Source organism: Pseudoalteromonas undina, from assembly GCF_000238275.3.
GTDB classification, from domain to species: domain Bacteria; phylum Pseudomonadota; class Gammaproteobacteria; order Enterobacterales; family Alteromonadaceae; genus Pseudoalteromonas; species Pseudoalteromonas undina.
Window position 1 is genome coordinate 519,044 of the sequence record NZ_AHCF03000003.1, and the last position, 115,343, is coordinate 634,386.

Below are 115,343 nucleotides of genomic sequence, written 5' to 3' on the forward strand. Positions count from 1 at the left end.
CGGAACAGCTAATATGTCAGCAACCGTTGAGGCAGGTAAAGGCAGTGAACTGCCAGCCAGTGACTTTGTGATTACATATACAGGTAATCCTAACGAAGTAAGTATTCAGCCAATTGATAATAAAGGTGAACCTTTAGGCACAGCCTCTTTAGCAACTATCCCACCCAGTGGCATTATCGATTCAGCAGCTATCACCAGCGGGGAGTCGTTTGGTTTAAAGCTAAACGTAACCGGAGCCGGTAATGCCGGTGACCAATTTCAGGTAAAACTTAATAGTGGCGCGGCTGGCAATATATCGCTGACAACAGGTCGAGGTGAGGACATTGCATTGGCCTCCCCAATTAGAACATCAGACGGCCTTGATAATACAGGTACAGGGACTATTTCACCGGGTAATGTTACCGATGTAACCACTGGCAGCTTTAGTAATCCTTTGGGTTTAGCAAATGGCCCTATTAGCATTGTTAAAACAGCTAATGCTAACGAATATCAACTTACTGATGGTAATGGCACAACTACGTTTACAGTTACACCGCCTGCTAACAATATACTCGCTCAAGCCGGGGCACCATACGATGGTTATGGTTTTGACTTTAATATTGAAGGCGTACCAGCAATGGGCGATACCTTTAATTTAGAATTTAATGAAGGCGGTTTTGATGATAACCGCAACGGCCAAAAACTTGCTGACTTACAAAATACTGATTTAGTACGTCAAAATGTAGTAGCGAGCGCATCAGCTGATAATCATAAAACATTGAATCAGGCCTATGCTGGATTAGTCACCGATGTTGGTGTGGTAACCAGTCAAGCAAAAACCAATGGTGCTGCATTTGATGCTTTAGCACAACAATCAGAAGCCTGGTACGAATCGTTGTCGGGCGTAAACTTAGATGAAGAGGCGGCTAATTTGCTGCGCTTCCAGCAATCTTATGCTGCTTCTGCACAAGTATTAACTGCAGCGAGAGCTATTTTTGACACCTTATTGAGTGCGGCGAGGTAATTATGCGTTTATCAAATAATTTAATGTATCAAAGTCAAATTAATAAAATTTTAGATAATCAACAGGGCGTTGCAGGCGCTTTAGAGCGAGCAAACACAGGTCAAAAGTATTTGAGTACCTCTGAAAACCCAGCTGCTATATCGCAAGGGATGTTGTACACCAATAAAATAGAAACCAATGAGCAGTTAACTAAAAATATAAAGCAGCTAAATGGTCGCTTATCAACCGAAGAAAGCATACTTAAAGGTATGAACGACACTATTTTAGAGGCGCAAATGCTAACCATACGAGCGGGCAATGGTTCGTTAGGTCAAAGTGATTTGGCTTCAGTTGCCAGTGAACTAAAAGAATTGCAAAAATCGCTGCTTAACTTAATGAATAGTCAATCAGAAGGGGGGAAATACCTATTCTCTGGTTATCAAGACGATATTCAAGCCTATACATTTAATAGCACTAATGGCAAATACGAATACCAAGGCGATCAAGGCCAGCATGAAGTGACGATCGCAAAAGGGGTTGAGATCAAATCAAGTGATAATGGTTTTAATGTATTTGAACGAGTTGATGCACGTCTTGATGTGGTGTCGAATGATGGAGCGCCATCAGGCGGCATTACCGCAGGGACTGTTTATGTTGAAAACCAAGGCGAGTTTGATCGCTTTCATAAAGATAATTATAACTCAGACCCAGATCCGCTTATTTCTCCAACGATCAATACCTATAACGTTAATGTTATCCCTGGTGCAACGCCTTCAGCGCCTGATCAGTATGAAATATTACGTGATGGTAATTCTCTTGTACCACCTGTTACTGGTGAAGTAACCGATGAGCCGATTGAGTTTGCAGGCATGGAAATTCAACTTGAAGGTGTAGCACCCGGCCAACTTGATTTCACCCTTGAAAAGCCAGGTAAAGAAAATGTGCTTAATACGCTTGAAGATCTGATCACTAGTCTAAATGACGAACAACTTGATGGAGCGCAAATTAACCAAGCGTTATCGGATGGGTTAATTCAGCTTAAAAATGCCAGTGAGCAAATTGTGTTTACTCAGGCTGGCCTAGGTGGGCGTATGAACGTGGTGGAGCGTGTGACCGATTCAAACAGTGCTCTAGATATTAATAATCAAGACAACAGAGCGAGCTTAATTGAAATTGATCCTGCTGCAGCCATTAGTGAACTCGCTAAACAGGAGGCAGGTTTAGACAGATCGATGGCGACTTTTGGTCGCTTGGCTAAACTTTCATTATTCGATTATTTATAAATACCATCCAAGGCAGGTTATTACTTAAAGAAAAATAGGTAATAACTTGCCTTAACAAGGCGGCAAAAAACTGTCACCCCTTTTTCTCTTCTGTCAAAAAAACGCTAGCCCTCAATTTAAAGCCGCAATAAACCCAATTTAGTTGTTATAAAACAGTATTTTAACTTTTTTTTGTTAATTGGCACAACTAATGCATTTAGCTAGTCATAGAAAGTGTGGTTTTTGCTTAAATATTTTGAACCACATTCTGATTGAAACTAGGAGATGGTAAAATGGCTTTAAGCGTAAATACAAATGTTGCATCACTTAATGGGCAACGCAATCTATCTAAATCTAGCATGGCACTTGAAACCTCAATGCAGAGACTATCATCTGGTTTGCGTATTAATAGCGCAAAAGACGATGCTGCAGGTTTACAAATTGCCAACCGACTAACGTCTCAGGTAAATGGCCTAACGGTTGCTCAGCGTAATGCCAACGATGGTATTTCAATGGCGCAAACTGCTGAAGGTGCGATGCAAGAGTCAGCAAACATTCTGCAACGTATGCGTGACTTATCACTGCAATCAGCGAATGGGTCGAACAGTGCAGTTGACCGTGCATCCCTGCAAAAAGAAGTGGCAGCCCTGCAACAAGAGCTCACTCGAATTGCAGATACTACTAAATTTGGTGGCACCAGCTTACTTGATGGTACCTTTGGTACAAAACAATTCCAAGTGGGCGCAAACGCGAATGAAACCATTAATGTAAGCTTACGTAATGTAGCTGCCGATGCCATTGGTTCTAATGAAATTGATGGGCCAGGCACTGTATTTGGTGTAGTTGCCGCAGGCAGTATGGCCGCTAACGAAGTTGTCGCTGCTGGTTCACTAAATATTAATGGTACTGATGTGGCTTTCGGGGCCAATGATGGCGCCGATGGGGTTGCTAATAAGATTAATTCAGCCGCGTCAGGCGTTACAGCCGAGGCTCGCTTAGAGGTAGTTATTGGTGGAATAACAAACCTTGATAATGCAACAATTAATATTGGTGATGATAACTATGATTTAGGCACATATGGTGGCGAAATGGCTCGTTTAGCTGAAGATATGGTTGCTGATGGTTATGATGCAGTTTATGACTCTGATGCTGGAACGATTACGCTAAAAGCAACGGGTGTTGATGGTATCGAATCTGTTATGGATGCAGGTACTCCAGCTGGTGGATTAACGTTTGACGGAACTGCTGCAGCTACAGCGGCGGCTTCAAAAACGTCAGAAATTAATTTGTCATCACCGAATAAAATTGGTATTTCAAATGATGGTTCAGCGAATGAGCTAGAGATGTTTAATGGTGCATTGAGTGAGTTATCATCGGTTGAAGCGATAGATATTAGTGGTACAACTAGTGAGGGGGCTCAATCGGCAATTCAAACAATTGATGCTGCATTGGCACAAATAGATACTCAGCGTGCCGATTTAGGTGCGGTGCAAAACCGTTTTGGCTTTACCATTGCCAACCTTGCTAACGTATCTGAAAACGTGTCAGCTTCGCGTAGCCGTATTCAAGATACCGATTACGCGCTTGAAACCGCAACGTTAACTAAAAACCAAATCATGCAACAAGCCGGTACTACTATTTTGTCTCAGGCAAACCAGTTACCACAGGCCGCATTAAGTCTTTTAGGTGGCTAATACCCGCTAACTATAAAAGAGCCAAGCGATATTGCTTGGCTTTTTTGTTTGTATTTCAATCAACTAAAAGTTTTTATTATTTTTTTTAAAAAAAAGCTAAAGGTAATTTTATAACGGCCGTTAACTTAATTAGAACGGAGCTTGAACAGATTTTTATTGTGATGGCTCTTGGTTAAAATCAATTAGTTACATTACGAAAGTAATCAGGAGTTATAACATGGCTTTATCAGTAAATACTAACGTTGCATCACTAAATGCACAAAGAAACTTATCAAAATCAAGCGATGCGTTAGGTACATCAATGCAACGCCTTTCATCTGGTATGAAAATCAATAGCGCGAAAGATGATGCGGCAGGTCTACAAATTGCTAACCGTCTTTCTTCACAAATTAATGGTTTAGGTGTTGCACAGCGTAACGCTAACGATGGTATCTCAATGTCGCAAACTGCTGAGGGTGCGATGCAAGAGTCGTCAAACATCTTACAACGTATGCGTGATCTATCTCTACAATCAGCAAATGGTTCAAACGATGCTAACGCTCGTGCGGCACTACAAAAAGAAGTTGGCGCATTACAGCAAGAGCTTACTCGTATCGCCGAAACAACTAAATTTGGTGGTACAAGCTTACTAGATGGTTCGTTCGGTACTAAACAATTCCAAGTAGGTTCAAACGCTAACGAAACAATTAACGTAACTTTGCGTGATGTATCAGCAGATGCGCTTGGTGCAAATGAAATTGATGGTGCTGGTTCTGTATTTGGCGCAGTAGCTGCAGCTGGTGACATGGCTACAAATGAAGCTATAACAGCAGGCACACTAAATATTAATGGTGTCGATGTTACTCTTGGGGCTAATGATGGTGCTGATGGTGCTGCAGCAAAAATAAATGCTGCTGCTACAGGCGTAGTTGCTGAAGCTCGCTTAGAAGTAACTATTGCTGGTATCACTAATACAGATAACGCAACAATCAATGTTGGCGATGACAACTATGATTTAGGTACCTACGGTGGTGATATGGCTCGCTTAGCTGAGGATATGGTTGCCGATGGGTATGATGCAGTTTACGATTCTGATGCTGGTGAAATTACACTTAAAGCAACAGGTGTGGATGGTATTGAATCTGTTATGGATGCAGGTACTCCAGCTGGTGGTTTAACATTTGATGGAGTAACTGCATCTACAGCAACGGCTTCAAAAACATCAGAAATAAACTTATCATCACCGAACAAAATTGGTATTTCTAATGATGGAACTGCCGATGAAACTGAATTATTTAGTGCTTCTACAAGCTCTTTGACATCAGTTGAAACTATTGATATTTCTGGGGCAACAAGTCAAGGTGCACAAGATGCAATTCAAACAATTGATGCGGCGCTTGCGCAAATTGATGCACAACGAGCAGACTTAGGTGCGGTTCAAAACCGTTTTGGCTTCACTATTGCTAACCTTTCAAACGTATCAGAAAACGTGTCGGCTTCTAAAAGTCGTATCGAAGATACAGATTATGCTGCAGAAACAGCTAAACTAACTAAGAACCAGATTATGCAACAGGCTGGTACAACAATCTTAGCTCAGTCTAACCAGTTACCACAGGCAGCACTTAGCTTATTAGGTTAATTTAACAATAAGCTCTATACTTAACTACTAAGGAAGGGGCAACCCTTCCTTTCTTGTATAGGTATAAAGCTTTATATCGCTTTATAGTAGGAGCGAATTATGGAAACGCAAAGTTTAAATCTAAATATCAGCTCAGCGCAAAAAGGTGAGGTTACCTCAAGTTACCAAACCCCATCACAAGTTAAGCAAAATGCTGATGAACAAAATAATACACCCATCACCACCACTGCAAGTAATAGTGAAGTTTCTGAAACAGAGTTATCACCTGAAAAACTAGAGAAGGTGGTACAGCAATTGCAGGACTTTATGGGCGAAATGAACCGTAGTCTACAGTTTAAAGTGGATGAGGATTCTGGCCGTAATGTTATTAAGGTGATTGATAAAGAAAGTGGTGATTTAGTTAAGCAGTATCCTTCTGAAGAAGTGTTAGGAATTGTTGCTAAATTAGCGGAAGCCACTGGCGTGTTAGTTGATTTTAAAGTTTAGTTTGAGCAATTTAAGAGGGTAAGTATTATGGCTATTTCATTTACAGGTATAGGTTCAGGGCTTCAAGTTAATGAAATTGTAACTGCTTTAGTGAATGCTGAAAAAAGCCCTTACCAAGCTCGAGTAACTAAACAGCAAGCAAACTTTACTACCGATATATCTGCAGTAGGTACCCTAAAAGCCTCTTTGGAAGAGCTTAATGGTTCACTAGAATCATTGGGTGACATCGAAAACTTTCAAAAGCGCACTATCAGTGGCAGTGACGACTTTGTTTCTTTAAGCTCTGAAAAAAACGCGCAAACCAATAATTACTCGATTAAAGTTAATAGTTTGGCTGAGAACCATAAGCTAACATCAAATGCTATAGCTGGCGATGAAGCGGTGGGAGAGGGTAAGCTCACGATTAGTTCTGGCTCTAACAGTTTTGACATAAATGTGTCAGACACAGCAAAGCTGGCTGATATACGTGACGCGATTAATGACTCTGCTGACAATGATTCAGTTAATGCTACTATTATTACCGATGATACGGGGCAGCGATTAGTGTTATCAAGTAAAGAAACCGGCGCAGAAAACGCAATAAAAATTGTAGTTGATGATGTCGGTGATGGTGGTAATACAGACTTGTCTGGCTTGTCTCGTCTTGCGTATGATAGTGATACAACATCAACAACGTATGCTGAAAACTTAAACGAAGTAACAGCAGCGACGGATGCTTCAATTACGATTGACGGAACGCTTGTGGCCTCAAGCAGTACCAATGAGTTTAAAGATGTTATTGAAGGCGTTACCATTAATGCTAAAAAAACTCACAATGCAGACGATGATTTAAGTAAAGCAACTATCACTGAAAATAATAATAATGTTGCTGCTGGATTAAAGTCGTTTGTAGAGAAGTTTAATGCATTTATTGATTTATCAAATCAGCTCGGTCGCTCTAGCGCTGAAGAGGGCGTTGGTGCACTTGCGGGTGATTCATTACTTAGAGGCTCTGTAAACCAAGTACGCTCGATGTTAACATCTGAATTTAGCACGGGTAATGGTAATACCGACTTTTTAGCTAACTTTGGTATTAGAACTGAGCGCTCAGGTAAGTTAAGTATTGATTCTGACGCTCTTAAAGCTGCCGTAGAAAGTGATCCACAAGCTATCCAAACGTTTTTTGTTGGCGAAAATGACGGTGATGGTTTTGTTGGCCAGTTAGATACTGTTATTAAAGGTTATACGGCCTCTGATGGTATTATTAGTTCACGTATTGAAGGGCGTGAAACACAACTCGATAAGCTACAAGATGAAGTTGATGCATTTAATAGCCGAATGAAAAAGTATGAAGAGCGACTATATAGCCAATACAATGCCATGGATATATTAGTTGCTAACCTAAACTCGACAGGAAGTTACTTGCAGCAACAATTAGCTAACCTACCGGGTGTGGCTAAAAAGTCTAGCTAAATAGCATTGTTTAGTAAATAAAGCCTGGCTTGTTAGTCAGGTTTTTTTATACCTGTTCGCTTATTGGTAATTAACAACGCTTGGTTTATAGTGAACTTTTAGGCTATAAAAATACAGAGTGATAAATCAATTAATCACTCTGTAAAGGGGAATAAAATAGGGGGTTAGCTAGGGCAAGAAGTGTTTTTAAATATTAGATTTATACTTATTTACAGCTTTTTTATTTTTTTGATTACCAACTATTTTAACCGCTAATAGTTGCTTTTGATTATCTATTTTAACAGATAGCTGTTCTATTAGGTTGATTAAAAACTCAAGTTCAGTAGCTGAATAATGAGTTTTTTCTCTAGAAAGTGAGCTACTTATGTGAATATCAAGCTTATTATGAATATTCAGCGCTTGCTCAATATCCCAATCCTCTGAGTCATTAACCAAATTCACTAGCTCATTGCAATATGCTCGAGTCTCACTATCTTTAACTTGTGAGCTTGTAACCCGATTTAAAGACATTATAGTTGTGGTTCTCTTTGTTCAAATGGAATTGCTTCCCAACCTGATTTTATTTCCTTGATCAAGGTAATTACTTCATCAATTTTTTCTATATCGTTCTCAAGGTTCGCGGTTAATAAGCTGCGCTGACAGTAATCGTATAAAGAGTCTAAGTTAGTTGATACTTCATTATTATGTTCAAAATTTAACACTTGCTGCAACGCACCAAGTAGCACAATACAATCAGAGATTGCGTTGCCTTTTTTTTCTAACTCTTTACGTTCAATAAATCCTTTTGCAGCAGAGAGCTTGCCAACAATATTTACAAACACGAGTTTAACTTGGTCGTAGGGAGTCATCTCTTTAACGCTGCTAACTGTTATTTGACGGTATTTATTGATTGATGCATGAGCCATGGGTAATTCCTCAAATTTTAATTACTGTGTAGAACTTTAAGCAAGTTTAGTTCCAACATAAGTTTGACTATTACTTATCGGCAAAAACAGTCACACCTTTAAGTAATAATAGCACTTTTTATGAGTTTCTTCTGTGTAGAGTCGCATCATCATCAGTGGCAAAACGTGTTAGATAATTCATCCTAAGTAGGTATGCTGTTATAAATAGTTAAAGAGTTATTAGTTATAAAGTATTGGCTTTTTAGGCTGGGTGTCTGTTTTTTGGCGTTAATGTCAAAAAATCGCCGCTATTACTTGCATCCAAATCCAACTGGCTTACAATTTGATTAATAAAACAAATTAGTGAAATAAATGGCTCGCTAAAAATGATCTTAATTTTAGATAATAATAATAATCGCTCTATTGGATTATATGCATCGCTTACTTTTATTGGTGAGGCGGTACAGTTGCAAACAGAAGCTGACTTTGAGCAGGCATGTAGTCACTATCAAAATAAAGAATGTATTGTGGTGCTAGGGGCGCTGCAATCTTTAGATCATGAAAGCTTAATTAAACGCTATCCAACATTTCCTTTTTTACTGATTGGTGAAACACTCAAACCGCTACTGAGTCTTGCCAATGTTGTTGGACTAATTTGTGAGCCATTTACTCATGAAGTTACCACTCAGTTACTACATGATTGTCAGCAATATCAGCGTATGCTGCCTCATGAGCATCAACACAATAAAGAAAAAAGCACCTTTGATGGCCTTGTAGGTGAAACCAAAGCCGTAAAAGATTTACGCTTTTTAATTACTCAAGTTGCTAAAACTGATGCCAACGTGCTTATTTTAGGTGAGTCGGGCACGGGTAAAGAAGTGGTTGCTCGTAATGTGCATCTGCTCTCTAAGCGTAACAAAGGTCCATTTGTACCAGTAAACTGTGGGGCAATTCCTGCAGAGTTACTAGAAAGTGAACTATTTGGCCATGAAAAAGGTGCATTTACCGGGGCTATTTCAGCACGTAAAGGCCGGTTTGAATTGGCGCAAGGTGGCACGCTATTTTTAGATGAAATAGGGGATATGCCGCTGCAAATGCAGGTTAAGTTACTGCGAGTACTACAAGAGCGTAGCTATGAGCGCGTTGGCGGTACTAAAGCGATTCAAGCCGATGTACGTGTTATTGCTGCAACCCACCGCGACCTTGAAAGCATGATTGAAAAAGGCTCATTCCGAGAAGATTTATATTATCGCTTAAATGTTTTTCCTATTGAGAGTCCATCACTTGCTCAACGTGCAGAAGACATCCCTTTGCTACTTAAAGAGCTAATGCGCCGTGTAAATGAACAAAGCGGTACTACGGCTAAGTTTACAGAGCGTGCTATTGATAGTTTAAAAGAGCATTCTTGGCCGGGTAATATTCGTGAGCTTGCGAACCTAGTTGAGCGTATGGTTATTATGTTCCCTGACAAGGTGGTGGATGTTCCTGACTTACCTAACAAATACCGCTACATTGAAGTTGAAGCCTATGAGCCACAGTATCCAGAAGAACTGATGGAGCGTGATGCGTTTAATGATATTTTTAGCGGCGGATTTAGTGAAGACGAAATAGACCTTGAAGATGATTTTGCTCAAGCGGCACCGGGTTTATTGCCCGATGAAGGTATTGAGCTTAAGGAGTACTTAGCTGAGCTTGAAATTAACTTAATCACCCAGGCATTAGAGCGCTTTGATTACGTTGTTGCCCGTGCTGCTGAAGTGCTAGGCGTAAGGCGAACCACACTGGTCGAAAAAATGAAAAAATATAACTTGTCTAGGGATTAAGAGCAAAGTGCAGGTGTTATATTTTAGGTTTTAGGTTAGAAAAGCTAAACACTACGCTTAATGCAAACTCGGCGCTATAATTGTCAGCGGGTTTACCTCGCGTCTCGTAACCCGAAACCCGCCCTTAGCCTAACTTTTTAACTTCTTCCTTCCTAAAACAATCATTACTATGATCGTTAACCATTCCACAGGCCTGCATGTAGGCATACACTGTGGTTGGGCCTAAAAATTTAAAGCCACGCTTTTTTAAATCCTTCGCAAATAACGTCGATGCCTCAGTAACTGCAGGGTAGTCGGCCAGTGTTTCTAGATCGTTTACCTGAGGTTTATTACTCACAAACTGCCACTGATAATCACTAAAACTGCCAAACTCTTCTTGAATAGTAATAAAGCATTTTGCGTTATTAATTGTTGCGACAATTTTTAAGCGGTTGCGAACTATGCCCGCATTTTGCATTAATTTTTCTATATCGTGTTCAGTAAAGGCCGCTACTTTGTGTACATCAAAGTTAGCGAAGGCATTTTTATAATTCTCACGCTTTTTTAATATGGTATACCAGCTGAGTCCTGCTTGTGCCGATTCTAATGTTAAAAACTCAAAAAGTAGTTGATCGTCATACACAGGGACGCCCCATTCATGATCATGATATTCCACATAGTCAGGTTTTGTTGTATCTAACCATGGGCAGCGGCACTGAGTCTCTTTATTCATACATTTTCCTTTGCGCGTCATTTTTACGGCACGTGTTTTTACGGTTTAATCTATTGAATTTAATGTGAAATAATTTTGGTACACATTGTGCATTAGCTACTGTATCTACATTATTTTAGAGAGTTGATTATGGCCCTTGCAAGTGTGCTAAAACCCCAGTTTATTTCTGCTAACCAGTATAACCCATGTTTACTGCAAGAGGAGTATGTTGGTGAGTTGAGTGATTTGCGTCAACAGGCAAGTTGGCTTTCTCATTTAGTTGATACTATGCCAGCGGGCGTAATTGTACTCGATGGTAAAGGAATGATCGCGAAGGCGAATCAAATTGCTATCGATATGCTCGGTGAACCATTAGAGGGTGAGAAGTGGTTTAGTGTTATTCAGCGCTCATTTCGTCCTCATCAAGATGATGGTCATGAAGTGTCTTTAAAAGATGGACGCTTAATAAAACTCGATATTACCGCACTTGCGCCAGAGCCTGGGCAACTTATATTAATGACCGATTTGACTGAAACCCGACGCTTACAAAAACGAGTCGCGCACATGCAGCGTTTAAGTGCGTTAGGTAAAATGGTGGCATCTTTGGCCCATCAAGTACGCACACCGTTATCAGCAGCTATGTTGTATGCTGCCAACTTAGGCTCAAAGCGCTTACCGGAAGCATCACGCGGCAGTTTTCACACAAAATTAATGTCTCGCTTGAAAGATTTAGAAACCCAAGTAAACGACATGCTGCTATTTGCTAAAAGTGGTGATCAACAGATAGTTGAGCAAGTGTCGATGCAACAGTTACTCAGTGAAGTAAAAGCCGGTGCTGATGCCATGGTAGCGCTCAATGATAGCGAATTAAATGTGAGCTTACCTGAACCCGATATAGAAATCATGGGTAATAAAACCGCATTAGCAAGCGCTATTCAAAACCTAATTCACAACAGTATTCAAGTTATTGGCAGTGGCGCGCAGGTTTACCTTAGCGCCCAGCGTGACAAACAAGACTCTGACTTTGTGCGCATTAGCGTTAGTGACAATGGTCCAGGCATTGACTTAGTTCAGAGCGAGAAAATATTTGAACCTTTTTATACCACTAAAAGCCAAGGTACAGGCTTAGGGCTTGCCGTTGTTAGTTCGGTAGCCAGTGCGCATCAGGGAAGGGTTGAGGCAAACAACAACCCACACGGGGGAGCAATTTTTAGTATGTTGCTGCCTATTAGTGTCACATCTAAATTAGGGGAGTCACATGAGTAACACTATTTTAGTTGTAGAAGACGACGCCGGACTTCGTGAAGCATTAATTGATACTCTAGAAATGTCGGGCATCGCTTGCACGGCAGCCAGTAGTGCAGAGCAAGCCATGTTGTTATTAAAAAAAGATGTATTTTCACTGGTGGTCAGTGATGTACAAATGGGCGAAATGAGTGGCTTGGATTTATTACGCAGTATTAAATTAAATCACCCTGATTTACCCGTACTTATGATGACGGCCTATGCCACAATTGATGATGCAGTTGAAGCCATGCGCCTAGGCGCGATTGATTATATGGCTAAGCCATTTGCCCCAGAAGTGCTATTGAACATGGTGAGCCGTTACTTACCTGAAAAGGAAAAAGAAACAGACGGTCCTATTGTTGCCGACCCTAGTAGTATTCAACTACTTGAACTTGCAGGTAAAGTTGCTCGTTCAGATGCCAGCGTAATGGTACTTGGGCCAAGTGGCTCAGGTAAAGAAGTGCTGGCACGGTATATTCATGACAAGTCAAAACGCTGCAATGAACCATTTGTAGCAATTAACTGTGCTGCTATTCCTGAAAACATGCTTGAAGCTACTTTGTTTGGCTACGAAAAAGGTGCGTTTACTGGTGCGATTCAGGCCTGCCCGGGTAAGTTTGAACAAGCACAGGGTGGGACTATCTTACTTGATGAAATCACCGAAATGGATTTAGGTTTACAAGCCAAACTATTGCGGGTATTACAAGAACGCGAAGTTGAGCGTTTAGGCGGTCGGAAAACTATTTCGCTAGATGTACGTGTGCTTGCAACCAGTAACCGCGAATTAAAAGAGGCCGTTGCTGCAAATCAGTTCCGCGAAGATTTATATTATCGACTCAATGTGTTCCCTTTACTGTGGCGACCTCTGTGTGAGCGTCCTGGCGACATTATTGTACTGGCTAAGCATTTAATTGAACGTCACTTAAGTAAAAGCAAAGAGCCAATGGCGTATCTAGATACAAGCGCCGAACAAAAGCTACTTAGCCATAGCTGGCCGGGTAACGTTCGAGAGCTGGATAACGTTATTCAACGTGCTTTAATTTTACGCAGTGGCAGTACTATTGATGAGCATGCAATTTTTATCGAAAATTTAACCCCAACCCAGTTTGTGGTTGAACCAACTACAGTGCCGGAGCCTATAAAAAGTAATCTCAGTAACGCTTATTATGATGAAAAAACAATGCCCGAAGATGAGCAAAAAAATGATTTGCTCGCCTTAGACACGGGGAGTTATAAAGATGAACTTAAAGATAAAGAACATCGCATAATTTTAGAAACCTTGGCGCGTTGCCAAGGGAAGCGTAAAGAAGTAGCCGAAACCTTAGGTATAAGTCCACGTACTTTGCGTTACAAATTAGCGCAAATGCGCGATTTAGGTATTTCCCTCCCTGCATAACCTCAACAGCCCTAAAACTAAGTAACACATTTTAGGGCTGTCAAAACTCTGACTACGCAAGTTTACACATCAACCTTTTGTTTTAATTGAGTTTTATTTTTGGCATGTTTTGTGCTTTATTCTATTTAAGAGTTTACTGCATTATCAGAGACAATTATGAAAATTCAAAACAGTGCTTTATTTCAAGAAATGCAATCTATGGCTTCAGAAGCCACGCGTAGTAACCAAGTTAATAACTTGCCAACGCAAGTGCAATCAACGTCTACAGCACAATTTGGTGATATGTTGAGTAATGCACTTAATACAGTGCATGAGCTTCAGCAAGACACAGGACAAAAAAGAAAAGCAGTTGAGATGGGCGACAGAAGCGTATCGCTTGCTGAGGCGATGATTGCCTCGCAAAAGTCTTCTGTGGCATTTGAAGCTACGGTACAGGTTCGTAATAAGCTTGTTGAATCTTACAAAGAAATTATGAACATGCCTGTTTAACTAGGTAGTGGAGAATTATTGTGGCGCAATCTAATCAATCTACAGATCTGGCACTTGCTGATGGCATGATGGAGCAAAGTGAAACTGAAGATCAACAAGAGCAAAAATCAGGCTATTTCAGCGCCCTAGGTGGTGTTGATGTTTTACGTCAAATTACCCTGATTGTTGCATTGGCCATTTGTTTGGCTATTGCTATCTTCGTGATTATTTGGGCTCGTCAGCCAGATATGCGCCCATTAGGTAAAATGCAAACTCAAGAGTTAATTGAAACACTCGACTTTTTAGATGCGCAAAAAATTGACTATGAACTTGATGGTAATGTGGTGTCGGTTGATGAAACTGAGTATCAAAATATTAAGTTACTGATGACCCGTGAAGGCTTAGATCAAGGGCCGACATCAGGTAGCGATATTATTATGCAAGACATGGGGTTTGGGGTAAGCCAACGTTTAGAGCGTGAGCGCCTTAAACATGGTCGCGAGCAACAGCTTGCCCGTACTATTGAAGAGCTAAACAACGTTACTCGCGCCAAAGTACTATTAGCTATTCCAAAAGAAAATGTATTTGCTCGTCGAGAGAAAAAACCCTCAGCAACTGTTGTACTAACGCTTAAGCGTGGTCGCTCACTAGATAGCGAAGAAGTTGACTCAGTAGTTGATATGATTGCTTCAGCGGTGCAAGGGCTAGAGCCTTCTCGCGTAACGGTGACCGATCAAAACGGTCGCTTATTAAATTCAGGTTCGCAAACCTCTTTGGCTGCACGCTCTCGTAAAGAATACGACCTAGAGCGTAAACGTGAGCAAGAATACCTAGAAAAAATTGACAGCATTTTAATTCCCGTCGTTGGCTTAGGTAATTACACCGCCCAAGTAGATTTAAGCATGGACTTTAGTGCAGTAGAAGAAACACAAAAACGTTACAACCCAGATTTACCGGCAGTAAGAAGTGAAACCACTTTCGAAGAAAATAATATCGGTGGTTTAGCGGTAGGTATTCCTGGTGCACTTACTAATCAGCCTCCGGTTAACTCAACGATACCTGAAGATGCAATGGCTGGCGGTGCAGGCACTGCAACCTCACCAAGTCGTACTCACAAAGAAGCTACCCGTAACTATGAACTTGATACCACTATTTCTCATAAACGTCAGCAAACGGGTGTGATCCGCAGAATAAGTGTGTCTGTAGCGGTCGATTACTTACCCACGGTTGGTGAAAATGGTGAAACAACCATGACACCACGCTCGGTAGAAGTTTTGTCAAATATTCGTCGCTTGTTACAAGGTGGCGTAGGCTTTGATATGCAACGTGGCGATGCACTTGAAGTAGTGACCGTGCCATTTGTTCGTGAAGACTCAGCGCTTGATTTCGAATTGCCTTTATGGGAACAAGACTGGTTTATGAAAATGATGCGCTTAGTATTAGGTGCGCTGGTTATTATTGTACTGATTTTAGCTGTAGTTAAGCCTATGCTTAAGCGATTAATTTACCCAGATAATACACTTGAAGAATATGATGAAGACTCTCTTAGTTCAGGTGTTGACCTTGGTGACAGCACATTAGATATGCTAAATAATGACTTTGATTCTGCTTCAGTTGGCTTCTCAAGCGATGGTACACTACAGTTACCAGACCTACATGGCGACGAAGACTTATTGAAAGCGGTTCGTGCCCTTGTAGCCAATGAACCAGAACTATCATCACAAGTAGTGAAAGCGTGGTTAACAGAAGATGACTGATCAAGAACAAAAACAACTACCACCGGCGTTTGATGTTGATAAGCTCGATGGTGTAGATAAAGCGGCGATATTATTGCTAAGTTTATCTGAAGAAGATGCAGCGCAAATCCTAAAGCACTTAGAGCCAAAGCAAGTGCAAAAGGTAGGTATGGCCATGGCGGCAATCGATGATTTGTCGCAAGCTAAAATCAGCGCAGTGCACAACTTGTTTATCGAACAAATTCAAAGCTTTAGTACGATAGGTTTTCAGTCTGAAGATTTTATCAAAAAAGCACTTACGGCCGCATTAGGTGAAGATAAAGCTGCCAGCTTAATAGATCAAATTGTTATGGGATCAGGCGCCAAAGGGCTTGATTCATTAAAATGGATGGACTCAAAGCAGGTAGCGAATATTATTCGTAATGAGCATCCGCAAATTCAAACAATTGTGCTTTCTTATTTAGAGCCGGAACAATCTGCTGAGATTTTAGCGCAATTTCCTGAAAAAGTGCGCTTAGATTTAACCATGCGTATTGCCAATTTAGAAGAAGTTCAACCAGCGGCTTTACAAGAATTAAACGAAATTATGGAAAAACAATTCGCTGGTCAAGCGGGCGCACAAGCTGCGAAGATGGGTGGCTTAAAAGCGGCTGCAGATATTATGAACTACCTCGATACCAATGTTGAAGGGCAGTTAATGGATTCTATCCGTGAGCATGACGAAGAAATGTCGCAACAAATTCAAGACTTAATGTTTGTCTTCGAAAACTTAATGGATGTAGAGGATCGAGGTATTCAAGCAATTTTACGTGAAGTGCCTCAAGATGTACTGATGAAAGCCATTAAAGGCACTGACGAAGCGCTTAAAGAGAAGATTTTGGGTAACATGTCAAAACGTGCAGCAGAAATGCTTGCTGATGACTTAGAAGCTATGGCACCAGTGCGCATTAGTGAAGTAGAAGCAGCACAAAAAGAAATACTGTCAACAGCTCGTCGTCTATCAGATTCAGGTGAAATTATGCTTGGTGGTGGCGGTGGTGAGGAGTTCTTATAATTTATGAGTAACTCAAAAGGTCGCCCGTTACACGCTGATGAAGCTGATGAGCTATTAAAAAATTGGCCAATTCCAGATGTTGCGCCAGATGAGCGAAGTTTTGGCAATCGTTCGACCGCTTTTGGTACGCCATTGGCAGAGCTATACCATAAAAAAATGGCCAAAGAGCAAGATGAAGAGCCCGAAGAACAAGAATTACCTTCTCTTACTATGGTGGAGCTTGAGCGCATTCGCCAAGATGCGTATGAGGAAGGCCTTAAGCAAGGACACGAGCAAGGCTATATAGATGGTTTTGATAAAGGCGTAACTGAGGGAAAAGAAGCTGGTTACAAAGAAGGTGTTGAGCTGGGTAAAACCCAAGGTCAAGAAGAGGTTAAACCTTTGATGGATGAGCAGTTAACTCACTTACGCAGCTTGTTAGATAGTTTATCTGATCCACTTAAAAAAGTGGATGAGCAAGCAGAAAAGCAGTTAGTGCTGTTAGCGACTATGCTCAGTGAAGCAATCATTTATCAAGAGATAAAAACTTCGCCTGATATTATCTTACATACCTTGAAAAAAAGCATTGATGCATTGAATGCAGAGCAACAGAAAGTTAAAATTCATCTTCACCCAGAAGACCTAACACTTATAAAAACCAGTTATGGCGAGCAAGCTATTGAAGATAATCATTGGCAGTTAATTCCAGAGCCTACATTGGAGCGCGGCGGTTGTGAAGTTAAGACAACACTATCGTCTTTAGATATGACCTTGAAAACTCGTGTCAAAGAAACATTGGATAGTTTTTTGCATAATAGTGGTATCTAACTTTTTATTGGCGTGCAATGTCTGTGAGCGATACTTCATTAAGCGAACGCTTATCTCAATACCAACAACATATTAAAACCCCTGCCCCTGCGGTTGCGGGTGTTTTAACCCGTGTGGTTGGTTTAACACTTGAAGCAAAAGGCCTGCGAGCTCCAGTAGGCAGCCAATGTAAAATTGAAACCATGAGCGGCTTTGTTGATGCCGAGATTGTTGGTTTTAATGATCAAACCTTATATTTAATGCCCAATGATCATATCTCAGGTGTACTTCCTGGTGCCCGAGTTATTCCTCAAGTTAACGACACTGGTTTACCTGTTGGTATGAGTTTACTTGGCCGAGTTGTCGACGGTTTAGGGCGACCTTTAGATGGGCTGGGTAAAATAAACGCAGAACACACTCTTAAATTCGCTCAAAACGCAATAAATCCACTGGCAAGACGCCCCATTAGTAAACCTATGGATGTGGGAGTACGCGCTATTAACTCAGTAATTACCGTAGGCCAAGGTCAGCGTATGGGCTTATTTGCAGGCTCCGGTGTGGGTAAATCAGTACTATTGGGCATGATGACTCGAGGCAGTGAAGCCGATATAATTGTAGTGGGTTTAGTTGGTGAGCGTGGCCGAGAAGTAAAAGAATTTATTGAAGAAATACTGGGTGTTGAAGGACGTAAACGCTCAGTTGTTGTGGCAGCGCCTGCTGATGCTTCACCATTAATGCGATTAAAAGGCTGTGAGAGTGCAGTCACCATTGCAGAATACTTTCGAGATCAAGGGCTAAACGTATTGTTACTGCTTGACTCGGTAACGCGTTATGCCATGGCACAGCGTGAAATAGCACTTGCTGTGGGTGAGCCTCCTGCTACCAAAGGTTATCCGCCTTCAGTATTTGCTAAATTACCCGCATTAGTGGAACGTGCTGGTAATGGCGGAGAAGGGCAAGGCTCTATTACTGCCTTTTTTACTGTACTGAGTGAAGGTGATGACATGCAAGACCCGATAGCCGATGCCGCACGTGCCATACTTGATGGGCATATTGTTTTATCGCGTGATTTAGCCGACAGCGGTCATTACCCTGCTATTGATATAGAAAAGTCTATTTCTCGAGTGATGCCACAAGTGGTTTCAGAGCCACATATGCAGCAAGCTCGGGTACTTAAACAAGTATATTCTATGTATCAACAGAATAAAGATATGATCACCTTGGGTGCTTATCAAAAAGGCAGTGACCAAATGCTTGATCAGGCAATAAACATGATGCCAAGAGTGAACGCATTTTTACAGCAAGGCATGCGTGACGTGATTAGTTATGATGATGGCCTACAAGGGCTCGCACAATTATTAGGACAAGCATAATGGCAAAAAATAAACTACATTTGCTGCTTAAGCTTGAAAATGAAAAAGAAGAAACATTACGCATGAGCTACTTGCAAGCAAATCAAAACTTGCAGCTAAATCAGCAAAAGCTTCAAGGCTTAAATGACTTTCGACTTGAATATACGCAGCAACTTCATATTAAAGGGCAATCGGGCTTATCAAGTGCCGGGTTTAGCCAGTATCACGCATTCATAGCTAAGATTGAAGAGGCGACTCGCCAACAAGCGAGTACCGTTAATACTGCAAAACAAGTCGTGAGCCAGCGTAAAACGTTATGGTTAAAACAACAAGTTAAAGCGAAAGCGGTTGCTAAGCTAATTGAAAAGCAACAGTTAAAAGCGGATATGCTGGTGGCTAAGAATGAACAAAAAATGTTAGATGAGTTTTCCTCTAATCAATTTTATCAAAGGAATAAAGCACTATAAGGTAGGCATACTAATTGCTTATGTTCTATTAGAGCAATGTTTTTTAGGATTGTGCGGTGGGCTGTTGCCGCTTTTATTAGGTGATTTATGGCGATGAATGATATTTCAATGTTGGCGGTATCTGAGCAAGACTCATACTTAGTTAAAAAAGACAGTGATAAAGCAAAACTAGATAGTAGTAATGATGCTGGTTTTTTCGACCAACTAGCTCTTGCGAACCAAGCTTCTGAAACACAAGATTCAGAGGTCAAGGCGCCACACAAACAGCCTTCAGATGAACAACCCGACCTAAAAGAGCAAGATAGCGAAGAAAAGCCTTTGAGCGGTGAAGACATGTTGGCGCAAATTAATGCGGCACAAGTAATCGACACCTCAGTAAAAAATAATTCTCATAGCGGCGCAGAGTTAATAGATAAAGACGGTGTCAAAATAAACATCAAGCCTGAAGATAAGCTTGCACCTATTGTTATTAATTTGCCAAGTGATGAAATTGTTGATGATGCAGCTATTTTACAAGCACAAAATGCTGTAGGTGCTGAGTCAGCGAGCAAAACTGCAGCTGAGTCTTCACAGCTTGGAGCTAAATCGATAGCGACAGCTGCCACAGCCGGAGAATCTGAGACTGTTAAAAATGAGCAAGCGGTTGCTAAACCATCAGACAAGCCGACTGTTCCTACGAGTACTAAAGCATCGATAGACTCCTCTGTTTTAGCGCTGTTATCAAAAGATGATAATGCAATTAAAGCAGATAAACTCTTAGCAAATTTAACGCCTTCACAACAAGATGAACTTGCTACTGAGCTTGATGCGATGAGCAAACCTATTGATAAAGACAATGTAGCGGATTTAAAGCAATTACTCAGTAAGTATGTTAGCGAAAGCGAGAAACCGCAAACTCCTCAACAAGCCATTAATACACAAATAAGTACGTTAACTACCCCAGAAAAACAGGCATTGCTTAATCAGATGCAGGCATACATTAAAAGTGAGCCTCTATCTACTAAAGAACTTACTTTATTAAAAGGGGTTATCAGTGATTTAGAAACAGCTATCAACGCAGACACTTTGTCTAGTGCCAAAGATAAACCGCTGTTTGCTAATAATACGTTGATAGCAGGTGTTACACCTAAAACACGCCAAGGTACAGAGTCGGCTAATGTAAAACCTGAGCTAAAATCAGAAAGCTCTAAATCGATAGCCGAAACGCCTGAGGAGCTTGCTAAACAGCTTGATGTACTACAAAAAGAGAGTATGCGCGCCACTAACGCAGAGCAAATGCCACCGCGTGCTGCACAGATTTTTTCTCAAATCATTAATATATTCGATAAATCGTCGCTTAATACTATCGCTAAATACGATACTTTAGGCTACGAGCAAGCTATTATTGAAGCGCAAAGTTTACAGGCTGGGCAGTTACAAAGCACTGCGCAAGCTAAACAGGTGAGCATTGATCCTGCCACCTTACAGGCATTAAATATTATTAAAAGTGATGCCGCAAAAATGCTACAAGAGCGCGTTACTTCAATGTTAAGCATTAATAACAAAGAAGCTGAAATTCGTTTAGATCCACCTGAAATGGGCAGTATGCAAATTCGTATTCGAAGTGATGCGGAGCAAGCACAAATAAACTTTGTAGTGCAAAATCAGCAAGCCAAAGAAGCGCTAGAGCAATCATTACCTAGGCTTAGAGAATTATTAATGCAACAGGGTTTAGAACTAGGTGAAAGCAGCATTTCTTATGGTGGTTCATCTCCAGAACAAAACGAGCAACAAGAAGGTCAGCCACAAGGTCAAATGGCTAATAATAGCTCTTCAGATGAGACAAATAGTGAGCAACCAGATAAGCAAACACATAGTTCTGGACAACAAACGTCATCATCAATAGATTACTATGCCTAAGTCCTGCTATTATAATAGTTAAAACAAGCAAATACCTTTGCGAATAAAGGAAATACAATGGCTGAAGATACTAATTTAGAAATAGAAGAAGTCAGTAAAAATAAAAGCAAACTCATTATAATTATAGCCGCTGTATTAGTTATTGTTGGCGGTGTAGCTGGTTACTTTTTACTATCGGGTGATGATGAGCCCGTAGAAACTTTAACAGATGATGCCGCCAGTGGTGAAGTAGCCGCAGAATCATCAAGCTCCTCGGCAACGGTCGGCAGTGCGCTATATGTTGCTATGCCAAGACCTTTTATATTTAATGTTCCAGGGGCGAGTCGTGATAGAATTGTACAAATTAAAGTGCAATTGCTGGTGCGCGGAGATGGCAATGAAGAAACTGCTAAAAAGCATATTCCACTGATTGAAGGTACGCTATTGAGTGTATTTTCAATGACTACCGCAGATGAACTAAGCACCAGTGTAGGCAAAGAAACACTGCGCTTTACTGCGCTAGATAAAGTACAAGCTGCAATGATGGATGTGGAAGGAAGTAAAGTAATTGAGCGGGTACTGTTTACCGGCTTTGTGATGCAATAAGGGGTCAGTGTGAGCGATTTATTATCCCAAGACGAAATTGATGCGCTATTACACGGTGTTGATGAGGTCGAAGAGGAAGATATACACGACGGTGAAGACGGTGAGGGAAGTACGCTACAGTATGACTTCTCTTCGCAAGATCGCATCGTGCGTGGTCGCATGCCGACACTTGAAATTGTTAATGAGCGATTTGCGCGTCATATGCGAATTAGCCTTTTTAACATGATGCGCCGCACCGCTGAGGTGTCAATTAACGGCGTGCAAATGATCAAATTTGGTGAGTATATTCACACCTTATTTGTACCAACCAGTTTGAATATGGTGCGTTTTCGCCCACTAAAAGGCACTGGCCTAATTACCATGGAGGCGCGATTAGTCTTTATACTGGTAGATAATTTCTTTGGTGGCGATGGTCGTTATCATGCCAAAATTGAAGGGCGTGAATTTACCCCAACAGAGCGCCGTATCGTGCAAATGCTGCTAAAAATAATCTTTGAAGATTACAAAGAAGCATGGGCGCCGGTTATGGATGTGTCGTTTGAGTATCTCGATTCTGAGGTGAATCCCGCCATGGCTAACATTGTTAGCCCAACCGAAGTGGTGGTTATTAGCTCTTTTCATATTGAGCTTGATGGCGGCGGTGGTGACTTTCATATTGCGCTGCCTTACTCAATGCTCGAACCTATACGAGAGCTACTGGATGCAGGTGTTCAGTCTGATACTGAAGATACCGATTTACGTTGGAGCAAGGCACTTCGCGACGAAATAATGGATGTAGAAGTCGATTTGTCGACTCAACTACTTGAAGTTGATTTAAGCTTAAAACAAATTATGGAGCTTAAGGCGGGGGATATCATTCCTGTTGAAATGCCAGAGCATATTACTGTGTTTGTTGAAGAGTTACCAACATTTAGAGCTAAAATGGGTCGCTCACGCGATAATGTTGCGCTACAAATTAGTGAAAAAATTAAACGCCCTGATTCAGTTAAATCTGAGCTGCATGTCTTTACTAAAGGCGGCAAAAAAATTGATTCAGATGCAGAATTAGCAGAACTAGAAGATGATTTACACCTTTCAAACGGTGTAGACTTAGACTGGTAATTGATTAAAAGGTTAAAAGTATGAGCGATGATCAAGATACGATGGACGAATGGGCAGCAGCACTTGCTGAGGCTGAGGGAACTGACGATGATAGTGCAGAGGTTAAAGTAACCGAGCTTGATGAGCTGGATGATTCAAAGCATGAGCTCAGCGGTGAAGAAAAACGTAAACTCGACACTATTTTAGATATTCCCGTTACTATTTCGATGGAAGTAGGGCGTTCTAAAATTAATATTCGTAACTTATTACAACTTAACCAAGGTTCAGTTGTTGAACTTGATAGGGTTGCTGGTGAGCCGCTAGATGTATTAGTTAACGGTACATTGATAGCACATGGTGAAGTGGTTGTGGTGAACGATAAGTTTGGTATTCGCTTAACGGATGTAATTAGTCAGGTTGAACGGATCAAAAAATTACGATGATAGCATTACTTGGTTTAAGCAATTCAGTGTTTGCAGCTACCGATGCTGCAACACCCACCACAGACATTATTTCAATGGTTATGTCGTTAGGTGTGGTGGTAGTGTTAATTTTAGTGTTGGCTTTTTTTGTTAAAAAGCTTAATCCAAATTTAACCAATAACGATGAATTCAAAGTGATCCGCAGTCTTCCTTTAGGCTCACGCGAGCGATTAATGGTAGTCGAGATAGATAATGCACAGCACCTATTAGGTGTAACTCCACATAGCATTAATTATTTACACAAGCTAGAAACTCCCCTGACAGAAAAAGAGTTACCAGAATTAGCTAAGCGTTTTGGCAAAATGTTGAATCCGCAACTTAATCAAAATAAAAAGAACTAATATCATGACTAAATGGCTGCTTTTCATATTTGCTATGGTATTCGTACCAGGAGTCAGTGCTGAAGGAATAGACGCGCTTACGATCACAAGTAATGCAGATGGCACGCAAGACTATTCAGTGACGCTACAAGTGTTAGCGATCATGACGGCTATGAGCTTTATTCCAGCAGCCATTATCATGATGACCTCGTTCACTCGAATTATTGTTGTTTTAGCTATTTTGCGCCAAGCGATTGGTTTACAACAAACGCCTTCTAATCAAGTATTACTAGGTATGTCGCTGTTTTTAAGTATTTTTATTATGGCGCCTATTTATGAGCAAATAAACGAACGCGCAATCGAACCGTACTTAAGTGAACAGGTAACATCACTAGAAGCACTCGATTTAGCTAAAGAGCCAATGAAAGCTTTTATGCTTTCTCAAGTACGATTAAAAGACTTAGAAACCTTTGCAAAAATAGCTGGGTACGATCAGCTTGATTCACCCGAAGCAACGCCATTGATCGTGCTTATTCCGGCGTTTGTGACCAGTGAGCTACAAACAGCCTTTATTATCGGTTTTATGTTCTTCATCCCCTTTTTGATTGTCGATTTGGTGGTTGCATCGGTGTTGATGGCCATGGGTATGATGATGCTATCCCCCATGATTGTATCGCTACCGTTTAAGATTATGTTGTTTGTATTGGTTGATGGTTGGAGCTTGGTGATGGGTACGCTCGCTAAAAGCTTTGGGTTGGGCACATAGTGGTGCTTTCTACTTTGAACCAATCACTCTAGGAGTCGCCCATGGAACCTGAAGTATTTGTTGATATTTTAAGTGGAGCCCTGTTTTTAGTGATTAAGCTGGTGTCTGCTATTGTGGTACCTGGTTTAATTATTGGTTTAGTAGTGGCAGTATTTCAGGCGGCAACCTCAATTAATGAACAAACACTGAGCTTTTTACCGCGTCTATTAATTACTATTAGTGCGTTAATAGTGGGTGGACATTGGTTTACTCAAGAGCTGATGGATTTTTTTAATCGCTTAGTGCTTCTTATACCCGAAATAGCAGGTTAACGATGGAGTTCCCATTTTCCGTTGTTATTCAATGGTTAAGTGATTTTTTACTGCCCTTGGTGCGTATTAGCTCAATGATCATGATAATGGCGGGTATTGGCGCCAAAAACGTCCCTTCTCGAATTAAAATGGGCTTGGCTGTTGTAGTCACATTTTTAGTTGTGCCTGTTCTACCTCCAGCTACATTTACTAATTTATTTTCTTTTGAAATGGTTTTAGTGGTGCTACAACAAATGCTGATTGGCGTTGCGATTGGTTTTGCATCCACACTACTACTCAATACATTTGTGTTAGCCGGGCAAATCCTTGCTATGCAAACTGGTTTAGGTTTTGCGTCTGTTGTTGACCCCTCAAATGGAATGAGTGTACCTGCTGTAGGGCAGTTCTACCTCATTTTAGCTACCTTGTTATTTTTTGTATTTAATGGCCATTTAATGATGATTCAAATGGTGGTACATAGTTTTCAGGTATTGCCAATTGATGGTAATTGGTGGGCGGTTGATCATTATTGGGACATAGTGACATGGGGTGGTTGGATGTTTACCACTGCACTAGTGCTTTCGTTAGCGCCATTAACGGCCATGCTTGTAATTAATATGTCATTTGGCATCATGACCCGTGCTGCCCCACAGTTAAATATCTTCTCTATAGGCTTTCCGTTTACCTTAGTGGCAGGGCTCGTTATTATTTGGGCTACCCTCGGTAACTTTATCACTCAGTTTGAGTTCCAATGGCTAAAAATGGTTGAGCTAATGTGTACTCTAGTTGGTTGTTCCCCTTAGGAGAGCGTAATGGCTGAAGATTCAGGACAAGAAAAAACCGAAGAACCCACGCCCAAAAAAGTTGATGATGCCAAAAAGAAAGGCCAAATAGCGCGCTCTAAAGAGCTAGGTACTATGTTTGTACTCATTTTTTCTGCTATTTCTTTATTAATGTACGGCCCTGAAATTGGTAAAGGCTTGTATCGAATTATGGGCAGAATGCTTAGTCTTAATCGCAATGAAACTTACGACACCACAAAAATGTTTGCGGTGTGGGGGGAGGTTGCTGACGTACTGTTATTTCCTATGTCGATGTTTGTACTTATTATTGTACTGGCTGCGTTTATTGGTAACACCATGCTTGGCGGCTTTAATTTTAGCTGGCAGGCAGCAGCGCCCAAAGCCAGTAAAATGTCGCCAATGAAAGGTTTTACTCGGATGTTTGGCCCGCAAGCGGCTATTGAGCTACTTAAGTCATTATTAAAGTTTGGCCTAGTGGCAACCTTCGCTATCTTTTTAATTAATGTTTATTTTGATGAAATATTACATTTGAGTATAGAAAGTGCGCCGGGCAATATCGTGCATGCTTTGGAAATATTAGCCTGGATGTTTTTAGGGTTATCTTGCACCTTAATTATTATTGCAGCTATTGATGCGCCATTTCAAAGTTATAGCCATAACAAACAGCTTAAAATGACGATGCAAGAAGTAAAAGATGAATATAAAAACTCTGAGGGTGATCCGCAAATCAAAGCGCGTATCAGGCAAACCCAACGTCAAATGTCGCAAAAGAGAATGATGCAGGATGTTCCTGATGCCGATGTTATTGTTACCAACCCTACTCATTACTCAGTGGCTTTAAAATACGACACAGAGCGAGCTGGAGCGCCTATTGTACTAGCAAAAGGCGTTGACGAACTCGCTATGCAAATTCGTAAAATTGCTTTGGGTAATGAAGTGCCCATTGTTGAGTCGCCTACCTTAACGCGAGCGCTTTATCATACTGCTGAAGTAGGGGATCAAATTCCCGATCAGCTCTTTACTGCAGTTGCTCAAGTGCTTGCCTATGTATTTCAGCTTAAACGGTTTAAAAAAGGCCGTGGAAAACGCCCTGTCGCGCTTAATAAAAAGCTGCCAATCCCTGATGAATTTAAGTATTAACCGCTAACCAACTAACTTGGAATAGTTATTGCAATTTCAGCGTAGTGTCAATTTTTTGAAATTGTAGAGTTATGGAATTTAAAGCGGTATTACAACAACTTAATAAAGATAAAAAAGAATATGCAAAAGGCGTTGGTACACCGCTTTTAGTCTTAGCTGCGCTTGGCATGGTTATATTACCACTGCCCCCATTTCTGCTTGATATATTATTTTCGTTTAATATCGCGCTCGCATTAGTTGTATTACTGGTCACCGTATATACCATGAAGCCGCTTGAGTTTGGCATGTTTCCAGCGGTGTTGTTAATCGCTACGATCATGCGTTTAGCACTTAACGTAGCCAGTACTCGGGTGGTACTTCTTGAGGGTCATAATGGTGGTGATGCCGCTGGTAAGGTAATTGAAGCATTTGGCTCGGTGGTGATTGGTGGTAACTACGCCGTGGGTTTAGTGGTGTTTCTGATTCTAATTATCATAAACTTTGTGGTAATTACCAAAGGTGCAGGGCGTATTTCTGAAGTGTCAGCACGCTTTACCCTTGATGCCATGCCGGGTAAGCAAATGGCGATTGATGCAGATATGAATGCTGGCTTTATTAGTGCAGAGCAAGCCAGAGAGCGTCGTGATGAAGTAACCCGTGAAGCCGACTTTTATGGTTCTATGGATGGTGCCAGTAAATTTGTAAAAGGCGATGCTATCGCGGGTATCGTCATTTTAGTGATCAATATTGTAGGTGGTTTATTTGTTGGCATGATCCAGCATGACTTGAGCTTTTCACGCGCTATGGAAGTGTACACACTATTGACCATTGGTGATGGCTTAGTCGCGCAATTACCTTCATTACTACTTTCAATTGGTACTGCGATTGTTGTAACGCGTCAAAATGAGTCGCACAATATGGGCGATCAGTTTAAGCAGCAGCTAGGAAACGAAAAATCATTATTTATTGCCTCTGGTATCCTCATTACTATGGGTTTAGTCCCAGGTATGCCGCATATTGCATTTTTAAGCTTAGGGGCGCTTTTAGGTTACCTTGCATACTACACCCAGCAAAACAAACTTAAATTGGCGGCTGCTGAGGCCGAAGAAGCTGAAAATGCAGCCTCAGGTACCGGGATTGCGGCTAAACAAGAACAAAAAGAACTGGGTTGGGATGATGTACAGCAAGTTGATGTTATTGGCTTAGAAGTAGGTTATCGATTAATTCCTTTGGTTGACCAATCACAAGGTGGTGAGCTGTTAAACCGCATTAAAGGGGTGCGTAAAAAACTATCTCAAGAGCTGGGCTTTTTAGTACCGCCTGTACATATTCGCGACAACCTTGAACTTGATCCAAATGCGTATCGCATCACTATGATGGGTGTATCAAGTGGTGAGGGAGAGCTTAAACACGGCGATGAATTAGCAATTAACCCAGGCCAAGTGTTTGGCCCGCTAAAAGGCATTGAAACTACAGACCCTGCATTTGGTTTAGATGCGGTATGGATAAAACCCGATCAAAAAGATGAAGCGCAATCTTTAGGTTATACCGTAGTTGATTCAGCAACCGTTGTGGCCACTCATATTAGCCAGTTACTCACCAATAGCGCCGCATTATTGCTTGGCCACGAAGAAGTACAAAACTTATTAGACATGTTAGGTAAAAGTCACCCTCGCTTAGTTGAAGGGCTAGTACCTGAGGTATTACCGCTGACCACCATCGTTAAAGTACTACAAAACTTATTAAATGAAGGGGTAGCAATACGAGATATGCGCTCAATTGTTCAAACCCTTGTTGAGTATGGCCCTCGTAGCCAAGACCCTGATGTATTAACGGCTGCAGTGAGAATATCGTTGCGTAGATTAATCGTTCAAGATGCTGTTGGTATGTCTTCTGAAATCCCTGTCATAACCTTGGCGCCTGAGTTGGAACAGATGTTGCATCAGTCACTTCAAAATGCAGGTGATGAAGGTGCCGGAATAGAACCAGGACTTGCTGATAGACTTCAAACATCATTGAATGAAGCGCATCAAAATCAAGAAATGGCCGGTGAACCTTCAATATTGCTAACGTCAGGAATGTTACGCACTGTGCTATCTCGATTTGTTAAATACACCATTCCAGGATTGCGAGTGATGTCTTATCAAGAGATACCAGATGAAAGACAGATCAAGATTGTCAGCTCTGTAGGCCAACAATAAGATTTTAAAGGGGTTTGAATTATGAAAATTAAACGTTTTTTTGCTAAAGACATGCGCACCGCACTAAAAGAAGTAAAAGAAGAGCTCGGTGTTGATGCGGTTATTATGTCAAATAAGAAACTAGCTAATGGCGTTGAAATTGTTGCTGCTGTTGATTACGACAAAGCCGCAGCAAAAGCGCCAGAGCAGCCTCAAAGCCAGCCAGCTGAAAGCGCTTCATTTGCACATACCCAGAGCTCACATAATTTTGTAAAACCAGAGCCACAACGTGCTCAACCTAAGCCACAAGCAAAGGTAGCTGATAGTTTACAAGCTTTATTAGAACGTCAATCTCCCCGTCCTCGTTCAGCAGAGCTTGCGTCAATGTTTTCACAATCAGGCATTGATACCTCTGGTCATTATCAAGAACAAGAATCTGTGCAATCTCGACCTAAAAATATGTTTGAGCGTGAATCAAGCGCATCTGCACGTCCTCGTACTCAAGCTGATAGCTTGGGTTTTGATGATTTAGACAGTGGTTTTGACGATTTAGACTCACCGAGTGCACCTCGTCAGCAAACGATGCAAAACGAGTCGAGTGATATAAGTACTATGCGCGAAGAAATGAACGCAATTCGTCAATTACTAGAACATCAAGTGTCAGGTTTAATGCAACAAGATATGGCACGTCGCGATCCAACCCGTGCATGCATGATTGACCGTTTAGTGGGTATGGGGATAGATAAAGAGGTTGCTGAGCAAATGGCATGCTTTGTACCCGACGATGTATCTCGCCAACAAGGTTGGAAAGCCTTATTGAATATGGTTGAAGATCAAATGCAAACCACTAACAACGAAATTCTTCGCCAAGGTGGTGTTTATGCACTAGTAGGCCCAACAGGGGTAGGTAAAACCACCACAGTTGCAAAATTAGCTGCATTAGGTGCGCAAAAATATGGTGCTGATAAAGTTGCACTTATTACTACTGATACCTACCGTATTGGTGCGTATGAGCAGCTAGCAACCTATGGTCGAATTATTGGCTGTGGCGTTAAACAAGTCAAAGATGCAAATGAATTAGCAGAAGTTTTATACCATTTACGAAATAAACGTCTAGTCTTAATTGATACAGCAGGAATGAGTCAACGTGATTTACGCTTAACCGAGCAGTTAAACACCTTGATGCGTAATCAGCGTGTTGATATACGTAGTTATTTAGTATTAAGTGCGACGGCGCAAATTAATGTATTACAAGAAACAGTAAGGCACTTTAAAAAAGTACAGCTAAGCGGATGTATTTTTACTAAACTTGATGAGTCATTGAGTTTAGGTGAGATTATTAGTATTGCGATTCAAAATCGTCTCCCAATAGGGTATCTTACTAACGGTCAGCGAGTACCAGAAGATATTAGAGTGGCAAATGCCGAAAAACTAGTAAAAAAAGCTGAGCAATTGTATTTAAAAAGAATAAAAGCACAACAATCACGACACCAATCAGTGGCGTCGAGCACAGTAGAGATGTATGATTAACACAGTTTTAGATCAAGCAAGCGGCCTTCGCAAAATGAGCAAGAATAATAATAACGGCGTAAAAGTTATCGCTGTCACCGGCGGCAAAGGTGGAGTGGGTAAAACGAACGTATCCCTTAACACGGCAATCGCGTTAGGCCAACAAGGCAAACGTGTGCTTGTACTAGATGCTGATTTAGGATTAGCGAATTGTGATGTGATGCTTGGACTGCGCGTTGAGCGTAATTTATCTCATGTTTTATCGGGCGAATGTGAACTTGATGATATTTTAGTCGAAGGTCCCGCAGGCATAAAAATAGTGCCTGCAACATCGGGTTCGCAAAGTATGGTTGAGTTATCACCCTCAGAGCACGCTGGACTTATTCGTGCATTTAGTGAACTTAACACCGACTTTGATATTTTAATTGTTGATACCGCTGCGGGTATTTCCGATATGGTGCTGAGTTTTTCTCGCGCAGCGCAAGATGTGGTTGTGGTGGTATGTGATGAGCCTACATCAATTACCGATGCTTATGCTTTAATTAAAGTACTTAGCCGTGAGCACGGCGTTTATAAATTTAAAATTGTTGCCAATATGGTGCGTAGTTTACGCGAAGGGCAGGAATTGTTTGCAAAACTTTCAAAGGTTACCGACCGATTTTTAGATATATCAATGGAGTTGGTTGCAACGGTTCCATATGATGAAAATATGCGCAAATCAACGCGCCGCCAAAAAGTAATTGTTGAGGTTTTTCCTGGGTCGCCTGCTGCAATTGCTTTTAAAACACTGGCTACAAAAATTGCTAAGTGGCCAACACCTAGTCAAGCCTCGGGTCATTTAGAGTTTTTCATTGAGAAACTAGTTAGTAACTAACAATGACAATACCGGTGAATAGAGCTATGGGATATCAGTCAACACAAAATTTAAATATGATTGTTGAAAAGCATGCCTCATTAGTCAAAAAAGTGGCGTGCCATTTAATTGCTCGTTTACCGGCCAGTGTGCAGCTAGATGATTTAATTCAATCGGGTATGATTGGTTTAATTGAAGCTTCAAAAAACTTTGATGCAAGCAAAGGCGCAAGCTTTGAAACCTTTGCCGGTATTCGTATTCGTGGTGCGATGATAGACGAAATGCGCCGAGGCGATTGGGTTCCACGTTCAGTTCACAGAAAAAGCCGTTTGGTTGCAGAAACTATTGTTGCGCTTGAGAACAGTTTAAACCGTGAACCTAAAGATAGTGAAGTTGCTGAAAAACTTGAAATTTCGCTAAATGAGTACCATCATATTTTAAACGATGTAAATGTAAGCAAAGTGTTAGGTATTGAAGACCTTGGTATAGATGACGATGTGATTACACCTCATGGCCAAGATTTAGCACTAGACAAACCGTTCAATAATGTTAAAAATGAACGGTTTAATGAGTCTTTACTCAGTGCAATAAAGTCGTTACCGGAAAAAGATGCAATGGTGCTTTCTTTGTACTATAACGATGAGATGAATTTAAAAGAAATTGGGCATATACTCGATGTAAGTGAATCGCGTGTAAGTCAGATACATGGTCAGGCGATGATTAAGCTTAAAGCAAAAATCAATGACTGGATAAACTAGAAGTAAGTAAATAAAGGTTCAGGCCTCACTGGAGGATGTTTTGGATAAAAACATTAAAATTCTTGTTGTTGATGATTTCTCAACAATGAGACGTATTATTAAAAACCTGTTGCGCGATTTAGGTTTTACCAATGTTCAAGAAGCAGATGACGGGTCAACTGCTTTGCCTATGTTGCAAAATCAAGCGTTTGATTTTGTTGTAACAGATTGGAATATGCCAGGCATGCAAGGTATTGATCTTTTAAGGGCAATTCGAGCTGATGAAAAATTAAAGCATATTCCTGTTTTAATGGTTACAGCAGAAGCTAAAAAAGAACAAATAATTGCTGCGGCCCAAGCAGGTGTTAATGGTTATATTGTTAAACCATTCACTGCAGGTACATTGAAAACTAAATTAGAAAAAGTGTTCGAACGCTTAGGTTAATGAGAGGGAGAGGCTTATGTCAGCACCTGCTGCGCCTCAGATTACTTTAGAACAAGCTCGCCAGTTAGTTGTTTTTTTAGAAAATGGTGAGCAAGATAAAGCGAATCAGTTAATTTTAGAAACAGCTTCACAAGAGCAATCACAGTTATTTGCTGAGGTGGGTAAGTTGACGCGTCAACTGCACGAAGCTTTAAAAAGTTTCGAGTTAGACACGCGTTTAACAGACATTACCACTGATGCCATCCCTGACGCAAAAAAACGCCTTAACTATGTCATGGAAATGACAGAAAACGCAGCCAATAAGACAATGGATGCGGTTGAAGCAAGCTTACCATTAGCACAAGAAATCGCTGACGAAATAGCTGATATCAAGCCAACGTGGGATCGTTTAATGAACCGCGAAATAGAGCTTGGTGAGTTTAAATCACTTTGCCATAGTATTGATAAGTTTATGAGCAGTTCTCATCACAAAACCGATGAGTTACAAATGCTGATGACTAATGTGCTGATGGCTCAAGACTATCAAGATTTAACCGGTCAGGTTATTCGCCGTGTTATTGAACTTGTCCGTGAAGTTGAAGAAAGTTTAATTCACCTGTTAACTGCATTTGCAGCGCAAGGTGGTGAGGTTGAACCAACTGAACAACCAGAAAAAATAGAAGATCCCATTGTTGCACAAACACTAGCAGGTCCCGAAGGGCCTATTATTGATAAAGAAACGCGTAATGATGTTGTATCTGATCAAGATGAAGTTGATGATCTATTATCAAGTTTGGGCTTCTAATAGGAGAGTACTGCATGAGCTTTGAAGTCGATGAAGATATTTTACAAGACTTTTTAGTAGAGGCCGGAGAAATCCTTGAGCTTTTATCTGAACAGTTAGTAGAACTGGAAAACAACCCAGATGATACTGAGCTACTAAACGCAATATTTCGCGGTTTCCACACTGTAAAGGGTGGCGCTGGCTTTTTGGCTATGACAGAGCTTGTTGATGCATGTCATGGTGCTGAAAATGTGTTTGATTTACTGCGCCAAGGTGTAAGAACAGTTAACTCTGAATTAATGGATGTGATTTTACAAGCACTGGACACCATTAATGAAATGTTTGCCACGATTAAAAATCGTGACCAGCCAGAGCCTGCTGATCCAGAATTACTTGCAGTACTTCACAAACTTGGGCAGCCACCGACAGCAGAAGAGCTTGCCGGCGATTCTGTGGTTGAAGATATAGCTCCTGTGGAAACTCCATCGGTAGAGCCTGAACCAGTTGCAGAGCAACCGAGCAACGATGCTGAAGAAGACCCGTTTGCTTTTGATGAATTATTTAGCGGCCCAGATAGCAGTAGCTCAGACTCTCAGATTGATGAAATAACCGAAGACGAATTCGAAAGCCTACTTGATGAACTTCATGGAAAAGGGCAAGCCCCACAAGAAAAACAATCATCATCAAGTGGCAATGATGTCAGTGGTGATATAACTGACGATGAATTTGACAGCTTATTGGATGAACTTCATGGTGTAGGCAGCTTTGGCGAAGTGAGCCAAGCAACCGCAAGTACACCACAACAAACACCATCAGCTCCTGTGGCTCCACCAAGTAACGAGCAAAGCTCGGGCGATGATGAAATAAGTGACGACGAGTTTGAAGCCTTACTTGATGAACTTCATGGTAAAGGTGCACCTAAGTCGATAGAAACACCGGCTCCTGTAAGTAAACCTGAACCAGTGGCAGCTAAAAAGCCAGAACCAGTTGCTGCAGCTAAGCCACAGCCTAAACCAGAGCCAGCTAAGCCGGCTCCTGCGGCACAAGCAGCTAAAGCTGCGCCGCCCAAAAAAGCAGCGCCTCCACCGGCAGAAACAACTGTACGTGTTGATACCAAACGCCTAGACCAAATAATGAACATGGTGGGCGAGTTAGTACTTGTGCGAAATCGCTTAGTAAGTTTGGCGACTAACTCTGATAGCGAGGCTATGGGTAAAGCTATTTCCAACTTAGATGTTGTGACTGCTGATATCCAAGGTGCAGTAATGCAAACACGAATGCAGCCGATTAAAAAAGTATTTGGCCGTTTTCCTCGTGTTGTACGTGACTTAGCACGAACACTTAAAAAAGATATTAATTTATTACTTGTCGGTGAAGACACCGATTTAGATAAAAATTTAGTGGAAGCATTGGCCGATCCATTGGTGCATTTGGTTCGCAACTCGGTCGACCATGGTATTGAAATGCCCGATATTCGTGAAGCAGCGGGTAAACCTAGAACAGGTACGGTGACTTTATCAGCTTCGCAACAGGGTGATCATATTCTACTTACCATCCAAGATGATGGTGCCGGTATGGATGCTGAAAAGCTTAAAAAGATTGCGATTAGTAAAGGGGTGCTTGATCACGACCAAGCGAGTCGTCTTTCTGATACTGAAGCTTATAACCTTATTTTTGCACCTGGGTTTTCAACCAAAGAAGAAATCTCAGATATTTCTGGCCGTGGTGTTGGTATGGATGTGGTTAAAACAAAAATCACTCAGCTCAATGGCTCGGTTAACATAAAATCAGAAATGGGCGTAGGGACTACTTTAGAAATCAAAGTTCCACTAACACTTGCGATATTGCCTACCTTAATGGTGGTGGTGGGAGAGCAAACCTTTGCCTTGCCGCTAGCGGGTGTAAGTGAAATATTCCACTTAGATTTAACAAAAACTAATGTGGTTGATGGCCAGCTAACGATTATTGTTCGTAAAAAGTCGATTCCATTATTCTACCTTGAACATTGGCTTATAAAAGGCGCTGATAGAGGTCAGCGAAAAGCACAAGGGCATGTCGTTATTGTGCAAATAGGGACTCAAAAAGTAGGGTTCGTTGTTGATTCACTAATAGGTCAAGAAGAAGTGGTGATCAAGCCTCTAGATGCATTATTGCAAGGTACGCCGGGTATGGCGGGTGCGACTATTACCTCTGATGGTGGAATTGCACTGATATTAGATGTACCGAGTATGCTAAAGCATTACGCTGGATAATAAAAAGTAGGTATAAACTTTATGCCTACCCATTCATTGAATAAGAGAGCGAAATGGCTGTTAAAGTTTTAGTAGTTGATGATTCAAGCTTTTTTCGCCGCAGAGTGAGTGAAATTCTTGAACAAGACAGCGGCATTGAGGTAATAGGCTTTGCTGTAAATGGCCGAGAGGCCGTCGAAAAAACAGCTCAGTTACGTCCTGATGTTATCACCATGGATGTTGAAATGCCGGTGCTGGATGGTATTAGTGCTGTGAAAGAGATCATGGCGAGTAATCCAACACCTATTTTAATGTTTTCATCGTTAACACGAGCAGGGGCATCTGCCACTTTGGATGCGCTTGATGCTGGGGCGATGGACTTTTTACCTAAAAAGTTTGAAGATATTGCTCGCAATAACGATGATGCAATTAAGTTATTGCAAAATAAGGTTAAGGAAATAGGCCGCCAGCGTATTGGAAGAATTACGAGAACGGCCCCATCTCCAAGTATTAGTAAACCAGCGTCAAACAGCTCTGAGCGCTTTTCTAACCTTGCTAAAAAGCCGATAGTTCAACCTGATCGTAGCTTTAATAATGCGAGTCCTGCATCTACTAGCAGCAGTGCCTCAGCGCGTGCCAGTGGTAAGCAGTATCAGTTAGTTGCTATTGGTACATCCACAGGTGGGCCGGTTGCACTGCAAACTATTTTGACGCAATTACCTGCTAATTTTCCACACCCTATTTTACTCATACAGCATATGCCTGCTGCATTTACCCCGGCTTTTGCTACTCGCTTAGATGGCTTGTGTAAGATTAAGGTAAAAGAAGCGCAGCAAGGCGATAGATTACAACCTGGGTGCGCTTATTTAGCGCCAGGTGGCCAGCAAATGATGGTAGAAGGACGTGGCTCTAATAGAACCCTTCGTGTGTTTGAAGATAAAAATGAACGAGTAAACTATAAACCAAGTGTTGATATTACCTTTGCCAGTGCGGCCAAAGCGTATCAAGGTGATGTGCTTGCCATTATTTTGACAGGCATGGGTGCAGATGGTCGTGATGGTGCTCGCATGCTTAAGCAAACTGGCGCTACAATTTGGGCTCAGGATGAAAAAAGCTGTGTTGTCTATGGTATGCCTCAGGCGATAGCCAGTGCAGGTTTAGCGAGCGAAAGCATTAGCCTTCATGATGTGGCTGCACGTTTAAAAAGAGAGGCTGGCTGTGGATAAGCTTTCTGTTTTAGGATTACTGGTTGCATTAGGTGCTATTGCAATCGGTTATTCTTTAGAGGGAGGTGTGGTATCTGCGCTGTTTAATGGGCCTGCACTAATTATTGTATTAGGCGGTACATTAGGTGCGGTGATGCTACAAACATCAGCCAATACATTTAAAAAAATGCTTGGTATTACTCATTGGGTTTTTGTTACCGACGACCATGATATTGAAGATGCTATTGAGCAAGTAAAACGCTGGTCGCATAAAGCCCGTCAAGAAGGGTATTTAGCATTAGAAAACGAAGCACTTGCGCATTCAGATCCCTATGCCGCCAAAGGACTGAGTTTATTAGTTGATGGCTGTTCAGAGCAAAAACTACGCGATACCCTCGAGATTGACTTATTACTTGAGCGAGAACGATTACTTGAGGCTAGCCGGGTATATGAAGCAATGGGTGGGTATAGCCCAACTATTGGTATTTTAGGTGCGGTACTTGGGCTTATTCAAGCCATGTCATTTATTAACGATCCTGAGCAGTTAGGAGCGGGTATTGCCACCGCGTTCATTGCAACTATATATGGTGTTGGTTTGGCTAATTTATTATTTTTACCTATGGCCAATAAGCTAAAGCAACGGGTTGAACAAAAGATGCTTTATCACGAAATGTTAGCGGAAGGTGTAATTGCTATTAGCCAAGGTGAGAGCCCTATTAATATTGAACTAAAGCTTGAAGCCTACCGCGTTGAACGTCCAATTTTACAGGCCCATTAGCGCCTATGTTACGCCGTCGCTTACGTCATCACCAATTAAAGAGCCAACATACTGAGCGTTGGTTAGTTTCTTATGCGGATTATATGACCATAATGTTTGCATTTTTTGTTGTATTGTATGCAATTGCGATAAACAAAGAAGACAACATCAAGGTTTTATCTGATTCTCTTGAGCATGTTTTTGATAAGTCTGCAAAACAATATTCTAAGCAGGGTAACGGGGTAAATGGTGATGCTTTATTGCTTGAAAGGGTTACCCCTGAGGCTGAAATTCTCTATGGCGAAAGTATTCAAGAGCTAGAGCAAGGCCCAATGTTACTCGATGGTCAAAGTGACAATAGCAATATTAGTCAACGCCACTTAGGTAAGCCGCTGGATAGTTTATTGGCTAAATTACAATCGTCGCTAATTGATGAGATACGCAGTGGCGAGGCTAGCTTAGAACTAAGCCAAGACTGGTTGGTTATTGAGCTCAATTCCGGATTGTTGTTTGCCAGTGGTAGTGCTGTTGCACATAACAAGGCCAAAGAGATTGTAAAAAAAATTGAAGCAATCATTGCATCAGTCGATAACTATATAAGAGTACGCGGGTATACAGATAACGAAACCATACGAAATGAAATATTTCGTTCTAATTGGGAGTTATCAGTGGCGCGTGCAACCTCAATATTAGTTGAGCTAGAGCGTTTGGGCATTGAATCCGCGCGTATGGCCATTGAGGGGTATGGTCAATACTCGCCCTTTGCCGATAATGATACCGAAGCTGGGCGTGCTGAAAACCGTAAAGTCGTGATTGCACTTTCTAAATATGGTTTAGCACCCGAGCCCTCTGATGAACAAACGAAATCATCAATTTCAGTATCAGAGCAAAGTCAGCCAGAAATTGAGCTACCTGCCCAAGACGATACAATAAAAATAATCCGTTTACCGCATGGTGGCATCCGTGTTACAACGCGCAACGAACAGTAATTAGGATGTAATGTGAAAGTTTGGACAGTAGCCAATCAAAAAGGGGGAGTAGGCAAAACCACTACAGCGGTTAGCCTTGCAGGGATCCTTGCGCTTCAAGGCAAGCGCGTGTTATTGATTGATACAGATCCTCATGCTTCACTAACCTATTACTTTGGTATTGATTCAGAAGATTTAGAGGTCAGTGTTTACGATATTTTTACTCGAGGCTCGAGTATGAAAAGCGAAGAAATATTGCAAGCATTATGCCCCTCAACAATTGAAAACCTTGATATTTTACCTGCAACTATGGCGATCGCGACACTTGACCGTAGCATGGGTAATAAAACGGGAATGGGCCTGATTTTAAAAAAAACACTGGCTAAAATTAGCGAGTATTACGATTACGCAATTTTAGATTGCCCACCTGTTTTAGGTGTGCTGATGGTCAATGCGCTTGCCGCCTGTGAAAGAGTGTTAGTGCCGGTGCAAACTGAGTTCTTGGCGCTTAAAGGGCTCGATAGAATGATGCGTACTATGGAGTTAATGCAAACCTCTCAAGCGAAAAGCTATGAATATACTATAATTCCAACTATGTATGATAAACGAACCAAAGCATCGCTTGAGGCCTATAAAACATTACAAGAAACGTATAAAGAAAAAGTATGGCCAGGCGTTATTCCTGTTGATACTAAATTTAGAGATGCAAGTTTAGCGCAAAAAGTACCGGTAGATTTTTGCCCAAATGCGCGTGGAGTCTATGCTTATAAAGCATTACTTAAATATTTAATAAAACAAGGTTAATAAATGAGTAAGCAATTATTTGCTAATGAAAAAGTAGTCACTCAGTACTTAGGGGCGTTATTATCTGATGACGAACCAACAAAAGACCTTGAGCCTGTTGCTAAACTGCTTGAGCAGGTAACGTATGAAGAGCAAAAAGAACAACCAGTAATAGTTGAGCCTGTTGTTGAAGTTGAAAAGCTTAATAAGCAAGTATCGAATGTAGAAATTGACACCCACCAAGAGCAACACGTCGTGCCTGAGCAAGAGGTGGTTGTAGGTGGTGAAGCTGACTACTTTGATGGTGAGTTTCAAGCGCTGTTTTTTGAAGTGGCAGGGCTTACTTTAGCGGTGCCGCTAAAAGCCTTAGGTGGCATTCATGAGCTTGGAGAAGTAAATCATTTATTTGGCAAGCCTAAGTGGTTTAAAGGGGTTATGATAAACCGAGAAGAAAAGCTCAATGTTGTTGATACCGCTCGCTGGGTTATGCCTGAAAAGTACGATGAGCAGTTAGAGGCATCTTTAAATTATCAATATCTCATCACTTTAGGTGATAGCCAATGGGGTTTATTAGCAGAAAAACTAATAAATAACATTACATTGAGTAAAGAAGATGTAAAATGGCGTACAAATAACAGTAAGCGCCCATGGCTTGCTGGAGTAATTAAAGAAAAAATGTGTGCTTTAATAGATGTTAATAATTTAAACGCACTATTAGAGAAAGGCTTAGATAGCCGTCACAAGTAATGACCATTACGAGGTAAGAGCATGAGTGAAGATAAATTACTGTCAGCTAAGAAAAATGCAGATAATAATGATGAGATTTTGCAGTGGGTTACGTTCAAGCTAGAAGATGAAACTTATGGCGTAAATGTAATGCAAGTGCAAGAAATACTGCGTTACACCGAGATTGCTCCTGTACCAGGTGCACCTTCGTATGTGATTGGTATTATTAACTTACGTGGTAATGTTGTTACCGTTATTGATACTCGCTCTCGTTTTGGTTTACCTGATATTGAAGCGACGGATAATTCACGTATTTTAATTATTGAAGCAGAAGAGCAAGTGATTGGCATTCTAGCCGATAGCGTTTCTGAGGTTGTTTACCTACGTAGCTCTGAAATTGACAGTGCGCCAAATGTAGGTACAGAGGAAAGTGCTAAATTTATTCAAGGTGTATGTAACCGCGACAATGAGTTACTTATTCTGGTTGATTTAAATAAACTACTTAGTGATGACGAATGGGATGAGTTAAGCGATATATAAGCTTCTCTACATAAAACTATGTTATTACTTGGTATTGCTATTGCGGGTTTAGTTTTTGGACTATTCTCGCTGCTTTTAATTGTGATGTTTAAAAAGCGCTATGCGAGTGAGCTTGGCGCGCAATTACAACAGTTTAAAGATTCATCAGAGCAGATTAATATTTTACGTAGCGAAGTGTCAGAGTTGCGAACCGGTTTACTGAGTATTGGTAAGCGTGTGCTTGAGGTAGAACAACAAAACCAAGAGCTGATACAGCAACAAGCAGCTCAAAAATACGATGACCCCGATGCTAAAATATACTCTCGTGCAGTAAAAATGGTTGAGTTAGGTGCTGATTTAGATGAGGTTATTCGCGAATGTGAATTACCCCGCGCCGAGGCTGAACTGTTGTTTTCATTACACAAACAAAAAGGCGCTTAGCGCCTTTTTTGCTTTTATAACACTGCGTTATGCTTTTATATTTAGCTTTCCCTGAAAGTCTTGCCAACCAGGCGGAAACTTTCCTCTAACCACGTATGAAAACGCAATGAGCTCAGCAATAACAAAGTACAACTCTTTGGGGATCTCTTCTGCGAGGTCTAGTTTCGATAGTGTATTTGCAAGTGCTTCATCTTGATGGATTAAAATTCCTTTTTCTTTGGCTAGGGCAATAATTTCATCCGCCAGTTCACCAAACCCTTTAGCACTTACAATGGGTGAATGTCCCGCCTCGTAGAGTAGTCCAATTGCTGAATTGCTTTTTGATGACTCAGTCATGACTAAACCTTAATATTAATAATGGCATGGGATTGGTAAAATGCTTGATGGTTGTCATCCGCTCGTTTTAGTTTAAGCTCACCCACTTGTAAGCCTTGTTTTGCCAGTTTTGAGCGTAAATTATCAAGATGTGGATGAGCTAAAGCGCTCACCGCTTGGGTTGAGGCTAACAACTGACAATCTAAAGCTTTATCCATGAGTTCTGCGATTATTTGTAGCTTACCCAGTTCGGCATAATTAAAGTTGAGCCTAACAAACCAGACATTTTTATCCGCTAGTTTACCGCTACTGTGCTTTTTATACTGCCCTAAAGTTATTTCTGTTTGCGCCGCTTCAGCAGGCAGCTTCATCGGTAATAAAAATTGCACTAAGGCGTTTGTGTCAGGCTGCTGGCTCAAAACGGGAGCTTGTACTTGGCTTAAGGTGTTTTTAATTTGGGTTAATTCACCTGCTAATGCTTGTACTTGTGGTTGCTGTAATTGTTCCAACAATTTATTGGCGCTATTACCCACTTTAAACGTCGGTAATAAAACCTGCAGTAAAGCTTCTAAACCCGTTTGATTATTAATACTCACCGCACTTGGATTTTGGTTAATGATAGGCGCGGCTAAAATGCTTAATGAAAGCTGTTCAACACCTCTATTAAACGAGCTTTGTAAGATGTCGCTTTGAAGTTGTGTGGGTTTTATGGTGCTGAGTATTTCGCGCTGTATGGTTGTTGGGTGTAAATTAGTATCTGACAACATGCGATTAAAAGCCTGATTAACTAAACGATTTAAATCGGTTCCTTGATCCGTCAGTTTGCTTGTAATGGTATTAAGTTGGCTGCTTACTATTTGGTTGGTCGCATCTTTTTGTTCTATTAAGGTGCTTGGACTTTGTTTTATAACCGTCGCTAATAAGAGTTTTTCTAAAGGCTGTAAGCTCTGACCAAATGTAACCGCGTTAGTTGGTGGGAATGAAAAAGGAGTTACTAAAGGAGATAAAGTGTGTGCTACTAACGGTTGTTGTTGCCACATAGAAACGCTTGATTTTATTTGCTGGGTAAATTGCATTAGGGGCGGCGCTAAATTTGACACGTTTTTTAATTGTGTCATGTCAATTTTTTGCATTGGGGTGAGCCATTTTTGCTGAGCATTGCCTGTAAATTCTGGTTTTTGAGATGAGCTTACCGAGGTCGTAAATGGCTTGCTTTCAAAGTACTTTACCGCATCTAAAATACGTGTTTTAAAATCAGCAAAACTGCTTTTTAACCATGATTGTATGGGACTGTTTATCGTGCTGAGCGGATGCTGTTTACTTGGCGAGGGATCAATTAGGCCTTGCGACTGTTGCAAAGAGAGCATCTCATTAAACGGTTTACTAAATGAGTTTTTAAGGCTCACAGTCATAGTGTGATAAGCGGTTTTGATCAGTAATTTATCTGCTTGGTGAGTAATGTTTACCTTAGTCGGGATGGTAGGTAGTTCACTTAATTGTCGATGACTTAGGTTAATAGTTAATGAGTCTTTAAAAGAGTTTGGGCTTAATACCGCAAACTTAGGCATAGCATGAAGCTGAGCAGGGGTTAAATTACTGGCAAGCAACTGTGTTAGTTTGGCTTGGTTTATTGGCTGTGAGTGCACTATATCAGTAAAACGGTTAATAATATTAAGTCGTGTACCTTTGCTATCCGTTTCAATCATCCCCTTTATTAAAGGCTCATCTGCGAGTAATTGTGCAACGTGTTTATTAATAGCAATACTGGCATTAAATTTTTCAATGACCAACTTTGGTGTGGGTTGTAATACCACCTGAAGTGATAGTGGACTGTTTTGAATATCACTTTGGGTATTTATAAAATTTAAAAATCGTTGCAACTGAGCCGGTTGTTTAATTGTTAAAGTTGTATTGTTAGGGATGATGGTTAGGCTTTTACCATCTGCACTTAACTGTATGTTAGCGCTTGCTATTTTTTCAACGTTTGTGAATGTCTCAGTTGTCCCAAGGCGAATCGTTTGCCAATGCTTATTCATAAACACATCAAGCGTGACTGAATCTTTAGAAAACTGAATATTTTTTGCCGCCAGCACTTCAGGTGGCAGTGTTGCTAACGCAGCCTTACCTGAATCAGTTGTTTGATTACTAACCTGTGGGTTAGACAATGTGATGTGCGTTGGTGTATTCATTATTTTATATCAAGTTTTCTTTATTTTAAGTAAATCGATTCTAAAGCAATATTCGTATTACCCTATCATTATGGTAGACTTACGGCTAATTTTTGGCAGAGAGAATCGTCATCTTGTTACACATTAAGTCCGTTACTTGTATCAAGCAAGAGCGTTGTTTGTTTGATGAACTTAATTTTAGCCTTAAAAGCGGTCAAATCATGCAGTTAGCTGGCCCTAATGGGGCTGGTAAAACATCATTATTGCGCATTATTGCTGGTTTTTCGCTGCCGGATGAAGGTGATATTTTATACCTAAATCAATCTATCAAAAAATATTATGACGAATATGCCAGAGACTTATTATTTATAGGCCATAAAACCGGTGTTAACGTACAACTTAGTGCACTTGAAAATGTAGCACATTGGTTGGCTATTAATGGTTATGTTGATACTCCTGACTTATACCCTTTATTAAGTAAGTTAGGTTTAGTGGGGCTGGAAGATGTACCTGTAAGAACGTTATCTGCGGGTCAACAGCGACGGGTGGCTCTCGTTCGATTATGGTTATCTGAAGCGAAGTTATGGATTTTAGATGAACCTTTCACGGCGCTAGATAAAAGCGGGGTTGCCTTTTTACAGCAACGTTTTACTGAGCACTTATCAAAGGGGGGCGCTATTTTGTTAACAACACACCAAGATTTAACCACCCACTTTAGTGACTTACAAACGTTGACTTTGGAGTACCGCCACTAATGACACGACAGCATTCATATTGGCAGTTATTTGTCGCGGTATTTAGCAAAGACGTTAAGCTCGCTTTTCGTCAGCGCGCTGAAATAGTTAATCCTATCTTGTTTTTTTTAATTGTTATCTCGTTGTTTCCATTAGCCATAGGGCCTGAGCCAGGCTTGTTATCAAGGATGGCACCGGGCATTATTTGGGTGGCGGCTTTATTATCGACCATGCTTGGCCTTGATAAACTGTTTAGAGATGATTACCACGACGGCTCTTTGGAGCAGCTCATTGCTTCGTCATACCCATTATCATTAACGGTACTGGGCAAAGTAGCCGCACACTGGGTGATCACCGGCCTCCCGTTAGTGCTAATGACCCCTTTATTTGCTTTACTACTAAATTTAGATACGACGGCCCTAATGGCTACGTTATTAACGCTATTATTGGGTACGCCTTTATTGAGCTTCATTGGCGCAATAGGGGCGGGTTTGACTGTGGGATTACAAAAAGGCGGCATTTTAATGAGTCTGCTCGTTTTGCCTTTGTATATTCCGGTTTTAATTTTTGCAACTTCCGCTATTGATACCAGCACTATGTCGCTGGATTACAGTGGTCAGCTTGCAATCCTAGGTGCAATGTTAGTCGTTGCGATTATCAGTGCGCCAATTGCCATATCATCAGCATTAAAAGTGAGTGTAAGTTAATATGTGGAAGTGGTTACATCCGTATGCGAAAGCAGAGCGAGCATATCAATTATGCAATACTCTACTGCCATATTTTGCAGTAGTAACGGTTATTAGTATGGTTGTTGGTTGGGTATGGGGATTAGGTTTTGCTCCTGCCGATTACCAACAAAAAGACAGTTACCGTATTATTTTTATTCACGTGCCCTCCGCTATTTTATCTATGGGCGCCTATTCATCAATGGCGATTGCTGCCATTGTTGCGCTTGTATGGCAATTACGCAATGCAGAGCTTGCGGTGATTGCAATAGCACCCGTAGGTGCCTGCATGACCGCAATAGCCTTAATCACCGGTGCTGCATGGGGTAAACCTATGTGGGGTGCTTGGTGGGTATGGGATGCAAGACTGACCTCTGAACTTATTTTGTTATTTTTATATCTAGGGGTGTTGTCTTTGTACCATGCCTTTGAAGATAAAAAATCAGCCGGTCGCGCCGCCTCTATCTTAGCTATTGTTGGGGTTATTAACTTGCCTATCATTCACTTTTCGGTGGAATGGTGGAATACCCTGCATCAAGGGGCAAGCATCACTAAGTTTAACCGCGACGCGGTAGATCCAAGTATGTTTTGGCCGTTAATGATTAATATTTTAGCCTTTGCCGCGTTTGTTGGCACTGTGACTTTAATTCGTCTTAAAAATGAAATTTTACACCGTGAAAAGCACCGCCCATGGGTGCGACAGTTGTTAACTAAGGGGTAATTATGCAGTTTGACTCGTTTTCAGATTTTATTGCAATGGGAGGCTATGGCTTTTATGTATGGCTTTCTTTTGGTACATGCGCATTAATTTTATTAGGCATTTTATTTAGCTCGTTACGCGACAAAAAACAAATTTTAGCGTCGGTAGAGCAGCAAATTGCGCGTGAAACTCGAATTAAAAATTCTAAGCAGGAGCAAACCTCGTGAACCCTAGACGTAAAAAACGCCTTTTGGTTATTATTGCCGTACTCTTTGGTATTGGTGGATCAATTGGTTTAGTGTTGTACGCCTTACAAGAAAACATTAATTTGTTTTACACCCCCAGTGAATTAATTGATGGTAAAGGCCCGAATAAAGAAAAGCCTCATATAGGACAAAAGCTCCGCATTGGCGGTATGGTTGTCCCTGGTACAGTGCAAAGAAATGAGCAAAGCTTACAGGTAAGCTTTAAGTTGATTGATACTGGCCCATTGGTCACGGTGCGTTATCAAGGAATTTTGCCTGATCTATTTCGTGAAGGGCAAGGAATTGTTGCACAAGGTGTGTTAGTTGAACCTAACGTCATTGAAGCGTTTGAAGTACTGGCTAAACATGATGAAGAATATATGCCAGCCGAGGTTGCCGAGGCAGTAAAAGGAATTAAGCACGAGAAACCAAAATACAATTTAGATAGTGGGAGCTAATATGATCCCAGAACTTGGTTATTTTTCCCTAACATTGTCCATGGTACTGAGTATTCTGTTGTGTATTTTCCCACTTTGGGGTGCACACACAGGAAACCTTCGTTTGATGCGCGCTGCGCCATCACTTGCTATTGGTCAGTTTGCATTTGTTGCTTTGTCTTTTGCTGCGCTTATTTATGCCAGCTTAACCGATGATTTTACCGTATCTTATGTAGCGTATCACTCAAGTAGCACCTTGCCTTGGTATTATAAAATAACCTCAACATGGGGTGGCCATGAAGGCGCTATTTTACTGTGGTTATTAATGCAGGCAGGTTGGACCGCCGTTGTTGCTTTGCGTTCAAAGTCACTGCCTTGGGTACTTCGTGCTCGCGTATTAGGTGTGCTTGGCTTTTTAGGTGTCGGATTTATGATGTACACCTTGCTACTTTCAAGTCCGTTTGAACGTTTACTGCCCTATTTCCCTGTTGAGGGACGCGATTTAAATCCATTATTACAAGACCCGGGGATGATCATTCACCCTCCATTACTTTATATGGGGTATGTCGGTCTTTCTGTTGCTTTTGCCTTTGCTATTGCCGCGTTGTTAACCGGCAAGCTTGATAACACCTGGGCAAAATGGTCACGCCCATGGACAATGACGGCATGGGGCTTTTTAACCTTAGGTATCACCATAGGTAGTTGGTGGGCCTATTCAGAGCTAGGCTGGGGCGGCTGGTGGTTTTGGGATCCTGTTGAAAATGCATCACTCATGCCATGGTTAGTCGCAACCGCGTTACTGCACTCTTTAAGTGTGACTGAAAAACGTGGCGTATTTAAATCATGGACAGTGTTACTGGCTATTGCGGCGTTTTCATTAAGTTTACTAGGAACCTTTATCGTTCGCTCAGGAATTATTGTTTCGGTGCATGCCTTTGCAACAGACCCTGATCGTGGCTTATTTATTCTTGGCTTTTTGGCCGTAGTTGTTGGCGGCGGTTTAGCATTATATGGCTTGCGTGTCTCACAAGTTAAAAGTGAAGGGCGTTATAAATTTGTATCGCGTGAAGTGGCACTTTGGTTAAACAATATTTTCTTAGTGGTTGCTACATTAATTGTACTGTTAGGTACATTATTACCTATGGTGCACAAGGAAATGGGGCTAGGCAGTATTTCAATTGGCGAACCTTTCTTTAATAAAATGTTTGCTATTTTACTGGTGCCATTTGCTATTTTAATGGGCATTGGACCTTTCCTGCGTTGGAAGCAAAATAAGTGGGCTTTTTTACAAAATAAAATATTTGTAGGCGCATTAGTCAGTATTATCATTACCTGTGCGTGGTTATTTAGTAGCTATGAGGTAGTGACTCCATTAACACTTTTAGCAACCACGCTAGGTGTATGGATATTTATTGCCACTTTTATTGATTTATATACCAAAGCAGCGGTTCATGGCTCGCTTACACTCGGCATAAAGCGTTTAGGTTTAAGTTATTGGGCAATGGTGCTGGGGCATGTTGGTTTAGCCTTTGTTATAGCGGGCATTACACTCACCTCGGCGTATTCAGTTGAGCGTGATGTATCGATGAAGCAAGGCGATATCGTGCAGCTTAACCAGTATCAATACCGCTTTGAAGGTGTGAAGACTATTCGTGGTGCAAACTACAGTGGTCATGCTGGTGTCGTGACGGTATTAAAAGAGAATGACACTGTAACGCGTTTATATGCAGAAAAGCGTCGTTACGATATTGGTATGCAATTTATGACCGAAGCCGCTATTGATGCCGGATTCACTCGTGATTTATATCTTGCGCTTGGTGAGCAACTAAGTGAAGGGGCATGGTCATTACGCATTTACCATAAACCGTTTGTACGTTGGATGTGGATTGGCGGTATTCTGATCTCACTCGCTGGTTTTGTGATTTTATTCGATAAGCGCTATCGCGCCTCACCGCGAAAAGATGAAATAGAGGGGGCAGTATGAACCGTAAACTTATCGCAATTGCCCCTTTATTAATTTTTATCTTTATTTGTGTGTTTTTATACCAAGGGTTGTTTGCCAACCCGCGGGAAATACAAACAGGGCGAATTGGTCAAACGGTGCCTGCGTTTAATTTACCTGATTTAATGCAAGACGATAAACGTTGGACTGATGAGCAGCTAAAGGGTGACGTGTATTTGCTAAACGTTTGGGGCACATGGTGCCCAACGTGTTTAGCTGAACTTGATTATTTAACTAAGCTTCGCGAACAAGGCATTAAAATTATCGGCTTGTATTATGTTCAAAGTTACGATGCCGATTTTGATGGCCCGTTTGATATGCAAGCACTGCGTGACGATGTGAGTAATATGCTTGCGCGCGCCGGTGATCCGTATCAGTTTAATATTTTAGATTTAGAGCGCTCTTTGGCGTTAGATTTGGGTGTGTCTGGAGCACCAGAAACATTTTTAGTTGATAAAAATGGCACTATTTTGTTACACCACACCGGTGATATAAACCCTCGAGTTTGGCGCGCTAAGTTTGCGCCTCTTATGCAGGAGCTGCAGCCATGAGATTGTTTTTATTAACCCTTAGCTTATTTATTAGTTTAGCAGCGTTTGCTCAGCAAGATCGTTATCAGTTTGATAGCAATGAACAAGCGATTCGTTTTGAAGAGCTAACTAAAGAATTACGCTGCCCTAAATGTCAAAATCAAAACATTGCTGATTCAGATGCCGTAGTTGCAAAAGACTTGCGTGATCGTGTATTGGCGTTAGTAAAAGATGGTAAAAGCAAAGATGAAGTCATTGACTATATGATTGACCGCTATGGCTACTTTGTTCATTACGATCCACCAGTAACGCCGGCTACGTTAATTCTGTGGGTGTTACCAGTACTCATTGTAATAATAGGCTTTGGTTTTATTGTTATTCGCCAACGTAAAGCGTCGGTAAAACAAACATGGAGTGACGCTGATGAAGTGATGCTCAATAAGTTGATTAAACAAAATAAACGTCAGGAGCAAAGTTAAATGATTTTAATGTGGGCGTCTTTTGCTTTACTCACACTCATTGCATTGCTGTTTATTATTGTGCCTTTTTTAAAAAAAGAGCGCGTAGTAACTATTACTCACAACGCTAATGCACAGCTTATCAGCATTTATGAGCAGCGTTTAGTTGAACTGCAGGCTGATTTAGACAATCAACGTATAGACTCGCAAAACCATAACGAGGCTATTATTGAGCTAAAACGTCGTTTGCTTAATGAATTATCGCCAGAAAAGTCACTAAACAGTCGTGGTGATAACCGTATATTTGCTTTAACAGGGGCAGCGTTTTTAATTGCATTAGCAGGTATATTTTATGCGATGACAGGCAGCCAACAACAAATTTCGGCGTGGCATGATGCAATGGACAACTTAGCCGATTATGGTCAACGTGCCGTAATGCAAAAAGGTGAGCCGTTATCTAAAAATGAACTTCAAGCGTTTGCATTGGCACTGCGTACAAAGTTAAGTCAAAGCGGTGATGATGAAGTAGCTTGGATGCTGTTAGGGCGTGTCGCTATTATGCTTAATGAGTTTGACATGGCAAAACAGTCATTTGATAAAGCATTGTCAATGAATCCTGATAATATGCAAGCTTTGGTGAGCTACTCGCAGGTATTACTACTTGAGGGCAGTGATGAGAATATGACTCGCGCAGCGGGTATGCTTTCTAAAGTGCTACAAGCGCAGCCAAATAATCTCGATGCGATTTCGTTACTTGCGCTGATTGCCTTTGAGAGAAAGGATTGGGTACAGGCAAAAGCTGCATTTGAGGTACTTCTTGCCAGTATGGACGAGTCAGATACGCGTTATGCTATGATTTCTGAGCGCATTAGTGAAATCGATGGTCAAATAGCTCAGAAAAGCGAGCTGAATAATCACGAGCTGCAAGTTGTTCAAGGAATTCAGGTCACGGTTAAGGTTGACGAGCAACTCGAAGATAAACAGCCCAGTAACGGTATTTTGTTTGTGTTTGCTAAAGCTTCTGAAGGTTCACCAATGCCTTTAGCCGTTGTTAAACTGACTGACTATAGCTTTCCAATCACCGTTGAGCTGAGCGACGAGAACGCCATGATGGCAGGGCTAAATTTATCCAGTGCTAATGAAATTGTTATTTCTGCGCGTATTTCCAATGATGATTCAGTGATGCCAAGTACTGGTGAGCTTGAAGGCCACTCTGAAGTACTGCTTCGTAAAGATGTGCGACAAGTGCAACTGAACATTGATACATTAATACCTTAAGGATTTGAGATGTTAAAACAAGGCTTACTTTTATTATGTTTACTCGCCTTATCGGGCTGTGCTCAAGTGCCCGAGAGTAAATATGATGAGCGCGATCCCTTACAAAGTGTAAATAGACCCATTTATGACTTTAATATGGACGTACTCGATACCTATATTTTAAGGCCAGCAGCAGTGGGTTATATCACTGTTACACCGCAGCCTGTTCGTCGTAGTATTGTGCACTTTACCGATAATATTACTGCACCCGTTGATATTATAAATGCCGGCCTGCAAGGAAAACCAAGTAGTGCTGGAATTAATTTTGCACGTTTTTTAGTGAATTCAACGGTGGGTGTATTTGGCATATTTGATGTAGCCAGCTCACTTGGGCTTGAAGTAACTAGCGAGGACTTTGGTCAAACGCTAGGTGTGTGGGGAGTGGGTGATGGTGCTTATTTAATGATCCCAGCAATGGGGCCATCTACCGCGCGTAACTTAACTGGTGATGTAGTTGATAATGTTGTACTGCCTGAAATAGCACTGACTACACCACAAACTATTTTAGTGTTTGCACTAAAAGCAGTTGAAGCGCGTGCGTCTTTAATGGCTCAGGAAGGTTTATTAAATGATTCGTTAGACCCCTACTTGTTTATTAAAGACATTTATTTTCAGCGTCAATTATACGAGTTATTTGATGGTAACCCGCCAATAAAAGAAGAGCCTGAAGATTTTGATGAGGATTTCTTAGAAAGCCTTTAATAAAAATAAAAACGCCAGCAGATGCTGGCGTTTTGTTTATGGGTATTAAAGATATTTTAGCTATCGATCATCACTCGCATTTGCTCACTAACCCAGTTGAGTGCTTCGTGATATGCATCAGGCACTTCATCGCCTAAGTTTAATTGCTGGGCTTTATCGTTCGCAGCTTGCCAATCACCATGCTCATACAGAGTGACTAAGTTTAAGTATTCAGCAAGTAGTCCTTCATTTTTTAACAGCGCTGTTTTTATCTCATTAGACAAAGGTAATTTAAGCATTACGCTGTCCATTTCTTCATCTAATATCGCATCCATAAGCGACATCATGCCGGTTAAGAACGCCATACCTGTATCTTTAAGTTTGCCATGTGAAATAGCTAACAACTCACAAAAACGCGCCCGTGTTAACGACAGTCTAATAAGTTCCAATGGCTTATCTGCAGATACTTGTGCTGCAAACAATAAAGAGAGCAGTTTTTTTATTTCAGCAGCCCCTAGTACAATTAGTGCTTGTTTTATAGTGTTTATTTCAGAGCGGCGGGTAAATGCCGCTGAGTTGGAATAGCGCAAGAGCTTGTAAGATAAGTTAACATCACGCTCAAATACATCGGTGATCTTCTTAAGATCCATTTCTACACTGGATGTTTCATAGAGCAGTTCAGCCAGTGCCATGCCAGATGGCGGTAAGGCTTTACTTTGCACCATCTCGGGTTTTGAAAAGAAAAAGCCTTGAAAGTACTCAAAGCCCAACTCAAAAGCTTGGTTGTAAAGCTCGTAAGTTTCAACTTTTTCTGCGAGTAACTTGATATGTGGGTAAGGTTTTAAGTCTTCAATGATCGTTTTAACGGTTTCCATATCGCACGTTAAAAAGTCAACTTTAATGATATCAATAAACGGATAAAAGTGACGCCATACCGGTTGATGCGCATAGTCATCTAGGGCGAGTGTGTACCCTTTCTCTTTTAGGTCTTTAACTATTGCTAGCAGACGTTTTCCTGGCTGAACGGTCTCTAGTATTTCAATCACAACCCCGTTTTTGTTTAATAGCGTGGGGTAGCCTTTTAATAAGGTGTCTAAGGTAAAGTTAATATAAGCGGGTTTATTATCGGTTAAATCTTCAAGACCAAAATTAAACTGGCTGCCTTCAATTAGGCGAGACGTTGCTTCGTCGCCGTCAATGTTCGGAAATACGTTATCTACTCCATCACGAAATAAAAGCTCGTAGCCAATTAGTTCCTTATTGCGATCTAAAATAGGTTGGCGAGCAGCGTAAAAATACATATAAGATTCCGAAACAGTAGAAATTGATTAACATTGTAATAATATATTGGAAAACATTCAAAATAGCATCGGTAAAATGAATTTTATTAATAAAATATCATGGCTTAGGTGATTTTTATTAATCTAAACTCATTGTTTTTTATTCTATTTGTTTTAAAAGCGAGCGAATAGGTGGTTTTTTATCTACTTAAATTAGCGGGTTGGAGTTATTAGCAATTACCGTGTTATAGTTGGGTAGAAAGCTTTTATTCCAATACTGTCTTAATTATAAGATTTCAAGAGTCATTATTTGGATTACAAGCCTGTTATTACTTTTTTAAGTGGAGGCGAATTTGGAAACAGGAATGATTATTTCACTGGCATTGTACTTTATTGTAATGCTAGGAATAGGACTATACGCATATAAGCAATCTACCAGTGATATTTCAGGGTATATGCTAGGTGGTCGTAATTTAGCCCCCAGTGTAGCTGCCTTATCGGCTGGTGCATCAGATATGAGTGGTTGGTTATTAATGGGCTTACCCGGCGCAATGTATTTATTTGGGTTGAGTAAGGTTTGGATTGCAATTGGTTTAGTATTAGGTGCGTGGGCAAACTACTTTTTAGTCGCCCCAAGACTGCGTGTCTATACTGAAAAAGCCAATGACTCCATTACTATCCCCGATTTCTTTGCAAACCGTTTTGATGACAACAAAAATATCCTACGTGTTATCTCTGCAATAGTAATTATAGTTTTCTTTACCTTATACACTTCATCGGGTGTTGTTGCCGGTGGTAAGTTATTTGAAAACTCATTTCAAATGAGTTACGAAATGGGCCTATACATCACCACGGGTGTGGTAGTGGTATATACCTTATTTGGTGGATTTTTAGCGGTTAGCCTTACAGACTTTGTGCAAGGCTGTATTATGTTTGTGTCGTTGTTAGCAGTGCCAATTGCCACTTATATGATGCTTGATCAACCATTTATGGATACCTTAGCAAATGCAAATTATCAGCAGTTACTAAGCTCGGCCTAAAGCAAGCGAAATTCATTCTTTAAGTATGCTTGACTGGTTTGCTGGTGGTTCTACTATTGCTATTATTTCTGCAATGGCATGGGGTTTAGGTTACTTTGGTCAGCCGCATATTATTGTTCGTTTCATGTCTATTCGTTCAGTAAAAGAAATGCCAACCATGCGTCGTATTGGTATGTCTTGGATGACGTTATCTGCTATTGGTGCGGTATTTACTGGCCTATTTGGTGCTGCATTTATGATTGAAAATCAAATGCCGATTGCCGATAAAGAAACAATTTTCTTAGTATTGGCTGAATTAATTTTCCACCCGTTAATTGCAGGTTTCTTACTGGCGGCTATTTTAGCTGCGATTATGAGTACTATCTCATCGCAATTATTAGTGTGTTCAAGTTCTTTAACTGAGGACTTTTATAAGATTTACTTAAATCGTAATGCTTCGCAAACTGAGCTGGTATTAGTAGGGCGTATTAGCGTGATACTGGTTGCGTTATTTGCAATTTACTTAGCGTATGACCGCAATAGTTCAATACTAGATTTAGTAAGTAATGCATGGGCAGGTTTTGGTGCTGCATTTGGTCCATTGGTATTGTTTAGTCTTTACTGGAAGCGTATGAACCTAAAAGGGGCTATTAGCGGTATGGTTGTTGGTGCTCTAACTGTGCTTGTATGGATTTATGCGCCTATTACTATTAATGGTGATAGCTTAAGCAGCGTGATATATGAAATCGTCCCTGGCTTTATTTTAGCAAGTATTGCTATTGTAGTAGGAAGCCTTGTAACTGCTGAGCCGAAAAAGGAAATTACTGATCTGTTTGATGAAGTTGAATCGTCATTATAAGTGATTAGTTAACCTAAGTTTTGGTTTAAAAAAATGCCAACCAGTTTAACTGGTTGGCATTTTTATTGACTGACTTTTAACATTAGCAAATAGTGATGATTTACTCGCTTTTAGCTATCATTATTTAAAGGCATAAAAAAACTGAATTCGAATACCGAATTCAGTTTTTTTAATAATTACTATTAGGTTTTTAAAAGTACTAACTTGCAGCTTTATCTTTTATATCTGCAACGTTATCTGACTTTGTTTTTTTAGCTTTTGCAGGTACTTCTTTAGTCCCCTTAAGTACCGCCATAAAGTCGTCTTTACTTTTCGCAATCTCAAGTGCAAGCGACTCAACTTGTTGTTCACTTAGAGGCACATCTACTTTTTCAAGCATTAGTTCTAGTGACTCGGCGATATCGAGCATTTTGTCATAGGCATCAGCTTCTTTTTTAGTAGTAAACGTCATGCGCTCGACTCCGTTTCGTTCTACAACATATTTAACAACAACAGCCATGATTTCTCCTGCTTACTTACGTGGCAATATGATTATTTTAAATCATTAGATTACTGTTTTTATGTACAGTACAAGCTTGCGCGTTATTTTGCAAGCTTTAGCCTTAGTTTATCTGCAGCTTAATTGACAATAAAGGCCAACTCTACTTTATTTATTAAGTCACTTTATAACGCGTTGCAGTAAAGGAGTCGCAAGGAGTGATTGTTACCGTTAGTACTTAGTAACCACAACTTACTTAAAAGTGCTGGGTGTAAATAATCAACGAATGTTCATGTAGGAACACAAAAGGAAATAGTATGAAATTAATTAAAATAATCTCGTTAGCAGCTGCTTTATGTTTATTACCTATGGGTACCACCTTTGCGCAAAGCGATATGCTATCAGAGCAGATGCAATCAGCCATGGTTAATATTAATACTGCTGATTTAAAACAGTTAATTAAGTTACCAGGTGTCGGTAAGAAAAAGGCACAGGCAATTATCGACTATAGAGAAGCTAATGGTGATTTCACATCACTTGGAGATCTAGCTAAAGTAAAAGGGGTGGGTAAAAAAATGCTAGCCAAACTTGATGGTAAGGTAACGTTTTAACTAAAAAGGGCGCTATGCGCCCTGATCAAACTGTTTTAAGGCAGCACCAAGGTGCTTTTTAGCAAAGTTAATATCTACTGGTGCTGTTAATAGCGGATAGCTCAACCCAGCTACAATTAAAAAGGGCACCAGTAACCAACCTTCGAAAAGAGTAAATATTAAAAAGAATGGGCTTAATAGCATCAGCTTTAGTATGCGTATAAAGACCCTGTCACTGGGTGATAGCATGCTTAAAGAGATAGCTATAACAGTTTGTCGTTGACGAACTTTTAAATGTTTAAGTTCATCAACTTGGCTTGAAAAAAAAGTAAACATATTAAAGTGACTTTTTAGTAATTAATCGACTGGCCACTAATATAAACAGTGTGGCGGTAAAGAGTACAAAAATAATTTCCATCCATGCTGGCATACTTAGGCTGGCAAATTGCCAATCTATATTTCCGCAATCACCTGTCGCTTCAAAAAATTGCGGTATCCAGTGATGTAACGGCATAAATTCTGGAAAATTTGGCTCAAATTCACAGCTAAATGCAAATGGGTCTGTTGTTGTTTGCATTTCAATATGCTCACGAGCTATTAGTAGCCCCCATACACTCGAAATCCCCCATGTTGTATAGGCAACAATACGTACTGCGAGATTGTTTGGTTTACTAGCTCCAATAATACCCGCAAAAAGTAGACCTAATACTGCGGTGCGCTGGTAAATACACATAATACATGGCGCTAACCCCATGTTGTATTGAAAGAAAAGTGCAGTAACTTCAAGTAGAAAAACAATCCCACTGAATAATAACCAAGGTGTACGCTGAGTACTTAGATTAGCAAGCCAGTTCATAACAAATCCGTATTTAAATAAGGGCTTAGATTATGACTTAGGATAAACAGCGGGGCAAGTAAAAGGAAAAAACGAGGGCTATGAAAGCTTGTCGTCCCTTAAAGTTAGAGATCCTGTGCTGCATGACTTCCCCTAATAGACCTACTCAGAGCCATCAAGTTAATCTGATTCATGAATAGGAAAGAGGTATAGAATAATAGTTAAAGTGTCTCGTATGAATAATAGGTGGGCATTCATATTGTGTTTAATTTCTACCAGTAAAGTTACCCTTTTAATCACATACCTAGGTAATTTAACTTACTTTACTTGTTAGTTGTGACTTGTCTGGTACAATCAGTCAGTTAATCGTATGTAGCGATGTAATGTGAATTAATTCGAGTAGGAATTGAATGAGAATTTTTAAAGCGAAAAGCCCAGCAGGATTTGCTGAGGAATACATAGTAGAGTCAATCTGGAATGGTGATTTCCCTCCAGGTTCAATTCTGCCAGCTGAGCGTGAACTCTCAGAGTTAATTGGTGTTACTAGAACCACATTGCGTGAAGTATTACAACGATTAGCCAGAGACGGTTGGCTAACAATCCAACATGGTAAACCCACTCGCGTAAATAATTTTTGGGAAACGTCAGGACTAAATATCCTTGAAACACTGGCTCGTTTAGACGAAGATAAAATGCCAGAGCTAACTGATCAGTTACTTTCAGCTCGCACTAACATCAGCGCAATTTACACTCGTGCAGCAATAAAGCTTGCACCAGAGCGTGTTATTGAAATTTTATCGCAAAGTGATGAACTAGAAGACAGCGCACAAGCATTTGCTGATTATGACTATAAAGTGCACCATGAGTTAGCTGTTGCTGGTAACAACCGCATATATGTGTTGATCCTTAATGGTTTTAAAGGCTTTTATTCTAAGATTGGTTGTCATTACTTTTCAGATCCTCGTACCCGTGAGCTTGCACGTCAATTCTATAAAGATTTAACTAAGCTTGCTGAGAATAAAGAGCACGATGGTGCGATATTCATGATGCGCAAGTATGGTCATCAAACCGGTGAAATATGGCAACATATTCGCGGTGATATGCCTAGTGACATTATGGATTAGTAAAAAAGCCTGCTTTAAGCAGGCTTTTTTATGAACAATAATTCGTGTATTTATCAAGCGTTCGCTATTTTAGAACGGCGCTATCTATAAATACGATTGTTAATTTATTTTTGATAGCCATAGAATAATGATTAATTAGATATGGTGCTATTGTAATTTAAGAATTAGTGCCCATATTACTATCAGTATTGCGTAAGCAATTGACAATAAACTCAAAATATTTGGAGAATAAAATGGGTGTATTAGTAGGCCGCCAGGCACCAGACTTTACCGCTGCAGCTGTTCTAGGTAACGGTGAGATTGTAGATAGCTATAACCTTCACGAAAAAATCAAAGGTAAAAAAGCAGTAATCTTTTTCTACCCACTAGATTTCACTTTTGTATGTCCTTCTGAGCTTATTGCTTTTGATAAGCGTTATGCAGAATTCCAAAAACGTGGTGTAGAAGTAATTGGTGTTTCAATCGATTCACAGTTCTCACACAACGCATGGCGTAACACGGCTGTAGCAGACGGCGGTATTGGTAAAGTTCAATACGCACTAGTTGCAGACGTTAAGCACGAAATCTGTAAAGCATACGACGTTGAGCACCCAGAAGCCGGCGTTGCATTTCGTGGTTCTTTCTTAATCGACGAAGAAGGTAACGTACGTCACCAAGTAGTGAACGATTTACCACTTGGTCGTAACATCGACGAAATGATCCGTATGGTTGATGCACTAGCATTCCACAGCGAGCACGGCGAAGTATGTCCTGCTGGTTGGACTGAAGGTAAAAAAGGAATGGACGCAAGCCCTGAAGGCGTAGCTAAATTCTTATCTGAAAACGAAGGCGAGCTATAATTTAGCCCTTTAGTTTAAGATAAAAAAAACCGCCATATTGGCGGTTTTTTTTATTGCTTTTTAATTAAAACGAAAAGCTCACTTTAGTGTAAATGTAACGACCTCGAGGGTTATGTACACCCGATGCGTAACCATACAGATCTGAATCACCATCACCAATTGCAAATGGTGGCTCTTCATCAAATAAGTTATTAACACCTAACGATACTTTAGCTGACTCAGTAATACGATATGAGGTTTGTAAATCAACCAATACTTGAGAATCAACAGTACGTGATGTATTACTATCGAAGTCTAAGTTGCCATCGAAATCGATATCTGGCGTATCTTCAAACTCACCCACATAACTAATGTTCATGTTCGTGTTGAATTGGCCAATTTCCCAGTTTGTTGAGAAAATCCAACGGTGCTCTGGGTAACCATATTCACCGGTGTAATCGCGGCCGTCTTTTTCAAATTTATCTTGGTAAGCCCACTCTAAATTGAATTTCAGTAAGCCTAAATCATCCAGTGAATGGTTGTAGTTTGCTGAAATATCTACGCCAGAAACTTCTTGTGATGAAACGTTTTCAAAAGTACTGAAAATCTTTTGAATAGTTCCTAGGCTGTCTGTACCTGATGGTGGTAAGCGAACACATACTGTACTATTTTGGTTATTACACTCTGAGTTGTAAATTGGACCAAACTCTTGCTCATCAATCTTATTATCTTGGGTGATACTCCACACATCAACACTTAAACCAAAGTCAGTTGTGGGTGCCCAAATAAACCCGACATTCCAAGATTCAGACTCTTCAGCTTCTAAATCTGGGTTACCGGCAAATTCAATGTTGTAATCTAGCGCATCACAATCTTTACCTGTTGCATCACAGCGGTAGTTATCAATAAAAAACTGACTCTCCTGAGATGGCCCTAAACCTACTTGTGCCAGTGAAGGTGCTCTAAAGCCTTGCGCCCAAGAACCACGAACTGTGATTTCATCAGTAGGTGCCCAGCGTAAAGCGACTTTAGGATTTGTGGTGGTACCAAAGTCACTGTAATCATCGTAACGACCTGCAAGTTGTAGTTCTAAGTTCTCAGCAAGTGGAATTGAAAACTCTACATAGGCAGCGTATTGGTCGCGCTCTGCGGCAGCTGAAACTGACTCGGTACCAAAGATTAATCCACGTTGAAATTGATCATCTGGCGTATCAGTCACGTCTTCTTCGCGGTATTCAATACCGGCTGCCATCATGACAACATCATCACCAAAGTTAAATGCTTCACCTGAGATGTTAGCATCGAACGACGTCATATGAGACTCACCTTGGCGAACCAAGCTTGTAGTAATCCTGTCAATTACAGCCGGATCGTTGTAAGTGCCGCCAAATGGATTGTAGTTGCCAGCGTCAATTTCTTGTTGTAAGAAGTCGGTGCGAACCCAACCTTGTGAGCGATCGCCTGTTTGTAATGACTTGCTACGACCTTTTTGTACCGCTGTTTCCCAACTCCAGTCGTTAATTTCACCTTTTAAACCAGCAACAAAACGTAATGTATCTGATTCGATATCCCATTGACGCGCGCCCGCATCCACTGTTCTGTATCGACCAATTTCTATATCTTGACCGAACGGGTTATTTGGATGATTCCCTGGTACAGTTAAACCTGCATCTTCATCGAGTGGCGTTGGTGCACCCGCTGCAACTGAGCTGTTATGCTGTACAGCCATTTCTAAAAAGCCGGTGATGCCATTGTCAAAACGGTATTCAAATTGTGAGATTGCGCCCACACGTTCTGATGCAGGGGCAATATAGCCGAATGGACCATAGTCAAATAAACAACTACCGCTTGATGTTGCGTTTTCTGCAGGACATGCAGGGTCGATTGTTTTAACGCCATCAACATAGAAGTAGCCAGGGAAACCACGTGAAGAACGGAAATCTTCACCGCCATATGGAGACTGATTAGCGGTACCTAAGCGGCCCATTTCATCTGATGATAAAGAAGTGTTTTTAAAGTAATCAATAATAACGGATGCACTACTTTTTGCACTTGTTGTACCCCAAACAATGCTAGCCGTGGTTTCTTCATAGTTAGGACCATCTGTGCCGCCGTAACCTAAATTAACTTCAATACCGTCGATGTCTTTTTTCAAGATAACGTTTACAACACCTGCTACAGCATCAGAGCCATAGATTGCTGATGCGCCATCTTTTAAAATATCAATACGTTCGATTGCTGAAACAGGAATACTGTTTATATCAACAAATGAGTTGGTGATCCCTTCTGCAAATGCGCTTATAGCAACACGACGACCATTAATAAGTACCAAGGTAGCATCAGCCCCTAAACCACGAAGGCTGACGGCAGCCGAACCATTAGCGGTCGAGTCTTGGTTATTACCTCGGGTTGAAAAGGTACCATTACCTGCAACAGGCATTCTTTCAAGCAGCTGTTGTAGGTTGTCATAACCCATGTTTTCGATGTCTTCTTTATTAATGGATTGTACTGGTGATGGGCCTTCTATATCGGAACGTTTGATACGAGAGCCTGTTACTTGAATACGTTCTACTTTTTCTGCAGTTTGCTGTGCAGCATAAGTTGTTGTACTAAAACCTGCTGACAATGCGATAGTAGCACCGATGATTAAGCTCGGTGTAAATGCAATTGATTGCTTCATCCTTAAGTCCTTGTTGATATGTTATAATTTACTTGTTTTTACAAGTCGAATTATTAATACCATGTAACTTAAGTGTTATCAATTAGCCGCAAAGATGATTTTGTTATCGGCACGAATATGTACTTATTTTCTTAATAAAGGAAAACGATGGGATACTCGCTATCTGGTGCGGGAGGGGGGTCTTCTCATTATTTAAAAATAAATCACCGAGCGACTTTAATTTGTAATAATTTGTATTTTGCTAAAAATTTAATTAAAAAAAACGCCTAACATGATGTTAGACGTTTTTATTTAAACTTTATGTTTCATTAAACGTTCTTTTTCACGGGACCAATCTTTATTTTTGCCGTCTTCACGTTTGTCATGCATTTTCTTACCTTTAGCTAAATGGAATTCAAGCTTCACCCAGCATTTTTTCCAATACATAGCGGTGGCAACTAATGAATAACCATCACGTTCAGTTGCACCAACTAAGCGGTCAAGCTCACGCCTGCTTAGTAGTAATTTACGGTAACGTAGCGGGTCACAAATAACATGGGTCGATGCGCTATTTAAAGGCTGAATGGTACTGCCTAATAAAAATGCTTCACCGTTTTTAAGATGAATATAAGTTTCAGAGATATTTACTTTACCTGCTCGGATACTTTTTACTTCCCAGCCTTGGAGTTCAACACCTGCTTCAAACTTGTCGTGTAAAAAATACTCGTGTCGCGCTTTTTTATTTAGCGCGATGGTATTACTTGTCGATTTTGATGAATTTTTCTTAGCCATAGTGCCCTATAATATACGTTATACAAGATGTTTTACATCGATTTTTTTAAATTATACATGCAAAAGCGAAGGATTAATTTAAGCGCGATGAAAGTTTGGGGAAACGCACAAAGCTTGCTAAAATTCCTGCACACAGTTGGGAGTGAGTATGCCACAAATAGAAAAAAGCGCGCTGGTTATGTACAGCACTAAAGAGATGTTTGATCTAGTCAATGATGTAGAAGCCTATTCACAGTTTTTACCTAATTGTTCAGACTCAAAAATTATTAAGCAGCATGATAATAACATGACCGCTAGTTTAGAAATATCTAAAGCCGGCATAAAAAAATGGTTTACCACTGAAAATACGCTAATTGATGAGAAAACAGTGATGCTTCGCTTGGTTGATGGTCCTTTTAAAACCCTACAAGGTCGCTGGCACTTTCAGCAATTAGATACGCATGCGTGTAAGGTTAATTTACAGTTAGATTTTGAGTTTTCAAGTAAGCTCATAGAGCTGGCGTTTGGTAAAATTTTTAATGATGTGGCTAAAAACATGGTGAGTGCGTTTACTCAACGTGCAAAAACCGTGTATGGAGAACGTGCATGATCAATATTGAAGTTGTGTTCGCTTTACCTACTAAGGCAACCACGTTAAATATAGAAGTGCTGCAAGGCACAACGGCTGAGCAAGCGGTAATACAATCAGGGATTATTAAAAAGTGCCCTGAGATTGATGCAACCGATTTAACTTTAGGCGTATGGAACAGAACGGTGAAGCTAAATCATGAGCTTAAAGATGGCGACAGAATTGAAATTTACCGCCCATTAATTGCCGACCCTAAAGATGCTCGCAGAAAACGCGCCGAAAAAGCTAAAGAAGAGGGCCGCGCTAATAAAGTCACTGGTGGCCGGCCGTTAGAACGTTAGATACAAAAAAGGTGAGCCATGCTCACCTTTTTTAATTAAACCTTAAGAGCTTTCTTATTGCTCTAAAGGCGTTGTAAAGTTTTCTGGCTGCTCATAGTCGCCCGATACTGTAACTAGCTTTTCATTTTCAAAGTTTAGTACTAATGATTTAAACTGTTCATTAGCACGTCCTTTATTGAAGCTGTATACATAACGCCAAGTATTTTTATCGAAGGCGTCTTCGGCAATGGGTCTGCCTAATACGTAAATTACTTGTTCGCGAGTCATATTAACGCGAAGCTTATCAACGTCTGATTGTTCTAAAAAGTTACCTTGAGGGATGTTGATTCTGTATACCCAGCTAGAACAACCTGCGGCTGAACTAAGCGTTAAAGCGACGATAAGCCAAAGAGAAAAAGTTTTTAACGACTGCATTGTTAGTTGTGATCCTTATTTTTTATAATCTGCATGATACCGATTAGTCACTCAAGGTAAAACCCTTTTGAGTAATTGTTTTTGTTTAGCGCGTTAAGGCGAGGTTTTGACCATTAATAATCAAAAAAGTTTAAACAATGAGTTGTGCAAAATTAAAAATAAACCGCCAACTTGGTCACTTTATATTGTGCAAACACGGTTTGGTCATTGGTATACCGGTATTACTGTTGATGTTGCTCGACGTATCGCTACTCATCAAGCAGGTAAAGGAGCAAAAAACCTCAAAGGTAAAGGGCCGCTTATGCTGATTCATCAACAACAAGTAGGTACTAAAAGCGACGCAAGCAAATTAGAATATGCGATAAAAAAACTTCCACGAGCAAAAAAAGAGGCTTATGTTGCTGCTTTTAAAGAGGGAGTTAATACCGCGGAGTTTGTCAAAAGCTGATTAATAAATTCCTCAATTAGCAATACGGCTTCTTGATAGAGGGGAGCGTTAATATTTTCGAGCGTATCTTTGGCACTATGGTGGTAGTTATCTGCCCCCATAGAAAAGTACACATACGGAATTTTTTGTTTAGCGAATGAATAATGGTCGCTGGCTCTGCGCCAATCTATTTGTTTCGTGTTGGTGAGTCGGCTCATTTTTCGTGATGAATAAACAGGCTTTAATTTGATCTTGTCCCCGTTAATCTGAGTAAATAACGGATTAAGCTGGGCTTTTAAAGATCGACTTGTTAGCGCGTATAAACGCTTATGTGACTTTTTAATTGCCAACATATCTAAGTTAATATTTAAAACAATCGGGAGCTGGCGTATTGTTTTAGCAAAGTGCTCACTGCCGTGTAAACCATTTTCTTCAGCGTCTGTTGCAACAAACATAAAACGATATGAAGAAGAATCCGTTAGCGCATTCGATAAATAAAGTAATGCAGCAACACCCGAGGCATTATCGTTAGCACCTGGGTGTAATTTTCCTGCTTTTAGACCTAGATGATCATAATGCGCAGTAATAACAATTACAGGTAAATCTTTTACAGTATTAGTGGCAATAATATTAACGCCTTGTGCGCTAGAGAATAGCCCTGAGGAATAAGTAAAAGATTGTTCACTTACTGTAAGTTGATGCTCTTTGAAGCGTGTTTTTAAATACTCCCTTGTGAGCAAGGCTGCATGGCTATTCGTTTTTCTACCAGCTAACTCCGAGCTGGTTAATATAGTTAAATCAGCTAATAATTGCGGCTCAATCTGTTTACAAAGGCCGCTCCAACTTATAAAAACTATGATACAGGTTAAGCTAAATAATTTAATGATGATTCGCCTTAGCGGTGAGTGACTTTAATGCGATAAGCTTATTGTCATAGCGCTGTTTTTCATGATCAAAGTCTGCTTTTTTTCTAGCTTTACGCAAATGAAACTCCGCTCTAGTTATATTATTTAATTCAAAATAACTGCGCGCTAGCCCAAAGTGGCTTTCATGAAGTGTCGGTGACATAGCGTTTGCTTTTTTATAATGGCTAATTGCATTTGCGTAATCACCATTCACATAGTCACTGTTACCAAGCGATATATGATAGTAAGGGTTTTCTTGGCGCTTTTTGTCAAGCTTTGCCAATAGCTTTTCGCCTTCGGCTACTCTATTTGTAAGTTTATATAATAATGCTAAATTACCTTGCGCAGTATTATCATTGGCGTTTAAGGCAATAGCATAGCTGTACATTTGCTCCGCTTGCTTTAAATCATCTAATTGTTTAAAGAGTACCCCTAAATTGCCCCAGCTAGCACTAAATGAAGCATCGGTATTAGTTGCGGCTTTGAAATAGCTATACGCTAAATCATAGTGTTTATTTACCAGTGCCTCACCGCCTTTATTATTATAAAACATGGCGGTCACTCGTTTTTTTGACAGCGATGAGGTTGTAAAACGGGCTTGTCGGCTATTGGGGTCAAAATCAATAATTAAGCGCTTATTACGCTGATAAACAAGTGAGCTGTCTTTGAGCTTAGTTTTATTGTCTATGGCAAGGTTGATGTGCCCAGTGAGTAAATTAAATCCTTGATTTAACGCCCAGTACTCAGGAACATGTACTTTTTGAAAGCGGGCTTTAAGGCCTAAATGTTCGGCTAAGCTATACGCTAAAATAGAGAGGGAAAGACAATTAGCATTTAAATTTTGATAGCTTTGAGACGCCGTTTGTGTGCTAGTAGATTGGTAAGATAGTGAGTTATCACCATTTGTGAGTAAAAAACTAAGTAGACTATAGGCAATTTTATCAGCCGATTTATTTTTTTGTACATAAGCACTTAATTGCTGTTTGAGACTCTGGTCGAGTTGAAATATTTGCTGCTCAGACTCGATAGGCTGCTGTTGAAGTTGCATTGGGGGAGTAATAATAGGGATTGGCACGCTTAAATTGGCGTTATTTGTAGTGCTACACGCACTTAAACTCAGCAAGCAGACAGCCAGTAAATAATGTTTACCTTGAACAGCACTCATACACACCTCTGTACAAAAAACACACTTAAGTATAGTGGTTATTTTGTACAGAGGTTATTTAAAACGTAACAAACTATTTAACGCTGCTGATTAAACGTGGCAACTAGCGCATCAAGTGTTTGTGCGCTGGTGGCTAAGTCACGAATTGCTTGTTCGGTATTTATTTGTTCACTCATTGATTTATCACTGATCTCACTAATTTGCTCAATACTTCCACCCACATCGTTCACTACACTGCTTTGTTGTTCGGTGGCTGTGGCAATTAGAGTTGCCATATCGTTAATTTCATTCGCTGTTTCAGTAATAGTATTAAGTAACTCAACCGAGTTTTGCATTGCGCTAACGCTTTGTTGGGCTTTATTTTTTGATTGGCTAATATCATTTACAACATCATCTGAAATTTGAGTGAGCTCTTCAATCATTGATTGAATTTCAGTGGTTGATTGCGACGTACGATTTGCCAGTGCTCTTACTTCGTCAGCAACGACAGCAAAACCTCGACCATGTTCACCTGCACGTGCAGATTCAATGGCTGCATTGAGAGCCAGTAAGTTGGTTTGCTCTGAAATCCCTCTAATTGAATCTACAATACTGGCAATGTCTATGGTTTTTTTAGAAAGCAGTGCAACTTGCTCGGTAATACCATCGATGTCGCTGGCAAGGGCTGAGATTGTCGTCTGGCTTTGTAATACTTGTTGATGGCTTTGTTTGGTATTATCGCGACTATCGTTGGTTAACTTAGCTGCATTCGCTGCACTTTGTGCTATTTCTTGCACTGTAGCGCCCATTTCATTGATCGCTGCAGCAACTGAAATAGTTTGCTCTTTTTGTTTATCCAGCGCTAAGGAGTTTTGTTTTGCTTGCGCAAAGACATGATCAGAACTTTGACGAATACCATGGCTTTCATCAGCGACTTGCACAATGGCGGTTTCTATTTTATCAATAAACTGGTTGAACCCTGACGTTAAATTATTGAGTTCAGGTTGAGGTGATGCTGGTAGGCGATACGCTAAATTAGCATCACCGCGGCCTAAACGAGAAAACAACTCCGCCATTTTTGATAACGGTGAGGCTAAAGAGCGAGCTAACAAGTAACTGATCACGCTTGCGATAAGTGCTGTAATGATAGTGAATGTGAATATTTGCCACTCGAGGGTGTTTACACTTGCGAATACCTCGCTTTTTGGTACTTGAGCCAACACAAATAAGTCGGTGTTTTTAATTGGTGTGGCAGCAATCAGCGTGGCTTGTCCGTTAATATTTACTTCTTCTAAAGTAAAACCATTTTCATCAAGTAATTTGTTATGAATATTAGCACTGTAAATACTATCTATATTAACCTTAGCGACTTTAGCTGCATCTTTGTGTAGCTGAATTAAGCCACTTTCATCGGCAATAAATACAAATCCTGACTGCTCAATTTTAAATTGCTGTAGTAGCTTTTGCATATCAGTAATGCTTTTTGCTAAGCCCGCCAAGCCGAATCCATTAGGCTGTTGGTGATTAACAAACATTTTTACATCGTTTGCCGACTCTTGATAAATACTGATTGAATAAGGTTGTTTTGATTGGGTAAAAGTAAAAAACCAACCATCTGCAGCATCATTTTTCAACACCCGTAAAAAGCCATCTTGATTCCAATATTGCGCGGTATTTTTATTTGCCCACGAAGCAGTTGCAAGATCATATTGCTCAACTAAACGATTAAGTTCTTTGAGTAATAACGCATCGTTGGTGCTGCCAGAGTTTGCCCAATCTAAAATAAAGGCATTGGCAGAAAGCTGCTGTGCTGCGCCTAAAAGTTCATTGATCTCCCCACCAATATGATTACTGATTGTTTGCAGCTTGCTTGGCAGTTCTGATTCGATCATGCGTTGCTCAATAATATTCTTTGAGTTATGTAAAGACGTCAAACCAATTAATACAGCAACACAAATAGCAATGATGCTTCCAAGTGCTGTAATTTTTTGAGTAATAGAGAGATTTTGTATCTTCATGGTAGTGCTTATATATTTACAACTGAGGCAATGAGGCGATTATTCTAGCACATTATTTATTTTCGGCTATTGATGATTAATTTACATTAAAAAAGCCCACAGCAAAATGCAAGTGGGCTTGGTTTCTAACAAGTGAAAGTTCTAGGGTTAAACTATTTTTTTCATTGCCGACATATAGCCACGTAATTTAGCACCAACTTTCTCAACAGGATGTTCACGCAGTGCGGTATTTATTTGAATCAAGGTTTGATTATCTACTTGATTACTCTGCTCATTTAAGCCTTTGCCAATAACATCAGTATCAATATCTTGCATAAATTCTTGTAGTAGCGGTAAACATGCATGGTTGTATAAGTAGCAACCATACTCTGCAGTATCTGAAATAGTACGATTCATTTCAAACAGCTTTTTACGTGCAATGGTGTTTGCAATTAACGGCGTTTCATGCAGTGACTCATAATAAGCTGATTCTGCAATAATACCGGCTGCAGTCATGGTTTCAAACGCCAGCTCTACGCCTGCTTTAACCATGGCTACCATTAAAATGCCGTTATCAAAAAACTCTTGCTCAGTAATTTCTACATCACCCGCTGGGGTTTTCTCAAAATGAGTTTCCGCGGTTTCAGCACGCCATTTTAGTAGGTTAGCGTCATCATTTGCCCAGTCTTCCATCATGACTCGTGAAAATGTGCCATCGATAATGTCATCTTGATGTTTGTTATACAGTGGGCGCATGATTACTTTTAATTGCTCGCTTAATTCAAACGCTTTTACTTTGGCTGGGTTTGATAGGCGGTCAAGCATATTAGTAACACCGCCATACTTAAGTGCTTCTGTGATCACTTCCCAGCCATATTGAATTAGCTTTGAGGCATAACCGGCATCAAGGCCTTTATCAATCATTTTATCAAAACATAAAATAGAGCCCGTTTGTAGCATGCCACATAAAATGGTTTGCTCACCCATTAAGTCAGACTTAACCTCGGCGATAAACGATGATTTAAGTACTCCCGCTCGATGACCACCCGTACCTGCGGCATAGGCTTTTGCTTGTGCCAAACCATGACCCTGAGGATCATTCTCGGGGTGAACCGCAATGAGTGTTGGTACACCAAAGCCGCGCTTATACTCTTCACGTACTTCTGAACCAGGGCATTTTGGTGCAACCATAATAACGGTAATGTCTTCACGAACTTGCATGCCCTCTTCAACAATATTAAAGCCATGTGAATAGGCAAGGGTTGAGCCGTGTTTCATTAATGGCATGATGGCATTAACAACCGCAGTGTGTTGTTTATCAGGCGTTAAGTTAAGTACTACATCGGCTGTTGGGATTAATTCTTCATATGTACCCACTTTAAAACCATTTTCCGATGCATTTAAGAATGACTGACGACGCTCAGCAATTGCTGAATCACGTAGTGTATAGGCTACATCTAAACCAGAATCACGTAAATTTAAACCTTGATTTAAGCCCTGTGCGCCACAGCCTACAATTACCAATTTTTTACCTTTAAGTGCAGCAACACCGTCGTTAAATTCGTCTGCGCCCATAAATTCACATTGTGCCAATTGCGCTAATTGTTCGCGTAAAGGTAAGCTATTAAAATAATTTGCCATGATAAGTTTCCCATTAATTCAGTTTGTTAGATGCAATGCTTTTGCTTTGCTTGGAATAACCATATGAAAATTCTTTTCTTGCGTAAAATGATATATTTGAATTAAAGTGTTTCACAATATGAAATACCGGTGTTGTTATGGATCATAAGCATTTAAATTACTTTTTGGCGTTGGCAAAAACGCTTCATTTCTCTCGTGCCAGTGAGTTATGCCACATAAGTGCGCCTACTTTAAGTCGTAATATTAAGCAGTTAGAAGATGAAGTAGGGGTGATGTTGTTCCAGCGAGATAATCGCAGTGTCAAGCTTACTCGCGAAGGCGTTGCATTTAAGGAGTATGCTAGTGCAACGCTTAGTAATTGGCAGCGTTTTAAGGCCAATTTAAACGAACCGCAACAACATATTTATGGCAATGTGAGTCTTTATTGCTCTGTTACTGCATCTTATAGTTTTTTGCATCATATTTTGGAGCAGCTCAGGGCTCAGCATCAGCATATTGAAATCACCTTAAATACGGGCGACCCTGCTCTGGCAATAAATCGTGTATTAGACGGTCACGAATCCATGGCTATTGCAGCTAGGCCCAGTAAATTACCTGCACAAATTGCATTTGTAGATATTGGTTACTCGCCACTGGTATTAATTGCGCCCACTATTCAATGTCCGATCACAGAAAAGCTAACTAATAACAGCGAGACTATTGATTGGTCTGAGCTTGAATTTATTGTTGCTGAACAAGGGTTTTCACGACAAAGGTTAGAGCAGTGGTGGCGAAAAAATAACGTGCAAGGAAAAATCTATGCACAAGTCGCTGGGCATGAGGCTATGGTATCTATGGTGAGTTTGGGCTTAGGCGTGGCCATGATCCCAAAAATTGTTCTCGATAATAGCCCTTTAAACGATAAAGTTCAGATTTTGGATAGCAAAGATGAGCCCCCACAAGGTTTTAAAATTGGCCTAGCGGTATTACATAAAGAATTAAACGATCCTGCTATTAGTGCACTGTGGAATATTGCACAAAATATGGGAGAAAACATAATATAGGCTTGTTGGATGATAAAAAAGTGTTAATATAAGCCACTAATATTTATGTGTTTATTAACATCTTTGTTGTGATGTCTGAGAGTTTCAATTATGGATAATACTGCCTCACTTGCTCATTCTGCCCAGTGTTTAAAAAAAGCCATTCCACTTATGGTGAAGTACAAAATGCCAGTAACGCCAATAAACTATGCGATTTGGTACTGTTATGTACAGGGCGATAACCCGCAACTAAATACAGAGCTTGATAAAGTTATCGGTCAGCACAATACTTGCTCAGCTCAAAATGCACAGGAAATATTTGATAAATACATAAACGACGAAGAATTAGCGTTTTTTCAACAAATGTCTGAAAAATTTCATGGTACGGTAGAGCAAGTACAGTTTGACTTGAGTGACTCCATTCAGTATTCAAAAAGCTTTACTACTTCGTTAGTTGACTCTCAAAATGAGTTAAAAACACTCTCTAGCATTAACTCATTTAATGAAATTCTATCTTGTGTTGAACGTCTAACAGATGAATCAATCGCAATGCAAGATTATGCTCGAGGTTTCCAAACTAAATTAGCGCAAGCATATAATGAGATAAAAGATTTAAGAGAAGCCCTCACTATGACTCAAGAAGCGGTTGATAAAGATTCACTAACGGGGTTATTTAATCGCGGTAAGTTTGATACTGACATAGTCGAGTTTTGTCTTCATGCATCTTCACAAGATGAGCAATCTAAGTTAGCCGTGTTAATAATGTTCGATATTGATCACTTCAAGCGTTTTAATGACGATTTTGGTCACCAAAAAGGCGACGAGGTACTCAAACTTGTTGCTCAGAAAGTTCAAAATTGTGTGCAAGAACAATATAATGCGTATCGATTCGGTGGTGAAGAATTTTGTATTACAGGTTACTTTGATAGCATTAATGATGTGATGACATTCTGCAATCAGTTGCGTTTGAGTATTGCTAAATTAACTATTCGTAAAAAAGAAGATAGCGATAATAAACGTAATATCTCAGCAAGTTTTGGTATTGCTTTAATGGAGCCTTTTAGTAAAAGCTGTTTATTAGTAGAAAAGGCTGATAGAGCACTTTATTTAGCTAAAACCCATGGTCGAAATCGAGTTGAAATAGCCGCCAATTTGTAAACGTGTTCCGTTTGTATCAAATTTGTTAATGATTGTAACCCTCTAGAGCTTGTACTTATACTACTTGCTACTATAGGGTTAAAGCCACTTTATAAACTAGTGAATAACCCCATGGTGTTACATCTGAGAATAAAAATATGCATTTTATTGGCGTTGTTTAGCGCTAATGCCATTGCTCAGACGCAGCAACATATCTCTACTGATGAACTTAAAATGAGTGTCAGCTTAGGGGGAGGGGTGATCAGTAACCCTTTACATGGTGCAGACAACATTCCTTTGGTGGTGGTTCCACAAGTGGCTTATTATGGCCAGAATTGGTTTTTTGATAACGGTCGTTTAGGCTACTCTTTTATACAAAGTGATACGCATAACATTAGCTTTGTGTCAGAAATTAACCCAGAATCACGATTTTTTATTGACTGGCATCCGCAAAATATATTCCCGCTCACAGCAACGGCTAATAACGAAATATTAGAATCGCAACACATTGAATCTCCTCGCCAGATTAATATTAATAACATTCAAAAAAGACGAGTGGTGCTGGATGCCGGCGTCAGTTATGTTTTTGTAAAACAACAACATGTTTTTTCTGCGCAATTATTGCATGACGTAAACAGTGTTTATAATAGCTTTAGGGGCTCGCTACAATGGCAATACCATTTTGATCTTAAGGTGTTAGAACTTAAATCGACCTTAGGCGTAAACTACAAATCAGCACAACTAAATAACTACTTTTATGGCTTAAACAAGACAGAATCTTTATATGGTGAAATAGAAGTTGGTAGTAGCTGGCAACCTTATGCTAAAATCGACGTCCGTTGGCCGGTAGGTAAAGCCAACGCACTTCGTTTTCATTTAGCATATTATGACTATTCAGCAATGGATAGCAGTCCGCTCTTTGAACATGACTATTCAATGACCGCCTTTATAGGATTCGAACATACATTTTAATATGAAGTGTTTTATGTTGGTTGTGTTTGCAGCTTCATTTTTTAGCAACCTAAGTGTTGCAAAAGCCTCTTCACTTAACGTATCACCCAAAGTCTGTGTGGTTTCCGAACAACAAGAATTTTGTGATCTTGAGTTAAAATTTAAGTGGCAACTGTCTGAGCCAAGTGATGTGTGTTTATACCAGCAAGATACCCAATTGCAATGTTGGCAAGGGGTAAAAAAAGGGCAATTTAGTTATAAAGCGCGTGTTCAGGTGGAGACCATATACTCCCTGATTAATCCCCTTACAGGTGTGTCATTAGCGAGTGTGCAAGTAGAAGTGCAAACTGCATACGCTAAGAAAAAACATCGGCTACGCTCACCTTGGAGCTTTTTTTAATTTAGGAGCAGTAAATGCCAAAGATATTACTTGTTGAAGATGACTTAGGGTTGCAACAATTAACCAAAGACTATCTTGAGCATAATGGCTTAGAAGTTGACGTATTAGAACGCGGTGACGAAGTGTTTCCTTATCTGAGTGAAAACCATGTTGATTTAATCATTCTAGATGTGATGCTGCCAGGAAAAGATGGCTTTAGTGTGTGCCGTCAAGTGCGCGACAAATACACCTTACCTATTTTAATGCTTACTGCAAAGGGCGAAGATTTTGACCAAGTTATCGGCTTAGAACTCGGTGCTGACGATTACGTTATTAAACCTGCAGAGCCGCGCGTACTATTGGCGCGAATTAGTGCATTATTACGCCGTGGACAGCCTAGCGTAAAAGCCATAGAAGAGCTTAAGTTTGGTGACTTATCAATAGATAAAACTAGCCGTATTGTAAAGCTAAGTGGTGTTGAAATCGTATTAACCTCACATGAGTTTGAATTGCTGTGGTTATTAGCTTCAAATGCAGGAGAAGTGCTCAGCCGAGAACATGTGCACCAACATATGATTGGACGTGAGTACGATGGGCTAGATCGAACCGTTGATGTACGTGTGTCTCGAATTCGTAAGAAGCTTGGTGATAACAGTGATAAACCATACCGTATTAAGACAGTGTGGGGACAAGGCTATTTATTTGTATCAGATGCGTGGGACATGTAATTAATGCAAGGTATTAGGCTAGGTTAATGGGAAAGCTATTTATTAGCCTTTACGTGTATATTATTGCTTCTTTGTTTATTGCCAGTGGTGTTATAGAGCAGCTTTGGCCGTATGATGAATCTGAGCAACATGTTTTGTTAGATAATGAATTTGGGCAGTCGTTATGGCTGCTTTCTCAAACGCCAGATGGTCTTGAGCAGCTAAAGCATAATTTTGATAGCCAAGTTATCGCCCAACAAGATTTGGTTCTCCCTCCTGAGCAGCAAACACAATTAGCTCAAAATAATTACCTTTACTTGTACGATAAGCAGCAACGTATTGTTTGGTATGTCACTTTAAATAACTCTCAGTTATTACAAATAGGTCCTGTAGGTGTTAAAGCTAAAAACACCGGGACCGTGATACCTTATTTATTAGTTTTATTTATTATTAGCTTACCGATAGGGTTATGGAGCTTATTGTTATGGCGAGACTTTGCCAAGCTCAGTCAAGCCTGTGAAGCGGTCGGTGGGGCGCAAGATTTTCAATTAAGCGACAGCTCTAAATCATTCTTTTTACCCATCACTGATACATTAAAAGTAATGCAGCAACGGATAGAGTTTTTACTGAGTGCTCAACAAGAACTAACCTCATCAGTGTCACATGAGTTCAGAACACCATTAGCCCGTTTGAAGTTTGCAATCGCAATGTTAGAGAGTAAAGTTCAAGATGGCAAAGCACAGCACTATTTATCTGATATGCAAATGGATATTCATGAGCTGGAATCCTTGGTATCAGAAATGTTGGAATACGCTCGTTTAGATACACAGCAACCAAGCTTGCAATTGGTTCCCTGTGATATCGTCGCATTAATTAAAGCTAATATCGAAAAAGTAACTTTTGATACACCTATTAAATTAACCACAACGTTGCCGAGTCAATTTATAAACGTATGTGATAGTCATTTCATGTCGCGAGTGCTACAAAATTTAATTAGTAATGCACTGAAACATGCTACGCAAACTGTGCATATTAGTTTAACTGCCAACGCCGAAAAGTTATTTCTGGTGATTGAAGATGATGGCCCAGGTATTGCGGATGCTGAACGTGAGAAAGTGTTTAAACCTTTCACCCGTTTAGATAAAAGCCGTGATAAAAAAACCGGTGGGTTTGGATTAGGGCTAGCAATTGTAAATAAAATTATTAGCTGGCATAAAGGGCAGTGTAAGATTGAAGACTCACCATTGGGTGGGGTTAAGTTTATTATCACCCTCGACAACTAAATCCCAAACAATAAAAAAGCGCCATAAAGGCGCTTTTTTGCGGTTTAAAACCAAAAAATCAACAAGTAGCATATAGATAGACAGACCATTTATAGAAAAGTTCTATTTTATTTACTATTTTTTTCTAGTAATGGCATCAGCATTTGCTCTAAGCCATTAAGCTTCACTTCGTACATCATTGCGAGCTGAGAGCCAAGCTTGCTATCAGGAAAGCCTTGTTGTTTAAACCACACTAAATATGGCTCAGGCAGCAAAAGTAAAGGGCGTCCCGCATACTTGCCAAATGGCATAATGGTGTTAATCGCTACTTTTAGTTGTTGAGGATCCATTACTGACATCTTTTATAAATAATAGGGATAAGTGTAAGGGATTTTGAGGAAATAAAATAGGCTGTAACGGGCAAGTAACAGCCTATTGATAGAGGGAGTAGGCCCTCTAATTTGAGAATCTTATTGGTCACTTAAAAGCAAGGGGTCCGTTATTTGTCTTTTATAAAACACAAACTTAGGTATTAGCTTTATTCAACCAACACAGACATTTTACCTGATTTTTTCACCAATAAAATACTCAGATGTAAAGGAATGTAAATGCAATCTATTTGCATCTAAGCCCGATTACGGAAACAAGGTTTGCTTTACATGCTCCGCAAAACCGCTACCAGCCTCTAAATAAAAGTTATAAGTAGAATCTATTCCCATATCTTCTAATTCTTTTTGCTGATCGGGGTAGTTAGCAATCGCAGTTACTTGCCCTTTATAGCCTGATGCTTGTAATTGCTCTAAAGCAAAAATATTTTGCATATGCTTAGGCATAGTTAACATGACCATTTCCACATGAGAGTGATTAACGCGCTGCCAAAAATCAGGGTCGGTGGCATCGGCAATTAATACTCTGCGTCCCCGTTTAATATGTTTATCGACCACCTCAGGTTTAATATCAATACCTGCAACTACATCAGGGTGAGTTGCGTTTATTGTTTCATAGGCACCAGTGCCAATTCTACCCATACCAAAGATCACTATTTTCGTATCATTTAAGTTTACAGGAAGCTCTTCTGCTAAGCGGGTCTTGCTTTCAAACTTCAATAAGAGGCGTTCAATTTTAACGTACAGCTCGTTAGAGCGTTTATTTAAAGGGGAAGCAATCACAAATGTAATTGATACGGCAATCGCGATAACCGCGAGCCATTCAGAGGTAACCATGCCGCTAGATGCAGCAACGGCACAAACAATTAAGCCAAACTCACTAAAGTTAGCCAAACTAAATGCGGTGAGCAAAGAGGTACGAGCTCGCAGTTTAAATAAATTAGTTAGTATGTAGTAAAGCAGCGTTTTAACAGGAATAACCAATACTAAAATTAAAGCAACGACTAAAGAGTGGGCAGTAAGCTCTGCGCTTAAACCAATACTTAAGAAAAAGCCAACAAGTAATATATCTTTAAGGCTAAGCAGCGATTTAGACAGCTCACCTGCTTTTTTGTGAGGGGCGAACATCATGCCAATGATCAATGCGCCTAAATCGCCTTTTAATCCTGCGAATTCAAAGGCATTGTACCCAGCTACTAATGCAAAGAAAAAGCCAAATAACGGCAGTAACTCACCGTGTTTAGAGCGGTTTAAAACCCAGTACATAATTGGGCGAAACAAAGGTAGTGCAACAATTAACCCTAAGGCCCAAATGTTCGGTACTTTACCTGTACTGACCGCTAAGAATATGACTGCAAATATATCTTGCATAACCAAAATACCAATGGCTATTTTACCGTGCAAACTTGCCATTTCACCGCGTTCTTCAAGTACTTTTACAGCAAATACCGTACTCGAAAAGCTTAAAGCAAAGCCGACTAACAATGCACTTTGCCAGCTTAAATCGACAAATAATGGCAGTGCGAATACACCAAGCAGCAACATGAAGCCACTAAACAATGCGCTACTTAAAATAATATGTATGGTGGCAGGAGCCCACACTTGTGGTTTTATAAGGTTAGCAATTTTTAGTTTGAGGCCAATACTAAAAAGTAGCAGTGTGACCCCTAAAGAGGCAATCGTTTCGAGTAGCTCCGTGCTTTTGTAACCCGCTAAATTAAGAATAAATCCGGCCATAAGAAAGCCGATAAGCGGCGGTAACTTTAGCTGATATATACCAAAACCGCAGACGAAGGCGGTAGCAAAATAAATTAGTTCCATAGTTATTAGTATCACTGCACTTGGCATTGTAGTGTAGCGAAAAACAATGCTTATTGACAATTTATCTACTTATTTCCTACTGCTAATTGGCTGATAGTGAGTATTTATCAGCTGATTGCTAAAACACCTTTATGTATGCATAAAGGCGGCTGTAAAGTACAAAAAACACACATAAATGGCTAGTTTTATGGTAAACAGCATGTAAATAGCAGTTTTTCGCTGACAAGCGCTTTTAAATGTGGTTAAGATGCCATAACGAAGGAGTTTAAGTGTAAGCAAACAAGTGTATTGCTTAGCTTAAGGAGAAAATATGTTTAAAAAGATTTTAGCATCGGTAGGCATTGGTGCCGCCAAGGTGGATACTATTTTAGAAACCGAGCATCTTCAGCCTGGCCAACTATTCAATGCACAAATAGTTATTAGTGCAGGTGATGTAAGTCAAGAAATTGCGGGTTTAGATTTAATGTTAGTTACTCGGGTTAAAGTAGCCAGTGAAGACGGTGATTACTTTACTAATCATGTTATTGATCAATGGCGCATAACTGACATTGGTACTGTTGAGCCTGGTGAAGTTAAAACTATCCCGTTTGAAGCCCGTTTGCATTCAGAAACACCAATTACTGAAATTAATGCCGGTTATAACCAGTCTTATGTGTGGTTAGAAACAGGGCTTGATATTGACCTTGCGCTTGATCCAACAGATAAAGACCATTTGCACATCTATCCGAATGAAGCAGTTAAAACCTGTATGCAAGCAATGGAGAAGCTAGGATTTAATTTAGTTAAAGCAGATGTAGAGCAAGGCCATTTACGTGCTTCTACTTTTCAATCTGTGTCTGGGTGTTATCAAGAGCTTGAATATCAACCAAATAGTCGCAGCTTATTTGGTATAAAGGAAATTGAACTGTCGTTTATTCCTGAAGCGCATAAAACGCATGTACTGATTGAGTTAGACAGAGCATTTAGAAGTGACGGTTATGTCGATTTAACTATCGAGCATGATCATGTTAACTTATCTCAGTTATGTGATCAGTTAGAGCGATTATTTGCTTAATAAGATTATGGGGCCTTTTAGTAAGGCCCTGTAATAATAAAAGGTGTTTAAATGGCGTTTAAATGTGAGCCATTCTCTGCGCTCGACTCCCAAACCCTGTTTGCAATAATGCGTGAACGTGTTGACGTATTTGTTGTAGAACAAGCGTGTCCTTACCCCGAACTTGATGATGTGGATATTGCAGATGCTACTCGCCACTTGTATTCACTCAATAGGCAAACAGTAAATGCCTATGCTCGTTGTTATGAAAAAGATGCACATTATAGTGCGATAGGGCGTGTTTTAGTTGCTCAATCACAGCGTAGCTCTGGTTTAGGCAAAGAATTAGTTAGCCAGGCTATTGCCTGTTGTAGAACTCATTGGCCTACTCGTGATATTTATATAGGCGCACAAACCTACTTACTAAATTTTTATCGCTCATTTGGTTTTGAGTGTGTTGGGGAGGAGTACTTAGAAGATGGCATACCCCATCAAGATATGATTTTAAAGCAGTAGATAATTCTTAATAAATAAAGGCCCACATTAGTGGGCCTTTTTTGTTTTATTAGCTAAGTAAAGAATGTAAAAATACTAAGCTAATGGCGATAGGGCATACAAACTTAGTATACCAAGGCCATATTTTCCAAAATAAGGTGTTATGTACTTCAGGGTTACCTTGCTGGATTGCTTTGAGCAGTGATGACCTATACCAGATCCACCCTACAAAAATACAACACATAAGTCCTAATAAAGGTTGCGCGACTTTAGTTGTTAAGGTGATCACTAAACCAAATAACGTGCCTAAGTTGCACACTATGGTAATACTAACTATGGCAATTAAAGCACCTATTAACCATGTTGCTTGCACACGCTTCATTGCAAAGCGCTCTACAGTGTACGATACCGGCGCTTCAAGCATTGAAATTGACGAGGTTAGAGCGGCAATACTCATTAATGCAAAAAAAGCAAAGCCAACAAATAAACCCACACCACCCATGCCATCAAATAAGGCGGGTAAAACCTGAAATACTAAGGTGTCTTCTGAAAGTAGTTTACCTGTTGTTGACGAGAATATTTCAACACCTTGGGCTTGTGCAACATACATCGCGGGGATAATCAGTAAGCCTGCTACAAATGCGATGAATACATCAATAAGCGTAACATAAGCCCCCAAAGAGACGAGGTTTTCTTTTTTACTGATATATGAGCCATAGATAATCATTACACTGGTGCCCAGTGACAATGAAAAGAAGGCCTGTCCTAGTGCACTGACTAATAAGGTGGGATCAAAAATAGAAGAAAAGTCAGGGACTAGGTAAGCTTTTAATCCCTCAACAGCGCCTTCTTGAGTCATTACATAGGCAATTAAGGCAAACAAAATACCGAGCAAAGCAGGCATTAAACGTTTTGACCATTTTTCAATACCATTTTCAACACCGCGGCTGATAATAGCAACGGTTAAAATAATAAATACCACAGTAAAAAGAATGTTACGTGTAAGTGACTGTTCACTTAACCACGAAGATGCCGCATCTGCGCCTATGAGAGTAGTAACCGGCTCTAAAGTTGCACTTAACATCCAACCAGCAACAATCGCATAAAAGCTTAGTATAAAGCCAGCACATAAAATCCCGCCAAAGCCAACAGCAAAGGCAAACTGCTTTTGCCAAGGTTTAGTGGTTAATTTAGTTAGTGAAGAAACCGCATTAGCTTGTCCATGACGACCTATCATCAGCTCTGCCATTAAAGCAGGATAGGCTAAAAAGAAGGCCAGTACTAAGTACGCGACTAAAAAGGCAGCCCCGCCATTACTTGCTGTTTGTGTCGGGAAACCCCAAATATTACCAAGCCCAACAGCAGATCCTGCCGCAGCCATTATAAAACCAAAGCGGGAGCTAAACTCACCTCTTACTGCACTCATATTATTTTGCTTCTCTATTTTTTCGACGCCGTGACAATCTACTGGAATTGTAAAAAAATAAAAAGTGCTTATTTGACTTAGTCGCACAATTATTGCGTTTTATTTTCAGATATAAATAACACGTGCATTTTTTGATTATAAATAGCACGATTTCTTTAATTATATTGCGTTAGTTAGAGCGGATGATACTTGTTTGATTAATATCTAAACCGCGCAATCGTAAGTGTAAAGCAGGCCCCACCAAGGTGCTCACTTTTACTCACTTCTATTGAGCCATGATGCCAATCGGCTACTTTGGCAACGATAGCCAATCCTAACCCGTAACTGTTGTCACTGCGATTACGGTGGCTGCGTTCACGGAAGAACGGGCTAAATACTTTTTGATTGTTTTCTTGAGCTATACCTGGGCCATCATCGGCAATGCTGATGACTAGAGTGTGCTCTTGTAGCGAGGCGGTTACTTTAATGTGATGATGTGCAAAATCGCAGGCATTATTAATTAAGTTAGCGATCGCTCTTGCTAGCCAATGTAAGTCAGCAAAAATAGTATGATCATCACATTCTAAAGAAATATTAAGCGAACGTGCGGTTATTCTTGGTTCAAGCTGCAGCACAATATCACTTAGATATTGTTTAAGGTTTGCTGATGAGTAAGTAAGTTTATTGGCATTTTGTTCCAAAGTAGCAAATGCTAAGTAGCTTTTTAACATTGACTCCATATGATCCAAATCGGTTTCCATACGGGTTAGGTAATGCTTTATTTTGCTCTCATCATGGCTATCAAGTGCAGCGTCAACACCAAAGCGTAAGCATGCTATTGGGGTTCTTATATCATGGGATAGGCTTGAGGCCATCAGTTTATTTTCAGCAACTAACTTTTCAATTTGGCTTGCCATGCGGTTAAAGGTCAGTTCCACATCTTTAATATAGGTAAAGCGAGAGGGCTTAATTCGGGCTTTAACATTACCGGATGCGAACTGTTTTGCCGCATCATTTAATACTGTAAGACGTTTTGCTAAAGGGGTAATAATAAAACCCATAAAAACACATAAGCCAGTATAAAATAACAAAGTTAAAATTATGTCGTTTCGCTGTGTGCTCTCGTAAGGCTTATCTAAACGCATGGTTAAATGGTAAGGGCTTAATGCATCATTAGTGTAGAGCATGTAAAAGCCTTGCTCGTCCTCAAGTATTAACCCGCCTTGAGTTTGCATTTTATCTAATAGGGCGAATGGTAATGCGAGCGACTGATTTAATTTGTAGTTAAGAGTCAGGTTAAAATCTTTGGCTAATTTAGTTACCTGTTCTGGTCGTGCCTGTGGCTTTATAGCTGTGAGCTGTTTACTTAACCCGACAATAATCTGGCTTTGTACGCTAAACTCATCCAAAGGTGCATGTGCTTGTTGGCTAAATGCATCAATAAGCCAACCTAAAACAATAATTGAAAGCAGCGCACTGCCTAGTAGTGAAATATAAAACTTTTTCATTGATGCTATTCCATAATAGGCTGGGTGTATTGAAGTGACTTTTATTATTGTCGCGCTTATTATTTTAAGCGCTCAGGCATTAAAACTTACCACGCTGTAGTCACAAACAAATAACCACGCCCCCAAATAGTTTTTATTTTTTCTGGTTTTTGCGGATCATCATTAAACTTTTTACGCAAAGCAGAAATAAGCACATCAACGCTTCTATCTAGACCGTCATACTCCCTGCCTTTGGTTGCTTTAAACACCGCATCACGTGATACAACTTGTCCAGCGTTGCTGGCTAAGTAATGTAGTAATAAATACTCTGCGCTTGAAATATTCACATCTTGCTGGTTGAGTGTAACGTTACGAGATTCGGTATTAATACTTAATTGACCAATATTGATCATGCTCTCTTGAGCATCAGTTTTAGGTATGTCGCTGCTGTAGCGTAAAGCCGACTTAATACGAGCAAGCAGTGCGCGAGGGCGAACAGGTTTTATAATATAATCTGTGGCACCGACTTCAAGCCCAATGACCTCATCCATTTCTTCATCTCGTGCGGTGAGCATAATTATAGGGGCTTGATAAAAGCTACGTAACTCACGGCATACACTGATACCATCAAGTCCTGGTAACATAATATCGAGTAAAATAAGTTGTGGGTTTAAATGCTTTACTTGGCTTATAACTTCATCACCGCGATGACATACATGCACAATATAACCTTGCTCAGTTAAATACTCAGTTACCCATTGTGCAAGAGAGATATCATCTTCAACCAGTAAAATAGTACCGTAATTATCCATAAGCTTTCTTCGTATACCTGAATGATGTTTATAGTGTGTGGCTAAAATAACCGCCAACGCCGCTTTTTTTGTCTATTTTGATACACCCATTGTAGTTTAACTTCGCTTACAGCAATCACTTGTGACGTATTACTATCAAACAGCTCAAATGAAATGCTCTGGGTTGAATCAAAGGCGTAATTAAGTGAGCCTTGTCGCTGTTTAAGCCAGCACTGCATAATGTATTTTGAGGTTGCATCGCGTAAACAATAATTTCCTACCTCTGGTTGCTGCCATGATAAGACAACATCGGCATAACATTGACGCCCTTCACGTAAGGCTACACAGGTATCGGGAACAGCAGTAAGTTCACTGGGGGGTTGTGTAGTGGCTGCAAGCAAAGAGCCCGAATATGTAAACAACAAACAGTAAAAAAATCTAAAGTACATAACGCAGGCCTACCTTGGCTTTGTGTTGATATCCTTGGGAAATAATTGGGCTGTCTTCAATTTCTTTTGAAAACCATGTAGTTAGCCAGCCTGCTAAAAATACCCAATCTTGATTGATGGGATATTCAGCATGAAATTCAAACATAATACTGGTACTGGCATCGGTACTATAAATAGGGCGTGCTGCGTTTGCTTCATCGCTATCAATACCAAAGTAATAGTTTGTAAAATCAGCAGAGTAGGCACTTAAGCCAATACCGGAGCGAAACTCCCAATTGCGCCAAGGTTGAATATGGCTGAAAAACACATTGGCAACCCAACCATTATGAGCACCGCTTATATCATGTAAATATTCAAATGAAATTTGTGAGTTTTCAAATCGACGTGTTAATCGAAGGCCGGTGTCAAAATCATAGTTACGCTTTTTTATACCACGCAGTGGATCAATTATTCCGTCGTTATAAAAGCCTAAACCTTGTTCATCAAAACCTGCTTGAATGTTGGTGCCTAATAAATCAAGACCCCAATCATATTTGTTAATTAAGCTATAGCCTAAAACAAGTCCACCGCTGAGCTGATTATGGTCAAAATCTAGATAAAAATTATCGTAAGAAACTGCAATACTCAAATCTAGTTCTGCACCAACATCATAGGAGTTCATGCCAACTAAATAAGAGTCTTCAATATAATAGCCTGCGCCAGCGCTCCAATCCCAGGCAAACCCAGTGGTGGGTTCCAAAGTGTTATCGGCATAGTAACGATTACTGGCGCTGCTTTGGGCACTAAAAATAGCGGCAACTAATAAGGCCGCACAACCAAAAGACTGTTTAAGAGAAGTATACGTCATCCTTGGAACCTTAATTAGAGTTTGCTAAAAAGGGTAGTATATTGTCAAACTCTTAGCTAAATCTGTAAAAAAATGTAGCGGTCGTCCTAACAACTACTGAACTTTAATTTTATCAATAAGAATACTGCTTAAGTAAAATTGCATCATAGGTGTGAGAGCACTTATTTCGGTGCGTGTGCATGGCCCATTTAATTTAGTTAAACGACTCAGTTTTGTAATGGTTTTATAAGCAGGGGCCGTTACTTCATTATTAAGCTCAGCTCGTTTAAGGCGAGCCTGTTCAGTGTTGTGCTTGTGTATAAATGCAACAACTTCTAGCTCATTAGTGATCTTCTTTTCTTCGCTGAAGCTATAAACTAAAGGTTCACGATGAAAGCTTGCACTGTCAATTGATGATTTAGCAAACCACACCACATCGCCCGATGCTTTGTGAGTAAGTCGCATGCTAACTTGGGCCAATATATTGGCGCATTGTTGCGACGGAAATTGCTGCGCTACTTTTGAAAACAGTGAATATGGCTTTTCTGGTTGTGCTAGGGTGTACTTGGCGTCATCTATAAATTCCAGATCAACTTGATGAATCGCTAACGTGTAATCGCTATTCTCGCTAGTGGTCACCTTAAGCTGTTTATCAATTAAGGCTTGGCTTATTTGAGAGACCAAAGTGTCGGTAACACTTGCACGGTCTACGATTACTCTAACAGTTTGATTTTTTTTCACGTTGTGGGCAGGTAATTGTACCGACTTCACTTTTGGTGAAGCATGCTCAGTTTCATATTTTAACTGATAAGTTTGGCTCTTAAGCATAGGCTTTGCAGGCATTGCTAAAGGCTCTGCGGGTTGTTTAACGACAGCACAACCTGACGCTGATATTATAAAAAGTGATACAACTAAAAAACGCATAAATATTTTACATCCACTCAAAAGCCATTAATCGGACATATTGTACGTTAGTCCGAGTAAAAGTTCATGATATTATAACGGTTGATTATGACTAAAAAAGAAAAATTAGCTAAGAATGAAGTATTTTAACACCTTACCCTTTTACTTTTTTGCCGTGCTCCTTATCGGGACGCATTTACAGGCGAGCGCAAGCACAGATCCTGATTGGGAAGCATTTGTTAAAAGTTATGGACGCTATACAGAAAAAAAACTAAAAATAAAAAAAATCCCAGGAGGGGCGCTATCTATTGTCAACTCACAAGCACGTGACTACATCCATACTATGGGCAATACAAAGGTGCGCGGTGGGCAAAAAATTAACCCGCACACTCGATTTCGTTTAGCCTCCGTATCGAAAACATTTGCAGGGTCGTTAGCGGCTAAACTCGCAAATGAACAGCGGCTCAACCTTTATTTACCTGTTAGTTATTATTTACCGGACTTTAAGCAAACTGACTATAAAGATGATTTAAAAGTTTTTCATATTTTAAGCCATTCTAGTGGGCTAGTTCCTAACGCTTACGATAATTTAATCGAATCGCGAATGGGTTATAAGGACATTGTTGAAAAACTATTGAATGTTAAACCCATTTGTGACCCTGGTGATTGCTATGGCTATCAAAATGTAATGTTTAGCTTAATAGACGACGTAATTTTAAAAAGTACCAACAAAACCTATATCCAGTGGCTTAATGAGGCGTTTTTTACTCCCCTAGAAATGAATGATGCTAGTTTGGGTTACGATGCCATGGTGCAGGATAATAACTATGCACACCCTCACGTGCGTGGCAAAAAACGTTGGTATAGCGCCCGCTTAAAAAAGAATTATTATAAAGTTGCACCCGCGGCAGGGGTAAACGCCAGTGCGTCAGATATGGCTATTTGGTTAAATGCGCAATTAGGGCAATATCCATCGGTATTATCCTTAGATGCATTGGCCACGCAAACACGCCCTTATACTCATACTAAAAAAGAACGCTACAGACGAGTATGGCGAGAGCACATGAACGAAGCCTACTATGGGCTAGGCTGGCGTGTGTATGACTATGATGATGAAACGCTTTATTATCACAGTGGTTGGGTGCAAGGCTACCGCAGTGACTTAGTGGTTTTTCCGCACTTAAATGTAGGCTTTAGTTTGATTTTAAATGCAGAAACTGGGCTCATTAATGAGCTTACTACTGAATTCATAGACCGTTTATTGGCATACAAACGAGGCAAAAAACAATGAGTGTATTGATAAAATCAGCATGGATAGCATTACTATTAATGCTATGCAATCCTGCTTTTGCTGAGCCTGAACAGCTTTATTTGTTTCGCCATAGTGAAAAACAAACAGGCAGTAATCCATTTTTAACAGAGCAAGGGCAAGCACGTGCTGAGCATTTGGTTTCGCTAGTTAAAACCCATCCACACATTACGTTATACAGTAGTAATTATAACCGCACATTAAGCACTGCAGCGCCTTTAGCTAGGTATTTTAATATTAAAGTTATTACTTATAATGCTGCCGATTTAACGACATTGAAAAATCAGTTGTTAGCACAAACTGGTGTTGTGGTGGTTATAGGGCATAGTAACACCACGCCGCAATTAGCTTCGTTATTGAGTAACCAAACTATTGAGAATATGGATGAGGGGCAGTACGGGCACTATTACTCACTTAGTAGGCTTGAGCATGGCAGCTATAAAGCAAACTTGCGAATAATGGATTTTTAATCCATTTATAAAAAAAACCAGCCGCGGCTGGTTTTTTTATAGCTTTACAACGGGCTATTAGCCGCGAGGTAACTGAATTTTTTTCTCTGGGCTTTGACGGTAAAGCACAATCGTATGACCGATTGTTTGTAATTTGGTGGCCCCTGTTTCGCGAACAATGGCATCAAAAATAAGCTTTTTTGTTTCACGATCGTCAGTTGGCACTTTCACTTTAATTAATTCGTGAATTTCTAGTGCGCTTTGGATTTCAACTACTACGCCTTCGGTTAAACCGTTAGAACCTAGTAAAACTACAGGCTTAAGGCTATGTGCCTGGCCTTTTAAAAACTGCTTTTGTTTGTTTGATAATGTCATGATATTACAAATTTTGCTGAATATGGCTTGAATTAAGGGTATTCTAACGCCATCTAGAGAATATTACTAATTAGTTGCGTGTTAATTTATGACAAATAAAAAACAGTCAGCCAGTTCACAGCGTTGGCTTAAAGAACATTTTGATGATAAATATGTTCAAGAAGCGCAAAAAAAAGGCTGGCGCTCTCGAGCTGTTTTCAAATTAGACGAAATTCAAAACAGAGATAAGTTATTGCGTCCAGCAATGACAGTAGTAGATTTAGGCGCAGCTCCAGGGAGTTGGTCACAATACTTAGCAGAAAAAGTAGGTGACAAAGGCCAAGTGGTTGCGTGTGATATTTTACCTATGGATTCATTAGCGGGTGTTGACTTTTTACAAGGAGACTTTCGTGAAGAAGCTGTACTTGATGCGCTGTTAAAACGCATTGATGGTAAAAATGTAGATGTGGTATTGTCTGATATGGCACCTAACATGAGTGGTAATAACTCGGTTGATCAGGCGGGTAGCATGTACTTGGTTGAGCTTGCACTTGATATGTGTCACCAAGTTTTAAAGAAAAATGGCGCGTTTATTGTTAAAGTATTCCAAGGTGAAGGCTTTGATCAGTATTTGCAAGATGTACGTAATAGTTTTAAAGCAGTGAAGATACGTAAACCGGATGCCTCGCGTCCCCGTTCTCGGGAAGTATATATAGTAGCGACTGGATACAAACTGTAGTACAGTTGCTTGGCGTTTAGTTGAATTTAAATTAATTGGATACAAGAGGTTAACCCCTTGAGCGATATGGCGAAAAATCTAATACTCTGGCTGGTTATTGCAGTTGTGCTTATGTCAGTATTTCAGAGCTTTAATGGCGGCGATCAAGTTGATCGTCAAACAAGTTACAGTCAATTTGTTAAAGATGCCCGTAGTGGCTCTATACAAGAAGTGTCTATTGAAAGTGGCAGTGGCACAATTACTGGCATAAAAAATAGTGGCGAGCGTTTTCAAACGATTATGCCGATTTATGATAAAGATATTTTAAATGATTTGTTAAAAAGCGATGTAAATGTCAAAGGTGTAAAACCTGAGGAACAATCGTTTTTAGCAAGCATTTTCATTTCTTGGTTCCCTATGATACTGCTAATTGGTGTGTGGATTTTCTTCATGCGTCAGATGCAAGGTGGCGGTGGCAAAGGCGCCATGTCATTTGGTAAAAGTAAAGCCCGCTTAATGAGTGAAGATCAAGTTAAAACGACCTTTGCTGATGTAGCTGGTTGTGATGAAGCCAAAGACGATGTAACCGAGCTGGTGGACTTTTTACGTGACCCTTCTAAGTTTCAAAAATTAGGCGGTAGTATTCCTAAGGGCGTACTTATGGTTGGTCCTCCAGGTACAGGTAAAACATTACTTGCGAAGGCGGTTGCCGGTGAAGCAAAAGTACCGTTTTTTACTATTTCAGGTTCCGATTTTGTTGAAATGTTTGTGGGTGTTGGTGCATCACGTGTACGTGACATGTTCGAACAAGCTAAAAAAGCAGCGCCTTGTATCATCTTCATCGATGAAATCGACGCAGTAGGTCGTAAGCGTGGCGCAGGTATGGGCGGCGGTCATGATGAACGTGAGCAAACGCTTAACCAAATGCTAGTTGAGATGGATGGCTTTGAAGGCAATGAAGGTATTATTGTTATTGCTGCGACTAACCGTCCGGATGTTCTAGATCCAGCATTACTTCGCCCTGGTCGTTTTGACCGTCAAGTTGTGGTTGGTTTACCAGATATTCGTGGTCGTGAGCAAATTCTAAAAGTACACATGCGTAAAGTACCGTTAGGTGATAACGTTGAAGCGGCAGTGATTGCTCGTGGTACACCTGGTTTCTCAGGTGCTGATCTTGCTAACTTAGTGAATGAAGCGGCTCTTTATGCAGCACGTGGTAATAAACGTGTTGTTAGTATGGCTGAATTTGACGCTGCAAAAGATAAAATCATGATGGGTGCTGAACGCAAGACCATGGTGATGAGTGAGCAAGAAAAAGAAATGACTGCTTACCATGAAGCAGGCCATGCCATAGTTGGTCGTATGGTGCCTGAGCACGATCCTGTTTATAAAGTATCTATTATACCACGTGGCCGTGCGCTAGGTGTGACAATGTATTTACCAGAGCAAGACCGTGTTAGTCACTCTAAAGAGCTACTTGAGTCTATGATTTCTAGCCTCTATGGTGGCCGTATTGCAGAAGCCATTATTTATGGTGAAGACAAAGTAACTACAGGTGCAAGTAACGATATCGAACGTGCAACTGACATTGCTCGCAAAATGGTTACACAATGGGGTTTAAGCGAAAAGCTAGGTCCATTACTTTATGCTGAAGATCAAAACGAAATGTACATGGGTGGCGGCGGTGGTCGTTCTATGAGCATGTCGGACGAAACAGCTAAAGTAATTGATGCAGAAGTACGTTTGTTCTCAGACCGCAACTATCAACGTGCAGAATCAATACTGAAAGAAAATATTGATATTTTACACGCAATGAAAGATGCACTGATGAAGTATGAAACTATCGATGCGAAACAGATTGATGATTTAATGGCGCGTCAGCCAGTACGTGAACCACGTGATGCGCATGACCGTCATGAAGCTAAACCTGAAAAGGAAGATGTTTCTAAAGATAAAGCAGTTGATGAAATACAAAAACCAACTAGCGAATCTAAAAACGACGACTCTAAACAAGATGACTCTAAAAAAGATGAAACAAACCTTGATGATAAAGCGGAATAATCGTTAAAATAACGTATCCAAAAGCCCCGAAGTTCGGGGCTTTTTTGTATCAGATTGCCGTAATTAATAAATTATACCAATGCGCTTAATAAAGTTAGCTACTTTGGATAGGAAAACCGTGCATTGTTACCGTCCGACTTTCCTCGCTTAAAATGGTTAAGTATCATAACGAGTTGGTATTACACTGCAGAAACATATTTTAGGGTTAGCGATGAATAATAAAATTAACCTTGCACGTGGTCGAGTGCTTGAACTCAGCGAACCCGTTATTATGGGGATAGTAAACGTTACTCCTGATTCATTTTCAGATGGAGGCCAGTTTTTTAATACAACAGCTGCACTCAATCATGCGATGCAGTTACTTGATGAGGGAGCGACTATTTTAGATATCGGTGGTGAATCTACACGCCCGGGTGCTCCCGATGTCAGCCTTGAAGATGAACTACAACGCGTTATCCCACTTATTAATGCTATTCGTGAGCAAAGTGATTGCGTTATTTCAATCGATACCAGTAAAGCTGAAGTCATGCGTCAAGCCATTGAAGCAGGTGCCGATATTGTTAATGATGTGCGAGCACTGCAAGAGCCTGGTGCAATAGAGGTGGTTGCTCAGTATCCTGACGTAGTCGTGTGCTTAATGCATATGCAAGGACAACCGCGAAGTATGCAAAACGCCCCTCACTATGATGATTTAGCAAGCGAGATAAATGACTTTTTTAACCAGCGTATCGCCACATGCGAAGCTGCTGGTATAAAACAAAGCCAGTTAATATTAGACCCAGGTTTTGGATTTGGAAAAACACTTAAACACAATTATCAAATATTGGCTCAATTTAATGACTATGCGCAGCTTGGCTTACCGCTGCTTGCGGGGTTATCACGTAAGTCAATGATTGGTAATTTACTCAACAGAGATACAAAAGATAGATTAGCAGGCAGCTTAGCTGGCGCATTAATAGCTGCACAAAACGGTGCGCATATTATCCGTGTGCATGATGTTAAAGAAACCGCAGACGTGCTTGGCGTATATCAAGCCTGCAAACAAGGAGTACTTTAAATGAAAGAAAGAAAATATTTTGGCACAGACGGTGTGCGTGGTTTAGTAGGTCAAGGGCCTATTAATCCTGAGTTTGCAATGAAGCTAGGTTGGGCTGCAGGGCGTGTATTATCACAACATGGCACAAAAAAAGTCATTATTGGTAAAGATACTCGTATTTCTGGTTACATGCTTGAAACTGCATTAGAGTCTGGTCTAATTGCTGCCGGCATTGATGTTATTTTACTTGGCCCTATGCCAACGCCTGCCGTTGCTTATTTAGCGCAAACGTTTCGCGCAGAAGCGGGTATTGTGATCAGCGCATCCCATAACCCTTATTACGATAACGGCATTAAGTTTTTTAATGGCCAAGGCCTAAAGCTAGATGATGTTGTAGAGCTGCAAATTGAAGCCATGCTTGACGAACCTATGACCTGTGTAGCCTCTGATAAGCTAGGTAAAGCAACACGCTTATCAAGCGCTGATGGCCGTTATATAGAGTTTTGTAAAAGTCAGTTTCCACAAGGCTTATCACTTGAAGGGCTAAAAATAGTTTTAGATTGCGCCAACGGTGCAACCTACCACATAGCACCTTCAGTTATGCGAGAGCTTGGTGCAGAGGTGATCACCCATGCGTGTGAGCCAAATGGGGTTAATATTAACCATGAATGTGGTGCAACTCACGTAGATACACTAAAGCAAAAAGTACTTGAGCATAAAGCAGATGTAGGTATCGCTTATGATGGCGATGGCGACCGGGTGATGATGGTTGATCATAATGGCCGCGTATTTGATGGTGATGATTTAGTTTACATTATTGCTTGCCAAGCCGCTCAAGATGACAACCTAGGTGGCGGAGTTGTTGGTACTGTAATGTCGAATATGGGTCTTGAAAATGCGTTAAAAGCCAAAAATATTGCTTTTGCTCGTAGCAAAGTGGGTGACCGTTATGTGATGGAACTACTGCAGCAAAAAGGCTGGAAAATAGGCGGCGAAAGCTCAGGTCATGTTTTAAATCTAGATTTGATTAGCACTGGCGATGGCATCATTTCAAGCTTACAAGTACTTGCTGCTATGGTGGCTCAAAACCGTACACTTCAAGATTTAGGCGCTGGATTTACTAAGTACCCAATGAAAATGATTAATGTGCGATACACTGCTGGTACCGATCCAACCCAAGCACCAGAAGTGCTTGCTATTGTGGCTGAAGTAGAGCAAAGCTTAGCAGATAAAGGCCGTGTATTACTTCGTAAGTCAGGTACTGAACCTGTTGTACGAGTGATGGTTGAAGCGGAACAAGAAAAAATAGTTATCGATAGCGCTCAGAAAATAGCAGCGGTTGTCGAATCTATGAGCAAACAAACTGATTGAGAACAATAACCTCTTGTAACTTTGGGCGAGTCGAGTTAATATCTCGCCCGCTTTCTAATGTGGAGTGGAAAAATGGCAACACGCAAGGCGATGGTCGCAGGCAATTGGAAAATGAATGGTTCATTAGAACTCGTTGAGCAACTGTCTGATGCTATTAACAATGTTAAATCTTCTGAAGTAAACATTGTTTTATTTCCTCCGTTTCCACTGATATCAGCAATGATTGCAAGTGGTGTAACTACTGGGACACAAACAGTTTCAGAGAATACGCCAGGTGCCTTTACTGGTGAAGTAGATGCCCAGTTGGTAAAACAGCTAGGTGCAAAATATGTACTGGTCGGTCATTCAGAGCGCCGCAGTATATACAAAGAAAGCAACGATACCGTAGCCGCAAAATTTGCTCGCGCCCAACAAGTAGGTTTAACACCTATATTATGCGTCGGAGAGAGTGAAATAGAGCAAGAAAACGGTCAAACAGAACAGGTAGTTGCTGCGCAGATTGACGCAGTAATTAATAAATTAGGTGTAGCAGCACTGAAAGAATCTGTGATAGCATATGAGCCCGTTTGGGCTATAGGCACAGGTAAGACTGCATCGCCTGAACAGGCGCAAAGTGTTCACAAATTTATCCGTGACAAAATTGCTTCACTAGACAGCGATTTAGCACAAGGGCTAACCATCTTATATGGTGGTAGCGTAAATGAAAAAAATAGCGAATTATTATTTGCACAAACAGATATAGACGGCGGCCTAATTGGTGGCGCAAGTCTAAAAGCAGAATCATTTACTGCTATCTGCAATAGTGCAAAAGGGACCGTATAAGATGTACGAAATTTTATTAGTAGTGTATTTAATTGTAGCTTTAGCGCTTGTTGGTATGGTTTTGATCCAGCAAGGTAAAGGTGCTGACATGGGCTCATCATTTGGTGCAGGCGCATCGTCTACTGTTTTTGGTTCTTCGGGAGCCGGTAACTTTATGACGAAAACGACAACAACTCTGGCAACTATCTTTTTTGTGTTAAGTATTGTTTTAGGTAACCTGACTGCCGGTCAAATCAAAAAGACTGACGAATGGGAAAACTTAGAAGCGGCTCCAGCTGTTGAAACTGTAACACCAGTTGAAGAAGATGTTCCAGTAACATCAACTAAAGAGCAAAGCTCTGACGTACCAAATTAATTAGTTTAAATTGTTAAGTTGCTCTCTTTCCTCGAGTTAGCTTTAAGACTTAACGCTAAGCGATAGCTTAAAAAATGCGGATGTGGTGGAATTGGTAGACACGCTACCTTGAGGGGGTAGTGCTTTCGGGCGTGGGGGTTCAAGTCCCCCCATCCGCACCAAATATAAAAACCAGTAACAGCAATGTTACTGGTTTTTTTGTGCCTAAAATTTAAAATATTAAACAACTCTTTTTGGATTAATGTTGAACATTGAGTAGAACACTCTATATTTCAATTGTAAGTGTTTATGAAAGAATACTACTGTATATTTAACTTTATGTATAAAAAGCATCAAAAGTTAAAAATAAAGTTAACATTTTTGTATCTTAAGCCGATAATAACTATAGATAATTAAACGGGGTAAATTAATATGGCTTCAGGTTTCTCTTTTAAAAACCTCAGCATTACTAAAAAAATACATGCAATTACATCTATAGCGATAATCGCATTTTTAGTAATTGTTTTGGTTAATTACTTTGCTATGAACGAAAATCGCATATCACTTGATGAAATGGAGAAATCTTCTTATAAAGTTGCCAAATTAACCTTGGCTAATGTAAGCATTTTAGAAAAGTTAGATGAGTTATATACTCAGGCTGTAACGTTTGGCGAGCAAGATTTAGTAACAAAAGCGAGTGAAACTTACCTGCAGCTCATCATGAATATAGACGCAATAGAAACAATTAATGCATCTTATATTAATAGCGACACAAAAACGCGACTGACTAATTATGAGAAAATATCTGCAACGATTGCCAACGGTATGGTTAATGGCACGGCTGATTTTAGTAAAATACAACAACAGGCTCAGCTTAAAACAAGCCTTTATGAAGCTGTTTTAACTAGCTTTAAAAGTGCGCAGCAAAAAGCAGATGATCGCTTCTTCCAGCTTGTTGCTAATACAAAAGCACGCTCAGATGATGCACTTAACTTAATGCTGGTTGTTGCGGTTGTATCATTAACACTGTTATTGCTTATGGCTATTTGGATTGCACGTAATATTGGTTCATCAGCCAGTGATGCCGCTAATAACCTGAGTCTTTTAGCAAGTGGTAAAGGGTCATTAAGTACAAAGCTTGCCGTTAACTCTGAAGATGAAATAGGTCAGGTATCAATAAACTTTAATGCATTCATTAGCTTGCTTAGAGAAACCGTTTTAGAAGTCATCGCGGTATGTGAACCGTTAATGGAAAACTCAACCCGTCTTGTACAGGGGATGGAGCGAGCTGAGCGAGCAACCACTAAGCAAACTACCGATGCCGATGTTGTTAAACAGTCTATGGAAGAGATGAAGCAAAGTGTTGGCGATATTTCACAATCAGCAGCAAGCGCATCTAATGCCGTGCAAACAGCAGAAAAAGAAGTAGATCAAAGCCGTGCTCAAGTAAAAATGTCTGTTAACGCATCGCGCACTCTAAGCGATGAAATTAATATAGCGGCCAACACCATTAATAAGTTAGCCGATGACACTAAAAATGTATCGCAAATACTAAATGTAATTACATCCATTGCCGAGCAAACAAACTTATTAGCCCTAAATGCCGCAATAGAAGCTGCACGCGCGGGTGAACATGGACGAGGCTTTGCTGTGGTTGCTGATGAAGTCCGTGAGCTTGCATCACGCACTGCACAGTCAACCAATGAAATTCGTGAGTTATTAAGTACCCTAAGTGTCGCAGCCAATGAATCTGTGACGGCTATGACCTCTGCAAGAGATATGGCAACCGATAATGCCAGTGCAGCAGAGCAAACCGGTGTTTCGATTGAAAAAATAGCCGAGCAAATACTAGAAATTAATGGTATGAACTCGCAAATTGCAGCAGCAACTGAAGAGCAAACCTCAGTAGCCGCAATGGTTGTAGACAACGTATCTAATATGCATGTTTCATTCGAAGATACGATGAGCTCACTCAAAGCCGTAAGAGATGTGGCTAAAAACTTACATTACCTTTCAGATAACTTATTAGATGCAACTGCTAAGTTTAAAATTGATGAGTAGTCGTTAAGGCGATATTTTAATGTTTTATTAAGGTTGTAAATAATAGGCATAAAAAAGCCCGCAATAAAGTATTTATTGCGGGCTTTTTATTTTTAATTTAGCAGATTAATACTTGCCTACTACTTTGACTTTATCACTTGCTTTAGCGCTATCAATATAGCCAATCGCATCTGTATTAGCAGCTACAAAATCAATCACGGCTTGGTCATTATCCAGTTTACCTGGAGGTGTGCCTTTACCAGTAAAAACCAGCTTTGACCAATAAGCATTTAACTGGCTGCCTGACTTACCAACAAGCTTGTCGTTAAATTCATCAGCTACCGCAGTACCATTTTGGTTAACAGGGTTTACTTTGGTGCCATCAGCAAACGATTTGCTCTTGCCAAGGTATATTTTTTTAATATCGTCTTGGCTTACTGCATTGGCATTCGCTGGGTTAACGATTACTGCAACTTCAGCAAATGCTGCAGTACTACATAGTGTTAGCATACTGGCTAAAATTAATTTCTTCATCATTCGCTCCAATTAAAATACTAAATCAACGCCAACGGCAACTACGTCAGTTTCAGTATTTGAGATATCATCTTTTAGGCGGCTAAAGTCTACTTTAAAGGCAGCCATTGGGTGGAAGTCATAACGAGCACCAATCGTGTATACATTACTCTTAGCTTTAGAGCCTTCCAAAACTTGGTTAAGCCCAGCATTTAACGGCGGTACATTTGGTAGTGCATTATAACGATTACTATCATGCTCATCATCGTTGTTTTCATAGGTTAAATGAACAAGCCAGTCGTCCATACGGTAGCCTAAAGATGTGTAATATTGAGTTTGCTTAGCGAGCGCACTGTTATCTACTTCAAACTGTGTGTATTCAGCGTCGAACAAGATATTGTTGTAATCAATTGAAAAGCCAAGTGCTAAAAATGCACCATCGTCTTCGTCAATAGCAATACTGTTTGCTTGATCAACAAAACCTGAGTTACGAAGGGCTTGTTCTAAGCCATTAAGCGCCATACCTTCGGCCGTATCATTTTCAATCTCAATACTTGTTTCAGCAACAAAGTAAGCAGCGCGAGCACTGAACCAATCGTAACTCAATGTCCAGTTTAACCCTGCAATGTCGTTAAGCTCGGTATCACCGTTAACAGATACTACGGCAATGTTATCATCGAAGCTGCCGTAAATAACCTGAAGAGTAGAGTCCCAATCACCAAGTTGAGTTGTATGTAATAAGCTTAGGCCTTCATAGGTTGAAAACGGTAAGTTATATACAGACTGAGGTGGGCGCACCCAGCGGTAGGTATAGCCAACATCTAAAAAGTCAGAGTAGCGATAAAAAGGTGCACGCATTTTACCAGCACTGATTTGTAATTCGTCAGATATCTCATAAGTTAAGTATGCCCATTCAAAGTCGGCGTCAAAATCATTTTCGCCGCGAGCCACTATCTGCGCTGTAGCGGATAGCTTCTCTTGCAGGTCAGCGGTTAGCTGAAGAGCAAACACGCTTTCATTTTTAAATGAAATATCATCATCATATCCATATAACGTTTGATCACTATCGAGCGACTTACCACCGACAATAGAAGCAAACCCATTAATACGAACTTCAGCACTCGCGTTACTTGTGGCAAGTGCGCAACAAATTGCTACTGCTACAGATAGTTTTTTCATTGTGTATCCTATTTAATTTCATGTGTATCCCGCTGCAGTATAAGATGAGTATTAACTTTTTTCTAATTAAAATTAATAAATTAAGTACTTTTCACTACTTTTTTGCAACAAGAACGCATGGCTGTGATTGAAAATTAAGGATTTTTTTATCTAAGGTAATGTAACCAACTGGGTTGTTTGAGTTATTTATGGTGAGGTTATGTTTATTGCAGTACGCATTAAGTAGTAATTATTTTTTAGTTATGAGCGCGTATTTATATTTTTTAGGTTATCTTGGCACCAACGAATTGCCTGCTGTTTATTTTTGACCGCTATTTTTTTATAAATTTTATGTAAGTGTACTCTAACCGTAGCTTCACTTATAAATAAACTATCAGCAATAGCACTGGAATGAAGACCACTAAAGAGTAGGTTAAGCACTTTAATTTCTTTATCGGTTAGGTTACTTGTTTGCAAAGCATTTTTTTGCTCTGTATCGAGCATTTGGCGCATCCAAATATCACTGATTGTGCGTGGAAACCACAATTCTCCTTGTGTAATTGCATCTAACCCCCTGTTGAATAGCTCTTCATTGGTGTCTTGATAAAAAAGACCTTTTAAGTTTGGCCATTCTTTTAGTGAAATAACATCAGTATCTTTAGGAATATTAAAAATAACCAATCCCTGATAATTATTGATTTGTATAAAATGGCTCAGAAGTTCGTAATTTGTAAGCGTATTGAGTGCTGAATAGCTGACTAACAATATGTCGCTATTTAATGTTGTAAAAAATAACGGATTGTAGGGGGTGTTATTAAAAAGCATGTTTGCTGATTGCGTGGTCTGTTTTTTTGTCATGCTTTTCACCTAAAAATGGTTTTGCTTAATATTTAAATATAAAGGGTCTTTGGATATTGTCATAACTTCAAGTAGCTTTAATGTGTTTTTTACAATAAACCAGCTGTATGATTAATGAGTAATATCGGTGGTGGTTAGTATTAAAGTCTTAATTTAAATTAGAACTGCGTCATTGTTTAGATAATTAGTTTAGGTTAAAAAGTTAAAAATTAATTTTTTTTTGCTTAAACTAAAGTTAAATATACATATTGTAACTTTTATGTAATACAATACACTCCCAGAGGAAAGATGCATCTAAAGCATCTTTTTTTATGCCTACAATTTATGTTTACACAGCATAACGCATAATTAAATTAATACTCTTTGGAGAAAACCTTGAAATTACGCACCCTCTCACAGTTAAGTTTAGCGGTTATTGCAGCCCTAACAACTTCCGCAAATGCACAAGAAGCTAAAACGACAGCCAAACAAGACGCGTTTGAAAAAATTGAAGTGACAGCTCGTAAACGTACAGAGAGCTTGTTCGAATCTCCAACTGCGATTACATCAATAGGTGCTAACCTTATTGATAAAGCCAATATGGGTAACTTAGAAGATATTGGTAAATACGTTCCTAACTTAAACATTACTCGTTATGGTGTTGGTAATGCAGCACATGCATCAGTGTTTATTCGTGGTATTGGTTTGCAAGATCACATTATAACAACCGATCCAGGCGTAGGTGTTTACCTAGATGGTGTTTACTTAGGTCGCCAAATGGGGTCTAACTTATCACTTCCTAATGTAGAGCGAGTTGAAGTTCTACGTGGGCCACAAGGCACACTTTATGGCCGTAACACATTAGGTGGTGCAGTAAACGTAATTACTAAACAACCTGGTGATGAAGGTATTCTAACAACAACCGCTAAAGTGGGCAGTCGTGGTCGAGTTGCGGGTGATATTTACTTTAATAATGCACTAACTAACGATCTAAGCATGTCAGCAAGTGCATCATACAAACAACGTAATGGGGTAGGTACAGCAGTAAACTTAGCTAACCCTGAAAAAGAAATTGGTGAAGAGCAAGAGTTTAGTGGTCGTATCGCACTTAAATACGAAGCAACCAGTGATTTAGCGTTTACCTTCTCGCTAGATGGCGTTGATAATGAGTCAGGTCAATCGCCTTATACTATTGAACTGACAGATTCATTAGATTCAAATGATGTCTTTAATGGCGATTTCCCATTATTAACTGAAGACTTAATTCCTCAAAACCCTGATGATTTAGGCACAACGGTTGCAGGTATTGAGTCAACTTCATATTCTGGTTGGGGCACGTCATTTACAGCTGACTGGGCCATTAATAACACGTATACAGCTAAGTTTATTTCAAGCTACCGTACTTCTGAGTATGAAGGTGGCTTAGATGATGATGCATCACCACTTAACTTATCTGAGTTCCCAGAAGTAGGCGGTGCAGATCAATACTCTTTTGAAGTTCAGCTAAACGCAACGTTTGATAAAATGGACTTTGTATCGGGTCTATACTTCTTTAATGAAGATGGTTTTACTCGCTCAGAAGATTTTGTATTTAGCCCATTTAACACGCCAAATGGTCTATTGAATGATGGTGTTACTCCGTCATTTGGTGGTTTTGGCTTTTTTGAAATCAATCAAGAAACAAACTCATACGCAGCTTACATCAACGGTAGTTACGATTTAACTGATGATTTAACAATCGGCGGTGGTCTTCGTTACTCAGAAGATAAAAAAGATGCGAATGCTATTTTCCCAACCTTCCCTGAACGTAAAGACATTAGTGCAGACTTTAATGCAGTAACATGGGACATTAATGCTTCATACCAGCTTAGCAATAATATGAATGTCTACGGTCAAGTGCAAAAAGGTTACCAAACAGGTGGCTTTCCACCGCGCCCATTTGGTGGTCCGGATCAGTTTGTATCGTTTGATGAAACCAAAGCAGTTAACTACGAGATTGGTTTAAAAGGCCAGGTACATGAAAATGTATCTATGATGCTTGCAATGTTTGTTACTGACTACACTGATTTAGCATTGCCATTCTCAGATCCAACCGCGGGCGGTGGCTTTGTAACTATCGTTGAAAATGCAGGCCAGTCTAAAGCGCAAGGTATTGAGCTTGAAACCACAATTGCACTAACCGACGACTTTACTATTCGCACTGCAGTAGGTTACTTAGATTCTGAAATTACAGAAGTGGCTGAGGGTGTACAAGGTATTGGTAAAGGTGACTCACCAGCACTGACACCTCGTTGGACAGTGATGGTTGCTCCATCTTACTTTGTTGATTTAAGCAATGGTGGCACTGTTGCATTAAATGCAAACTACTCGTACCGTAGCGAAATGCAAGGTCAGTCAGTTTTCAATAAAAGTGAAACGATTGATTCGCGTGAGCTAGTTGGTTTTAATATTTCTTACACTAATCCATACGGCGATATGGAAGTAACGCTATATGGTGAGAACGTATTAAACGAAGTTTACGATGTAGGTCGCCTGCAGCAAACTGGCTTTGTTGGCGTAATGCGCAGCAATGATCGTAGTGAGTTTGGTTTAAAATTCAAAAAAGACTTTGAACTATAATCTATAACTTGCTCTAAAAATAAAACAAAAAAGGTAAGCCATGGCTTACCTTTTTTTATGGTTAAAAATAATTAACCTTCTTTATGCTCTTCACGTGCTTGCTCAATTTCTGCCGCAATTTCACGTGCTTTTTGCTTAGTTTTTTCAGTTAGCTCGCCAGCCGCTTCTTTGCTTTTGATCCATGCATCAACAGCTACTTCTTTGCCGTCATCGTACATGTCTAAGCCCATCGCTTTACTCTCTTCGAGTAGCTCATTTAATGACTCGTCATTTTTAAGCTCATTGGTTTTTTCTTTAACGTCGTTCCACGTTTCGTTTAGCTTTTCTTGAACTTCAGCGCTCGTTTGTTTGGCGTCTTGTTTCACTTCGTTGGCATCTTCACACCCTGTTAGTGTAATTAAAGTGCCTAATAATGCTAAACCTGCTAATTTCTTCATTGACTATCTCCTTTAGTGAAAAATATATTTCAGAGGTAACTATACAACAATGAAAATGAACATAGCTGTAACAACACGATTAAGTTTTAAATTAATGGACGAAAATGATTGGCAGCAATTATATGAGCTCGATCAAGACCCAGCAGTTATGCAGTATTTAACTCAAGGTAAACCTACCACTCTTGAAGAGATAAAAACGAAAGCCATTCCAAGAATGCTCGCTTATCGCAATGAGCAACAAGGTTGGGGGCTATGGCAAGTAACTCTGCGTGAAAGTAATACTTTTATTGGCTGGGTGCTTGTTCGGCCGATGGGCTTTTTTTCAGATACGCCTGACTTTAGTGATATTGAAGTAGGCTGGCGGTTTAAACGAGCGAGTTGGGGTAAGGGTTATGCAATTGAGGCGGCACAAGCGATTTGCTCAACGATTGAAAAACAGTCGCAAGTAAAGGTAATCAGTGCCACAGCGCTGACCGCCAACGTTGGCTCAATTAACATCATGAAAAAGCTCGGTATGCAGCTACAGCACTATTATATTCATACTGATGATGGCTCAAACTTAACTGCTGCGCTTTATTCAAAGCCCTGCAGTTGAGCTAAAACTTCCTAAGCCTCAAAAATGTAGCATCTAAATATTGACCTGATGTTTGTTACTATGCATTAATGTTTGCCATCAATGTATAAAAATAACCTAAGGATATGGGATGGGATCACTTTTTTCACCACGTAAGCTAATTATCAGTAGTATTGTGGTAATACAGTTATGTGTTTTTAATGTAGTGGCTAAACAGAGTGCCGTTGCCATGCCAGACACTTTTAGTGCACATGCTGCAAAAGCTGTGTTAGAACAGGGGGGGAACGCGGTTGATGCCGCTATTGCTGCTCAATTTGTGTTATCCGTTACGCTCCCTGAGGCGGGTAATATTGGCGGCGGTGGGTTTATGCTTATTCATAAGGATGGGCAAGGTGATTTTATAGATTACCGTGAAACTGCACCGAACGCCGCACATCGTGATATGTATTTAGACGCGCAAGGGCAAGTTATTGCTAATAAATCTATTTATGGTATTCACGCCAGTGGCGTACCTGGGAGTGTTGCTGGTATGTGGCTAGCACATAAAAAGCATGGCACACTTCCTTGGAAAACCTTAGTACAACCTGCGGTTACATTAGCTGAGCAAGGTTTCGTGGTGCCCGAAAAGTTGGCTCAGTTAATTAAGGGCTACATAGAGCACCTAAACAATAAAAACATTAAAGTAAATTTTGCCAGTTATTTTGCAAGCGCTACATCAGGTAAGCTTTTTAAACAACCTGAGCTTGCCGCGACACTCAAACGCATTCGCGATAATGGCCAAGATGGCTTTTATCAAGGTGAAACTGCAACGATCATCGCAAACTTTATGAAGCAACATGGCGGTATTATTACTCAAGACGATTTAAAAAATTACCGCGCAAAGTCTCGTACTCCTATAAAAGCTAACTGGAACGGCTATCAAGTGCTTACTTCACCGCCACCAAGCTCCGGCGGTATTGCTATATTACAATGGCTTAAAATGTATGAGCTTAAAAAGCCCATAGCTGCACCATCACATAATTCAGTAGGGTATGTGCACTTGCTTGCTGAAATAGGTAAGCGAGTGTTTGCTGATAGGGCAGAATACTTAGGCGACCCTGATTTTTACCAAGTGCCTAAAGCTAAGTTACTTGCAGAAAACTATCTTAAAAACCGCAGCAATAGTATAGATTTAAAGGCCATTTCTACCACTGAAAATATTAAACCGGGTTTAAAAGAAAGCGAACAAACCACTCACTTTTCTATTATTGATAACATGGGGAATGCTGTTGCTAATACCACCACCATCAATTTAGGGTTCGGTAGTGGCGTAGTCGTAGAAGGCGCAGGCTTCATTTTAAATGATGAAATGGATGACTTTAGCGCTAAACCCGGGGTTATGAATGTATTTGGCGCCATTGGCGGAAAAGCGAATGAAATTCAGCCACATAAACGTATGTTAAGCTCTATGACTCCAACCATTTTACTCAGTAATAACAAGGTGAAAATGGTAACAGGGTCGCCTGGCGGCACCACAATTATTAGTTCAGTGTATCAATCAATACTCAATGCGATTGAATTTAATATGAGTGCAAATGAAGTAGTAAATAGCCCGCGTTTTCACCATCAGTTATGGCCTAAAAATGTGATTAGAGCGCACTCGGGTTTGGAGTCCTCAGTAAAGCAACAGCTAATAAAAATGGGTTATACAGTGGATGAGCGTCACTTTGGTGATATGCATGTGATTATCAATAATGATGGCAAATTAGATGCGGCGTCTGAGCAAAGCGGAAGAGGGCAAGCGATAGTATTTTAACGTTAACAATTGACGTTTGAATGGTATGCACCCCAAAACCATCATTGGGGTGCATACATTAGAACAACTATAGGGGCTAGCCTATAGCCGGTATAAGTCCTGCAATTTGCAGGCATTGTGCGCTAATAATTGAAATACCACACAAAGCGGCTATGGCCAAACCAATATTACCACTGCGTACTTTATAGCCTTCTTTTTCAATCCCCTGACGCTGCTTGTAAACCATGCTAACAGGTAAAAATACTGCCAATATAACCAAAGCAATGGCTGCATAGCCTAATGCCATAATAAATCCTTGCGGGTAAAATAAAGCAAATCCAAGAGGAGGAACAAAAGTAATAAGTGCTGTTTTAATTCTATCAACCCCCGTGTCTGCTTTTTTGAATGTGTCAGCAAAAAAGTCAAATAACCCCAAGCTTACCCCTAAAAATGACGTTGCTAGAGCTAAGTCGGCAAAGAGTTTAACCGCAGTAGAAACATTGGCGTTATTGGCAATATTGGCCACACTGGCTACAAACCCAGTTAATCCTTCGCTTTGTAGTAATTGATCTTGGCTCATTATGCCTTGGCTTAATACTTGCCAAAATACATAAATAACCAGTGGTAAAGAGGCGCCTGCAATCATAACTTTGCGCAAGGTTTTTATATCAAGCCCGACATATTTAACAATAGAAGGAATTGAGCCATGAAAACCAAAAGAGGTGAATACCACCGGGATAGCCGACAGTATCAGCCCTTGCTCAACAGGCATTTCCAATAAGTGTTGGCCATGTACATAAGGTGTTAGCATATAAAACAAGCTAGCCAAAACGACTATTTTTACACTAAATAGTACTCGGTTAAGCTTATCAACTTTACTAGTGCCTAAAGTCACCACGCCTGCAATCAATACGGCTAAAATAATGGAGCCTAATTGAGGAGCAATACTAAGATTAAACCCAGTATTAATGCGCTCTTGTAGCTGAGCACCGCCACCGGCTATGTAAGCAGCGCACAGTGCATAAAATAAAAATATCATCGAAAAGTTAGCTACATACTGGCCACGTTTACCAAGCCAAAGCTTAGCCAGTGTATTTAAAGTCGCATCGCGAGGGGCATATTGGTGCAGCTCCAACATAAGCAAAGCCGTGTAGGTCATTAGTAACCAACACCCTACAATTAACACCATTGCCGTATTAAACCCGAGCCCCGCAGAGGCAATTGGTAGGGCAAGCATACCTGCACCTATGGTAGTTCCTGCAACAATTAACATGCTACCTATTGTTTTATTTTTAAGCACTTAATGATCCTGATCAAACGTGAGAGACACGCAAGATATAACTAGTTGTGCAAAACTTAAATAGTTTTGTCATAAAAGAGACAAAATAAAATGTAATCTTCTATTTACAACTGTATTAAAAAAGCCAAAATCATCAAGAAATGAAATTTAACTTATTAATATAAATGAAAAAATAAAAAGCCAAATGTTAATAACTAAATGGTCAGAGTATTGTTTTTTAACAATAGAGGCATGATTAAATTGATAGGTATTGACCGAAAGTGCTTAAATTACACATTCGGCCATTAAAGGAGAGAGCTTAACTTACATTTTTGCTATTTGAATTACCAAGCGACGGTTTTTATCACGGCCTAAAATATTATCATTGGTGTCTACAAATCGTTTTTCACCAAAGCCTTCAGTAACCACTTTAGCTTCATCAACGCCTAAGCCAACCATGTAATCTTTAATAGCCTTAGCACGGGTTCTAGATAAATCGAGGTTATTCCAACGACCGCCATAACTATCGGTGTACGATGCAATACTGATTGACTCTATACTGGGATCGTTTTTTAAATATTCAGCAATTTTATCAAGGCGTTGCTGCGATGACTTGGTTAACTTACTGCTATTCGATTCATAATTCATTATAGTGAACGAAATATCTTCAAAATTGTATGGCAGCAATTCGTCTCGGCATTGTAAAAACGCCCAATACGCTTGCTTAAAATTAACATTAGACATACCCACGGCAATTTTATCGGCACTATTTTGCCAGTCTTGGTAGTAAAAAGTGGGTTTGTTCCCTTTTTCAAGCTCAGTCAGTATTTCCCATGCTGTTTTATTACCTAATTCACCATCAAACTTTTTAAGTAATTTCATATCAGCAATATCACGGGCAGGGCGGCCTGCTCGCCAGCTAGGTGGTACCGCTTTTAAACCGGCAATCGCGTAATTTTCTGGGCGCACCACCATGTCTAAATTAAAAGTGAGATCTTTATTTTTACTGGCTGATGCTTTAAAAACAGCTTCACCATAGTAGGGAACTTCATGATTTAATTGGCATTGCAAGCGAGTTGTTTTAACCAAGTTCCAGTTTGAATTATCTTGGTTAGCCGTGTACTGGCGTATTGCCGCAGTTGTATTCAAACTATACAGCACACTACTAATGCCTAGGCTAATAAATAACAACTTACACTTCATCGAGAATTCTCCAGTTATCTAGCTCTGCCAAAAAAGTGACAAAAACCGTAAAATATTACGCAACAGCAAATAATTCAGCGCAAACGCTAGGGTCTGTTGACCTTTCAAGGTTAAATTTGCAGCAGCCTGTTTGGTATTTAGGCAAGGCAGAGCCTATGTGGTGTGGTTATTCCCCATAAATAGGCGATAACACAGCATTAATGCCAAACAGGCGCTGCCCTTTGGGTTCTGCCTAGGGGCTATTTACTCTTTGTTGCTCGGTTTTTACTTAGCCCACTAGGTTACAAACTTCGCGCCGCGATTAAACCGCCCCTAGCTTGAACAAATTTTAATCCGCAAAGGTCAACAGACCCTAATTACTAAGCAAGTAACATGCCTATAGTTTAACTGTAATTAATCAATAAATCCCCTAGCCGACAGGCCATCAATTTTGACATAATAGACAGCTAATCCCTATAAACCAAGAATACTATGGCAAATACTGAGCAAACACTTTTCGCACAACGCTTTCGTGGCTTTTTTCCAGTGGTTATTGATGTTGAAACCGCCGGTTTTAACAAAGAAACCGACGCATTACTAGAAATTGCAGCATCCGTTTTAAAAATGGATGACGAAGGACTGCTTAGTATCGATCATACCGTTCATTTTCATGTGCAACCGTTTGAGGGCGCCAACATTGAGCAAGCTGCCATTGAGTTTAATGGTATTGAGCCTTTTTCAGCACTGAGAGGGGCAGTCCCAGAAGAAGAGGCGATTAAAGAAATTTGTAAAGTAGTGCGCAAAGCGCAAAAAGCTGCAGGGTGTCAGCGCTCTGTGGTGGTTGCTCATAATGCCGCTTTTGATCACGGCTTTTTAAATGCGGCTATTGAGCGTAATAATATCAAGCGCACACCATTTCATCCGTTTGTTAGTTTTGATACCACATCACTTGCTGGTTTGGCATTAGGGCAAACGGTACTAGCTAAAGCGTGTCGCGCAGCAGGGATAGAGTTTGATAATAAACAAGCACACTCTGCGTTATACGATACAGAACGTACTGCTGAACTGTACTGTTTAATTGTTAATCGTTGGCAGCAACTAGGTGGTTGGCCACTTGCTGTAGACGAAACACAACAGAGCGAAGACGAAGCAAGCAACCAAGATTAGAAACTCAGCTCATAATAGTGAATGTTCACTTTTGAGCTGAGTCAGTCTTAATAAGCGTTATTAAAACGATTGCGTTATTTTACCTTCACTATGAGTGATTAAATGTGGTGGGTAATTACGCGAAAAGCTAATTGATTCTCGTGCAATTTTAAGCTCTACCCCAGGGTGCATAAGCTCATTAACTTTTAAGCGACTGAGCGCTAAAAGCTGCGCCATTTTCTTTCTTAGTAACTGCTTTTGCTGATTGATGCTGGCGCTTCGGTTTGCTATGTGTTCTTCATTCGTTGTTATTTTATTCAAAAACTGCTGACGCTGTGCGCTTGCAACTTGTTTATTAATTCGCTGGCGCGCTTGCTGTAGTTCAATTGACTTACCGATTAAAACTTTTTCAAAGTCAGTGATTTGCGCTTGTTTTTGTTTTAGCACATACCATCGCTGTGCGATACAAACACGGGTTTTAGTTCCTGCTGGTGCGCCCAATTCACCTGTTTCAATGCGCATTGCATCTAGAATATGGCCACCAATAATTTTCCCTTTAGGATCTTTTGCGCTGCCCACCCTAATTAAATTTCCAGCACTCAAGTCACAATGTAATGATTGGCGATCTATTAGTAAGTTTTGATCCGTTTTTATGTCACAGTATTGAGAGTAACCAAGCGCAACGGTTCGTTTAGCTAAAATAGAACAGGTAAATGGCTCATCGGCTTCTCGCTTTCTGCCAATTGCACCCTTTACTATTGTGATGGCGCTATCACTTTTGAGCTGCGCCGATTCAACAAAGCCTAAAACAGTAATATCGCCGCTGGCGGTCACGCGCATGCCATCTTTTATATCACCACTGACTATAATACTGCCATCAAATTCAACATGGCCAGTACTTGGATCAATATTATGAAAACATAAAACATCATCAACACGCATACCACGGGGAAGGGCAACCGGTACGCCAGTACAGTCGGCAATTAATAAGTTGGGGTTGTCAGGCGCAATTTTAGTGCCGTCAAAAGGTTGTAATTTATGTTCTTTGCCAGGGGTTGCAGTTAGTACATCTCCAAACACAGTAAACCCATCAACCCCCGATGTTGCTGGAATGCGCCGCATTAATTCACAACCAGGTTTTACAGTAATAATATCACCTAGGTTTCTCATATCGACTTTACCACCGCCTTTAGCTTGTGGGCTAAGTACGCGGTCTTGCGCTGTGCAGCAAAGACGTACAAATTTGGCATCGTTACCCACTTTAGGTGCACGACCAAAAGCGACTTCGGCGCAATGCGTACTTCCTGGGGGTTGTTCGAACTGTTGCGCCAATAACTGTTCTAATGCATGAGAGCTAATGCCTTTTACAACCCCTGCTTGTGAGAGCTCTTCAATCGCTTGTTCCATGCTGAGCAATTTACCGCCCTTGGCAGTAATAAGGGTAGCTTCAACGAGCATATTTTTTTCATCGATGTTTATGGTTAGCTGTGCATCAATGGCTTGAGCAATTACTAAAGAGGGGGCTTCTTCGGCGTTATTTTGAGCAAACAGCTTACCAATATTGCTAGCAATAACCTCACACTCGCAATATTCTGACTGGCCAATTAATTCAATAAGCTGTGTTGCTGTTGAGGCTAAACCTGAAACATGAGGGTGTGAAACTAAAGAGATATACCCCGTTTGCTCATCAAAAGAAAAAACCGACATTTATAAATCCTCTAGGTAATATGTCTGTTATTATTTTTATAATTTATTAGACCAAGGTCTAGCTTTGCATTTGAGCATAAAGCACCATCATTGTTAAGTAATTGTTTCTTAATTGTCCAATATTTTACATTTACATGTGTGTTTGATGCATGATTAACCAACCAATAAAATAAAACGCCTAAGGTGTTGAGTATTCGTAGGTTACTCGGTTATACTGCTTGGACACTCTGAATGAGTAACCTTATTCAGGGGCTGATTAGGATTCGACGGAATTCAAGAAGCCCGAGGTGCATGTCGAGGTGCGGTTTGCCTCGTAAAAAAGCCGCAATTTAAAGTAATCGCAAACGACGATAACTACTCTCTAGCAGCTTAGGCTGGCTAGCGCTCCTTCCATGTATTCTTGTGGACTGGATTTTGGAGTGTCACCCTAACACCTGATCGCGACGGAAACCCTGGCCGGGGTTGAAGCGTTAAAACTAAGCGGCCTCGCCTTTATCTACCGTGTTTGTCCGGGATTTAAAGGTTAATTAAATGACAATACTAAACATGTAGTACCGACGGTCGAGGCTTTTCGGACGGGGGTTCAAATCCCCCCAGCTCCACCAATAACGGTTTTTAAATTCGTTTGTTTAAAAACCCTAAAAAACCGCAACTTGAGCAATCAAGTCGCGGTTTTTTTATGGCTAAAATTTCATATAAGCTATAAAAATGGGGGGTACAGCTTTTAAATTTATCCATAGTTGTTGATTTTTTTCGTCAGTTAATGTGCGGTTATTTTTTTGAATCGAGTAATGCTGAACTCAGCTTAGAGGCCAGCTTTACTTTTACTGGGTTTAAGGTTTTAGAAAAAGTTAAGTAAGTTGGCTCTGAAGTTAATACCTCTTCACTTTTAAACAAGATATTTTTGTATTGATTTTCTAGAGTAATTGCGTTGTCACTATGAATAATGCCATCTATTCGCTCGGACTCCATAAGCTTTAACACAATCGATATATCTGAAAACCTGTAAAGTTCAACTCCCTTTGCATTTAGTTTTGCATGTAAGTCATCATTTAGAGCAAACCCTATTTTTGCAGCCAAAATTGCTTTTTTGTTAATTAACTCATCTATATTACGTTTTTGCTTTAGGGTATATAAAGAAACCGTTACCTCATCAATCTTGGTGGCAAGGACGTAATCTAAAAACTCGGCTCTATCATCTCGATAAACAAGACCAACAATGCCATCAATATCACCATTAACAGCTTTTCTTAGAAGTTGTTGTACAGGATAAAATTCAATATCAACGGCTACTCCAGATGTTGTACTTATCGCTATTATTTGTTCTACATGGCGTCCTTTGGGTTGGTTATTTAACTCATAACTATAAGGGGGGTAGTCTTGAATAAAACCGAGTATTAAATTTTTCGAGTTTGCATTTGCATCTAAGCACAAAAGGATAAATATAAGCGTATAAAAAGTTCTACACATAAGTTATCTCTTACTTATTTAATTTACTAATAACTATAGCGTAATCCGGATACTTTTTTGTAGTTAACTTTTAATTACTTTAGCTGTATGTATAACACTAATAGCCTAATTACAGACACTATCTTACTTGCCTATTTTTTGTATTATGAGCCAATGATTAACTAGGAGCCTTTATATGGATATTTTTACAGCTGAACACATTTCGCCTTTAATTTCGCTGTTACTCATTGTACTGGCGGGTTTTACTTCGTTTGTATCGGCCGCTTTTGGTGCGGGCGGCGGGTTAATGCTGTTGGTGGTAATGGCGTCGGTGATGCCTATGGCGGTGGTGGTGCCGGTTCATGGTTTAGTGCAGTTGGGCTCTAATGCCAATCGGTTGTTGTTAAGTATTGCCCATCTTGATAAGCCGATGTTGTTGTATTTTACTCTGGGTGGATTAATTGGCGCGGGGCTATCAAGCCAAGTAGTAAGCGATATTAACCTTGATAGCATGAAGCTGTTTGTGGCTTTATTTGTGATTTATTTATTGTGGGGAACAATTCCTGAATTTAATAAAGACTCACGATTAGGGCGCTTACTAGCGGGCTTAATAACCGCATTTATCTCGACTTTTGTCGGAGCAAGTGGGCCTTTGGTAGCGAGTTATTTACATATTAATCATTACGATAAGCTTAAATTTACCGCGACTTTTTCAAGTATTATGACCTTGCAGCATAGTTTAAAAGCCGTTGTTTATGCGGGGCTGGGTTTTAGCTTTTGGCAATGGTTGCCGTTAACACTGGCGATGATTTTAAGCGGAGCCATTGGCACATGGTTAGGGATTAAATTACTTAAGCGGTTATCGGTGGCACGTTTTAGAGTTATTTTTAAAGTGATTTTAACCCTGCTTGCCATACAGCTTGCATGGCAAGGGATGAATGTAATGCTTACTTAATAGCGGCTTTTATTGGTTTGTCGCCATCAAATACTTCAAATATGCAGCGATTGCTGCCTTGCTCTGTGGCAATGGTAAATAGAACATGGGCTACGTTTTCACGGCTAATGATTGCTTTATCGCGATCTTTGGGACGTTCGGTAGAAATAAGCTTAGAGGCACTCTCATTAGTGAGTGAGCCTGGACGCACAATGGTGTAATTGAGTCCGCTATTAATTAAATGCCTATCAGCCATATGCTTAGCCACTAAATAGGGCTTTAAATCGCTTTGGATTGCATCTGGATCGTCAGCACCAATAGAGCTCACCATTGTAAAGTGCTTAGCGGCATGCTCTTTTGCGTAATTAATGGCTTTGGTGGCGGCCCATAAATCAATAAGTAAGGTTTTATCTGCGCCGGTGTTCCCGCCTGAGCCTGCGGCAAAAATGATATGGTCGCAACCGTGCAGCGCATCGCTAAAATCATTTTCTAAATCTTGCTCTACGATTGTTAAATAGTCGCTATTTAAGTCATCTAATTTACTTTTGTCACGTACTAAAGCCACTACAGGATGTTGGCGTTCAAGCAATAGTTTGGTGGTTAGTTTACCAATCTGCCCACTTGCGCCAATAATTAAAGTCTTACTCATAATTAATTCCTTCTCAATATAGTGTAAAGATTGTTCGTACAAACAGACCTTGGGGTAGGGAATTATTTTTAAAGGGTAAATGGGATTTAAATGAGCTTATTTAAAAAAACATATTAGTTAAAAAGTCATTACTTAACTGAGTATTAAAATTAGCTGCTTTTAAGATGTTTTTTAGAACTTTCACTCGATCATTATACTTACTTCGGTTACATAGTTACGATGGTATAAGCTAATACCTACATTGCGTTCTTGATAATTACAATAAAGGGTTTTGTAGGTATTACTACCTTTAAATTTTATTGCGAATAAGGTCTCGAACAATAAAACGTCCTGGGTGAATTGCTTGGCTTACACGCTCGCTTAGTGGGCGAGGTTCATTGTTTAAACTACTAATTAAGTGCTCGGCAGATAGCGGTGCACTGCATAATGCTCGCGCACCAAAGCCGGTAAAAATATGTAGGCCCTGTTGTGTTTTTTCTAACGGCTGATATTGATAGCGCTTGCCTAAACGTAAATTAGCAAATGCATGTGTATAATCAGTTTGCTCCACCCATTCACCAGCCATAGGTAAGTGGTCAATAAAACTACAGCGAACAGCGGCTTTGGCTGAGCTAATATCGCCTAAGCTAGTGGCAAATTCAGTGTTGTTATAAAAACTCAGTAATTGTTCACGGTTAGTGTGGTTGTCTTGCTCGGTCACTTCACGGCTCTTACTATTTTTTTCAAAGGTGGCGCCCATACAATGATGATCTAAATAAGCGGGAGTAAAATAGCCTTTGTGACACAACACAGTATTAAGTTTACGTGATTGCTCGCTTGCCTGAACATGTGACACTTGGCCGCGAACGCCAACAATGGGAAGTGTTTTAGTTTGCGTAAATGCATCACTGTGCTCACCAGTACAAATAATTACATCGCTAAAGGGGCCAAATGTTTTCTTTTGCGTGGTTAAGTACCAACCATCGGGTTGTTTATTAAATTGCTCAATATGGCAGTTAAATAGGCTTTCAAACGAATTTAATTGTTGTGCGGCATCTAACATTGCACAGACTAGCTGCGGGGGATTAACCCAGCCGCCTTGTTCAAAAAACACCCCTGAGTAACCTGTTTTAACCCCAGCGATAGCATCACCCTCATTAGCAGTCACATTTCGCATAAGCTGCTCTGGCCACAGTTGTTTATCTGCGAGGTTTTGATGGCGATCTGCCAATGGCTGTTTTACTGCATGTTGTAGTACACCACACCACTGGTGATCAAACAAAAAGCCATTGTTGATTAATTGATTATAAAGTCGCTTCGCGTATAAAAAACTATGGGCAAATAATTCACTATGTGGCGAGTTTTTTGCCTGTAAGTGCGGATACACAGCCCCTTGTACATTGTGCGATGCCCCCATTGCGGGCTTTTTATCTTGGCAAAATAAGTGGCTTTTTATGCCACGCTTTGCGAGGCTATAAAGGATACAACTGCTCGCTATACCACCGCCAATAATAGCCACACTTGAAAGCGGTGAGGGGTGATGCTCAAAATAGGCGGGGGCTGATTGTTTTGGGTTGGCTTGAGCAAGTGTGCCAATTAGCATCTCACGCTTTCGGCCAAAACCTTTGGCTTTTTGCATGCTAAAGCCTGCCTCGTTTAGTCCTCTGCGCACAAAGCCCGCAGCGGTAAATGTGGCTAATGTGGCATTGCTTCTGGAAATATCGACCATGGCGTTAAATACACTTTGCTGCCACATGTCGGGGTTTTTACTTGGCGCAAAGCCATCTAAAAACCACGCATCAACCAGCCCACTTTGTGGGTAGCTCATGCTATTAATACATTCCAGTACGTCGCCAAAGTAGAGGTCGAGGATTACACGGCCATTGGCAAATTCAAGTCGGTGGCAGCCATTTAAATTAATCGGGTAGTGGGTAACGAGTTGGTCGCTTAAATGGCTTAAACTAGGCCAAGCTTGCAAGGCTTGTTTTAAATCATTTACGCTAAGTGGATATTTTTCAAAAGAAATAAAATGTAATCGCTGCACTTTATTTGGTTGTTCATTTTGAACTTGTAGGCACTGTAAGTGGTCAGAAAACTGCAGCCATGTATTTAAAAAGTTAAGCCCAGTACCAAAACCGGTTTCGGCGATAACAAAGTGTTCACGGTCATGATTTTGTAACCGTGTATCTATACTGTTTTGTTGATAAAACACATAATGCGATTCAGCAAGGCCGTCGTCATTAGAAAAATAAACATCGTCAAAGTCATTGGCAACTGGTGTGCCTAAGTCGTTAAAGTGTATATGGGCGTTTTTTATCATGACCAATTCAATTTATAGATAATTTTTTAATTATTTTACGTGTTTTCTTTGAAATAGTCTGGCGTTATTTATAAGCTGTAGCTTCAGAGTACAAGTGTACGCTAGAAAGCTGACCACTTAGATGATTAAATTCGCGTAAAATAGAACACAATTAAGTATTAAGCTAAGGGAATTACCCATGAGAAGAGCCGTAATAACAGGCATCGGTGTTGTATCAAGCATCGGCAATAATAAACAAGAAGTATTAGAGTCACTAAAAGCGGGTAAAAGTGGTATTGCTTTTAATCAAGAATTTGCTGATTACAAATTGCGTAGCAATGTATCAGGTAAAATTGATATTGATGTTAAAGAGCATGTTGATCGTAAAGCAATGCGCTTTATGGGCGATGCGGCGGCTTACTCTTATATTTCAATGGCGCAAGCGATTGAAGATGCGGGTCTTAGCGACGAGCAAGTATCAAACGAGCGTACTGGTTTATTAGTTGGCTCTGGTGGTGGTTCATCAAAATGGCAAGTAGAAGCGGCTGATATTCTTCGTGAAAAAGGCGTTAAGCGCGTTGGCCCTTACATGGTGCCACGTACTATGGCAAGTACCACCTCTGCATGTTTAGCAACGCCGTTTAAAATTAAAGGTGTTAACTATTCAATTAGTTCTGCGTGTGCGACTTCTGCGCATTGTATTGGCCACGCGGTGGAACAAATTCAATTAGGCAAACAAGACGTTATTTTTGCAGGCGGCGGTGAAGAGCTTCACTGGACGTTAGCAATGGAATTTGACGCTATGGGTGCGCTTTCTACTAAATACAACGACACACCTGAAAAAGCATCACGTACTTATGATGCAAACCGCGATGGTTTTGTAATTTCAGCCGGTGGCGGTATTGTGGTTGTTGAAGAACTTGAACATGCACTTGCTCGTGGCGCGCATATTTACGCTGAAATTACCGGTTACGGCGCAACCTCAGATGGTTACGACATGGTTGCACCATCGGGTGAAGGTGCGGCACGTTGTATGCGCCAAGCTATGCAAAACGTTGACAGCATTGATTACTTAAATACCCACGGTACATCTACACCAGTAGGTGATGTTAAAGAGCTAGGCGCTATTCAAGAAGTATTTGGTGGTAACTCACCAATGATCAGTGCCACTAAAGCAATGACAGGGCATGCATTGGGTGCGGCTGGCGTACACGAAGCTATCTTTTCATTACTCATGCTTGAGCACGGTTTTGTTGCGCCATCTATCAATATTGATGAGTTAGATGAACAAGCGGCAGGCTTGAATATAGTGACTGAAGCAAAAGACGTTGAACTAAACACGGTTATGTCTAACAGCTTTGGTTTTGGCGGTACTAATGCCACGCTAGTAATGAGCAAATACAAAGGTTAAGTTAATCGTTAACTATTTTAAAGCCGAGCAAAATGCTCGGCTTTTTCGTTTGTGCTAATAGGGGGTTGTTCGTTACAATAGCGCCTCATTTCGCCAAACGGACTCACAATGAAAATTCTTGCCGATCAAAATATGCCTTTAGTTGAGCAATTCTTTAAAGATATGGGTGAGGTTGAACGATTTGATGGCAGGCAATTAACCCCTGAACAACTCATTGATGTTGATGTACTGCTTACCCGCTCAGTTACTCAAGTTAACAGTGAACTATTAGCACAGGCGAATAAACTAAGCTTTGTAGGTACCGCCACGATTGGTGTTGATCATATTGATACTGATTTGCTCAGTGCTAACAAGATCGGCTTTACCAGTGCGCCTGGCTGTAATGCCATTGCCGTAGCTGAGTATGTAATAAGTAGCTTATTTGCATTAAGCCAAGAAAATGCCAGTCCGTTAAGTGGTAAAACAATCGGTATTGTGGGTGTGGGTAATATTGGTAGTTGTTTAGCGCAAAAGTTAAAAGCACTGAACGTTAATTTACTATTGTGCGATCCAATTAAGCATGAGCAAGGGCTATTAACCGAGCATGTTGAGCTTGATGAGCTATTAGCGCAGTCAGATATTGTTACTTTTCATGTGCCGTTGATTAAAACGGGTAGGCACAAAACCCTGCACATGCTTGATAAAACACGCTTAACTAAACTTAAATCTGGGTTAACGTTAATAAACGCCAGCCGAGGTGATGTAAT

At 40.3% G+C, this 115,343-nt stretch carries 113 protein-coding genes, 1 tRNA gene, 1 other RNA gene and 1 pseudogene (2 of these 116 running past the window's edge); 81 read left to right on the plus strand and 35 right to left on the minus strand.

Features of this window, described 5'->3' with window-relative positions:
- The 6 genes from flgK to fliD all read left to right on the plus strand — a co-directional run.
- A protein-coding gene (gene flgK, locus PUND_RS06020) for a flagellar hook-associated protein FlgK (protein ID WP_010387886.1) crosses the window boundary here: on the plus strand, nucleotides 1-1,003 show its 3' portion. 1,004 nt of this gene lie to the left of the window's left edge; the window shows 1,003 of its 2,007 coding nt (coding positions 1,005-2,007); its start codon lies off the left edge, out of view; its stop codon occupies nucleotides 1,001-1,003.
- A gap of 2 nt (nucleotides 1,004-1,005) precedes the next feature.
- Nucleotides 1,006-2,265 (plus strand): flagellar hook-associated protein FlgL, encoded by a 1,260-nt coding sequence (gene flgL / locus PUND_RS06025; RefSeq protein ID WP_010387887.1) that lies wholly within the window; start codon nucleotides 1,006-1,008, stop codon nucleotides 2,263-2,265.
- Between the two features lie 272 nt (nucleotides 2,266-2,537).
- Nucleotides 2,538-3,938: a flagellin gene (locus PUND_RS06030; protein ID WP_010387888.1), complete on the plus strand. Its 1,401-nt coding sequence runs from the start codon at nucleotides 2,538-2,540 to the stop codon at nucleotides 3,936-3,938.
- 217 nt (nucleotides 3,939-4,155) lie between these two features.
- Nucleotides 4,156-5,556 (plus strand): flagellin, encoded by a 1,401-nt coding sequence (locus PUND_RS06035; protein WP_010387889.1) that lies wholly within the window; start codon nucleotides 4,156-4,158, stop codon nucleotides 5,554-5,556.
- A 99-nt stretch (nucleotides 5,557-5,655) separates the two neighbouring features.
- Nucleotides 5,656-6,042 (plus strand): flagellar protein FlaG, encoded by a 387-nt coding sequence (locus PUND_RS06040; RefSeq protein ID WP_010387890.1) that lies wholly within the window; start codon nucleotides 5,656-5,658, stop codon nucleotides 6,040-6,042.
- A 27-nt stretch (nucleotides 6,043-6,069) separates the two neighbouring features.
- Entirely contained in the window at nucleotides 6,070-7,494 is a 1,425-nt protein-coding gene (gene fliD / locus PUND_RS06045; RefSeq protein ID WP_010387891.1) for a flagellar filament capping protein FliD, read from the plus strand.
- 186 nt (nucleotides 7,495-7,680) lie between these two features.
- Here the strand turns inward: fliD and PUND_RS06050 are convergent, their stop codons facing one another.
- Both PUND_RS06050 and fliS read right to left on the minus strand, forming a co-directional pair.
- The gene (locus PUND_RS06050; protein WP_010387892.1) at nucleotides 7,681-8,004 is read right to left on the minus strand and encodes a hypothetical protein; all 324 of its coding nucleotides are present in this window, start codon (nucleotides 8,002-8,004) and stop codon (nucleotides 7,681-7,683) included.
- Nucleotides 8,004-8,399: a flagellar export chaperone FliS gene (fliS, locus tag PUND_RS06055; RefSeq protein WP_010387895.1), complete on the minus strand. Its 396-nt coding sequence runs from the start codon at nucleotides 8,397-8,399 to the stop codon at nucleotides 8,004-8,006. Before fliS ends, PUND_RS06050 begins: the two co-directional genes overlap by 1 nt.
- A 365-nt stretch (nucleotides 8,400-8,764) precedes the next feature.
- Between fliS and PUND_RS06060 the strand changes: the two genes are divergently transcribed.
- Nucleotides 8,765-10,201, plus strand: a complete 1,437-nt coding sequence (locus tag PUND_RS06060; protein WP_010387896.1) for a sigma-54 dependent transcriptional regulator — start codon at nucleotides 8,765-8,767, stop codon at nucleotides 10,199-10,201.
- A gap of 124 nt (nucleotides 10,202-10,325) precedes the next feature.
- Here the strand turns inward: PUND_RS06060 and PUND_RS06065 are convergent, their stop codons facing one another.
- Nucleotides 10,326-10,913, minus strand: coding sequence for a DNA-3-methyladenine glycosylase I (locus PUND_RS06065; protein ID WP_010387897.1), 588 nt, complete (start codon nucleotides 10,911-10,913; stop codon nucleotides 10,326-10,328).
- Between the two features lie 129 nt (nucleotides 10,914-11,042).
- Here PUND_RS06065 and PUND_RS06070 point away from each other — a divergent pair, with 129 nt between their 5' ends.
- The 31 genes from PUND_RS06070 to PUND_RS06220 all read left to right on the plus strand — a co-directional run bounded on the left by PUND_RS06070 (nucleotide 11,043) and on the right by PUND_RS06220 (nucleotide 40,899).
- Complete coding sequence (locus PUND_RS06070; RefSeq protein WP_010387898.1) at nucleotides 11,043-12,158, plus strand: sensor histidine kinase; 1,116 nt, start codon at nucleotides 11,043-11,045, stop codon at nucleotides 12,156-12,158.
- Nucleotides 12,151-13,575: a sigma-54-dependent transcriptional regulator gene (locus PUND_RS06075; protein WP_010387899.1), complete on the plus strand. Its 1,425-nt coding sequence runs from the start codon at nucleotides 12,151-12,153 to the stop codon at nucleotides 13,573-13,575. The genes PUND_RS06070 and PUND_RS06075 overlap by 8 nt, the downstream gene beginning before the upstream one ends.
- A gap of 156 nt (nucleotides 13,576-13,731) precedes the next feature.
- The gene (fliE, locus tag PUND_RS06080; protein ID WP_010387900.1) at nucleotides 13,732-14,064 is read left to right on the plus strand and encodes a flagellar hook-basal body complex protein FliE; all 333 of its coding nucleotides are present in this window, start codon (nucleotides 13,732-13,734) and stop codon (nucleotides 14,062-14,064) included.
- Nucleotides 14,065-14,084: 20 nt separating this feature from the next.
- Entirely contained in the window at nucleotides 14,085-15,800 is a 1,716-nt protein-coding gene (fliF, locus tag PUND_RS06085; protein ID WP_010387901.1) for a flagellar basal-body MS-ring/collar protein FliF, read from the plus strand.
- Complete coding sequence (gene fliG / locus PUND_RS06090; protein ID WP_010387902.1) at nucleotides 15,793-16,833, plus strand: flagellar motor switch protein FliG; 1,041 nt, start codon at nucleotides 15,793-15,795, stop codon at nucleotides 16,831-16,833. Before fliF ends, fliG begins: the two co-directional genes overlap by 8 nt.
- Nucleotides 16,834-16,836: 3 nt before the next feature.
- Nucleotides 16,837-17,640 carry a flagellar assembly protein FliH gene (fliH, locus tag PUND_RS06095; protein ID WP_010387905.1) on the plus strand — a complete coding sequence of 268 codons (804 nt, stop codon included), beginning with the start codon at nucleotides 16,837-16,839 and terminating at the stop codon, nucleotides 17,638-17,640.
- 17 nt (nucleotides 17,641-17,657) lie between these two features.
- Nucleotides 17,658-18,992 (plus strand): flagellar protein export ATPase FliI, encoded by a 1,335-nt coding sequence (gene fliI / locus PUND_RS06100; protein ID WP_010387908.1) that lies wholly within the window; start codon nucleotides 17,658-17,660, stop codon nucleotides 18,990-18,992.
- Nucleotides 18,992-19,438: a flagellar export protein FliJ gene (fliJ, locus tag PUND_RS06105; protein ID WP_010387909.1), complete on the plus strand. Its 447-nt coding sequence runs from the start codon at nucleotides 18,992-18,994 to the stop codon at nucleotides 19,436-19,438. The genes fliI and fliJ overlap by 1 nt, the downstream gene beginning before the upstream one ends.
- A gap of 87 nt (nucleotides 19,439-19,525) precedes the next feature.
- Entirely contained in the window at nucleotides 19,526-21,337 is a 1,812-nt protein-coding gene (locus PUND_RS06110; protein WP_010387910.1) for a flagellar hook-length control protein FliK, read from the plus strand.
- A 57-nt stretch (nucleotides 21,338-21,394) separates the two neighbouring features.
- Entirely contained in the window at nucleotides 21,395-21,922 is a 528-nt protein-coding gene (fliL, locus tag PUND_RS06115; protein ID WP_010387911.1) for a flagellar basal body-associated protein FliL, read from the plus strand.
- A gap of 9 nt (nucleotides 21,923-21,931) precedes the next feature.
- Nucleotides 21,932-23,023 carry a flagellar motor switch protein FliM gene (fliM, locus tag PUND_RS06120; RefSeq protein WP_010387912.1) on the plus strand — a complete coding sequence of 364 codons (1,092 nt, stop codon included), beginning with the start codon at nucleotides 21,932-21,934 and terminating at the stop codon, nucleotides 23,021-23,023.
- Nucleotides 23,024-23,043: 20 nt separating this feature from the next.
- Nucleotides 23,044-23,445 carry a flagellar motor switch protein FliN gene (fliN, locus tag PUND_RS06125; RefSeq protein WP_010387913.1) on the plus strand — a complete coding sequence of 134 codons (402 nt, stop codon included), beginning with the start codon at nucleotides 23,044-23,046 and terminating at the stop codon, nucleotides 23,443-23,445.
- Nucleotides 23,442-23,825: a flagellar biosynthetic protein FliO gene (gene fliO / locus PUND_RS06130; RefSeq protein ID WP_010387917.1), complete on the plus strand. Its 384-nt coding sequence runs from the start codon at nucleotides 23,442-23,444 to the stop codon at nucleotides 23,823-23,825. The genes fliN and fliO overlap by 4 nt, the downstream gene beginning before the upstream one ends.
- Before the next feature lie 4 nt (nucleotides 23,826-23,829).
- Nucleotides 23,830-24,570 (plus strand): flagellar type III secretion system pore protein FliP, encoded by a 741-nt coding sequence (gene fliP, locus PUND_RS06135; protein ID WP_010387920.1) that lies wholly within the window; start codon nucleotides 23,830-23,832, stop codon nucleotides 24,568-24,570.
- Between the two features lie 41 nt (nucleotides 24,571-24,611).
- The gene (locus PUND_RS06140) at nucleotides 24,612-24,881 is read left to right on the plus strand and encodes a flagellar biosynthetic protein FliQ (protein ID WP_010387922.1); all 270 of its coding nucleotides are present in this window, start codon (nucleotides 24,612-24,614) and stop codon (nucleotides 24,879-24,881) included.
- A 2-nt stretch (nucleotides 24,882-24,883) separates the two neighbouring features.
- Entirely contained in the window at nucleotides 24,884-25,663 is a 780-nt protein-coding gene (gene fliR, locus PUND_RS06145) for a flagellar biosynthetic protein FliR (protein WP_010387923.1), read from the plus strand.
- 9 nt (nucleotides 25,664-25,672) lie between these two features.
- Entirely contained in the window at nucleotides 25,673-26,803 is a 1,131-nt protein-coding gene (gene flhB, locus PUND_RS06150; RefSeq protein ID WP_010387924.1) for a flagellar biosynthesis protein FlhB, read from the plus strand.
- Nucleotides 26,804-26,874: 71 nt separating this feature from the next.
- Nucleotides 26,875-28,983 (plus strand): flagellar biosynthesis protein FlhA, encoded by a 2,109-nt coding sequence (flhA, locus tag PUND_RS06155; RefSeq protein ID WP_010387925.1) that lies wholly within the window; start codon nucleotides 26,875-26,877, stop codon nucleotides 28,981-28,983.
- Nucleotides 28,984-29,004: 21 nt separating this feature from the next.
- Nucleotides 29,005-30,492 carry a flagellar biosynthesis GTPase FlhF gene (flhF, locus tag PUND_RS06160; protein ID WP_010387926.1) on the plus strand — a complete coding sequence of 496 codons (1,488 nt, stop codon included), beginning with the start codon at nucleotides 29,005-29,007 and terminating at the stop codon, nucleotides 30,490-30,492.
- Complete coding sequence (locus PUND_RS06165) at nucleotides 30,485-31,345, plus strand: MinD/ParA family ATP-binding protein (RefSeq protein ID WP_010387928.1); 861 nt, start codon at nucleotides 30,485-30,487, stop codon at nucleotides 31,343-31,345. Before flhF ends, PUND_RS06165 begins: the two co-directional genes overlap by 8 nt.
- Nucleotides 31,346-31,371: 26 nt before the next feature.
- The gene (locus tag PUND_RS06170) at nucleotides 31,372-32,082 is read left to right on the plus strand and encodes an RNA polymerase sigma factor FliA (RefSeq protein ID WP_008112209.1); all 711 of its coding nucleotides are present in this window, start codon (nucleotides 31,372-31,374) and stop codon (nucleotides 32,080-32,082) included.
- Between the two features lie 40 nt (nucleotides 32,083-32,122).
- Nucleotides 32,123-32,506: a chemotaxis response regulator CheY gene (gene cheY / locus PUND_RS06175; protein WP_008112210.1), complete on the plus strand. Its 384-nt coding sequence runs from the start codon at nucleotides 32,123-32,125 to the stop codon at nucleotides 32,504-32,506.
- A 16-nt stretch (nucleotides 32,507-32,522) separates the two neighbouring features.
- Nucleotides 32,523-33,290 carry a protein phosphatase CheZ gene (locus tag PUND_RS06180; RefSeq protein ID WP_010387932.1) on the plus strand — a complete coding sequence of 256 codons (768 nt, stop codon included), beginning with the start codon at nucleotides 32,523-32,525 and terminating at the stop codon, nucleotides 33,288-33,290.
- A 14-nt stretch (nucleotides 33,291-33,304) separates the two neighbouring features.
- On the plus strand, nucleotides 33,305-35,521 hold the full coding sequence (locus tag PUND_RS06185) for a chemotaxis protein CheA (protein ID WP_010387934.1): 2,217 nt from the start codon (nucleotides 33,305-33,307) through the stop codon (nucleotides 35,519-35,521).
- 53 nt (nucleotides 35,522-35,574) lie between these two features.
- Nucleotides 35,575-36,726 carry a protein-glutamate methylesterase/protein-glutamine glutaminase gene (locus tag PUND_RS06190; RefSeq protein ID WP_010387935.1) on the plus strand — a complete coding sequence of 384 codons (1,152 nt, stop codon included), beginning with the start codon at nucleotides 35,575-35,577 and terminating at the stop codon, nucleotides 36,724-36,726.
- Nucleotides 36,719-37,483 carry a flagellar motor protein gene (locus PUND_RS06195; protein WP_010387936.1) on the plus strand — a complete coding sequence of 255 codons (765 nt, stop codon included), beginning with the start codon at nucleotides 36,719-36,721 and terminating at the stop codon, nucleotides 37,481-37,483. Before PUND_RS06190 ends, PUND_RS06195 begins: the two co-directional genes overlap by 8 nt.
- A gap of 5 nt (nucleotides 37,484-37,488) precedes the next feature.
- Nucleotides 37,489-38,451, plus strand: a complete 963-nt coding sequence (locus PUND_RS06200) for a flagellar motor protein MotB (protein ID WP_010387938.1) — start codon at nucleotides 37,489-37,491, stop codon at nucleotides 38,449-38,451.
- Between the two features lie 12 nt (nucleotides 38,452-38,463).
- Complete coding sequence (locus tag PUND_RS06205; RefSeq protein ID WP_008112222.1) at nucleotides 38,464-39,234, plus strand: ParA family protein; 771 nt, start codon at nucleotides 38,464-38,466, stop codon at nucleotides 39,232-39,234.
- Between the two features lie 3 nt (nucleotides 39,235-39,237).
- Nucleotides 39,238-39,960, plus strand: a complete 723-nt coding sequence (locus PUND_RS06210; RefSeq protein ID WP_008112224.1) for a chemotaxis protein CheW — start codon at nucleotides 39,238-39,240, stop codon at nucleotides 39,958-39,960.
- 21 nt (nucleotides 39,961-39,981) lie between these two features.
- Entirely contained in the window at nucleotides 39,982-40,479 is a 498-nt protein-coding gene (locus PUND_RS06215; RefSeq protein WP_008112225.1) for a chemotaxis protein CheW, read from the plus strand.
- Between the two features lie 18 nt (nucleotides 40,480-40,497).
- Complete coding sequence (locus tag PUND_RS06220; RefSeq protein ID WP_008112228.1) at nucleotides 40,498-40,899, plus strand: DUF2802 domain-containing protein; 402 nt, start codon at nucleotides 40,498-40,500, stop codon at nucleotides 40,897-40,899.
- 27 nt (nucleotides 40,900-40,926) lie between these two features.
- On the opposite strand, the gene PUND_RS06225 is transcribed toward PUND_RS06220, so the two are convergent.
- Both PUND_RS06225 and fliK read right to left on the minus strand, forming a co-directional pair.
- Nucleotides 40,927-41,235 carry an EscU/YscU/HrcU family type III secretion system export apparatus switch protein gene (locus tag PUND_RS06225; RefSeq protein WP_010387940.1) on the minus strand — a complete coding sequence of 103 codons (309 nt, stop codon included), beginning with the start codon at nucleotides 41,233-41,235 and terminating at the stop codon, nucleotides 40,927-40,929.
- Between the two features lie 2 nt (nucleotides 41,236-41,237).
- Complete coding sequence (fliK, locus tag PUND_RS06230) at nucleotides 41,238-43,403, minus strand: flagellar hook-length control protein FliK (protein ID WP_010387941.1); 2,166 nt, start codon at nucleotides 43,401-43,403, stop codon at nucleotides 41,238-41,240.
- A 113-nt stretch (nucleotides 43,404-43,516) separates the two neighbouring features.
- Between fliK and ccmA the strand changes: the two genes are divergently transcribed.
- Genes ccmA through PUND_RS06280 form a run of 10 tightly spaced genes read left to right on the plus strand, consistent with a single transcriptional unit; the run spans nucleotide 43,517 to nucleotide 51,232 of the window.
- Nucleotides 43,517-44,137, plus strand: a complete 621-nt coding sequence (gene ccmA / locus PUND_RS06235) for a cytochrome c biogenesis heme-transporting ATPase CcmA (RefSeq protein ID WP_138764392.1) — start codon at nucleotides 43,517-43,519, stop codon at nucleotides 44,135-44,137.
- A complete protein-coding gene (gene ccmB, locus PUND_RS06240; protein WP_010387945.1) occupies nucleotides 44,137-44,823 on the plus strand; it encodes a heme exporter protein CcmB in 687 nt (228 codons plus the stop codon). The genes ccmA and ccmB overlap by 1 nt, the downstream gene beginning before the upstream one ends.
- A gap of 1 nt (nucleotide 44,824) precedes the next feature.
- Nucleotides 44,825-45,562: a heme ABC transporter permease gene (locus tag PUND_RS06245; protein ID WP_010387946.1), complete on the plus strand. Its 738-nt coding sequence runs from the start codon at nucleotides 44,825-44,827 to the stop codon at nucleotides 45,560-45,562.
- Between the two features lie 2 nt (nucleotides 45,563-45,564).
- On the plus strand, nucleotides 45,565-45,768 hold the full coding sequence (ccmD, locus tag PUND_RS06250; protein WP_008112240.1) for a heme exporter protein CcmD: 204 nt from the start codon (nucleotides 45,565-45,567) through the stop codon (nucleotides 45,766-45,768).
- The gene (gene ccmE, locus PUND_RS06255; protein WP_008465420.1) at nucleotides 45,765-46,244 is read left to right on the plus strand and encodes a cytochrome c maturation protein CcmE; all 480 of its coding nucleotides are present in this window, start codon (nucleotides 45,765-45,767) and stop codon (nucleotides 46,242-46,244) included. The genes ccmD and ccmE overlap by 4 nt, the downstream gene beginning before the upstream one ends.
- Nucleotide 46,245: 1 nt before the next feature.
- Nucleotides 46,246-48,207 (plus strand): heme lyase CcmF/NrfE family subunit, encoded by a 1,962-nt coding sequence (locus PUND_RS06260; protein WP_041709671.1) that lies wholly within the window; start codon nucleotides 46,246-46,248, stop codon nucleotides 48,205-48,207.
- Nucleotides 48,204-48,776, plus strand: a complete 573-nt coding sequence (locus PUND_RS06265; protein ID WP_010387950.1) for a DsbE family thiol:disulfide interchange protein — start codon at nucleotides 48,204-48,206, stop codon at nucleotides 48,774-48,776. Before PUND_RS06260 ends, PUND_RS06265 begins: the two co-directional genes overlap by 4 nt.
- Nucleotides 48,773-49,234: a cytochrome c-type biogenesis protein gene (locus PUND_RS06270; RefSeq protein ID WP_010387951.1), complete on the plus strand. Its 462-nt coding sequence runs from the start codon at nucleotides 48,773-48,775 to the stop codon at nucleotides 49,232-49,234. The genes PUND_RS06265 and PUND_RS06270 overlap by 4 nt, the downstream gene beginning before the upstream one ends.
- Nucleotides 49,235-50,491, plus strand: a complete 1,257-nt coding sequence (gene ccmI, locus PUND_RS06275; protein ID WP_010387952.1) for a c-type cytochrome biogenesis protein CcmI — start codon at nucleotides 49,235-49,237, stop codon at nucleotides 50,489-50,491.
- Between the two features lie 9 nt (nucleotides 50,492-50,500).
- On the plus strand, nucleotides 50,501-51,232 hold the full coding sequence (locus PUND_RS06280; protein WP_010387953.1) for an MlaA family lipoprotein: 732 nt from the start codon (nucleotides 50,501-50,503) through the stop codon (nucleotides 51,230-51,232).
- 56 nt (nucleotides 51,233-51,288) lie between these two features.
- On the opposite strand, the gene PUND_RS06285 is transcribed toward PUND_RS06280, so the two are convergent.
- Nucleotides 51,289-52,512, minus strand: a complete 1,224-nt coding sequence (locus PUND_RS06285) for an EAL and HDOD domain-containing protein (RefSeq protein WP_010387954.1) — start codon at nucleotides 52,510-52,512, stop codon at nucleotides 51,289-51,291.
- 344 nt (nucleotides 52,513-52,856) lie between these two features.
- Here PUND_RS06285 and putP point away from each other — a divergent pair.
- A pseudogene (gene putP, locus PUND_RS06290) lies at nucleotides 52,857-54,369 on the plus strand (sodium/proline symporter PutP).
- Nucleotides 54,370-54,568: 199 nt separating this feature from the next.
- Here the strand turns inward: putP and PUND_RS06295 are convergent.
- Complete coding sequence (locus PUND_RS06295; protein ID WP_010387955.1) at nucleotides 54,569-54,868, minus strand: YebG family protein; 300 nt, start codon at nucleotides 54,866-54,868, stop codon at nucleotides 54,569-54,571.
- 296 nt (nucleotides 54,869-55,164) lie between these two features.
- Here PUND_RS06295 and PUND_RS06300 point away from each other — a divergent pair, with 296 nt between their 5' ends.
- Complete coding sequence (locus PUND_RS06300; RefSeq protein WP_010387956.1) at nucleotides 55,165-55,458, plus strand: ComEA family DNA-binding protein; 294 nt, start codon at nucleotides 55,165-55,167, stop codon at nucleotides 55,456-55,458.
- Between the two features lie 12 nt (nucleotides 55,459-55,470).
- Here the strand turns inward: PUND_RS06300 and PUND_RS06305 are convergent, their stop codons facing one another.
- Together PUND_RS06305 and dsbB are read right to left on the minus strand one after the other, a co-directional pair.
- Nucleotides 55,471-55,773: a hypothetical protein gene (locus PUND_RS06305; protein ID WP_010387958.1), complete on the minus strand. Its 303-nt coding sequence runs from the start codon at nucleotides 55,771-55,773 to the stop codon at nucleotides 55,471-55,473.
- Between the two features lies 1 nt (nucleotide 55,774).
- Nucleotides 55,775-56,293: a disulfide bond formation protein DsbB gene (dsbB, locus tag PUND_RS06310; RefSeq protein ID WP_010387961.1), complete on the minus strand. Its 519-nt coding sequence runs from the start codon at nucleotides 56,291-56,293 to the stop codon at nucleotides 55,775-55,777.
- Nucleotides 56,294-56,682: 389 nt separating this feature from the next.
- Here dsbB and fadR point away from each other — a divergent pair, with 389 nt between their 5' ends.
- On the plus strand, nucleotides 56,683-57,396 hold the full coding sequence (gene fadR / locus PUND_RS06315) for a fatty acid metabolism transcriptional regulator FadR (RefSeq protein ID WP_008109093.1): 714 nt from the start codon (nucleotides 56,683-56,685) through the stop codon (nucleotides 57,394-57,396).
- 233 nt (nucleotides 57,397-57,629) lie between these two features.
- Nucleotides 57,630-58,235 (plus strand): peroxiredoxin, encoded by a 606-nt coding sequence (locus PUND_RS06320; RefSeq protein WP_008109095.1) that lies wholly within the window; start codon nucleotides 57,630-57,632, stop codon nucleotides 58,233-58,235.
- A gap of 64 nt (nucleotides 58,236-58,299) precedes the next feature.
- Here PUND_RS06320 and PUND_RS06325 read toward each other — a convergent pair whose 3' ends face one another.
- Complete coding sequence (locus PUND_RS06325) at nucleotides 58,300-60,894, minus strand: TonB-dependent receptor (RefSeq protein WP_010387964.1); 2,595 nt, start codon at nucleotides 60,892-60,894, stop codon at nucleotides 58,300-58,302.
- A gap of 291 nt (nucleotides 60,895-61,185) precedes the next feature.
- A complete protein-coding gene (smpB, locus tag PUND_RS06330; RefSeq protein WP_008109102.1) occupies nucleotides 61,186-61,665 on the minus strand; it encodes an SsrA-binding protein SmpB in 480 nt (159 codons plus the stop codon).
- A gap of 148 nt (nucleotides 61,666-61,813) precedes the next feature.
- Here smpB and PUND_RS06335 point away from each other — a divergent pair, with 148 nt between their 5' ends.
- Together PUND_RS06335 and PUND_RS06340 are read left to right on the plus strand one after the other, a co-directional pair.
- The gene (locus PUND_RS06335) at nucleotides 61,814-62,254 is read left to right on the plus strand and encodes a type II toxin-antitoxin system RatA family toxin (protein WP_010387967.1); all 441 of its coding nucleotides are present in this window, start codon (nucleotides 61,814-61,816) and stop codon (nucleotides 62,252-62,254) included.
- A complete protein-coding gene (locus PUND_RS06340; RefSeq protein ID WP_010387968.1) occupies nucleotides 62,251-62,574 on the plus strand; it encodes an RnfH family protein in 324 nt (107 codons plus the stop codon). The genes PUND_RS06335 and PUND_RS06340 overlap by 4 nt, the downstream gene beginning before the upstream one ends.
- A 54-nt stretch (nucleotides 62,575-62,628) precedes the next feature.
- Here PUND_RS06340 and PUND_RS06345 read toward each other — a convergent pair whose 3' ends face one another.
- Complete coding sequence (locus tag PUND_RS06345) at nucleotides 62,629-62,988, minus strand: outer membrane protein assembly factor BamE (RefSeq protein ID WP_010387969.1); 360 nt, start codon at nucleotides 62,986-62,988, stop codon at nucleotides 62,629-62,631.
- Nucleotides 62,989-63,094: 106 nt separating this feature from the next.
- Here PUND_RS06345 and PUND_RS06350 point away from each other — a divergent pair, with 106 nt between their 5' ends.
- On the plus strand, nucleotides 63,095-63,436 hold the full coding sequence (locus tag PUND_RS06350) for a GIY-YIG nuclease family protein (protein WP_021033156.1): 342 nt from the start codon (nucleotides 63,095-63,097) through the stop codon (nucleotides 63,434-63,436).
- On the opposite strand, the gene PUND_RS06355 is transcribed toward PUND_RS06350, so the two are convergent.
- The 4 genes from PUND_RS06355 to ilvC all read right to left on the minus strand — a co-directional run bounded on the left by PUND_RS06355 (nucleotide 63,382) and on the right by ilvC (nucleotide 69,102).
- Nucleotides 63,382-64,155 (minus strand): M28 family peptidase, encoded by a 774-nt coding sequence (locus PUND_RS06355; RefSeq protein ID WP_010387973.1) that lies wholly within the window; start codon nucleotides 64,153-64,155, stop codon nucleotides 63,382-63,384. The genes PUND_RS06350 and PUND_RS06355 overlap by 55 nt on opposite strands.
- A 139-nt stretch (nucleotides 64,156-64,294) precedes the next feature.
- Nucleotides 64,295-65,485, minus strand: a complete 1,191-nt coding sequence (locus tag PUND_RS06360; RefSeq protein WP_010387975.1) for a tetratricopeptide repeat protein — start codon at nucleotides 65,483-65,485, stop codon at nucleotides 64,295-64,297.
- Nucleotides 65,486-65,562: 77 nt separating this feature from the next.
- On the minus strand, nucleotides 65,563-67,482 hold the full coding sequence (locus PUND_RS06365) for a methyl-accepting chemotaxis protein (protein ID WP_010387976.1): 1,920 nt from the start codon (nucleotides 67,480-67,482) through the stop codon (nucleotides 65,563-65,565).
- A 147-nt stretch (nucleotides 67,483-67,629) separates the two neighbouring features.
- Nucleotides 67,630-69,102 (minus strand): ketol-acid reductoisomerase, encoded by a 1,473-nt coding sequence (gene ilvC, locus PUND_RS06370; RefSeq protein WP_010387978.1) that lies wholly within the window; start codon nucleotides 69,100-69,102, stop codon nucleotides 67,630-67,632.
- 137 nt (nucleotides 69,103-69,239) lie between these two features.
- Here ilvC and ilvY point away from each other — a divergent pair, with 137 nt between their 5' ends.
- From ilvY to PUND_RS06400, 6 genes are all read left to right on the plus strand, one after another.
- Entirely contained in the window at nucleotides 69,240-70,145 is a 906-nt protein-coding gene (ilvY, locus tag PUND_RS06375) for an HTH-type transcriptional activator IlvY (protein WP_010387979.1), read from the plus strand.
- Nucleotides 70,146-70,235: 90 nt separating this feature from the next.
- The gene (locus PUND_RS06380) at nucleotides 70,236-71,282 is read left to right on the plus strand and encodes a GGDEF domain-containing protein (RefSeq protein WP_010387980.1); all 1,047 of its coding nucleotides are present in this window, start codon (nucleotides 70,236-70,238) and stop codon (nucleotides 71,280-71,282) included.
- 111 nt (nucleotides 71,283-71,393) lie between these two features.
- Nucleotides 71,394-72,233 carry a MipA/OmpV family protein gene (locus PUND_RS06385; RefSeq protein ID WP_010387981.1) on the plus strand — a complete coding sequence of 280 codons (840 nt, stop codon included), beginning with the start codon at nucleotides 71,394-71,396 and terminating at the stop codon, nucleotides 72,231-72,233.
- A gap of 13 nt (nucleotides 72,234-72,246) precedes the next feature.
- On the plus strand, nucleotides 72,247-72,612 hold the full coding sequence (locus tag PUND_RS06390; RefSeq protein ID WP_010387982.1) for a DUF3019 domain-containing protein: 366 nt from the start codon (nucleotides 72,247-72,249) through the stop codon (nucleotides 72,610-72,612).
- A gap of 14 nt (nucleotides 72,613-72,626) precedes the next feature.
- A complete protein-coding gene (locus PUND_RS06395; RefSeq protein WP_010387984.1) occupies nucleotides 72,627-73,319 on the plus strand; it encodes a response regulator in 693 nt (230 codons plus the stop codon).
- A 26-nt stretch (nucleotides 73,320-73,345) separates the two neighbouring features.
- Nucleotides 73,346-74,581, plus strand: a complete 1,236-nt coding sequence (locus tag PUND_RS06400; RefSeq protein ID WP_010387986.1) for an ATP-binding protein — start codon at nucleotides 73,346-73,348, stop codon at nucleotides 74,579-74,581.
- Between the two features lie 107 nt (nucleotides 74,582-74,688).
- Here PUND_RS06400 and PUND_RS06405 read toward each other — a convergent pair whose 3' ends face one another.
- Nucleotides 74,689-74,910, minus strand: a complete 222-nt coding sequence (locus tag PUND_RS06405; protein ID WP_010387988.1) for a DUF3820 family protein — start codon at nucleotides 74,908-74,910, stop codon at nucleotides 74,689-74,691.
- A gap of 285 nt (nucleotides 74,911-75,195) precedes the next feature.
- On the minus strand, nucleotides 75,196-76,767 hold the full coding sequence (locus PUND_RS06410; RefSeq protein ID WP_010387989.1) for a cation:proton antiporter family protein: 1,572 nt from the start codon (nucleotides 76,765-76,767) through the stop codon (nucleotides 75,196-75,198).
- A 310-nt stretch (nucleotides 76,768-77,077) separates the two neighbouring features.
- Between PUND_RS06410 and PUND_RS06415 the strand changes: the two genes are divergently transcribed.
- Together PUND_RS06415 and PUND_RS06420 are read left to right on the plus strand one after the other, a co-directional pair.
- Nucleotides 77,078-77,821 (plus strand): sporulation protein, encoded by a 744-nt coding sequence (locus PUND_RS06415; protein ID WP_010387990.1) that lies wholly within the window; start codon nucleotides 77,078-77,080, stop codon nucleotides 77,819-77,821.
- A gap of 51 nt (nucleotides 77,822-77,872) precedes the next feature.
- Entirely contained in the window at nucleotides 77,873-78,316 is a 444-nt protein-coding gene (locus PUND_RS06420; RefSeq protein WP_010387991.1) for a GNAT family N-acetyltransferase, read from the plus strand.
- Between the two features lie 49 nt (nucleotides 78,317-78,365).
- Here PUND_RS06420 and PUND_RS06425 read toward each other — a convergent pair whose 3' ends face one another.
- From PUND_RS06425 to PUND_RS06450, 6 genes are all read right to left on the minus strand, one after another.
- Nucleotides 78,366-79,721 (minus strand): sodium-dependent transporter, encoded by a 1,356-nt coding sequence (locus tag PUND_RS06425; protein ID WP_010387992.1) that lies wholly within the window; start codon nucleotides 79,719-79,721, stop codon nucleotides 78,366-78,368.
- Nucleotides 79,722-79,918: 197 nt separating this feature from the next.
- Entirely contained in the window at nucleotides 79,919-81,208 is a 1,290-nt protein-coding gene (locus tag PUND_RS06430) for a sensor histidine kinase (RefSeq protein WP_010387993.1), read from the minus strand.
- 86 nt (nucleotides 81,209-81,294) lie between these two features.
- Nucleotides 81,295-81,999, minus strand: coding sequence for a response regulator (locus PUND_RS06435; RefSeq protein ID WP_010387994.1), 705 nt, complete (start codon nucleotides 81,997-81,999; stop codon nucleotides 81,295-81,297).
- 41 nt (nucleotides 82,000-82,040) lie between these two features.
- A complete protein-coding gene (locus PUND_RS06440) occupies nucleotides 82,041-82,427 on the minus strand; it encodes a DUF3019 domain-containing protein (RefSeq protein WP_010387996.1) in 387 nt (128 codons plus the stop codon).
- The gene (locus PUND_RS06445; protein WP_010387997.1) at nucleotides 82,417-83,274 is read right to left on the minus strand and encodes a MipA/OmpV family protein; all 858 of its coding nucleotides are present in this window, start codon (nucleotides 83,272-83,274) and stop codon (nucleotides 82,417-82,419) included. Before PUND_RS06445 ends, PUND_RS06440 begins: the two co-directional genes overlap by 11 nt.
- A gap of 93 nt (nucleotides 83,275-83,367) precedes the next feature.
- Nucleotides 83,368-84,177, minus strand: coding sequence for a hypothetical protein (locus PUND_RS06450; protein WP_010387998.1), 810 nt, complete (start codon nucleotides 84,175-84,177; stop codon nucleotides 83,368-83,370).
- A 115-nt stretch (nucleotides 84,178-84,292) separates the two neighbouring features.
- Here PUND_RS06450 and PUND_RS06455 point away from each other — a divergent pair, with 115 nt between their 5' ends.
- Together PUND_RS06455 and PUND_RS06460 are read left to right on the plus strand one after the other, a co-directional pair.
- Nucleotides 84,293-85,447, plus strand: a complete 1,155-nt coding sequence (locus tag PUND_RS06455; RefSeq protein WP_010387999.1) for a serine hydrolase domain-containing protein — start codon at nucleotides 84,293-84,295, stop codon at nucleotides 85,445-85,447.
- Nucleotides 85,444-85,935, plus strand: coding sequence for a SixA phosphatase family protein (locus tag PUND_RS06460; protein WP_010388000.1), 492 nt, complete (start codon nucleotides 85,444-85,446; stop codon nucleotides 85,933-85,935). Before PUND_RS06455 ends, PUND_RS06460 begins: the two co-directional genes overlap by 4 nt.
- Nucleotides 85,936-85,992: 57 nt before the next feature.
- On the opposite strand, the gene yhbY is transcribed toward PUND_RS06460, so the two are convergent.
- Nucleotides 85,993-86,289, minus strand: a complete 297-nt coding sequence (gene yhbY, locus PUND_RS06465) for a ribosome assembly RNA-binding protein YhbY (protein ID WP_008112687.1) — start codon at nucleotides 86,287-86,289, stop codon at nucleotides 85,993-85,995.
- A gap of 88 nt (nucleotides 86,290-86,377) precedes the next feature.
- Between yhbY and rlmE the strand changes: the two genes are divergently transcribed.
- The 8 genes from rlmE (at nucleotide 86,378) to PUND_RS06505 (ending at nucleotide 94,671) form a co-directional block, all read left to right on the plus strand.
- Complete coding sequence (gene rlmE / locus PUND_RS06470) at nucleotides 86,378-87,007, plus strand: 23S rRNA (uridine(2552)-2'-O)-methyltransferase RlmE (protein WP_010388002.1); 630 nt, start codon at nucleotides 86,378-86,380, stop codon at nucleotides 87,005-87,007.
- A gap of 66 nt (nucleotides 87,008-87,073) precedes the next feature.
- The gene (gene ftsH / locus PUND_RS06475) at nucleotides 87,074-89,047 is read left to right on the plus strand and encodes an ATP-dependent zinc metalloprotease FtsH (RefSeq protein ID WP_041709666.1); all 1,974 of its coding nucleotides are present in this window, start codon (nucleotides 87,074-87,076) and stop codon (nucleotides 89,045-89,047) included.
- 211 nt (nucleotides 89,048-89,258) lie between these two features.
- Nucleotides 89,259-90,104, plus strand: a complete 846-nt coding sequence (gene folP / locus PUND_RS06480) for a dihydropteroate synthase (RefSeq protein ID WP_010388006.1) — start codon at nucleotides 89,259-89,261, stop codon at nucleotides 90,102-90,104.
- Nucleotides 90,105-91,454, plus strand: a complete 1,350-nt coding sequence (glmM, locus tag PUND_RS06485) for a phosphoglucosamine mutase (protein WP_010388007.1) — start codon at nucleotides 90,105-90,107, stop codon at nucleotides 91,452-91,454.
- Nucleotides 91,455-91,526: 72 nt separating this feature from the next.
- Nucleotides 91,527-92,276, plus strand: a complete 750-nt coding sequence (gene tpiA, locus PUND_RS06490; protein ID WP_010388008.1) for a triose-phosphate isomerase — start codon at nucleotides 91,527-91,529, stop codon at nucleotides 92,274-92,276.
- A 1-nt stretch (nucleotide 92,277) separates the two neighbouring features.
- The gene (gene secG, locus PUND_RS06495) at nucleotides 92,278-92,631 is read left to right on the plus strand and encodes a preprotein translocase subunit SecG (RefSeq protein ID WP_010388009.1); all 354 of its coding nucleotides are present in this window, start codon (nucleotides 92,278-92,280) and stop codon (nucleotides 92,629-92,631) included.
- 76 nt (nucleotides 92,632-92,707) lie between these two features.
- Nucleotides 92,708-92,792: transfer RNA gene (locus PUND_RS06500), tRNA-Leu, on the plus strand.
- 250 nt (nucleotides 92,793-93,042) lie between these two features.
- Nucleotides 93,043-94,671: a methyl-accepting chemotaxis protein gene (locus PUND_RS06505; RefSeq protein ID WP_010388010.1), complete on the plus strand. Its 1,629-nt coding sequence runs from the start codon at nucleotides 93,043-93,045 to the stop codon at nucleotides 94,669-94,671.
- 105 nt (nucleotides 94,672-94,776) lie between these two features.
- Here PUND_RS06505 and PUND_RS06510 read toward each other — a convergent pair whose 3' ends face one another.
- From PUND_RS06510 to PUND_RS06520, 3 genes are all read right to left on the minus strand, one after another.
- Nucleotides 94,777-95,184 (minus strand): type 2 periplasmic-binding domain-containing protein, encoded by a 408-nt coding sequence (locus PUND_RS06510; protein WP_010388011.1) that lies wholly within the window; start codon nucleotides 95,182-95,184, stop codon nucleotides 94,777-94,779.
- 12 nt (nucleotides 95,185-95,196) lie between these two features.
- Nucleotides 95,197-96,342 carry a porin gene (locus PUND_RS06515; protein WP_010388012.1) on the minus strand — a complete coding sequence of 382 codons (1,146 nt, stop codon included), beginning with the start codon at nucleotides 96,340-96,342 and terminating at the stop codon, nucleotides 95,197-95,199.
- A 240-nt stretch (nucleotides 96,343-96,582) separates the two neighbouring features.
- The gene (locus PUND_RS06520; protein WP_010388014.1) at nucleotides 96,583-97,179 is read right to left on the minus strand and encodes a LuxR C-terminal-related transcriptional regulator; all 597 of its coding nucleotides are present in this window, start codon (nucleotides 97,177-97,179) and stop codon (nucleotides 96,583-96,585) included.
- A gap of 375 nt (nucleotides 97,180-97,554) precedes the next feature.
- On the opposite strand from PUND_RS06520, the gene PUND_RS06525 reads away from it, so the two are divergent.
- On the plus strand, nucleotides 97,555-99,777 hold the full coding sequence (locus tag PUND_RS06525; protein WP_010388016.1) for a TonB-dependent receptor: 2,223 nt from the start codon (nucleotides 97,555-97,557) through the stop codon (nucleotides 99,775-99,777).
- 71 nt (nucleotides 99,778-99,848) lie between these two features.
- Here PUND_RS06525 and PUND_RS06530 read toward each other — a convergent pair whose 3' ends face one another.
- A complete protein-coding gene (locus PUND_RS06530; RefSeq protein ID WP_010388018.1) occupies nucleotides 99,849-100,214 on the minus strand; it encodes a hypothetical protein in 366 nt (121 codons plus the stop codon).
- Between the two features lie 49 nt (nucleotides 100,215-100,263).
- Between PUND_RS06530 and PUND_RS06535 the strand changes: the two genes are divergently transcribed.
- Both PUND_RS06535 and ggt read left to right on the plus strand, forming a co-directional pair.
- The gene (locus PUND_RS06535; RefSeq protein ID WP_010388019.1) at nucleotides 100,264-100,809 is read left to right on the plus strand and encodes a GNAT family N-acetyltransferase; all 546 of its coding nucleotides are present in this window, start codon (nucleotides 100,264-100,266) and stop codon (nucleotides 100,807-100,809) included.
- Between the two features lie 109 nt (nucleotides 100,810-100,918).
- On the plus strand, nucleotides 100,919-102,583 hold the full coding sequence (ggt, locus tag PUND_RS06540; protein WP_010388021.1) for a gamma-glutamyltransferase: 1,665 nt from the start codon (nucleotides 100,919-100,921) through the stop codon (nucleotides 102,581-102,583).
- Between the two features lie 76 nt (nucleotides 102,584-102,659).
- Here ggt and PUND_RS06545 read toward each other — a convergent pair whose 3' ends face one another.
- Together PUND_RS06545 and PUND_RS06550 are read right to left on the minus strand one after the other, a co-directional pair.
- Nucleotides 102,660-103,862 carry an aromatic amino acid transport family protein gene (locus PUND_RS06545; protein WP_010388022.1) on the minus strand — a complete coding sequence of 401 codons (1,203 nt, stop codon included), beginning with the start codon at nucleotides 103,860-103,862 and terminating at the stop codon, nucleotides 102,660-102,662.
- A gap of 303 nt (nucleotides 103,863-104,165) precedes the next feature.
- Nucleotides 104,166-105,044 (minus strand): flagellar protein MotY, encoded by an 879-nt coding sequence (locus PUND_RS06550; protein WP_010388027.1) that lies wholly within the window; start codon nucleotides 105,042-105,044, stop codon nucleotides 104,166-104,168.
- 471 nt (nucleotides 105,045-105,515) lie between these two features.
- On the opposite strand from PUND_RS06550, the gene rnt reads away from it, so the two are divergent.
- A complete protein-coding gene (gene rnt / locus PUND_RS06555) occupies nucleotides 105,516-106,190 on the plus strand; it encodes a ribonuclease T (protein ID WP_010388028.1) in 675 nt (224 codons plus the stop codon).
- A gap of 60 nt (nucleotides 106,191-106,250) precedes the next feature.
- On the opposite strand, the gene PUND_RS06560 is transcribed toward rnt, so the two are convergent.
- The gene (locus PUND_RS06560) at nucleotides 106,251-107,876 is read right to left on the minus strand and encodes a DUF342 domain-containing protein (protein ID WP_010388030.1); all 1,626 of its coding nucleotides are present in this window, start codon (nucleotides 107,874-107,876) and stop codon (nucleotides 106,251-106,253) included.
- A 248-nt stretch (nucleotides 107,877-108,124) separates the two neighbouring features.
- Between PUND_RS06560 and ssrA the strand changes: the two genes are divergently transcribed.
- Nucleotides 108,125-108,481: a transfer-messenger RNA gene (ssrA, locus tag PUND_RS06565) on the plus strand.
- Nucleotides 108,482-108,647: 166 nt separating this feature from the next.
- Here the strand turns inward: ssrA and PUND_RS06570 are convergent.
- Nucleotides 108,648-109,346, minus strand: coding sequence for a substrate-binding periplasmic protein (locus PUND_RS06570; protein WP_010388032.1), 699 nt, complete (start codon nucleotides 109,344-109,346; stop codon nucleotides 108,648-108,650).
- Nucleotides 109,347-109,521: 175 nt separating this feature from the next.
- Between PUND_RS06570 and PUND_RS06575 the strand changes: the two genes are divergently transcribed.
- On the plus strand, nucleotides 109,522-110,280 hold the full coding sequence (locus tag PUND_RS06575; protein ID WP_010388034.1) for a sulfite exporter TauE/SafE family protein: 759 nt from the start codon (nucleotides 109,522-109,524) through the stop codon (nucleotides 110,278-110,280).
- Here the strand turns inward: PUND_RS06575 and PUND_RS06580 are convergent.
- Nucleotides 110,273-110,908, minus strand: coding sequence for an SDR family oxidoreductase (locus tag PUND_RS06580; RefSeq protein WP_010388035.1), 636 nt, complete (start codon nucleotides 110,906-110,908; stop codon nucleotides 110,273-110,275). The two genes, PUND_RS06575 and PUND_RS06580, sit on opposite strands and share 8 nt — an antisense overlap.
- 289 nt (nucleotides 110,909-111,197) lie before the next feature.
- Entirely contained in the window at nucleotides 111,198-113,207 is a 2,010-nt protein-coding gene (mnmC, locus tag PUND_RS06585) for a bifunctional tRNA (5-methylaminomethyl-2-thiouridine)(34)-methyltransferase MnmC2/FAD-dependent 5-carboxymethylaminomethyl-2-thiouridine(34) oxidoreductase MnmC1 (RefSeq protein WP_010388038.1), read from the minus strand.
- A 178-nt stretch (nucleotides 113,208-113,385) separates the two neighbouring features.
- Here mnmC and fabB point away from each other — a divergent pair, with 178 nt between their 5' ends.
- Entirely contained in the window at nucleotides 113,386-114,597 is a 1,212-nt protein-coding gene (gene fabB / locus PUND_RS06590) for a beta-ketoacyl-ACP synthase I (RefSeq protein ID WP_010388041.1), read from the plus strand.
- Nucleotides 114,598-114,705: 108 nt separating this feature from the next.
- Nucleotides 114,706-115,343, plus strand: partial view of a 4-phosphoerythronate dehydrogenase gene (locus tag PUND_RS06595; RefSeq protein WP_010388044.1) — the 5' portion only. It continues 484 nt past the right edge of the window; 638 of the gene's 1,122 nt are visible here — the first part of the coding sequence; the start codon lies at nucleotides 114,706-114,708; its stop codon lies off the right edge, out of view.

Bases quoted from the DNA above. Each gene is read 5' to 3' on its own strand.
- flgL (WP_010387887.1), top strand. From the start codon at position 1,006: ATGCGTTTATCAAATAATTTAATGTATCAAAGTCAAATTAATAAAATT.
- PUND_RS06030 (WP_010387888.1), top strand. From the start codon at position 2,538: ATGGCTTTAAGCGTAAATACAAATGTTGCATCACTTAATGGGCAACGC.
- PUND_RS06035 (WP_010387889.1), top strand. From the start codon at position 4,156: ATGGCTTTATCAGTAAATACTAACGTTGCATCACTAAATGCACAAAGA.
- PUND_RS06040 (WP_010387890.1), top strand. From the start codon at position 5,656: ATGGAAACGCAAAGTTTAAATCTAAATATCAGCTCAGCGCAAAAAGGT.
- fliD (WP_010387891.1), top strand. From the start codon at position 6,070: ATGGCTATTTCATTTACAGGTATAGGTTCAGGGCTTCAAGTTAATGAA.
- PUND_RS06050 (WP_010387892.1), bottom strand. From the start codon at position 8,004: ATGTCTTTAAATCGGGTTACAAGCTCACAAGTTAAAGATAGTGAGACT.
- fliS (WP_010387895.1), bottom strand. From the start codon at position 8,399: ATGGCTCATGCATCAATCAATAAATACCGTCAAATAACAGTTAGCAGC.
- PUND_RS06060 (WP_010387896.1), top strand. From the start codon at position 8,765: ATGATCTTAATTTTAGATAATAATAATAATCGCTCTATTGGATTATAT.
- PUND_RS06065 (WP_010387897.1), bottom strand. From the start codon at position 10,913: ATGAATAAAGAGACTCAGTGCCGCTGCCCATGGTTAGATACAACAAAA.
- PUND_RS06070 (WP_010387898.1), top strand. From the start codon at position 11,043: ATGGCCCTTGCAAGTGTGCTAAAACCCCAGTTTATTTCTGCTAACCAG.
- PUND_RS06075 (WP_010387899.1), top strand. From the start codon at position 12,151: ATGAGTAACACTATTTTAGTTGTAGAAGACGACGCCGGACTTCGTGAA.
- fliE (WP_010387900.1), top strand. From the start codon at position 13,732: ATGAAAATTCAAAACAGTGCTTTATTTCAAGAAATGCAATCTATGGCT.
- fliG (WP_010387902.1), top strand. From the start codon at position 15,793: ATGACTGATCAAGAACAAAAACAACTACCACCGGCGTTTGATGTTGAT.
- fliH (WP_010387905.1), top strand. From the start codon at position 16,837: ATGAGTAACTCAAAAGGTCGCCCGTTACACGCTGATGAAGCTGATGAG.
- fliI (WP_010387908.1), top strand. From the start codon at position 17,658: ATGTCTGTGAGCGATACTTCATTAAGCGAACGCTTATCTCAATACCAA.
- fliJ (WP_010387909.1), top strand. From the start codon at position 18,992: ATGGCAAAAAATAAACTACATTTGCTGCTTAAGCTTGAAAATGAAAAA.
- PUND_RS06110 (WP_010387910.1), top strand. From the start codon at position 19,526: ATGGCGATGAATGATATTTCAATGTTGGCGGTATCTGAGCAAGACTCA.
- fliL (WP_010387911.1), top strand. From the start codon at position 21,395: ATGGCTGAAGATACTAATTTAGAAATAGAAGAAGTCAGTAAAAATAAA.
- fliN (WP_010387913.1), top strand. From the start codon at position 23,044: ATGAGCGATGATCAAGATACGATGGACGAATGGGCAGCAGCACTTGCT.
- fliO (WP_010387917.1), top strand. From the start codon at position 23,442: ATGATAGCATTACTTGGTTTAAGCAATTCAGTGTTTGCAGCTACCGAT.
- fliP (WP_010387920.1), top strand. From the start codon at position 23,830: ATGACTAAATGGCTGCTTTTCATATTTGCTATGGTATTCGTACCAGGA.
- PUND_RS06140 (WP_010387922.1), top strand. From the start codon at position 24,612: ATGGAACCTGAAGTATTTGTTGATATTTTAAGTGGAGCCCTGTTTTTA.
- fliR (WP_010387923.1), top strand. From the start codon at position 24,884: ATGGAGTTCCCATTTTCCGTTGTTATTCAATGGTTAAGTGATTTTTTA.
- flhB (WP_010387924.1), top strand. From the start codon at position 25,673: ATGGCTGAAGATTCAGGACAAGAAAAAACCGAAGAACCCACGCCCAAA.
- flhA (WP_010387925.1), top strand. From the start codon at position 26,875: ATGGAATTTAAAGCGGTATTACAACAACTTAATAAAGATAAAAAAGAA.
- flhF (WP_010387926.1), top strand. From the start codon at position 29,005: ATGAAAATTAAACGTTTTTTTGCTAAAGACATGCGCACCGCACTAAAA.
- PUND_RS06165 (WP_010387928.1), top strand. From the start codon at position 30,485: ATGATTAACACAGTTTTAGATCAAGCAAGCGGCCTTCGCAAAATGAGC.
- PUND_RS06170 (WP_008112209.1), top strand. From the start codon at position 31,372: ATGGGATATCAGTCAACACAAAATTTAAATATGATTGTTGAAAAGCAT.
- PUND_RS06180 (WP_010387932.1), top strand. From the start codon at position 32,523: ATGTCAGCACCTGCTGCGCCTCAGATTACTTTAGAACAAGCTCGCCAG.
- PUND_RS06185 (WP_010387934.1), top strand. From the start codon at position 33,305: ATGAGCTTTGAAGTCGATGAAGATATTTTACAAGACTTTTTAGTAGAG.
- PUND_RS06190 (WP_010387935.1), top strand. From the start codon at position 35,575: ATGGCTGTTAAAGTTTTAGTAGTTGATGATTCAAGCTTTTTTCGCCGC.
- PUND_RS06200 (WP_010387938.1), top strand. From the start codon at position 37,489: ATGTTACGCCGTCGCTTACGTCATCACCAATTAAAGAGCCAACATACT.
- PUND_RS06210 (WP_008112224.1), top strand. From the start codon at position 39,238: ATGAGTAAGCAATTATTTGCTAATGAAAAAGTAGTCACTCAGTACTTA.
- PUND_RS06215 (WP_008112225.1), top strand. From the start codon at position 39,982: ATGAGTGAAGATAAATTACTGTCAGCTAAGAAAAATGCAGATAATAAT.
- PUND_RS06220 (WP_008112228.1), top strand. From the start codon at position 40,498: ATGTTATTACTTGGTATTGCTATTGCGGGTTTAGTTTTTGGACTATTC.
- PUND_RS06225 (WP_010387940.1), bottom strand. From the start codon at position 41,235: ATGACTGAGTCATCAAAAAGCAATTCAGCAATTGGACTACTCTACGAG.
- fliK (WP_010387941.1), bottom strand. From the start codon at position 43,403: ATGAATACACCAACGCACATCACATTGTCTAACCCACAGGTTAGTAAT.
- ccmB (WP_010387945.1), top strand. From the start codon at position 44,137: ATGACACGACAGCATTCATATTGGCAGTTATTTGTCGCGGTATTTAGC.
- PUND_RS06245 (WP_010387946.1), top strand. From the start codon at position 44,825: ATGTGGAAGTGGTTACATCCGTATGCGAAAGCAGAGCGAGCATATCAA.
- ccmD (WP_008112240.1), top strand. From the start codon at position 45,565: ATGCAGTTTGACTCGTTTTCAGATTTTATTGCAATGGGAGGCTATGGC.
- PUND_RS06260 (WP_041709671.1), top strand. From the start codon at position 46,246: ATGATCCCAGAACTTGGTTATTTTTCCCTAACATTGTCCATGGTACTG.
- PUND_RS06265 (WP_010387950.1), top strand. From the start codon at position 48,204: ATGAACCGTAAACTTATCGCAATTGCCCCTTTATTAATTTTTATCTTT.
- PUND_RS06270 (WP_010387951.1), top strand. From the start codon at position 48,773: ATGAGATTGTTTTTATTAACCCTTAGCTTATTTATTAGTTTAGCAGCG.
- ccmI (WP_010387952.1), top strand. From the start codon at position 49,235: ATGATTTTAATGTGGGCGTCTTTTGCTTTACTCACACTCATTGCATTG.
- PUND_RS06280 (WP_010387953.1), top strand. From the start codon at position 50,501: ATGTTAAAACAAGGCTTACTTTTATTATGTTTACTCGCCTTATCGGGC.
- PUND_RS06285 (WP_010387954.1), bottom strand. From the start codon at position 52,512: ATGTATTTTTACGCTGCTCGCCAACCTATTTTAGATCGCAATAAGGAA.
- PUND_RS06295 (WP_010387955.1), bottom strand. From the start codon at position 54,868: ATGGCTGTTGTTGTTAAATATGTTGTAGAACGAAACGGAGTCGAGCGC.
- PUND_RS06300 (WP_010387956.1), top strand. From the start codon at position 55,165: ATGAAATTAATTAAAATAATCTCGTTAGCAGCTGCTTTATGTTTATTA.
- PUND_RS06305 (WP_010387958.1), bottom strand. From the start codon at position 55,773: ATGTTTACTTTTTTTTCAAGCCAAGTTGATGAACTTAAACATTTAAAA.
- dsbB (WP_010387961.1), bottom strand. From the start codon at position 56,293: ATGAACTGGCTTGCTAATCTAAGTACTCAGCGTACACCTTGGTTATTA.
- fadR (WP_008109093.1), top strand. From the start codon at position 56,683: ATGAGAATTTTTAAAGCGAAAAGCCCAGCAGGATTTGCTGAGGAATAC.
- PUND_RS06320 (WP_008109095.1), top strand. From the start codon at position 57,630: ATGGGTGTATTAGTAGGCCGCCAGGCACCAGACTTTACCGCTGCAGCT.
- PUND_RS06325 (WP_010387964.1), bottom strand. From the start codon at position 60,894: ATGAAGCAATCAATTGCATTTACACCGAGCTTAATCATCGGTGCTACT.
- smpB (WP_008109102.1), bottom strand. From the start codon at position 61,665: ATGGCTAAGAAAAATTCATCAAAATCGACAAGTAATACCATCGCGCTA.
- PUND_RS06335 (WP_010387967.1), top strand. From the start codon at position 61,814: ATGCCACAAATAGAAAAAAGCGCGCTGGTTATGTACAGCACTAAAGAG.
- PUND_RS06340 (WP_010387968.1), top strand. From the start codon at position 62,251: ATGATCAATATTGAAGTTGTGTTCGCTTTACCTACTAAGGCAACCACG.
- PUND_RS06345 (WP_010387969.1), bottom strand. From the start codon at position 62,988: ATGCAGTCGTTAAAAACTTTTTCTCTTTGGCTTATCGTCGCTTTAACG.
- PUND_RS06360 (WP_010387975.1), bottom strand. From the start codon at position 65,485: ATGAGTGCTGTTCAAGGTAAACATTATTTACTGGCTGTCTGCTTGCTG.
- PUND_RS06365 (WP_010387976.1), bottom strand. From the start codon at position 67,482: ATGAAGATACAAAATCTCTCTATTACTCAAAAAATTACAGCACTTGGA.
- ilvC (WP_010387978.1), bottom strand. From the start codon at position 69,102: ATGGCAAATTATTTTAATAGCTTACCTTTACGCGAACAATTAGCGCAA.
- ilvY (WP_010387979.1), top strand. From the start codon at position 69,240: ATGGATCATAAGCATTTAAATTACTTTTTGGCGTTGGCAAAAACGCTT.
- PUND_RS06380 (WP_010387980.1), top strand. From the start codon at position 70,236: ATGGATAATACTGCCTCACTTGCTCATTCTGCCCAGTGTTTAAAAAAA.
- PUND_RS06385 (WP_010387981.1), top strand. From the start codon at position 71,394: ATGGTGTTACATCTGAGAATAAAAATATGCATTTTATTGGCGTTGTTT.
- PUND_RS06390 (WP_010387982.1), top strand. From the start codon at position 72,247: ATGTTGGTTGTGTTTGCAGCTTCATTTTTTAGCAACCTAAGTGTTGCA.
- PUND_RS06395 (WP_010387984.1), top strand. From the start codon at position 72,627: ATGCCAAAGATATTACTTGTTGAAGATGACTTAGGGTTGCAACAATTA.
- PUND_RS06400 (WP_010387986.1), top strand. From the start codon at position 73,346: ATGGGAAAGCTATTTATTAGCCTTTACGTGTATATTATTGCTTCTTTG.
- PUND_RS06405 (WP_010387988.1), bottom strand. From the start codon at position 74,910: ATGGATCCTCAACAACTAAAAGTAGCGATTAACACCATTATGCCATTT.
- PUND_RS06410 (WP_010387989.1), bottom strand. From the start codon at position 76,767: ATGGAACTAATTTATTTTGCTACCGCCTTCGTCTGCGGTTTTGGTATA.
- PUND_RS06415 (WP_010387990.1), top strand. From the start codon at position 77,078: ATGTTTAAAAAGATTTTAGCATCGGTAGGCATTGGTGCCGCCAAGGTG.
- PUND_RS06420 (WP_010387991.1), top strand. From the start codon at position 77,873: ATGGCGTTTAAATGTGAGCCATTCTCTGCGCTCGACTCCCAAACCCTG.
- PUND_RS06425 (WP_010387992.1), bottom strand. From the start codon at position 79,721: ATGAGTGCAGTAAGAGGTGAGTTTAGCTCCCGCTTTGGTTTTATAATG.
- PUND_RS06430 (WP_010387993.1), bottom strand. From the start codon at position 81,208: ATGAAAAAGTTTTATATTTCACTACTAGGCAGTGCGCTGCTTTCAATT.
- PUND_RS06435 (WP_010387994.1), bottom strand. From the start codon at position 81,999: ATGGATAATTACGGTACTATTTTACTGGTTGAAGATGATATCTCTCTT.
- PUND_RS06440 (WP_010387996.1), bottom strand. From the start codon at position 82,427: ATGTACTTTAGATTTTTTTACTGTTTGTTGTTTACATATTCGGGCTCT.
- PUND_RS06445 (WP_010387997.1), bottom strand. From the start codon at position 83,274: ATGACGTATACTTCTCTTAAACAGTCTTTTGGTTGTGCGGCCTTATTA.
- PUND_RS06450 (WP_010387998.1), bottom strand. From the start codon at position 84,177: ATGCGTTTTTTAGTTGTATCACTTTTTATAATATCAGCGTCAGGTTGT.
- PUND_RS06455 (WP_010387999.1), top strand. From the start codon at position 84,293: ATGAAGTATTTTAACACCTTACCCTTTTACTTTTTTGCCGTGCTCCTT.
- PUND_RS06460 (WP_010388000.1), top strand. From the start codon at position 85,444: ATGAGTGTATTGATAAAATCAGCATGGATAGCATTACTATTAATGCTA.
- yhbY (WP_008112687.1), bottom strand. From the start codon at position 86,289: ATGACATTATCAAACAAACAAAAGCAGTTTTTAAAAGGCCAGGCACAT.
- rlmE (WP_010388002.1), top strand. From the start codon at position 86,378: ATGACAAATAAAAAACAGTCAGCCAGTTCACAGCGTTGGCTTAAAGAA.
- ftsH (WP_041709666.1), top strand. From the start codon at position 87,074: ATGGCGAAAAATCTAATACTCTGGCTGGTTATTGCAGTTGTGCTTATG.
- folP (WP_010388006.1), top strand. From the start codon at position 89,259: ATGAATAATAAAATTAACCTTGCACGTGGTCGAGTGCTTGAACTCAGC.
- glmM (WP_010388007.1), top strand. From the start codon at position 90,105: ATGAAAGAAAGAAAATATTTTGGCACAGACGGTGTGCGTGGTTTAGTA.
- tpiA (WP_010388008.1), top strand. From the start codon at position 91,527: ATGGCAACACGCAAGGCGATGGTCGCAGGCAATTGGAAAATGAATGGT.
- secG (WP_010388009.1), top strand. From the start codon at position 92,278: ATGTACGAAATTTTATTAGTAGTGTATTTAATTGTAGCTTTAGCGCTT.
- PUND_RS06505 (WP_010388010.1), top strand. From the start codon at position 93,043: ATGGCTTCAGGTTTCTCTTTTAAAAACCTCAGCATTACTAAAAAAATA.
- PUND_RS06510 (WP_010388011.1), bottom strand. From the start codon at position 95,184: ATGAAGAAATTAATTTTAGCCAGTATGCTAACACTATGTAGTACTGCA.
- PUND_RS06515 (WP_010388012.1), bottom strand. From the start codon at position 96,342: ATGAAAAAACTATCTGTAGCAGTAGCAATTTGTTGCGCACTTGCCACA.
- PUND_RS06520 (WP_010388014.1), bottom strand. From the start codon at position 97,179: ATGACAAAAAAACAGACCACGCAATCAGCAAACATGCTTTTTAATAAC.
- PUND_RS06530 (WP_010388018.1), bottom strand. From the start codon at position 100,214: ATGAAGAAATTAGCAGGTTTAGCATTATTAGGCACTTTAATTACACTA.
- PUND_RS06535 (WP_010388019.1), top strand. From the start codon at position 100,264: ATGAAAATGAACATAGCTGTAACAACACGATTAAGTTTTAAATTAATG.
- ggt (WP_010388021.1), top strand. From the start codon at position 100,919: ATGGGATCACTTTTTTCACCACGTAAGCTAATTATCAGTAGTATTGTG.
- PUND_RS06550 (WP_010388027.1), bottom strand. From the start codon at position 105,044: ATGAAGTGTAAGTTGTTATTTATTAGCCTAGGCATTAGTAGTGTGCTG.
- rnt (WP_010388028.1), top strand. From the start codon at position 105,516: ATGGCAAATACTGAGCAAACACTTTTCGCACAACGCTTTCGTGGCTTT.
- PUND_RS06560 (WP_010388030.1), bottom strand. From the start codon at position 107,876: ATGTCGGTTTTTTCTTTTGATGAGCAAACGGGGTATATCTCTTTAGTT.
- PUND_RS06570 (WP_010388032.1), bottom strand. From the start codon at position 109,346: ATGTGTAGAACTTTTTATACGCTTATATTTATCCTTTTGTGCTTAGAT.
- PUND_RS06575 (WP_010388034.1), top strand. From the start codon at position 109,522: ATGGATATTTTTACAGCTGAACACATTTCGCCTTTAATTTCGCTGTTA.
- PUND_RS06580 (WP_010388035.1), bottom strand. From the start codon at position 110,908: ATGAGTAAGACTTTAATTATTGGCGCAAGTGGGCAGATTGGTAAACTA.
- mnmC (WP_010388038.1), bottom strand. From the start codon at position 113,207: ATGATAAAAAACGCCCATATACACTTTAACGACTTAGGCACACCAGTT.
- fabB (WP_010388041.1), top strand. From the start codon at position 113,386: ATGAGAAGAGCCGTAATAACAGGCATCGGTGTTGTATCAAGCATCGGC.